Genomic DNA, 83,349 nt, shown 5'->3' on the forward strand with positions numbered 1-83,349 from the left:
GCGAGCCACCGGCTCTCCCCGGGATGCCGGCCCACCCCGGCGTGCAGCAGCTTCAGCGCGGCGAAGGTCTCGGCGAGCGGGGACAGCACGAACCGGCTCCGGGCGAGCGTGTCGGCGTTGACCTGCCACAAGCCCACGAACGACCTCCTTGCCGGGCGGGATGCTCCACGAGGGCCCGCGCGGGGATTCTCGGCGAGGGCCCGCGCGGGGATTCTGGGCGAGGGCTTGCGCGGGATGCTCGGCGAGCGCTCGCGCGACCTTTCGCGTACCCGCGAAACAATAACCACCTCGCCCCGGCCGCCCCGAGACTCCGCCCATGACCGGCGCACCCACCACGACCGCTGCCCCTTCCACCACCCCGTACAGATCCCTCTTCGCGATCCCCGAATTCACCCCCCTCTTCCTCTCCTCCGCGACCCACGTCGCCGCCCAGACCCTCGCCGGTCTGGCCCTCGGCACGCACGTCTACCGCGAGACGGACTCCCCCCTCCTCTCCGCGCTGAGCATGTTCGGCCCGTCCCTGGCGCAGGTCCTCGGCGCGACCTTCCTCCTCTCGGGAGCCGACCGGCTGCGCCCCCGCGCCACGCTCGCGGCCCTCTCCCTGGCGTTCGCGACGACGACGGCCGTGGTCGCGGTCCCCGGCCTCCCGCTGGGCGCCGTGTTCACGGTGCTGCTCCTCCAGGGCCTGGTCTCGGCGCTGGGCGGCGGGGTCCGCTGGGGCCTGCTGAACGAGATCCTCCCCAACGGGGCGTACCTGACTGGCCGTTCCCTGTTCAACATGATGAACGGCCTGATGCAGATCGGGGGTTACGCGACCGCGGGCCTGCTCCTCACGATCGTCAGCCCGCCCCAAGTCCTCGCGCTGGCCGCCCTGTTGTACGTCACCTCCGCTGCGATCACCCGCGCGGCCCTCGCCGAACGCCCGCCCCGCACCATCGGCCGCCCCACCCCGGCGGAGACCTGGCGCACGAACGCCGAGCTGTGGTCCTCCCGGCCCCGCCGCCTCACCTACCTCGGCCTGTGGATCCCCAACGGCCTTGTCGTGGGCTGCGAATCGCTCTTCGTCTCCTACGACCCCGGCGCGGCGGGCACCCTGTTCGCGTGCGCGGCACTGGGCATGCTGATCGGTGACGTGACCGTCGGCCGGGTCCTGCGACCCGCCGTGCGGCGCAGGGCGGTGACCCCGCTCCTGCTGCTCCTGGCGGCGCCGTACGCCGTGTTCGCGTTCCACCCTCCGCTCCCGGTCACCGCTGGGGCGGCGGCGCTCGCGTCGATCGGCTTCGGCGCGAGCCTGGCGCAGCAGCAACGGCTGATGGACCTGACGCCATCTCAACTCAGCGGCCACGCCCTGGGGTTGCACTCCTCGGGGATGCTCGCCCTCCAGGGGCTCTCGGCGGCGGCAGCGGGCTCCCTGGCCCAACTCGCCGGTCCCGCCCAGGCGATGGCGGCGATGGCGGCGGTCTCGGTGGCCGTCACGCTCGCTCTCCACCTGGCCGACAACGGGCGTCGAATCCGGCGGTAAGGGGGAGAAACCAGGAGCCCACGCCGAACGAACGGAGTCTCCTGGATGAGCGGCGCGCTGCAAGACCTCCTGGTGAACCTCTCCTCCGCGTCGCTGGCGTTCGTGGCGGGCTGGTCGTTCGGCAGGGTCCGTGACCTGTGGCGCTTCCGGGACACCCGGGGGTTCTGGAAGCCGTTCACCGCACAGGACCTGAAGATGGTGACGTCGATCTTCATCCAGGAGGAGCACTACATCTGGGAGCGCTCGGGGCTGGTCGGCGTAGGGGACGTCCTGGCCATCAACGAACTACGGCAACAACTCCAGCGCACCGGCGTGAAACACCTCCCCCTCACCCCGAGCCACCACCTCACGGGCCTCGAACGCCGGGCCAACCTCATCCTCGTCGGCGGCCCCCACTCCAACCGCGTCACCGCCGAGGTCGTCCAACGCCTGCCGCTCACCTACACGTTCGGCCCCGCCGAAGAACACGACGCGCGAATCACCGACGCACGCACGGGCGAGATCCTCTCGCCCGCCATCACCCCGGACAACCAACTGGCGGTAGACCTGGGCATCTTGGTCCGCGCCCCCAACCCCTTCCAGCCGGACCACCACATCGTCATCCTCGCCGGCAGCTTCGGCTTCGGCACCAGCGCCGCCGCCCGCCTCCTCTCCGACCCCGACTTCCTCAACCACCCCCTGGTCTCCAGCGGTTCCCCCTTCGAAGCAGCCTTCTCGGTGGAGGTCGTCGCCGGCGAACCCCAACGCATCGACCTCAAGGACCTGAGAGAACTGGACACGGCGGCACGGAGGCCGACCGGGGCGTGAGCCGGCTCACCGCTCCTCCGGCACGCCCCCCTCCAGCAGCCGTTCCCCGATGTCGTCGGCCCACAGCTGGGCCCACAGCCGCAGTCGCCCGACGTCCGCGCACCCCGTGAACTCCGTGTCGTCGAGCCACTCCGTCCGCACCAACCGTCCCTGGAGGTCGGCGAGTTCGAGGCCGTCGCGGCTGTGGCGGCGGCCCAGTTCCTCCAGTTCGGGCCAGCTCCAGAAGTCCGCTCCGGCGGCGACGCGGACGAGATCGCGGGCGTAGCCGCGGTGGACGAAGTCGCGCACCTTCACGCCCATGGCGTCGGGGAGGGAGAGGGCGAGACCGGAGGGGGTCTCGACGGGAGGGCGGTGGAAGACCTCCTTGCAGAGGGAGACGGAGGCGCCTTCGACGGTGAGGCGGGCGAACAGCGGTCCTTTCTCGGTGATTTGGGCGTCCCATCCCAACTCGGCCAGTCCCAGCGCCACTTGGGAGGCGATCCACTCCAGTCGCGACGGATGCTCGGTGGCCGTCCCGACCCCGCGCGACCACCCCACCACCCCGTGCGCACGCAGCGCGCAGCCCCCCGTCAGGGCGAGGGGGTACGGCGACCCGACGGCGAGGACATCGGCCGCCAGGGACCGCTCGGTGAACATGGCTGGATTATGCCGGGGATACATGCCTAGCAAGGGGGCGCGCGACCAGCGAAACGCTCCTCACCGGCAACATCGGCCGCTCCACGGGCACTTGACGCACTCGGCACCCGCCCTGACCATGAGCCCATGAACGCGATGTCCGACGAGATCGCAGTCATGCTGTCCGCCGACCGGCAGGATGAGGCGTACCGCCACCACCGAGAGCTCTTCACCCAGCCCCTGTTCGCACAGGACTGGCGGGCGCGGCCGACGGACCCGGGGCGGCGCGCGTACGAGCGGTACCTGCGCCTGCTGCCGAAACTGCGGCCCATGGAAGCGGCCTTCGACGTCCGCGAGCTGGTCGATCTGACCGAGTGGGCGACGACGGTGGATCCGCACCTGGCGCTGCTGCTGAGCGTCCAAGTGAACCTGGCGCTGGGCACGTTGACGGAGTACTCGCCGCTGTCCGGCGAACCCGAGCGCACCCGCCGCCGCATGCTGGAGGGCCGCGCGGTCGGCGCGTACGTCGTCACCGAACTGGGCCACGGCAGCGACCTCGGCAACGTCGAGACGATCGCCGAATTCGACTCGGACACACGGGAGTTCGTGCTGAGCACGCCGTCCTCGACGGCGGTCAAGTTCATGTCCAGCACCGCCCCGCCCCCGCTCGCCGGAGTCTCCCGCTTCGGCGTCGTCCTGGCCCGCCTCAGGCTCTGGGGCGAGGACCGGGGACCGTACGCCTTCCTGGTCCACCTCACCGCCCCCGACGGCACGGTCATGCCCGGCGTCACGATCCGCCGCCTCCCCGACAGACCCGTCCTCGGCATCGACAACGCGCTGACCCGCTTCGACGGCGTCCGCGTCGGCCTGGACTGCCTCCTCTCGCCGGAGGGCACGCACGTCACGCCCGAGGGCGAACTCGTCGAACCGCTCCCCGAGAACAGCCGCACCTGGCGCGCGATCAGCAGAGTCCGCACGGGCCGTATCGCCGCCGCGGCGATGGCGGCAGCGGCGGCGCGGGCCGCCCTCTCCATCGCCGTACGCCACGCCGCGCAGCGCGAGATCGAGAGCAAGGCGGGCGGCCGTATCCCCCTCGCGCACGTCCGCTCCCACCACGGCCGCCTGCTGGACGCGCTGGCGGAGACGTACGTCGCGACGCTCGCCGTCCGCGAGGCGTCGTCCGCGTTCGCCGGTATCCCCGACGAGTACGCCTCAGGGGTGACGGACGAGATAGCTCTCACGAAGTACTTCGTGACGACCGTCGCCGCCCGCGCCTGCGACGAGGCCCGCGAACGCCTGGGCGCGCAGGGCGCGTTCGCGCACAACCGGATCGTCGAGTACCGCGCGCTGCGGGACGCGGTGACCACGGCCGACGGCGACAGCCACGTGGGCGCCCTGCACGCGGCGTACCGTCGGCTGGCTCTGGGGGAGGAGAAGGGTACGACCCGCTGGGACCCGGCCACGCCCTGTGGCGCGGACACCCCCGACCTGTGGCTCAGCTGGCTGGCCGTACGCGAGGAGTACCTCCACCGCAGGGCCCGGCGCCTGCACGCGACGTCCGGCGGCGACGCCCAGGTCCGCTGGGACCGCACCTCGCACGCGGCGCTCGCGGCGGCGGAGGCGCACGCGGCGTACCGGGCGGCCGAGGCGCTCGCCCGCCGCACGGACGGCGTCTCCGCGGCGACCCGGCGCGTCCTGCACGACCTGCTGGCCCTCTTCGCGGTCCGCCAATGCCAGTCCCACGGCGCCGACTTGCTCCCGGACGGCCCCTTCCCGGCCCTGACCGAACCCCTCCCGGCGATGGCGGACCGCCTCCACGACCGCCTCGCGCCCCACCTGCGCACGCTCACGGAGGCGTTCGAGCTGCCGACGGGGCTGCTGGGCACGCCGTTCGAGGCGCCGGAGGGGTTCGTGTCGCACTACGCGCGGGCGCTGGACCCCGCCGGGGAGTGAGGGCGGGGGAGCGCCGGCGTGGCAGTGCGTGCCAGGCACTCAGTGACACCGGGAAGCGCGGTTCGGCAGGGCCCGCGCTGGGCATGCCGACGGGCACGAAGCGTGCCGCCGGGCCCGGGAGAAAGGTGCGCGAGGCCACGGCCGAACCAGCGAGCGCACGGGGCGCTTAGACCGATGATCCGACTTGCCCCGCGCGCCGTTCCCGCGCGCCCCCGTGCACCCGAGATGGATACCCGGCCCTTGGATTAGGTCGGCGCGGGTTGTTGCATGGGTGCCTTCCAGCACCCCTACGACCTCGGAGTTTTCCCGATGACTACCGCCACACTCGCGCCCCTCTCCCCCGTCCTCGCGTCGGACAGCCCGTTCGTTCGGCGCCTCCGTCGTATGAGCGGTCTGAAGGCGATCCAGGAGTCCGCGGCGCACGGCACCGGGTTCTTCCCGTTCAGTGACGGGCTCGGTGTCCGGGTCCAGATGGCCGAGCGCGGCCGGGTGATCCTGAGCGCCACCCCGACGGACGGCCACAGCAGCTGGCCCGGCTTCACGCACGGCGGGTTCACCGCGACCCTGTGCGACACGGCGTGCGCGCTGGCCGCGCTGTCGACCGTGCGGCGCGGCACCAAGGCCGTGACCGGCAACTTCAGCATGAACCTGCTCCAGCCGGTGCCGGCGGGCAGCTTCCGCATCACCTGCGTGGGCAGGGCGACCCAGACCCAGGGCCCGCGCATCCTCGCCCACGCCGACGTCACCACCCCCGACGGCACGCTCCTGGCCCACTCCACGGCCCTGTTCCTCACGAAGGACCTGATGGCGTAGTACCTGTCCCTCCGCAGTACCTGTCCCTCCCGCCGTACCTGTCCCTCCGCAGTACCCCCTGACACGTTCTCGTAGCCTCCCGCAGCCGCAGGAACGCCCCCCGGCGTCCTGCGGCTTTCGCATGCCCGCACCCATCTCCCCGGCCACCCTCATCTCCGGCGAAAATAGCGCTCGTTACGCGAATCAACGACACGAGCCACGCCAACGGCACTGCGTGCACACCGATTTGGGCGCGGTCCTTCCGGTGGAATGTCACCGAGTGCCCGGACGCCACGACTGCCCATATGGCGGTAGGCAGTTGCTCCAACTCAGGGAGCACGGGTGCGGGCCGAATTTCCAACGTTCGGCGGAACGCCTCAGCCGCTCCTGCGCGCGGCCTTGTCGAGATGGCTCTTCAGCGTCGTCGTCAGCGGCACGGTGTCCAGCGCGGTGAAGAAGCGCGGTACGGCATGGCCGGGCAGCCGGTTCGTGCACCAGGACACCAACTCCCCTTCGGACGCGTCCGATACGACCTCCGCCGCCACCACCGAACCCACGAACGGCGCGGTCCGCGCGAACACCCGCGCCCAGTGCACGTCCGGGTGGGCGAGCAGCACGTCCCGCACCTGCCCGGCGGACAGCCTCAACCCCCCTACGTTCAGCTGGTCCTGGCCGAGTCGCCCGCTCAACACCACACGCCCGCCCACGAATTCGGCCCGGTCACTGGTCGCGATCCACTCCGGCACCCCGTCCGCGCCGTGCACGGGACGGACGTACAACTGCCCGTCCCGCACGCGCAGTCCGGGCTTCGCACCGTCCGTGCGCTCCAGCCACTCGACGGGGAACCCGGCCTTCCCGTCGTGCACGACGACGCAGGCGCCCGCCTCGGTGGAGGCGTAGATCCAGGTGATCCGCGCGGCGGGGAACACGCCCCGCAGCCGGTCGAGGAGCGGCTGGTCCACCGGCTCGCCGCCCAGCGTGATCTGCCGGGGCCGCAGCTCCGCGAGCCCCGGATCGGCGGAGGCCAGCGCGAGCCGCCAGAACGAGGGCGTCGCCGACACCGCGTCCACGCCCTCCGCGAGCGCCACCGGCAGCCACTGGTCGGGGCGCGGACCCGGCGCCGTCACGAGGTCCTGACCGGGGAACGCGAGGCTGAGCGCGACGAGTTGCCACCAGGCGTACGTGCCGGGGGAGTAGGGGAGCAGCCAGCGGTGCGGCGCCGGGGGCGCGGCGAGCGTCGTCAGCGAGGACAGCGTGTGCGCGAGCAGCCGGGGCCGGCCCGCGCTCCCGCTGGTCGTCAGCCAGATCCGGCCGGGCCGCGCGGGCCGCCCCTCGGAGAACCGCCGCAACTCCTTGTACAGCGTCTCGTCGACCCTCTCCCGCGCGACGACCAGCAGCTCGCCGGGGTTGCCGAGATGGGCGCGGGCGGCCGTGAGCGCGTCGAGCTGGCCGTCCGCGAGGACGACCGTGCGCCGCGCCGGCGGGGGCGGGTCCAGCCGCCACCAGGTGCCCCGGAACCCCTCGCAGACGATCCGGTTCTCCAGCGGGTCCCCCGCTCTCGCCCCCGCCCTGCGGCCTCGGCGTTCCCCCGGAGCGACGCGTCTGTGCGGCATCCCACGACTCCTTTTGGCCACGCCGGTCCCGGGGCACTGGACGTGCGCCGGATTCGGGGCGCTGGACGTCCCCCGCCACACCTATCCCGTCATACCCCTCCCCCGGGAGGCGTACGGCAGGCGCTCAAGTGGCAACCGTCCCCCGGCCACCACCGGAGATGCCCCCGCCTCACCCTTCCGCTGGATTGCCGGGCCCGGCCCTGACGGTGAGTGCCACCGGCGCCCGGCGTATCGGGGACGGGCGACGGCGCGGCGGCCGGAAGCCGCCGCGCCGGGACACCGCTACGGCGCCACCGCGCGCCCGGTCGACGGCGAGATCGCCCCCGGACACAGGCCGCGCGACGCGAGGTTCTGCGCGATCCGGGGGATCGCGGCGCGCGTGTTGGCCGGCCAGTCGTGCATCAGGATGATCTGGCCGCCTGTGAGCCGCCCGACGGCGGCCACGATCGCGTCGGTGCTCGCGTTGTTCCAGTCCTGCGAGTCGACGTCCCAGATGATCTGCCGCAGCCCGTACTTGGCCGCCACCGCCTGCACGGTCGCGTTGGTCTCGCCGTACGGCGGCCGGAACAGCCGGGGAGTGCCGCCGCCCGCGTTCGCGATGGCCTGCTGCGTGCGCGACAGCTCCGAGTCGACCTGGGCCTGCGGGAGTTGGGTGAGGTGGGGATGGGTGTAGCTGTGGTTGGCGACCCACATCCCCGCCGACACCTGCGCCCGCACCTGTGCCGGGTAACTCGCCGCGTTCTGGCCGGTGTTGAACATCGTGGCCCGAAGGCCGTTCGCGGTCAGGGCGTTCAGCAGCGCCTGCGTGTTCCCGCCGGGGCCGTCGTCGAAGGTGAGACCGACGTACCCGGAGCAGGCGGCGGCCTGGGCGGGAGCGGCGTTCACCGCGAACCCGGCCAGCGCGGCCACCGCCGTCACGGCCGCGAGAGATCGTGCCGAGAGCATCGCGTCAACTCCCTCAGTTCACCGTGATGTTGGAGCTGCCGCTGCTCTGGTAACCCTCCGTCGCCATGATCATGTAGTAGTTGAACGACCCGAGCCGCATCCCGGCGCGCGCCCACGCGTCGAAGTGGTTGCCGGCCGTGATGGTCCCGCCGGTGCGCTTCTGCTGCCGGACGCTCCAGTACTGGTTGAAGGTCTTGACGCCTTCCACGGACGGGGCGTTGTAGCGGGTGGTCTGGTAGATGTCGTAGGTGCCGCCGTCGCTGTTCACGGTGCCCTTGTAGGTGCCCGTCGGGCGGTAGGTGCCCCAGTTGTCGACGATGTAGTACTCGACGAGCGGGTTCGCCGTCCAGCCGTAGAGCGTGAGGTAGGCGTTCCCCGACGGGTTGAAGCTGCCGGAGTAGCTCACGGTCCTGCGGCTGCCGTTGCTCCAGCCCTTGCCGGCCACGAAGTTGCCGGTGTTGCGCCACGAAGTGCTGTAGTTCCCGCCGTTGTTGAGCGTCATCGAGACGGTGCCCTGCGAGTCCGTCCAGAACGAGTAGTAGTACCCGGAGTTGGTGCCGGTCTGGTTGGTGGTGACGACCGTCGCGGCGTGCGCGGTGCCCGGCATGACGAGGGCGACCAGTGCGACCAGAGCTGTTGTGCAAACGGTTGCTGCGAAGAGCCTGAAGCGGCTGAGAGGGCCGCTGCGTGCGGGTGCGGCGTTCATGGCGTGCTTCCTCCTGGTCCTCCAGAGGTAAGGGTGCCTGACGGGGGACAGTGTTGGTATGACCCCGACAACTGTCAACAGTTTCGGCAGACGGCTCGAAACATTCGCACCCGTCGTGCCTGATCAGCGCGCGTAGCACGGAGGCAATGCGGTCACTTGCCCCAGGTTGCGGCCCGCGAACCTCGAATGTTTCGCCGGTCTTCCGGTCAGTTTTTACCCTCGGGGAATCCCCGCCCGCGCTCCAGGACCGCCTGGACGATCTCCGCGATGTCCGCCCGCCCGATCGGGGTGTCGTCGAAGAAGTTGTGCAACGTGAACCCCTCGACCAGCGCGTCCAGCGCGCGGGCCGTCAGCGGGTCGAAGTGCCGGGCCAGCGCGTCCCGGCTCGCCCGCATCCAGCTGTTCAGCACCGTCCGCAGCTCCGGCGTGCGCGCCGCGAACGCGTACAGCTCGAACGTCAGCAGCGGGTCGCGGTCGCTCGTCCACAGCGTCCCGCTCATGATGTCGACGACCGCGTCGCGGGCCTCCTCCGGCGTCCGCGCCGCCTCCAACTGGGCGCGGTAGTGCGCCGATACGCTCTCGGCGAGCCGCGTGAACGCCTCCGTGAGGAGCTGGTTCAGATCGCCGAAGTAGTACGTCACCGACCCGAGCGGGACGCCCGCGGCGGCGGCGATCCTGCGGTACGTGACGCGGATGGCGCCCTCCTCGGCGACCACGTCCAGGGCGGCGGCGAGGATGAGGTCGCGGCGGGAGGGGGTCTCGGGTGAGGTCATGTCGGGAAACGCTTTCTGCCGCCGTGAACTGGCCTGTACATTTGTCCAAGCCGCTGGGCGAGGGAACCCGACCGGCAGCCGGCCCGACACCCCGGAGGAGCATTCTGATGGATCAGGCTGTCCGCAAGCGCCGTCGCGCGCTGTTCGTCTTCTTCCTGCTCGCCGGGGTCTCGATGTCGTCGTGGGTGACCCGCACCCCCGCGATCCGCGATCAACTCGGCGTGTCCACGGGTGAGATGGGCCTCGTCCTCTTCGGTCTCTCGCTCGGCTCGATGCTGGGCATCCTCTGCTCCGGCCGCCTCGTCTCCCGCTTCGGCACCCGCCCGGTGATCCTCTGGGGTACGGCCGTGCTGGTCGCCGGCCTCGCGACCGTCGCCGCCGGCGTCCTCGCCTCGTCCACGCCCCTCGTCACGGCCGGCCTCTTCCTCTTCGGCTCCGGCATAGGCGGCGGCGAGGTCGGCATGAACATCGACGCGACCGACGTCGAACGCCTCACCGGCGTCACGACCATGCCGACCCTGCACGGCTGCTTCAGCCTCGGTACGGTGCTCGGCGCGGGCGCCGGCATCGCGGCAACCGCCCTGGACGTACCGGTGCAATGGCATCTCGCCGGCGCAACCGCCCTGGCCGTAGGGCTCCTTGTGTACGCGTTCCCGGCGATTCCCGCCGGGACAGGCCGAGTTGAGAAGACCCCGGCCGCCGATTCCACCCGCCCCGGTACCGCCGTGTGGAAGGACCGCAAGCTCGTCCTGATCGGCACGATCGTCCTCGCCATGGCCCTCGCCGAGGGCTCTGCCAACGACTGGCTCCCCCTGATCATGGTCGACGGCCACGGCATGGACGAGGCCGCCGGGTCCCTGGTGTACGCCGGTTTCGCCGCCGCGATGACGCTGGGCCGGTTCAGCGGGGCGTACTTCCTCGACCGCTACGGCCGTGTGAACGTCGTCCGGGCCAGCGCCCTCTCCGGCGCCCTCGGCCTCCTCCTGGTCATCGTCGCCGACAACGCGGCGATCGCCGGAGTGGCCGTGCTCCTGTGGGGACTCGGCGCCTCCCTCGGCTTCCCCCTCGCCCTCTCCGCCGCCGGTGAATCCGGCCCCGACGAGACCGCCCGCGTCAGCCTCGTCGCGATCATCGGCTACCTCGCCTTCCTCGTCGGCCCTCCGACCCTCGGCTTCCTCGGCGAACACGTGGGCCTGCGGCCGGCGATGCTCGTGGTCCTGGCCTGCGTGGCCTGCGCGGCCTTCGCCGCGCCGGCGGTGGATACGCGGGGGCGGCGGGAGGCGGTGGGGGAGGGGGTATGACCGGCTGACGGCGCCGCACGAACACCGCACGAACACCACACGCACCGAACCTCGCCGGGCGTAGTACCGCCGTACTCCGGGGCTACTCCCCGACCGGCGTAGTACCGGCGTACTACCGCCGTACGACAGGACCCCCCCATCGACCGCATCACTCCCCGCCCCGTCCGCACGAGCAGTCCTCCTCCGCGTCCTCCCCATCGCCGCACGGCCTCAGCAGCAGCTCGACGGCCTTCCTGATGTAAGGGAGAACGGTGCGGTCCGGCACCGAGCTCAGGGCCGGTGTCTGGACGGCCAGCCGCATCAGGGTCATGCCCAGCAGCCACGCCGCCAGCAGTTCGGCGCGCACCTCGGCGTCGGGGCCGTCCAGGCGTCGGGCGAAGTGCTCCGAGAAGATCTCGGTCACATCGGAGCGGAGGCGTCCGACGGCTTCCTCCCGGCTGGGCGAGCGGAGCATCGTCAGCACCGGATGCGGGACCTCGTCCTCCCCGGGGCCCTCGAAGGCGAGGCGGTGGATCCAGTCCGGCACGTCCTCCAGCGGCAGGTGGCGCAGCGGTTCGAACAGGGCGCTCGCGTGGTCCGCGACCGCTTCGAAGAGGCCCTGTTTTGAGCCGAAGTACCGGTAGACGAGAGCGGCGTCGACATCGGCCGCCCTGGCGATGTCGCGGATGCTCGTGCCGTCGTAGCCGTACTTCCCGAAGCGCCGGGCGGCGGCGCTCATCAGAGCCGCTCGGGAGCCCGCGGAGTCGTATTTACGGGGCGTGATGCGGTCGCTACCGCTCCGTTTCGCCGCGTCCGGGCTGTCCATCTGGTGCTCCTCGGCTCGGGTGTCAGGGCCATGCTCCCCCGTCCCGGGGGGCCTGTCCAAAAGCTGTCGATCACATGTCATCGATCGTTGACAAGTGTCTCGGCGATCGACGTAGCTTGTGGACGCGGGCAGTCGATCTCCGGCTGTCCGCCTTCCACGGTCGGGCCCGACAGCGTTGTCAGGCCTGCGCCGGCGCCCGGTCCCGACGACGACGTCAGGTCGTGAGGGACCACACGCCGGCACCTGAACGAGCAGAACGGGTGATCCCTTGGCTCTTCGAAACGTAACTGTCATAGGAACCGGCTACGTCGGCCTGACCACCGGCGCCTGCCTCGCCTCCCTCGGACACCGGGTGGTGTGCGCGGACGCCGACGGGGGCAAGGTCGAACGGCTGCGGCGGGCGGAGGTCGACATCCTCGAACCGGACCTTCCGGGCGTCGTCCGCGACGGTCTGGACTCCGGCCGTCTGGAGTTCGTCCAGGACACCCGGGCGGCCGTCGAGAAGGCCGAGGTGGTCTTCCTGTGCCTGCCCACCCCGATGGGCGTCGGCGGCGCCGCCGACCTGGCCGCCGTCGAGGCGGTCGCGGGCGAGGTCCGTGACCGGCTGCCGCACGGCTGCCTGGTCGTCAACAAGTCGACCGTGCCGGTCGGCACCGCCGAGCGCGTCGCGGCGCTGCTCGGCCGCCCCGACGTGACCGTGGCCAGCAACCCGGAGTTCCTCCGCGAGGGCCGCGCCGTACACGACTTCCTCCACCCCGACCGCATCGTGGTGGGCGCCGCCGACCCCGGCGCCGCCCGGCAGGTGGCCGACCTGTACGTCGGCATCGACGCGCCGCGCGTGCTCACCGACACCGCCGGCGCCGAACTCGCCAAGTACGCCGCGAACTTCTTCCTCGCGATGAAGCTGTCGTTCGCCAACAACCTGGCCACCCTCTGCGAACGGCTCGGCGCCGACGTCGACGACGTGATCGCCGGCATCGGCCACGACCCGCGCATCGGCGGAGCCTTCCTCGACCCCGGCCCGGGCTGGGGCGGTTCCTGCCTGCCCAAGGACACCCACGCCCTGCTGAGCGTCTGCGAGGAGTCCGGCGTCGAGTTCCCGCTGCTGCGGGCCACCATCGAGACCAACGTCGAGCACCAGCGCCACCTCGTCGAGCGCGTGGCCGCCGGCTGCGCGGGGCCGGACGGCTCGCTGCGCGGCGTCCGGCTCGGTCTGCTCGGCCTCGCCTTCAAGGCCGGCACCTCCGACCTGCGCGACTCGCCCGCCCTGGCCATCGCCCGCCTGCTGCGGGAGCAGGGCGCCGAACTGCGCGCCTACGACCCGGCCGTCAGCGAGCTGCGTCCCGACCTCAGCGATCTGCTCACCATCGTCGACACGCCCCTCGACGCCGTCGACGGGGCCCGCGCCTGCGTCGTCCTGACCGAGTGGCCGCAGTTCCGCGACCTGGACTGGGAGGCCGTCGCCGACCGGCTCGACACGCCGTTCGTCTACGACTTCCGCAACATCCTCGACCCCGGGCGGCTCGGCGAGGCCGCACTGTCCTGGGCGGGCGTCGGCCGTACTCCGGCGATGGCGCGCTGACCGCGCGCCGCACCACCCCCACTCATCCTTCGATCCCCCACAGAAAGGCCTGACGTGCGGGTACTGTTCACCACCCTCGGCAGCCCCTCCCACGGCCGCGCCCAGTTACCCCTGGCGCGAGCGCTCGCGGCGGCCGGTCACGAGGTGCTCGTGGTCACCACCCCGGCCCTCGTCTCCGTCTTCGAGAAGGACGACGTCCAAGTGACCGCCTCCATGGGCGAGTTCACGCCCCACACCTTCATCACCCCGGAGCTGCTCGAACAGGCGGCCCGTCCCGGCCCGGACGGCGGGACGCCGCAGGACGTCCTGCGGCGCGCCATGCCCCTGGCCATGGCCGGCCCGATGGCCGGGCGGCTTTGGGAACGGGTCCTTCCGGCGGCCGAGGAGTTCCGCCCCGACCTCATCCTGCGCGACGGCATGGACCTCAGCTCCTGCCTGACCGCGGAACGGCTCGGCGTCCCGCAGCTGCCCACCCCGGGCGGCACCAACAACGTCATCGACCCCACCGAGCTGCTGCCCGGCCTGAACGGCCTGCGCGCGCGAGCGGGGCTGCCCGTCCAGGAGGACCCGCTGTCGATCGTCCCCCACGGGCGCATCGACTACGTGCCGACGGCCTTCTCCTTCGCCCAGTACCTGCCGCCCTCCTGGGCCTACCGGCAGACCGTGGCCGTGGACCGCCGCTCGGTCCTGCCCCGGTGGATCGCGGACCTGCCCACCGACCGCCCCCTGGTGCTCGCCGCCCTCGGCACCGCGCTCCCGATGCTCCGGGAACAGGCGGCCGACGGTGCGGAAGGGCGGACGCCGGTCGAGATGCCGGACCCCGTCCAGACGCTGCGGTCGATGATCGCGGCGGTGTCGAGGCTGGAGGAATGCACCGTCGTCGTCTCCACCTCGGGCATCCCGGCGGACACCGAAGGACTGCCCCCGCACGTGCACGTCACCGACCGGGTGCCGCAGCCCCTGCTGCTGGAGTCCGTCGACCTGTTCCTCACCCACGGCGGCTTCAACAGCATCCGGGAGTCGCTGCGCACGGCGACCCCCATGGCCGTACTCCCGCAGTTCGGCGACCAGTTCGGCAACGCGCGCCGCGTCCAGGAGCTCGGCCTCGGCCGGGAGGTCACCGACCCCACGCCGGACGGCATCACCGCGGCCCTGCGCGAGGTACTGGCCGACCCGGCCGTCGGCGCCAGGGCCCGCGCGGCCCGGCTGGCCATGCTGGCGCTGCCGGAGATCGACAGCGCCGTGGCCGACCTGGAGAAGCTCGCCGCCTGACATCCGCCGGGCCGCCCGACCGCACGTCGGGCGGCCCGGTGCCTCCCCCCACTCTCTTCACCGAAGAAGGTCCCCATGTCGTCCTCCCGCTCGGTCACCAAGGCCGTGATCCCGGCCGCGGGTCTCGGCACCCGCTTCCTCCCGGCGACGAAGGCCATGCCCAAGGAGATGCTGCCCGTCGTCGACCGGCCCGCCATCCAGTACGTCGTGGAGGAGGCCGTCGGCGCCGGCCTGTCCGACCTGCTGATGATCACCGGGCGGAACAAACGCCCGCTGGAGGACCACTTCGACCACGCCTGGGAGCTGGAGGAGGCCCTGGCCCGCAAGGGCGACGAGGGCCGGCTGCGCAGCGTGCGCGAGTCCACGGCGCTCGCCGCGATCCACTACGTCCGCCAGGGCGTCCCCGCGGGTCTCGGGCACGCCGTGCTGTGCGCGGAGCGGCACGTGGGGCAGGAGCCGTTCGCCGTCCTGCTCGGCGACGACCTCATCGACCCGCGCGATCCCCTGCTCACCCGGATGACCGAGGTCCGGGAGCGGTTCGGCGGCAGTGTGGTCGCGCTGATGGAGACCGACCCCGCCGCCATTCACCTCTACGGCTGTGCGGCGGTCGAACCCACCGCCCACGAGGGCGTCGTCCGCCTGACCGACCTGGTGGAGAAGCCCGCCCCCGGGCAGGCCCCCAGCTCGTACGCGGTCATCGGACGCTATCTGCTCGACCCGGCCGTCTTCGGCGTCCTGCGCCGCACCCCGCCCGGACGCGGCAGCGAGATCCAGCTCACCGACGCGCTGCGCGAGCTGGCGCACAGCCCCGACACGCCGGTCCACGGCGTGCTGTTCACCGGCAGGCGGTACGACACCGGCGACCGCGCCGAGTACCTGCGCACGATCGTCCGGCTGGCGTACGAGCACGGGGAACTGGGCCCCGGATTCCGCCGGTGGCTGGCGGAGTTCATGGACACCCGGCGCGCGGCCCCCCTCGGTGGCGGACCGGGCGTGGCGGCGTGAGCGGGGGCAGCGACATGACCACCGCCGACACCGCCGGTACCGCTCCCGCGCGGCTGGAGCACCGGCAGATCGTCACCGTCCTGTGGGGACTCATGCTCGGCATGTTCCTCGCGGCCCTCGACCAGACCGTGGTCTCGTCCGCGCTGCGCACCATCGCCGACGACCTGGACGGGCTGACCGCGCAGGCGTGGGTGACGACCGCGTACCTCGTCACCGGCACCATCGCGACCCCGCTGTACGGGAAGCTCTCCGACATCTACGGCCGCCGGCCGGTCTACCTGTGCGCGATCGTGCTGTTCGCCGCGGGGTCGCTGCTGTGCGGGTTCGCCACGTCGATCTACGAACTGGCGGGCTTCCGCGCGGTCCAGGGGCTCGGCGGCGGCGGGCTGATGTCGCTCGCCATGACGGTCATCGCCGACCTGACCTCGCCCCGGGAACGCGGCCGGTACCAGGGGTACATCACGGCGGTCTTCGCCGGTGCGAGCATCGCCGGGCCGCTCGTCGGCGGGCTGCTCGCGGGACAGGACACCCTGCTCGGCGTCGCCGGCTGGCGCTGGATCTTCCTGCTCAACGTGCCGCTGGCGGCGCTGGCCGTCGTGGTGGTCCTGCGCGTGCTGCACGTGCCGCACCAGCTCGTACGGCACCGGCTGGACTACGGCGGTGCGGTGGCGCTGGCCATCGGCATCGTCCCGCTGCTCGTCGTCGCCGAGCAGGGCCGGGTGTGGGGCTGGGGCTCCGGCCGCGCCCTGGCCGCGTACGCCCTCGGGCTGGCCGGGCTGGTCCTCTTCGTCGTGGTGGAGCGCCGGACGGGCGACGCCGCCCTGCTGCCGCTGCGGCTGTTCTCCATCCGGGCGTTCCGGCTGGGGACGGTCCTGCACTTCGTCGTCGGCATCGCCATGTTCGGCACCATGACGACGCTTCCGCTCTACCTCCAGCTGGCGCAGGGCATGACCCCGGTGGCGGCGGGGCTGGCCACACTGCCCACCGTCGTCGCGAACGTGACGGTGACGCTGCTGGTGGGGCGGCTGATGGCCCGGACGGGGAAGTTCAAGACGCTCCTGGTGGCGGGCATCGGTTCGCTGGCGCTCTCCCTGGTGGTGTTCGCGACGCTCCGGGCGGACAGCCCTCTGTGGTACGTCTCCATCGGCATGCTCTGCATGGGGGCAGGACTCGGCGCCGCGATGCAGACCATCACCACGCTCGCCCAGTCGGAGGTGCCCCGCACCGACATGGGCGCGGCGACGGCGTCGGTCAACTTCTTCCGCTCCAACGGCGGCACGGTCGGCGCCGCCGTGTTCCTCTCCATCCTCTTCTCCCTGGCGGGCTCCCGGATCAGCGAACGCCTCGGCACGGCCCTGGCCGCCCCGGCCTTCCGCCGCCTCGCCGCGGAACCGCACAACGCCCACGCCCTCGACGGCGTCCTCCGCGCCGACGGCAGCGTGAACCTGGAGGACTCCGCCTTCCTCCGCGCCCTCGACCCCACGCTCGCCGAGCCCTTCCGCGACGGCTACGCCAGCGCCCTGCACGTCGTCTTCCTCACCGGCGCCGCCGTCGCCCTCACCGCCCTCGTCATCGCCGCCTGGCGGGTACCGGACACCAGACTGTCGGCGGACTGAGCGAACGGGCCGCCGAGCGGTACGGCAACTGCCCGCTCACGCAGACGGCCTCGGACGAGGAGTCCGAGGCCGGCCGAAGCACCTCCCTGAGGGAACCCCGAGGTCGGAGCAGTAATGCGTGGTGCCCCGAGGCAGATTCGAACTGTCGACACCCGCTTTAGGAGTGGGATCGGATCCTTGCCGGGTGGTTCTCGACGCTACCGTTTGGTGCTGTTCTCCCTGGTCAGCGCGATGCGGCAGCATATTCGGTCCTGCTCAGGCCATCCTGTGCCAGACAGTCCGCTCATGCATTGCGCACGCATCGCGAGGGTGCAGGCCCTGGTAGACGCGCTCCGTGCAGTACCCGGCTGGCGCCGTTTCCCCGGGCTCACATTCCCTGGTGGGCTGGGACGTTAGTGGAAGTGCTGCCGTACGGCTCATGGTATGCAATTACCGATCGTCGGCTGGGAGCGAAAGCGCTGTGGCGGTGGAAGTGCACGGCCTGCGGGAGAGGATGCTGCCTCGCCTATACCAAATGACCATGGACGCGTCATACTGACGTGATGGGGCTTTCGTTACCTGAACCGAAGGGTCACCAGAGGGACGTCGTCTTCCTGAACGAACGCGGTCACTGCGTCGTTCTTGGTACGGCGGGCAGCGGCAAGACGACGATGGCGGTCCACCGGGCTCACTATCTGGCCACGGCACCGGCTATCGGAGGCCGTACTCTGCTGGTCACCTTCAACAAGGCGCTCGTTACTTACCTCAAGGGCATGGGCACGGCGCTCCCTAACCTGCAGATCGAGACGTACCACACTTTCGCACGTGGCTACCTCGCACACCGCACCAGGGCGTCGGTGCGCATATACAAGCTCAAGGAGAAACTGGTCGAGCGGGCACTGGCGGAGGCCCGCGAGCGGCTTCCCGGCCGGGCGCTGGTTAAGCGCCCGCTCGAGTTCTTCCTGGACGAGTTGCACTGGCTCGTCGGGCACGGCGTCGATCGGCAGACGTATGTGGAAGGCCGCACTCGACGAGTCGGCCGGGGCAAGCCGCTCCAGCAGTCCGATCGCGAAGTCGTCTTCGCGATCTACCGGCGCTACGAGCAACTGCGTGCAGAGGCCGGGTACGAGTACGACTTCGACAACATGGCGTCTTCTGCTCTGGCGCTCCTCAAGGACGATACGACCGAGCGGCATTACCGGCATGTGATCGTCGACGAGGGCCAGGACTTCACACCCGAGATGATCCGCAGCCTCGTGGCAGCTATCCCTGGGGACGGTTCGCTGACGTTCTTCGGGGACTATGCGCAGCAGATCTACGGAAGCAGGATGTCCTGGCGGTCTCTCGGCCTTCACGTACCCAGAGGCATCGTGGAGTTCGCCCACAACTACCGCAACAGCCGCCAGATTGCCCAACTCGCCCAGGTCATGTCTGAGATGCCGTACTTCAAGGACGAAGTCGACCTCGTCCAGCCGACCCGGCCGGCGGCCGACGGCCCGAAGCCCACCATCCTGGAGAGCCCGAGCAAGAAGCAGCAACTTGCCGAAGTCGCGCGTACGGCTCTGGCGCTGGGGGCCGATCGTCAGGTCGCCATCTTGATGCGCACACGGGAGCATGAAGCCGAGCTAAAGCTTCTCCTCTCGGGCAGCCGTGTCCCCGTCGAACGACTGCACCGCGACCTCCCAGGCTGGACGGACCAGCCCGGCGTGTTCTACGGAACTTACTCTGCGGCGAAGGGCTTTGAGTTCGACTCGGTGATCCTCCCGTTCTGCGACGCCGACGAACTGCCGAAACCGAGCGAGGTGGAGGCCCATGGCCCCGACGAGGCGAAGGCACGCGAAGGGCGGCAGTTGTACGTGGCGGTCACACGGGCCCGTACGGAACTCGTCATTCTGCACTCTGGCAAACTCACCGGTCTGTTGCCGAACGAAATGTCGGACCTGTACGTCCGGGTGGAGTCGTGAGCGACATAATCGCCCGCGCCAGGGCCCGCGGCATCACGCGACTGTGCCACTGCACCAAGTCCGCCAACCTGTCCCACATTCTCGACAGCCGCGAGATACGACCGGTGGCCACTCTGCGAGAGTCGGCAGACGCCTATCGGCCGGCCGATACCCAGCGCTTGGACGGGGCACCGGACCGCACCTTTCTGAGCGTCGAGTATCCGAATGCGTGGTATCAGTCCCAGGCTGCGGGCAGGGACTCGCACTTCCGAGACTGGGTTGTGTTCACCCTGGACGTCGAACTGCTCGCTACGCCGGGCACGCGGTTCTGCCCGTACAACTCCGCACGGGATGGGAGCGTCGGCGCTCTGACCGGTGTCGATGCCTTCGACGCCCTGTTCGCGCCGACCGTGACCGGGAATGCGACACGGAAGCGGGAACGCGCGCATCCGACGTGGTGGCCTACGGACGACCAGGCCGAGATACAGATACCCGGCACCATCCCGCTGTCCGCCGTACGCTCGGTCATCGTCCGGGACGAGCAGCAGGCGGACCTGGAGTACTTCAGGCTCACGCGGTTCGGCATGGCGGCCCTGCTGCCGCCCCTGGTCGTCGCGCCTGTGCTCTTCGACAAGTACTCCCTGAGCAACTCCATACGCTCGGGCACACGGCCACCGGAGACTCCGTACATCCCACGAGCGGCTCTGGCAGAGTGAACACGTGAACGCTGAGCTTCACCCAAGGACCGACAGGGCCCGCGGCATGCTTGTCGGGGCAGCCGTCGGGGACGCCATGGGCTGGCCCTACGAGCGGCGGGACCGCACACGCTCACTGCCGCCCCTGAGCCAAGTCTCCGGACGATTCTTCGCCTGGCAGCGCATGGCTGGCAGCCACTTCCGCCCGATCGTCGAAGACATCGGGCCCGGTGAGTACAGCGACGACACCCAGATGCTGATTGCCGTGGCCCGTGCTCGTCTCACTGCCGGAGATCAGTGGCTTCCTTGGCTCCAACGAGTGGAGTGGCCCTTCCTTCTCGACTACGAACGCGGAGCCGGGGCTGGCGTCAAGCGTGCCTGCCGGGCTTGGGAGAGGCAGGGAGCGGCCTGGGGAAATCGGGCCGACGATCAGGACAAATACTTCGCCGCTGGAGCCAATGGTGCGGCCATGCGCATCGCGCCGCATGTCATCGCCCATCACGAGGGCACCTTCGGTGACCTGGCCCACGACGTGATCCACGATGCAGCGACGACGCACGGACATCCCCGCGCACTCCTGGGTGCGCTGGTGCACGCCTACGCGCTGTGGGTCAGCTTGCGCCAGCCCGCTCCGCTCGCTTACGGCTGGCTCGTCGAAGCGGTCCTGGACGGGCTGAAGGACTGGCGGGAACCGGTGTGGCAGAGCTTGGACCGGCGTTGGCTGGACGCCGCGTCCCAGGCGTTCTCGGATGGCTACGAATGCGCTTGGGACGAGACTGTGCAAGAGGTGGAAGAACTCCTCAGCAGCGCACGAGCCTCGCTGGAGAGCGGCGCGCTCAGTGCTCCCTCCGCCTTTCTGGAAACACATGGCCTGACACGGACGAAGACTCGTGGTTCAGGGACCTTGTGCGCGGTGGCGGCCATATACCTCGCCGCGCGGTCCGCTTCCAGCCCAGAGCGCGGCGTCGGCGTCCCGGCACGCCAAGAGGGCGCGGACACAGACACGTTGGCATCCATGACCGCCGGTCTGCTCGGTGCGGGGCTGGGGCAGGAATGGCTCGGTTCTTACGGCCGGTCCGTTCAGGACGCGCCTCTGCTGAACGCGCTGGCTGAGAGTCTGTTCCAGCCTGTTCCCGAGCCACTGACTCCGCCCTCCCCGGACGAAGCCGGTCAGGCACGGTCGCGGTTCCTCGACGAACTCGACGCCGCCCACAACGGAGCCAGCCTTCTGCTCCCGGACCGCCGCGAGGCACGCGTCGTGAGTCGAGGCACGCTGACGGTCGGCAACTGGTCGGCATGCCGCACCCGTCTGACCACTGCGGACGGTCAGAACCTCTTCCTCATCCGGGGGGTGCGGCGCGTGGAAAAGGGAGATGTCCACGATGCTCCTCGCGCGGAAGAACCGGCGGACGTCGCAAACCGATCAGCTGTACAACCCCGACTGCAGGGAGCGTACTTGCCTGTCACCGACATCGGCCGCGTGACTGAAGCCCTGACAGCTCTGGGGATGGTCACGTCCCGCCGCGGCAAGGACTGGGTCTCCTTCGAGAATCTGGTCATCAGGCAGTGGTACCGCAAGGAACGGGCCACGGACTTTCAGGGAGCCCAACTGCGCATCGCGGTCACCGACACCCTTGCGACGTGGGAGCGGCTGCGCCGTATGGGATTCGACGGGGCGGTCCAACGGGGCGGCGATGCCTTCTGGTCGCAGATCGACCCGTATCTGATCGTCTCCGTGAACAATGCTGAGCCGCCTGCGGGGTGACGGCGTGATTGACCATCCACGGTCCTCGGGTGGGTCGGTGCCGGTTGGTCTTGGCCGATGTCCTCGTACCGCCGCGACTTGTAGAGGGTGCGTGGGTTTTCCGTCCCGGTGGTCGGCTTGAGTATCCGTAATGGAGGGGCCCGTTGGTGTACGGCCGGCGGGCAGCGGGGGAGCCGCGAGTCGTCGCAGTGAGGTGCGGGCGGCGGTCTCGTCAGACCTTCTCGACTCGCACGGAGTGTCCCCCGAGGAGTTGATTCATGTCGTCGGTGTCGGAGGTGAAGACGGTTGTCTCAGCTCCCTGCGCGGCTTCCCGCCCGGCCACGGCCGCCAGAATGGCGTCGATGGCGTACTTGTGCCCATGCAGGCCGGCTGTCCGTAGCATGTCGCGTGCCATGGCGATCACCTGGTCGTCCGTGTGCACGACGCGGATCCGGGACAGCGTCCAGTTCCATAGTGCCTGCCTCGACGTTTCGCGAGGATTCCATGCTTCCAAGGTCGTGAGCGCTGAGGTGACGATTGGGATGTCGAGCTGCGGAGTTGTCTTGATCAACGCAGTCATCTCCCGATCGCCCTGAACTGCCTTGGAGAGAGCCTCGGAGTCGAAGACGAAGACGCGCTGTCGCGGGCGGTGCAGTTTCGCCTGGGCGGTGCGGCTCACGCGGCCTTGTCCGAATGTGATCGCTGCTCGTCGTGCCAGCCGTCAATGGCGGCAATGCGGTCAAGCGCTGCCTGCTGCTCGTCGTCCGTCACAGCGCCGTGCTCATCCTCAAGGCGTTCGGCCAGCTCGCGCAGTCGGTCCATGGCGTCCTGATGAGCGGCAGCTGCCGCAATATAGCCGGACACCCCGCGTGCATCGACGCGCTCCTTGATCGACTCCACCAGCTCTTCCGGCACGGTGATGGTGATCTTCCGGGTTGCCATACTTCAAGTATGCCATGCGTGGACCGGTTCGGAATCCGTGCCGGATGACGCACATCTCTTGGCGGATATCGGGGGATCAACTTTCCGCCCGCTCGCGCACAACGGCCCCAGACGAGGAGTCCGAGGCCGAATAAGAGCCCTCCCTGGGGAAGAAACCCCAGGTCAGAGCGGTAATATGTTGTGCCCCCGGCAGGATTCGAACCTGCGACACCCGCTTTAGGAGAGCGGTGCTCTATCCCCTGAGCTACGAAGGCGGGGGCTTGTGCGAAACCTTGCACGGAACTCGATGGACGAGTCTTGGCCAGGTCTCTTGATCAAGCCCTGAGCGACCTGGACAGGTTGCCGTGGTGAAGCGGTGGGCTGAGCCCAGGACGCACGCCACAGCGCCCGCCAGGGCGCTCGATCCACAGGGTACCGGATCAGGGCTCGGGCGGGCGCTGGTGTTGGGGAGCTGGGCAGAGAGGTGGTCAGGCGGTGTGGCTCAGCAGGGCTGCTCCTCCCTGGTGGAGGGCACGGCTGGTCGAGTTCTGGGCGAGGACGAAGCCAAGGGTCAGGAGCTGCTGGGCTTCAACTCCGTAGGAGATGAGCCGCCCGTTCCACAAGGAGGCGTCGAGCTGTGCGTGGCCGGACTCCGCGTCGCTTCTATAGGGATAAACGAGCTGATGGGTGCGGGTGAACTCCGGGATCTGTTGCAGATGCTCGGCGCGGTGAAAGCCGCGTTCCTCGTCGCTCTCGCCGGGTGGGCGCTCGCCCTTTCGGCTTGTCGTTCCGACGGCGACTCTGTGCTCGTGGACGCCGCGCCGACAGGGAATGGTCAGGACGTGGTACCAGCGGAACGTTCGGAGTCCGCGTCGCTCCAGCCGCTTGATCGGTACCGGAACGAGTTCCGCGGTTCCGTCCGCGTAGTGAACCTTTTCCACGATGCGTCCGCCGGCCGCCCACAATTCGTGGATGCAGCGACCAGGGCGCAGTGATTCATAAAATTGCGGTTCGTTCCCTTTGTGTTGTTTGTTGATAATGAGGCCGCCGAACCGGGCTATCGCGTCCCGATGTACTCCGCGGATGGCGCCGTCGTAGAGGACACCCATACAGCCGGGTGCTGCGGACATGATGTCTATGACGCCCCTGACCGCTACGGCTGCCTCTCCGCCGGGGTGAAGGTGGGGCACATAGCGCGAGTCCAGGAAGACCCGAGATAGGTAGTGCTCGTCTTTTCTAGCGGAGAAGAACACGTATTTCGGCCCGTACACCTCCGTGCCGCCGCCTTCGGTCTGCGCGACGGAGGCGGGGTCTACGCGGTGGTAACGGATTTCTCCGGTGGTCATATCCACGCTCTGGCTGGCCCGGGCCAGAGTCGGGGATTTCAGGACCGTGCCGTCGGCGGCTATCAGCTGGTGCCGCTGAGGGCTGCTCCACGACCGGGTCTCGTCCTCGGGGAAGATCCCCTGTTCAAGCGCCTGCGCGAGAGCCAGGCCTCGATACATGTCCCACAGGTCGTGCGAGTGCTCGCGTAGCCGTTGCTGGGCATGGAGCCACTGGGACCGAGTCGGCCCCGTCTCCGGAAGGAGGGCAGCCGCAGTGCGGCCGAGTTCTGCGCGCACCCCGGCCCTAAGAATCGTCCACACCTCTGGGTCTTCGAGATGCGCGGCGGTGCGGCGAGCGGAGGCCAGCACACTGCGGGCCGCGAGGAAGAACAGGAAGGCGACATCGGGATAGCGACGGGGCCTACCGACCCTCCCGGGCGGCGGGAGCGCCTCGGCCAACTCGTAGAGGTCTGGGTTGTGCGCACAGTCGACGAGACGCTCGTGAAGAGTACGGCGGTCCTTGTCGCTGAAGGCCCGCTTGCGTGGTTCGCGCTGGGCTGGCGGGAGGGCGTCACCGAAGATGTCCTCAGGCACCGGCGGCCCGTCCTTCAGCCGCGCGGTGCGCCCAGTCGTAGCCGACCAAATCGGCGGCTCGGTCCAGGGACCGTAGCCCGAGTCCCCGAGCGACGCTCTCGATCTTTCCGGTCTCGTCGAAGATCCGCACTGCGGCGTACGCGGTCAGAGAGGCCGGCTTCACCCTTGGATCAGCACCCAGGCCGATGCGGCGGATGAGGTCGGACAGCGCGACACAGGCCCGGGCCTGCAGCTGTTCGTCTAGTGCGGGGGCCGAGGAGACCGCGAGACGGGCGTTGGGCGCTGCTTCGGGGGTGCGCTGCTGCCGGGTGACGAAGGCGGCCCTGGCCTGGAGCACGCGCAGTGCCCATGGGTCGAGGGGGCACCAGCGTGGGTCAGTGCGGGTTGAACCGTGCATCCAGACGGCCACAGCGTCCTGGTCGAGGTCACGGACGCGGGCGTGGCCGATCTCGCCGGTGTGGCCGCCCGAGAGGGCCAATGCTGCTGCTGCGGCATGCCGGCTGGGCCTGCTGACGTACTCAGCGGCGTGACGCAGGGCGATGGCCTCATCCTCGTCCAAGGGGCGGATCACGGTCTTGGTGCGTCCGGGCAGGCGGATATCCCGGGTAGGGTCTGCGTCGGTGAGGCCCAGCTCGCGAAGGGTCCGGTAGAAGGAGCGCAGGACGGCGCGGCGCTGGTGCAGCGTCGCGGTGGCCGATTCGCCGATCCGTCCGTGCCTGGTGCGCCCCTGGGCGAAGACGAAGTCTTCGGCGAAGTCGGGGGTAACGTCATCGACGAGGACGATTCCGCGGGCACGTGCGTAGTGTTCGTAGCGTTCCAATAGTTGCCCGAAGGAACGGCTGGTCTGGGGAGACATCTGTCCCTGAGCGGTCATGGCGGTCCAAAGGCTGACGGTCTGCTCGACGGCGTGCGCCAGCGTCACGTCCGCGGAGACGGTTGCGGGCATGCTGGGGCCGTCGGGCAGCGTTCGGTGGTGTCTGGGCGTACGCGAAAGCGGCATGGCGGCAACCTCCCAAGCTGGTGCAAGTTCACACCAGCCTTGGGAAGGTAGTCCGGAATGCGCAAACGCTCGCGCGCAAAAAGGTGACGACGGTGGACGCAGGTGCCGGGCTCGGCAGTGGGATGTCAGGCCCGTTGGCGGGAGAGCACGTCGTAGATCGTCGCTAGGGACCTCATGACCGCGCCGTAGTCCTCGGCGCTCAGGTGTAGAAGCTGCTCCATGCTCAACGGGAGCACTAGTCCGAGCTGCGGGGAGGACGTATCGGGGGCAGGAGTCTGCGGCTCGTCGTCTTCCTCCTTGCCGTGAGTCGCCTTTTCGGCGCCGGCGCTGGCCGCCTGGGACAGGCGCAGGTGCCCGTCGTCGTCACGCTCGACGTATCGCGCCAGCTCAAGCCAGTCGACCAGGTGCACCCATGGCGTCAGCTGGGAAGTCCGGTAGGGCCTCATAGCCTTGGCGATCTCGTCGGCGCTGAGCGCGACGCCCGGGTGAACGGAGTCGATCAGTAGCTGGTACACCCAGGAGTCGCGCCAGACCTCACCGAAGACGGTTCTGGCTGCCTCGCGGTTGGCGGTCCACAACTGCCCGACGCGCACCCCGGAGACTGTGGGCGTCCAGCCGGCGGGGCCCGAGGTCAGCAGGCCGGTATCGGTCAGGAAGCGCAAAGCGGGGGTGATGTCGCGTCGGTCCAATCCGGTCTCCCGGACGAAGTCACGGATCTTGACTGCCGAGCGGCCGGTCGCGCATGTGGTGACCGCAGCGGCCAAGAGGTCCATCTGCCGGTCGGCCTGGATGTCGACGGGCGGCATGCGGTAGGAAACGGGTCTTGCGCTCGAAGCTGTTCTTGCACCACGGTCGCGTGGCGCGCTCCGGCTAGAGGAGTGTCCGGACGGTCCGGACGAGGAAGCGCTCATTCTGTGGGTCCTTGTTCCGTTGGTCGCCGTGAAGATCGGCGATTGTTTCGGAAAGGGCTCACGTCCGTCCGACCGAATGGCCTAGGCTGGCCGTCGGTGTGTGAACCCTTGTCTGGAGGCATGCGCCAACGGCCGCCGTGGGCTCGCAACTTGCGGCGGCCGATCTGTGTTCTGTGCACCTTTACGGGTTCTGGGTGGCCTCCGATCCCGCCACGGCGAGTGAGTATCTGGATTTGCCGTCACGCCGGAGCGTCCGCTGCTTGACGAGTTTGCTGAGGCGGGCCCGGACGCTGGAGGCGGAACTCTTCACGCCCAGGGCATCGACCCTCTGTGCGATCTCCAAAGGGGTCAAGCCACTGTTTGCCCGCAGCACGCGGAGGATGGCTTCCTCGATCGACAGCGCGTGGGTGCCGTTCGGCCCGTTGGCGGTATCGGCTTCCCTGTCGCCGGCAGTCGCACCCGGCGTCTCCCCGGTGTAGACCTGCAGGGCGCGCAGCGCTGCCATGCTGTCCGTGAGTCGCTTCTCAAGGTCCGCGAGTCGAGCTGCCGCTTCGTCACGCTCACGTCGAGCCGTTTCGACGCCCTTCCTCAACTCATCCGCTTGAGAGCTGAGTTGGGTGAGGAAGTGATGCGTGGAGGCATCGATGTCGGTCACTGCCACCTCGCCCTTCCTTTCGCGCCAGCCATGGTGTCCATGATCTGCGGCGACAGCATAGACAACAACAACTCACCCTGTCTGCAAGTCTGTTGGATGCGCTCTCACTCACAGATGCGCTGCGGGTCGCCTGCTTTGGGTGCACCCGCGCTGACCAGCGGAGATGGACGCAAGCGCACCTGAAGTGCGCGTTGTGCTGCGGAGGGGACGCGCTCGGGGTGCGTCAGAGGAGCGCTCTCGGCGATGCGGCCATGGAGTATTTGATGTGGGTCACGAGCGTGCGGAGTGAGGCGAGGTGGGTTGGCCGAAGGCAGGGCGGTCCTTGGTGGGCCGACACTATTCGTCACCTCAACGTACGAGGATCTGGCGCATTTGGACTTGGGCGGAGGTGTCGGTGCACGAGACTAGTCTGGCTGGGCTGTAGACCGTCCTGGGGGGATCCTGAGCATGGCGTATGTGCAGCATCTGTCGGTACGGGTGCCCTGGCACGACAGCGGGTGGGGTGGCACGGTGTGCGAGGACCCGCTGGGTAACAGCTCCTGCATCCTGCTCAAGAAGGTCGGCGAGGACCGGGACGACATACTCGAAGCAGCGCATGCTGGCCAGCGGTTCGAGGCACTGGGCGCGGAGCCGGCCTGCCTCGCCGAGCGCGGCGGTTTCCTCAGCCCGCGTCGGCACGTCGTGACGCGGAAGCATCCGTACGGCCATACGGACGCCCTCAGAGCGGTGTCGGACACGCTGGTGGACGTTCCTCCCTTCTCCGCGCACGGCATTCCGTTCTACTGGCTCAACCGGGAGAACGCGGTCGAGGTGGCGGAGGAACAGCGCATCCTCGGCTTCTCCGAGGGAGCGGAGGACTTCGCCGTTGGCAAGCTCGGTTTCCGGCCGAACTGGCTGCTACACGGGGACAACCAGCGCGCGGTCATCGAGGCCTTCTTCGAAAATGTGCGCTCCGAGCAGTCCTTGGTGTTCTTTTATCTGAAGCACTCACCCTTCGAGGCCCAGCCGCGGCGGATGCTGGTGGGTGCTGCATGTGTCGACTCACTGACGCTGCCAGGGCAGTGGAACGGGTCGGACAGAACCGCCTTTCCCAACCACATGTGGGAGACGATCATCCGGCACACTCTCAGACCTGACGGTGCCGGGGGGATCCTGCTGCCAGTCCAGGAGCTCGAGAGGATCGCCGCACAAGGCCGGGATGTGAGCGTCGCGCTAGCCGTGGCTCCCGAGAGAAACAGGGAGTTCTCCTACGCCACCGAGCACGTGTCGCCCGATGTGGCGGTAGCCGCCCTGCTGGAGCTGAAACGTGCTGCCCAGGCCGCCAGTGAGCTCGGCTGCTCGGTGGCGGAGCGTTCACGGCAGTGGCTGGACCGGCAGTTGGGCATGGCATGGCGGCGCCGTGGACCGGCACCCGGGCTGCCGGCGGTGCTCGGACGCCTCGGCTTCGAACATCCCGTCTTCACCGCCCGTGTCCTCGCATCCGTGGTGTCAGAAGGAGAAGACCCCTGGCCAGTGCTGCAACAGGCGCTCGAAGGCGCAGGCGGGCCAGAGGAGTTCCGTCGGCTGGTGTCCGGCACCAGCCGAGGCATCTGGCAGCACGTGGACGAGGAGCGCCGACAGGCCCTGCGGCTGCTGAGCCGGTTCGACCTGACCAGGGACCAGCTCGATCGGGTGCTGGACCGGAAGACCGGCATCGAGCTCACCGACGATGAGTTGCTGGACAACCCCTATGACTTGGTGAACTGCACGGTGGACGACGGTGAGCCCATCCTCTTCGAAACCGTCGACCGGGGCTGCTTTCCCGACCAGGGGCTCGCCGAACGCTATCCGCTGCCGGTGACCGTGCCCCTGGACGGCCCCTTGGACCGGAGACGGGTCGAGGCCTCCCTCGTCACTGTGCTGCGGCACGCCGAGGATGAGGGCCATACGCTGCTTACCGTCGACGACGCCCTCTCCAGGATCGCCGAGCTCAACGTCGTACGGCCGCTGGATGTCACCGTGTCGGTGATGCAGGGGATCGAACTGGACCCCGGCTCGCTGGACGACGACCACGAGGTGAACTGGCCTCAGCTGACCAGGACCGAACTCGCCGGCGGAGCCTTCGGATACAAGCTGCGGTCGGCGGTTCGACGCCGGGAATGGATCCGTGCTGTCGTACGCAGACTGCGCGGCGCCCCGCGGCACACGGCGCCGGACGATCTGAACGCCACGCTCGACGCTGTGCTCGGGTCACCCCAGGGAACGGCCGAGGACCTGCAGGCCGAGCAGCGGGCCCGCTTGGAGAAGGCCGCAGCGCTGCACGAGCTCTATCAGTCGCGGCTCACTGTCCTCAACGGCCCTGCGGGCACCGGTAAGACCACTCTGGTCAGGGCACTGGCACGACGACCAGAGATCACAGCGGACGGCTTGCTGCTGCTCGCGCCGACCGGCAAGGCGCGGGTTCAGCTGGAGCAAAAGGCCGAGCACGAGGCTTATACGCTCGCCCAGTTCCTGAGCCGATCGCAGCGTTACGACGGACAGAACGCGCGCTATCTGCTCACCGGCGACCCCGGGACCAGGCAGCGGTACGGGACGGTCGTCGTCGACGAGGCCTCCATGCTGACCGAGGACATGTTCGCGGCGCTGCTGGACGCGCTGATTCTGCCTCAGCGGCTCATCCTGGTCGGAGACCCGCGCCAGTTGCCGCCCATCGGTTCGGGCCGCCCCTTCGTCGATCTGGAGCGCAGGGCGAGAGGGGAGCACGATCCCGCGCACTGGCCACGTGTCGCGCCCGGCTGGGCCGAGCTCACGATCCTGCGTCGGCAGCGCGGGAAGGAGGGTACCCGGGAGGACCTGCTGCTCGCCCGGTGGTTCAGCGGTGACGAGCTTATGGAAGGGGCCGACGAGGTCTGGGCGCAGCTTCGGCGGGGGGACGCCCTACAGCATCTGCGGGCCGTCGCCTGGAACGGCCGGTCGGCGGCGCAAGTGCTCGACGACGTGTTGGAGGAGGAATTCAAGGTCAGCGGAGACGACGACGGACTTAGCTTCGCGAAGTCGTACGGGGCGACGGAGAAACCCGTCGGACCCCGGGTCTACCCGGACTTCCGCTCCGCCCCGGAGGAATGCGAGAAGTGGCAGGTGCTCTCCCCGGTTCGGGGCCGTGCGCACGGCACTGTCGAGCTCAACCGGCACCTCAAACGTCGCCACCGTGGTCAGGCTCTCCAGCAGGCCCTGCACTACCGTGCGAAAGTGCCCAAGCCGCTCGGCGCGGAGCAGATCATTCTGGGGGACAAGGTCGTCAACACCCGCAACATGCGGGCCAGGGGCGAGGTGCCCGGAGTCTGGAAGCCGGAGCCGGGGTATGTGGCGAACGGCGAGATCGGCGTCGTCACAGGGAAAACGAAGTCGGGCGGGATGAAGTTCAGGCCCGCAGCTCATGTCGAGTTTTCCTCACAGCTCGGCAGGTGGTTTCCGTACCGGGACGGTCGTGGTGACGAGGACCCGCCGTTGGAGCTGGCCTGGGCGCTCACCGTGCACAAGAGCCAGGGCAGTGAGTTCGGCACTGTGATCCTGATGCTGCCGGCGGCGGTGCAGGGCCTGTCCCGCGAACTGCTCTACACCGCCCTCACCCGGCAGACCGAGCGAGTGGTCCTCTGCCACGAGGGTCCGCTGGAGGATCTGCTGCTTCTGACTCGGGCGACTGGTTCCGACACCGCTCGCCGACTCACCGACCTGATGGTGCCCCCGTCTCCGCGGCAGATCGCCGGTCACGCAGGGGCCCCGTCGGTCCGGGTGGACTCCCGGCTGCTGCACATCAGCGCCAGCGGCGTACCGGTCCGCAGCAAGAACGAGGTCATCATCGCGGACATCCTCGACGACATCGCCCCCGGCGCGTGGGTCTACGAGCAACCCCTGTACAGCAGGGACGGCAGCGACCCCATGCCCCGCCGTCCCGACTTCACCATCAGCACCTACAGCGGTCGTACGGTCTACTGGGAACACCTCGGCATGCTCCATGACCCGCGCTACGCCTCTTCCTGGCAGAAAAAGCAGAAGTGGTACGCGGAACAGGGCATCCTCCCCGCTGACGAGGGCGGCGGGCCGAACGGCACGCTGATGTGGACGAGCGACGAGAACGGCGTGGACGTGCCGGCATGGCGAGACAAGGCGCTACGCGTCATCGGCCGCGACGAGATCTACCAGCCACCGCGCACGGCGAAGAAGAAGGCAACGGCGCGTCGGTCTCCGAGGCGAGGGGGGAGTAGTACGGATTCTGACTGACGTCTCTGGGGCGCAGGTTCGAGGCTTGAGCAGGGGCCGAGATCAACGCGTGGTCGTAGGACAGCCGCGCCCTCAGCAGGACGGACTCAGACCTGATCGTCTTTGCCCGGCCGAATACCCCTGCGGGCGATGCGATCCCGGATGCCGCGCTCGCGCCGTCATCGCTGGACGGGATCGGCGCGCAGTTCCTCGACCAGTTCGCCGACCTCTGCCCGCCAGGCGCGCACCTGGTCGCGAGAGGGCCCGATCTCGTACTGGTGGTAGTGACACCCCAGGCACAGGTGCGACCAGACGGCCTTCGTACGGCGGGCGGTCTCCGCACCGGTGCAGCAGCGGAGGCAGAGCAGCTTGGCCCGCCCGGAGAGGCGGCCGAGTCCGGGCAGGGCCGCGTTCAGCCGACGGTCAACGGCGATCTCCAGGGCAGTGCGCAGCGCCAAGGAGGCGCCGCGGTGACGGCTGGCGGACGTGGTGCGGATGTGCTGCCCGGTGAGCAGCCGGTCGGTGGTCAGCAGCAGTTCGTCGATGGAGGTGGCATGGGCGCGCATCAGACGGTCTCCTCGGGCTTGCGTACCTTCTCGGCGATGGACTTGATCTCGTCCACGAAGCGGTGCGGGTCGGTGATCTGCGCTCCGGCGGGGTGGGCACCGTCCTGGCACTGCCTGACGAGGTCCGTGGCGTGCCGCCCGTGCCGGGCGCGTAGTTCCGGGTATACGTCGACGGCCCGTGCGGCATCGCCGAACAGGGCCAGGGCCGCCAACTTCGCGAACCGGTCGGCGTCGGTCACGATGGCCTGCAGAAGTTCCCCCTGCCCTCCGCCGCGGTGGTGCCGGACCCAGGCGGCTTCCAGGAAGGCGTTCTCCAGAGCGATGCGGCACAGGCTGGGCAGGACGTGCGTCCGCGCCGCTGCGGGAAGGTCGGGGGTGCTTGCGAGAGCCCGGGCATCGTCGAGTGCCTGACGTACCGGGTCCGTCACCGGCCGGACCCGCACCCGGGACGCCTCGCCCCGCTCGACCTCGAACACCGTCACCGGAAGCTCCTGGCTGGTGAACGCCCGCTGGAGCCGGGTGTCGTGGGTGAACACGACGACCTGACGGTGCTGCCCGAGTTCGTGCAGGACCTGAGCCAGGCCGTTCACCTTGGCGGGGTCCATGGACTGCACCGGGTCGTCGATGACGACGAAACCGAAGGGGCTGTCGGCGGTGGTGGCCCGGGGCAGGAACAGGGACAGCGCGAGGGCCTGCTGCTCGCCCTGGCTCATGACGCTGAGCGCCGACGCCTCCTTGCCGTCAATGGAGACGTCCATGACGAGCTTGCGGACGTTGGCCCTCTCGCTGCCCTTCAGCGTCACGGCCTTGAGGTCGACGTTGCTTTCCTGACGAAGCCGCTCCCAGACGCGCTGGGACTGGTCGGCGAAGTCCTCCATGCGCTGTTCGCGCAGTTCCCCGGCCAGCGTCTTGACCCAATTCTGAGCCTTTGTGAGGTCGCGGCGCCGCTGCCGGTTCGCCTCCACGCCGCGAGCCTTCTCCGCCCAGCCCGCCAGGCGGATGACCAGCGCACGCCAGCGTTCGTCTCGCTTCTCCAGCTCCCTGAAGGCCCTCGTCCGCACCGCGTCGCAGGCGTCGGCCAGTACCGTCGCGGCCTGCGCGGCACGCTGGGCGAGGTCGGTCGGATCGCTGATGGTCCGGCAGGCCGTCCAGGCCTTCCACGGGTCCCTCAACGGCTCAGGGATCCGCGAGGGCGTGTGGACGAGGTCCTGAACGGTGAACACCGCGGACCGCAGCGCGTCGCGCGCGGTTCGGGCGGCTGCGGCCTCCTCCCGCAGAGCGGCGATCTGGACGGTAGCGTCGGCGGCCCAGGCGGCGTCCAGCACCTCGCCGGTGCCGCACACGGGGCAGGAGCCCGTGTCCGGGTGCCGGTCGTGGTGGGCCAGCGCGCGCTCCAGAAGGTCCGCGCGCCGCAGGGCGTCATCGGCGCCCGTGCCACGCAGGTCCTCCACATCGGCAAGGGCCGTACGCAGCTGGTCCACGGCCGCACCGACCTTCGCCGTGTCGGGACCCTGTACGGCGGCCTCCGCACGCAGTCCGGCGAGCAGCCCCTCGTCACTCTCGGCGGGCAGCCCAGTGATCAGGGAGTCGAGGGCCTCGAAGTCCGGGGCTCCCGCAGTGTCCACGGCGAGCAGTGCCTGGACCGCGCGGTCGTCGTCCTCCAGCTGGTACAGCGCCTCTTTGAGACCCGGCAGCGCGTCCTCGACCGCCTTCTTCGCGTCGCTGAGCACCTTGGCCTCCCGTCCGATGGAGAGGTAGGCGTCGCTCAGCTGCTCCAGGCCGAGGATCGTGGCGATCGCGTCGTACATCTCGGAGGGCTTGCCGCTGATCATGCGGTCGAGGTCGACGTACGACAGGAAGGGCCGGTAGTCCGTCAGCGCCTGCTTCCAGCCGACGTCGTCAAGGGGAGTACGGCTGTGTCCGGGCCGCCTCAACTCGGCCTGCGAGTGGGCGAATTCGTCGTTCGTCCAGGTCCGGGTCAGGGTGCTGCGGCCGCCGTCACCGCCGATGGCAACCTTCACCTCGATCTCGGGTCTGCCCTCGCTGTCGTGGAGGTTGCGCCAGTTGCCGCCGCGCACCGCGTTCCTGCCCTCCCAGCGCGGGTTCGTCCCGGTGAAGGCGGTCTCGATCGCCTCGGCGATGCTGGACTTGCCGGAGCCGTTGCGGCCGACGACGAGATTCACGCCCGGCCGGGGGCTGAGCTTGAGCCAGGCGCGCGGGCCGATGCCGCGGAACCGGGTGACGGCGACCGATTCGAGATAGATACGGCTGACGGAGGACGTCTCCCGTGTGGTTCCGTCGCCCAGGGCCTCCTTGAGGAGCACCTTCACGGGCTCGGGGAGCGGCGCGTCCGCGAGGCGCGTCTGCACGAGTTCGGCGACGGTAGCGGGGCGGTCCGTCGGATGCGGCTGTTCCGTTTGGGACATGGCGTGGCTCCTGTGGTCTGTCGCGGAATGCGGGGCGATGGGGGACTGGGGGCTGTGTCGGTGCGGGAAGAGGGCCCCGGCCTGCGTGCGTTGCCGGGCGGCTGGGTCAGGCCCGGCTGCGGCGGTAGTCGCCGAGGGCGCCGGTGGCCCACAGAGGGAGGAGGCGCGGGATCTCATCGACGGGGGCCTTGCCGCCCACGGCGCGCAGGCCGAGCTTGGCCAGGGAGTCGGCGGCTTCGTTCAGCGGGTTTCCGACGTGGGCCTTCTCGTGGACGAACGTCAGGCTCGGGGTGTACTCGACGAGCATCTGGAGACGCGTGAGCGTGGGCGTACGGCCCTGGGACCGCAGGTGGGTGTCGTAGCCCTTCGGCATGCGGGTGCCGCCTTCCCGCCAGGCCCGCAGGTGACCGAGGGCGTCGAGGCTGTCGACGCGGACCTCGACCGGGCGGCCGGGGTGGGCGGCGAGCACGGGCTGCAGGCCCCAGTACACGGCCCGGAGTTCAGTCACCACGATGCGGGTGTGGGGGCGGGCGAGGTGCACCGGGTAGAGGTGGGCTCGAAGTCCCGCGTGACCAGTGGTGGAGAGGAAACTGATGCCGACGTGATCCTTGCCCACGGACGCGTCGGTCGCGAGGACGATCGGCCCGGGCACGGCCTTCACCGTGTCGCTGAACTGCACCCCGCGTCGCACGCGGGTGTCGGGGCGGGGTGCGCGGGCGAGCGGGGAACGGCGGCTCACGGAATCCTCCTGGACTGGCGCCGGACGGCGAGCGCTGGACGGGGGTGGTGGCAGCGGATGACCGGCGGGTGCGCCGGCAGACGGTCGAGAGCGTCGTGGGAGTGGAAGGGGGACGGCCCGCGTCGGCCTGTCAGCCGACCTTCTTCCAGGTCTCGCAGCCGGACGTCTGGAAGTACTCGCCCTTGCGTACGGTCACGCGCGTCTGGCCCTGTGCGTTGCCGTTGGCGATGATGGCGTCGAACTCGCCGGACGCGTCCTTGAGGCGGGCCCAGTAGCAGTTGGGGATGGCGCTGTCCGCCGGGCCGGCCGTCTTGTACGTGCCGGCCTTCATGTCCTCGCCGACGAGGTACGTGCCGTCTCCCGCCACGGAGGCCGCCGGGCCGGGCTCCTTGGCCGGCTTCGGTGTCACCGTGACCTTTTCGGTGACCGTCGCCGCCGGCGCCGGCGCGTCGGCGGTCTTGGTGACGGTGACGGCCGGAGCGGGGCGCGCGGAATCCGTGGTGGACCCGGACCCGCCTCCGCCGCCCATCGCGGCGCCGATGACCAGGGCGACGAACGCCGTCGCACCGTGCGTCAGCCATGCTCTGCGGCGCGACGGCTTGCCGGTCGGGGGCAGTGGGGGCAGGGGCGGTATGGCGCCCCAGCCAGCCGCCTGAACAGGGCCGTTGGAGCCGTAGGGCTGGGCGGTGGGGGGTGTCGAGGGTGCGTCGGACATGGCGGGACCTCCGGGGCGTCGTGTCTGGTCCAGTGAGTGAGCGGCCGTCCGCTCCTGAGCGGCGTGGCCGACAGGGATCAAGGTGCCGCAATCTGTCGTGTTTTTCTTTGGAGATCCTGATAACCCCGGTTATCAGCGGCATGGAACGCTAGAAACCCGCGGAGGGGTAGGGTGCTGCTACTTGCCCAGGCGCTGACGCGTTCCGCCCAGAGTCACAGGGGCCAGGGCCATGAACACCGGTACACAGGAGATGGGGGGTGACGACCGGTGAGTACCGCGCTCGATGCGGTGTCCCACATCCTGCCCGACCTGCCGGTCTGGCGTATCACTTATGCGGAGATCGCCGCCCTCGCCCGCGTCCAACGGCCCGTACCCACCACCTGGAGCCGACGGCACCCCGACTTCCCCGTGCCCGCCGCCCACGAGGACGGACGCCCCTTGTTCGATGCGCGGGAGGTCGTCGACTGGTTGGCTGACACGGGGCGCGGCAACGCCGACCGCCGTCGGCTGCGCGCGGAACTGGCGTTGCACACGCTTGCCGCCTGGCGCACCCCCGCGTTGCCCGCACCCGTACTCGTTGGGGCGCTGACAGCCCTGATCTGCCTGCGCCAGCAGCTGGACACCGCGGTCTCCGGTTGCCGCTGGGACAACCTCCTGGACCGTGCCGCCGCGCTCGACACTGAGGACGCCTTCCTGCTGGCTGAGCTGCGGGCCGTACCCGACCCCGACCGCACAGGCGCCGCGCTGGCCGTCCTCGCCGACGAGCTGGCCGAGGCCGCCTACACCCCCGCCGAGGCCTTCGACTGGCTCTTGGAGGCCCGCCGCCGCCTCGGCTCCACCGACCTGGCCGCCGACGCACCCGCCCCACTGCTGGTCCGCGCTCTCGCGGCCCTCACCGGAGTGGCGGCCTTGGAGGAGGGCGCGGTACTCGCCACGCCGTACGCTGGCGCGGGCGACCTGCTCGCCGCCCTTCACGCCGCCGCCCCCGAGGGCTCCGGACACACCTACCTCGCTGCCGACCCGGACCCGGCCCGGGTCCGTCTGGTGCGACGCCGGATGCTCGTACGGGAGGTGTACGAGTTCCACCTCGACGTCACCGAGGGTGAGGACCTGTCCGCGGAGTCCGTCGAGGACTGGGGGTACCCGGACCTGCTGGCCTGCGTCCTGCCTTACCAGGCGGGCGAGGTTCGGAACGCGCGGGCCGTGCTGGAGCGGGTACAGACCCTCACCGACTACCTGGCCACCGGTTCCACGGCCGTCGTCCTCGGCCCGGCCGACGTGCTCGTACGGTCACTTCCCCGGCACGGGGATGCCGACCGCCTGCGCCGGTCCTTCCTCCATGACGGTCTGCTCAAGGCCGCGATCAGCCTGCCCGACGGGGCGTTCCCGTACCGCCCGGGCTACCGCACGGCCGTGTGGCTGCTCTCCCGTACGTCGGACTCGGAGCGCACGGGCCTTGTCTTCCTCGCCGACTACTCGGCGAAGCCCCTGACAGAACCCGTGCTGGACACGCTCACCGAGGACATCGCCATCTGGCGTGCCGCCGGCTGGCGCGGGGACCGCCGACACGAGCCGCGCAACGCGGTGATCATCCCGGCCAAGGTGCTCGACGACCGGCCCGGTATCGCGTTCACGCCGCAGCATCGGACAACCGAGGCCCGCTACACCCGTGACGTCATGGAACGCCCGGCTCTGATCGGCGACCTGGAGCAGCGCCTGGCGGACCTCGACGAGCGGGCCCGAGCGCAGGCCGACCTGCGCGCGGCGTTGCGGGTCCAGGCCGTACTGCGGCCCGAGGACAAGCCCGTCCGGCGTACGACGGTCCGCAGGCTCCTCAAGGAACGCCGACTGCGCCGACGCCCCGGCCACCGCATCGCCGTGGAGCACCTCACGCCCGAGGGCCACTACCGCGTGATCACGCCGGAGGAAATCCTCGGCGATGTACGGTCGGGCAGCCGTCGTATCGACCGTGGCGTTCTTCTCACGGCTTACGGGCACGCCCAGTTCACCGAGCCGGGAGATGTGGTCGTCACGGCCAACCCACGGTTCGGCGTGTACGTCGATGAGGAGGGGCTGTCCGTCGTCGCGGCGCCGGCTCGTGTACTGCGCGTACACCCCGATGCCGATCCGCCGGTACGGCCGCGAGCGCTGGCCGCGCTGTTGCGGGCGGCGGCCTCCGAGCACGAGCGCACCAGCGGCGCGGTGCGGGCTTCCCGGGCTGTCGAGGACCTACTGATCCCCGACCTGGCGCGGGAGGAGGCGGAGCGCTTCGACGCCGTGCTCGCCGAGGTCGCCCGGCGGGCGGCGCTGCTGCGGGAGCAATGCGACGCGCTGGACGACCTCGCCCGCGTCGCCGCCGACGGATTCGCCGACGGCACGTTGACGATGCAGACCCTTCCTGAACTTCCTGATCTTTCTGACCTGACTGACTCATCCGGCACCGACGACTGAAGGAGACGATCCACTCCATGCCTCCGCGCACGAAAAAGCCCACGGATCAGGCGGAGTTGTTCACCGCTTCCACACCCAAGGAGATCCAGGCGATTCTGTGGAAGGCCGCGGACAAGCTGCGCGGCTCGATCGACGCCGCGCAGTACAAGGAGTTCGTCCTCGGCCTGATCTTCCTGAAGTACGTCTCCGACGCGTTCGAGGAGCGCAGGTCTGAGCTGGCCAAGGAGCTCGCCGAGGATGGCATCGCCGAGGACCGCCTCGACGAGTTCCTCGAGGACCGCGACGAGTACACCGGCGCGCACGTCTTCTGGGTTCCGGAGACTGCCCGTTGGTCGTGGATCGCCGCGAACGCCAAGAGCCAGGGTGTGGGCAAGCTGCTCGACGAGGCGATGGACGCGGTCATGAGGGAGAACGCCTCGCTGACCGGCGTCCTCCCGAAGATCTTCAACCGCGACAACGTCGACCAGAAGCGTCTGGCCGAACTCGTCGACCTCATCAGTGACGCCCGCTTCGGCGGCAACGAGGACAAGCTGGCGCAGGACGTGCTGGGCGAGGTGTACGAGTACTTCCTCGGCAACTTCGCGCGGGCGGAGGGGAAGCGGGGCGGCGAGTTCTACACGCCGCAGTCGGTGGTGCGGCTGATCGTTGAGATCCTGGAGCCGTACGAGGGACGGGTGTACGACCCGGCGTGCGGTTCGGGCGGCATGTTCGTGCAGGCCAGCAAGTTCATCGAGGCACACCGGGGGCGGGGGCACAAGGCCGACATCGCGGTGTACGGCCAGGAGCTGAACGAGCGCACCTGGCGGCTGGGCAAGATGAACCTGGCCATCCACGGCATCGACGGCAACCTTGGTCCCCGGTGGGGCGACACGTTCGCCGACGACAAGCACCCGGACCTCAAGGCCGACTTCGTCATGGCCAACCCGCCGTTCAACATCAAGGACTGGGCGCGGGACGAGGGTGACCCTCGGTGGAAGTACGGGGTGCCGCCGCGGAACAACGCCAACTACGCGTGGCTCCAGCACATGATCTCCAAGCTGGGGGAGAAGGGCACGGCGGGCATCGTCCTGGCCAACGGCTCGATGAGCTCGCAGTCGAGCGGAGAGGGCGAAATCCGGCAGGCGCTGGTCGAGGCGGACTTGGTGGCGTGCATGGTGGCGCTGCCATCCCAGCTATTCCGAACGACGCAGATTCCGGCGTGCCTGTGGTTCTTGGCCAAGGACAAGTCCCCGCAGGGTGCCCGGCGGCTGGATGATCGGCGCGGGGAGATCCTGTTCATCGACGCCCGGGGGATGGGCGAGATGGTGGACCGGACCGAGCGGGTGCTGACGGATGCGGACCTCGCGCAGATCGCGGGTACGTATCACGCGTGGCGGGGGACGGCGTCGGCGCGCGAGGAAGGGCTGACATACGCGGATGAGCCTGGGTTCTGCTCCTCGGCGGATCTGGAGACGGTTCGGGAGCACGGGTATGCGCTGACGCCGGGGCGGTATGTGGGGGCCGTTCAAGCAGAGGAAGAGGACGCGGAGGCGGTGGCGGAGAGGATCGCTGCGCTGACGGAGGAGCTGTACGGGTTGTTCGAGAAGTCGGCCTCGCTGGAGAAGACGGTCCGGGAGCAATTGGGGAGCTTCGGTGAGTGAATGGACGTACGCCAAACTCGGCGAAATGTTGAAAGTGCACCACGGGTTCGCTTTCTCCGGCGAGAGAATGACCGACGATCTGACCGGTGGCCCGATTGTCGTCAGTATCGGAAACTTTAACTACACGGGCGGATTCCGTTTTGAGTCCACACGGGTGCGTGAGTTTCGCGGAGAGTATCCCGGAGAGTTCGAACTTGCGCCGGGTGATCTGTTGGTTGTGATGACTTGCCAGACCCCGGGAGGGGAAATCCTGGGAATTCCTGGGATCATCCCGGATGATGGGAAGGTTTACCTTCATAACCAGCGAATCGGTCGTGTTGAGGTAATCGGAGATCGCCTCCGCAAGAGCTTTGCCTACTACCTTTTCTTGACGTCTGAGGTAAATCGCCAACTCTTCAGCACGGCCTCAGGAACAAAGATTCTTCACACATCTCCGGGGCGTATCGAAGACGTACGGTGCCACATCCCACCTCCTCGGGAGCAGGACGGGATTGCCGCGGTACTTGGGGCGCTGGACGACAAGATCGCAGTCAATGGGCGCATCGCCGCGGCAGCCGACGAACTCGCTGGTATGCAATTCAGAGGGCACTTTTCCGCTGCGCTGAACCATTTGATCCACGGTGCGCCGCTCCCCCCCCGGTGGGCTGCTGTTGCCATGGGGGAGCGCACCATCACAGTCGAGACGGGGACCCGCCCCAAGGGGGGTGTGGCCCAGTACCTGTCGGGCGTTCCTAGTATCGGGGCCGAGAGTATCATCGGGTTGGGGAAGTTCGACTTCGCGAAAACAAAGTTCATCCCTGACGAATTCTTTTCCGGTATGCGACGTGGAGTCGTTGAAGATCGAGATATCCTTGTCTACAAGGACGGCGGGAAGCCGGGCGACTTCAGGCCGCATGTCACACTCTTTGGAAATGGATTCCCGTTCTCCAAAATGTGTATCAATGAGCACGTTTACCGTGTACGCATGACGGCCGACATTGGGCAAGATTTCGGATACTACTGGCTGACATCTGCGCCGATCATGGCAGAGATGAGACGGCGGGGCACTGGTGCTGCCATCCCCGGCATGAATTCGTCAGCTTTCAAAGGGATCCCCTTGGTTGTCCCTCCGTCCGAGAGAATCTCCTCGTTCACGGCCGCTGCCGCTCCCCTAGTGGACAGAGCCCTTTTGGCTGCCGTCGAATCCCGCTCCCTTACTGCCCTCCGTGACACCCTCCTCCCCCAACTCATGTCCGGCAGCCTCCGCATCAAGGACGCCGAGAAGATTGTCGAGGACCACGTATGACGCACGCCGGGGACAACGACAGAGCCGAGCAGCACCGCCCCTACGAGGCCGACTGGGAGCTTCTCGCCCTCGACGAACTCGCCGAACTTGCCTGGCGACCGTCCCCAGGTAACGAGTTCGCCCCCGGCTCCGGGCACCGCAAGTCCTGGGACGACCTGATTCTCTACCCCGACCTCCGCGAGGCGATCGAGCGGCTCAACCCCGAACTGCCCCCGGACGCAGTCCGGGGCGCTGTCGGCATCGCGGCGACCCCGTCCTCCCAGGACACCTACGAGGAGAACCGCACCGCCCACGCCTACCTGACCGCTGGCATCCGCTCCGTCACCTACACCGACGCCTTCGGTGCCGAGCACAACCCCACCATCCGCCTCGTCGACCTGGATAACTCGGACGCGAACGTCTACCGCGCCCTCAACCAGGTCACCGTCATCGACGGCGAGAAGAACCGTCGCTTCGACGTCGTCCTGTACGTCAACGGCCTGCCCCTCGCTGTCCTGGAGCTGAAGCGGGCCGGCGACGAGGACGCCACGCTCCAGGACGCGCACTCGCAGGTGATCCGGTACGTCGAGGAGTTCCCAACCGCGTTTCGGCACAACGCCGTGGTTCTGCTCTCCGACGGGATCACCGCCAAGTACGGCACCCCCTTCACCCCGTACGAGCACTTCGCGCCCTGGAACACAGACGAGTTCGGCGCCCGTGTCGACCTGCTCGACGCCGAGGGCATATGGGACTCGGGTCAGAACCTGGCCTTGCACGGCCTGTTCACCCAGCCGCGCTTCCTCACCCTCATCCGGTCCTTCATCAACTTCGTCCCGGCCAAGAGGATGAAGCGCATCGCGAAGCCGCACCAGTACCACGCGGTGACGCGCGCCGCGGAGGAGGTACGCAACGCCGCCGCGACCGACGGGCGGGCCGGTGTCGTCTGGCACACGCAGGGGTCCGGCAAGTCCGAGGAGATGGTCCTCACCACGACACTGGTGATGCGGGACCCAGCCCTCCTTAACCCCACCGTCGTCGTCATCACCGACCGCACCGACCTCGACGACCAGCTGTACTCCACCTATCTGGAGAGCGAGATCCTCCCGGAGGCCCCTAAGCAGGTCCTCACCCGCGCCGAACTCCGCGAGGAGCTGGCCGCCAAGCGCGTCGGCGGCATCCTCTTCACCACCCTCCAGAAGTTCGGCCGTACCAAGGAGGAGAAGGAGGCCGGCGCCGACCACCCCCTTCTCTCCGACCGACGGAACATCGTCGTCGTCGTCGACGAGGCGCACCGCAGCCACTACGACTCCCTCGACGGCTACGCCCGCCACCTGCGCGACGCCCTCCCGCACGCCACGCTGCTCGCCTTCACCGGAACCCCGATCTCCGAGGCCGAGCGCAACACCCGCGAGGTGTTCGGCAACTACATTGACATCTACGACCTGAAGCGTGCCGCCGACGATGGGGCGACCGTCAAGGTTTTCCACGAAGGCCGCGTCATCCAGCTCGTGCTGGACAAGGACGTCGACCCGACGAAGATCGACGAAGAAGCCGATCTCATCACAGATGGGCTCGACGAAACTGAGCGGCAGCGCGTCGAGCAGGCCGTCGCCACCATGAACGCGATGTACGGTGCCCCCGCCCGCATAAGGGATCTCGTCCAGGACCTCGTCACGCACTGGGAGGCCCGGCGCACGGCGATGCAGCCGTTCGTCGGGGTCTCTGAGAAGGGCGGCGCCACCGGCAAGGCGATGATCGTGTGTGCGACCCGCGAGATCTGCGTCCGCGTGTACGACGCCCTGCGTGAGCTGCGCGAGGATTGGCACAGCGACGAGATCGACAAGGGCGCCATGAAAATCGTCTTCTCGTCGAACTCGCGCAAGGACAAGGAACACCTCCTCGCGCACGCCCTGAGTGACAGCCGTCGCAAGGCCGTGATTAACCGCGCCAAGGACCCCGACGACGAGCTGCAGCTCCTCATCGTCAACAACATGCTGCTGACCGGCTTCGACGCCCCGCCGATCCACACGATGTACCTGGACCGACCGCTCAAGGGTGCCAACCTCATGCAGGCCCTGGCCCGCGTCAACCGCCGCTTCCGCGGCAAGGAGGACGGCCTCCTCGTCGGCTACGCCCCGCTCACCGAGAACCTCCAGCGGGCGATCGCCGAGTACACCGACGCCGACCAGGACGACCGGACGCTCGGCGACGACCTGGACCGGGCGCTGGACGAGCTGCGCAACGAGTACGACATCCTCAACGACATGCTGCGCGGCCTCGACTGGCGGGCGCGGCTGGCCCAGCCGACGAAGACGGCCTTCATTGACGCGGCGCGCAAGGCCACCGCGTATCTGAGGGATCCGCGTACGCCGGGCAACGACCCGGAAAGGCTCGACGACCCTCGCCAGACACTCGGCCGCCGCTACCGCGAGCATGCCCACCGCCTGGAGCGCTTCTACGCGCTGTCCGCCAGCGCCAAGAACATCGGCGAGCGCTTCCCCGACACCCCGACGTGGCGCCGGGACATCCAGTTCTTCGTCGAGGTCCGCGCCTACATGGCGAAGTACGACGCGATGGAGCGCGAGGCCCGCGGTCTGCCCATCGCCCGTGACGTCGAGCTGTACCTCGCCCAGCTGACGTCTTCGGTCGTCGAGACCGGCGGGGTCACGGACCTGTTCGCCGAGGCCGGCCTGGAGACCGCCGACCTGACCCATCTCAACGACGCGCTCGTCGCGCAGCTCCAGAACAGCGAGACCCCGCACTTGGCGGCAGAGGCACTGAGGCGGCTCATCGAGCGGAAGATGCGCGAGGTTACGCGTCACAACGTCGTCCGCCGCACCACGTTCTCCGAACGGCTTCAGGACCTCATGGTGCGGTACATGCGACAGCAGTACACCAGCGCAGAACTCATCGCCAAGCTGGTCGAGATGGCGAAGGAGGTCATGGAGGACGCCCGGCGTGGCGAGAAGTTCAACCCGCCGCTGGACTGGCGCGAGCTCGCCTTCTACGACGCCGTCGCCGACCACGGCACCGCACGGGAGCTGATGGGCGACGAGGTGCTGGCCGGCATCGCCCGTGAGCTGGTCGCGGAGGTCCGCAGCAAGCTGAAGCCGGACTGGATCGCCCGTGAACCCGTCCGCGCCCGTCTCCGCAGCGCCATCAAGCGCCTCCTGGTCCGCAACAACTACCCGCCGGACCGGGAGAAGGCAGCCATCGACCTGGTTATTAAGCAGATGGAGTACTTCGCCAACGAGTGGTCCGCAAGAGGCTCTTCGGGTGCCTGATTGGGTTCGGCTGTCAGGGTGTCCGATTGCTTTGACGGGAAGGTTCGCCGGGCCGAAGAGGCCAAAGGTTCGAACCCTGGCAGGTGTTGGGTTTCAACGGCTCTTCGCAGTTGAGGGTGTAGCCGCAGGACGTGCGGTGCGCGCGTCGGTGGCCGGGTAGGGGGCGACGCCTTCCGATGATGGAAGCCCTTGCATCGCTCACCCCACCTACTTCAACTGCGAGCAGTCACTACAGGAGCGAGCGATGGATAACGAGATTCAGCTGATCAGTGACGGCGATGGACTTGCGGTCATCGGGGATCCGACGGATGTCGAGCGCTTCCTCGCATCAGAAGGACTGTTGTCGTTGTCGAAGGACCTCGCATTGCGACGGCTCGGTCCTCTCCTCCGTGCCGCGGCTGGAGTCGCACAGGCGGGTTCTGACATTGCCGCCAACTCAGGTCGCTGGTTGAAGCTGACCGAGGAGTCCGCGCATCTTTACAAGAAGCACGGACTGATGGAAACCAGGACGCCTGGCATCAGCTACGCGATGGTGGGGAAACGAGGCTCAATCGAGTCATGGCTCCAGGTGGTGGAGCGGTCAGGCTCACTCCTGACCAACCCGGCGATTCTTGCTGGTGCCGCAGGGATCATGGCGCAGCTCGCGAGGCAGCATGAGATGAACGAGATCAAGAGCTATCTCGCGACGATCGACAAGAAGGTCGACGACGTGCTCCGCGCCCAGAAGAACGTCGAGCTGGGAAAGGTGTTCGGAGCGGGCCTCGACATTGAGTCTGCCATGACCGTTCTGGACCGGGAGGGCCAGGTCGACGACGATACGTGGTCGACCGTGCAGGCCAGGACCCATACGATCACGGACGCCTTGGGTTGGGCGCTGGGTCGACTCGACGCACTCGCGGAGAGGGTGGAGAGCACGACCAAGATCGGTGATCTCGCCAAGACGGCCAAGGAAACAGAGTCCCAGGTTCAGGAATTGCTCGCCGTTGTGGCTCGTTGCTTCGAACTGCAAGACGCGCTCGACGTGCTGCGACTGCAGCGGGTACTGGACGAGTCTCCGGACAAGCTGGACGGGCGTCGGCTAGTGCTGAAGGATGACCGGCAGAAGCGGCGGGAACTCATCTCGCAGAAGATTGAGCACCTGATGGCACGCATGGATGCGGCTGCCGGCACGGCCAATTCCAATGTGCTGTTGCACTTGCCCGCGCACCGGACTGTGGTGGGCTCGATTAACCATGTCGGCAGCGCCGTCGATGAATTCCACAGGCCGCTCGGAATCGAGTCTGGCCGACGTTCATTGGAGGCGACACGATGGTGGGACGCGGCCCGGGACCCGGTGCAATTGAAGAACGCGGCCGCAGAGGCGGGGCGCAAAGCGGCCGTAGCGGGTGCGGCGGTCGCGGGGGTTGCGGTCTTGGCGAGCCGCGTTGCGCTTGCCCGCGAAGAACATAGCGAAGAGGAGTGAGCGAGCGCCGGCCGTCAGTCGTGTGGGCTCTCGGGTTGGATGGAAGGACAGTTGAGTCGCCGCGTGGTGACGTGACATCAGCCAGCAAGATCTTTCACGGAGGTGACCGGACTTCCCCGCCGAACAACGCCCTGCTGCTTGCACATCTGATTCGCCATCTCAACCGTCGCCACCGTGCGTTGCTGGCTACTGTGTTGCCCTACTGCTCAAGGCAGGGCACGGTGGGGGTGGGGCGTGAACGGACCTGCGGAATTCGGCGGCCAGGGCTCGGGGGCGTCGGATGGGGTGCCGGTCGACGACGACATGGCGCGGCTTCGGTACAGCCCATGGGGGGAGGCGGGCGCTGCGCGCGAGCTGCTGGTGCGCGCGACAGAGGCCTTCTACGACACGCCGGAGGCCGCTGAGCGGCTCGGTCTGCCGCACATGCGTCGGATCCCGTCGGGTACGTACGCGCCGGGCCACGGCCTGCCCTCGGGGCTGTACATCTTCGAGTCGCGCCGGTCGAGCGGCTGTGTCGCTGCGCTTTCCCTCTGTGACGGCACCGCTCCGGTCCCGGCCCAGCACAAACGTCTGCGGGATGTCGAGGACGGACATCCGCTACATCGTGCCCTCCTGCTGTACCGGCAATGGCGGGAGTGGCCGGAGAGCGAGGCCGTGTCGGCCGTGCCCCGCTACGCCGTCGGCGATCTCGTCCGGATCGTGGACCAGAGCAGCACCCGTACCGTCACGCGCGTACGTGCCGTCGGCGACGACGGGTTCCAGTACACGCTGCGAGGCGCCGACGGGCGGACGTCCAGGGTCTTCGAAGACAATCTGGAACCCGTCACCGTCGCGTCCGACGACCCCGAGCAGTGGGTACTCGGCGCTCCCGCCCCGGCTGCCGACATCGCGTTGACGCTGACCCTGGCCAAACTCAGCACGCCGCTCACGGACACGGTGTACTCCTTCCAGTCGAGCCGGACGGTGTTCAGGCCGTACCAGTTCCGCCCGGTGCTCAAGCTCATGAACTCCGACCGTCAGAGGCTGCTGATCGCGGACGAGGTCGGCCTGGGAAAGACCATCGAGGCGGGGCTCATCTGGAACGAGCTCGAGCAGCGTACGCACCTGCGGAGGGCCGCGGCGCGGCTCGGCGGGACGCATTTCCGAGGGCTGGTCGTCTGCCCGGCCGCGCTGGTGCACAAGTGGCAGGCCGAGATGGACCAGCGCTTCGACCGCCGACTGCGTGTCCTCGACAACGACGGCATGGAGGAGCTCCTCAGGCTGCTGCGTCGGGGAGACAACGAGCAGCCTTTCGCGGGGGTGATTTCCCTAGAGCGCCTGCGACGAGCCGGACAGCTGACCGAACTCGCGGAACTGCGGCCCTCGTTCGATCTCGTGATCGTCGACGAGGCCCACTATGTGAGGAACGCCGCCACCCGCAGCCACGCGGCGGTCAGCCAGCTGGCCGACTGGGCCGACGCCCTCGTCCTTCTGTCGGCGACGCCCCTCAACCTCGGCAACCAGGACCTCTACAACCTGGTCCACCTGCTCGACCCCAGCGCGTTTCCCGCCCCCCACGTCTTCGAGAGGCAACTGGAACCCAATCGGCATCTCAACGCCGTAGCCGCTCGGCTGGCCGATGGTGCAGGACGTACGCCCGGAGGCGCCAATAGCCTGCTGCCGACGCTGGACCGAGTGCGGGGCTCCCGGTTCGGACAACTGGTGGCACAGCGGCCGGAGTTCATTAGGCTGCGCCAGATCCTGGCGACGCCACACGCCCTGACGGCACACCAACTTTCCGAAGCAAGACGGTGCATCGCCGATCTCAACGCCCTGGCCGGCATCGTCAACCGCACCCGCAAGGCCGACACCCCCGACGCCAAGGCCGTGCGCGTGCCCGAGGACGTGCGGGTCACGTGGACCGGGGCCGAGCGCAAGTTTTACGACGAGTTGCACGCCTGGTGCCTGCGGCGTGCAGCCCGCAGCGGCACCGCAGCCGGGTTCGCCGCGCAGATGTGGCTCCGGCAGGCCGCGAGCTGCATCCCCGCCATGCAGCAGCGGCTGCGTGAGCGTTTCTCCGGGACGGTCACGACGTCTGCGCGCGATGCCTGGACGGACCCGGCGGGCGGAACAGGACTCGTTAACGAAGAGGAGGTGGTCCTGGCCGACGACGCCGAAGCTGAGTTCACACCGGAGGAACTCGCGCAGGCGTCAGACCATGATGTCGATGAGCTGGTACGGCTGCCCGGACTCCTGAGGCCGCTGTCCCGGGACACCAAGTTCGAGGCGTTCGTCGGCATGCTGCGCGACGCCAGAGCCAAAGGGCTCCGACAGGCCATGGTGTTCTCCTTCTTCAAACGCACCCTGGAGTATTTGGAGAGCAGGCTCAATGACGAGTTCCGGGTACGGGTCATGCACGGCGGCGTGCCCCAGCAGGAACGCCCCGGCATCATGGCGGACTTCCGTGCCGGAGAGTTTGACCTACTCCTGGTGAGCGAGGTCGGAAGCGAGGGCCTGGACTTCGAGTTCTGCAACGTCCTGGTCAATTACGACCTGCCCTGGAACCCCATGCGCGTCGAGCAGCGCATCGGCCGACTCGACCGGTTCGGCCAGAAGCACGAGAAGATCTTCATCTTCAACATGCAGGTGCCGGGCACTATCGAAACCGACATCTTCCAGCGCCTCTACCAGCGCATCGGTGTCTTCCAGGACTCGATTGGAGAGCTCGAGCCGATTCTGCGTGGCCGCCTGCGCGAACTACATCGTGTGGTGCTGGACCCCAGCCTGAGCGAGGAGGAGCGCCGACGCCAGATCGACCGCATCGGCGTCGCCCGAGTGGACCGGGACAAGGACATCGCGACGCTCGAAGAGGCCCGGGAGTTCCTCACGGGTCTGGATGACCTGCTTGTCGAGGGCTTCGACCAGCACAGTCCCGGCCGGGGCCGCTACCTGGGGCCACGGGAGATCCGCGGACTCGTGGAGGCCTTTCTCCAGCAGACAGGGCACGGAAGTATGGAACGGGTTCCCGGCGCCGACGACCTGGTGGACATCACCGGCAGTGGCCGACTGCGCCGGACCATGTACGAGGCCATGAACACCGGGGCCTTCACCGTTCCCAGTGGCAGTGATCTGCTGGCCAGACTTGGAGGCCCGTACCAGTCACTGCGTGCTTGTTTCACGGCCCGTACCTCCACGGAGACCGGCGCACCACTGCTGAGCGTGCGGCATCCGCTCGTCCGCGCTGCCCACTGGTGGTTCACCGAGCGAGCCGAGACGCTCGGCCGCTACGGCCGGGTACGGATATCCGGTCTGCCGCCAGGGTCCCGCTACCTGGTCGAGGTCAGGCTCGCCCGGGTGGACGGTGCTCGGCCACGCCGCGAGCTGTGGACCACGGCTGTGGACACCGCGACATTCAAGGAGGTGCCGGAGGTGGGCACCGCGCTGCTGACCTGTCTTGCCGGCGGCGACCTAGCGGAGCCGTCGCAGCCCCTACCGGCGGGTGTCTCGGCCTCCCTCCCCGAGATCCTGGAGACTGTGCACGACCTGGCGGCCGAGAGGGAATTCACGGCAAAACGCACCTATGAGGCGGAGAACTCGACTCTCGCGGCTGGTCGGCGTGCGACCGTGGAGGACACCTTCCGCCACAAGATCGAGCAGGCACGCCGACTCGCCCAGGAGGTGGACAGCACATCCATTAGACGTCTCCACGCTGCTCGTGTCGGGCACCTGGAGACTCAGCGTGACGCCCGCCTCGCGCAGATGGACCGCGACTCCCGCTTCAGCCTCTCCACCGAGACGGTGGCCCTGGTCCTGGTCGAGGGCTGAGCCTGCCGCTCGACACGCGGCCGGGGACGGACGTCACCCCATGGTCACTGATGCGGATGCGAGTAGAAGTCGGTGAAGGTGTGCTTTCGTTGTTCCGGGAATCCGTTGCCGACGGTGCTCAGGCTCACGGAGGCGCGCTCTCCCCCTCGGAGAATCGGCCATCGCTCCACTCGGAACCGCGACTCCTGGTAGGCGCAGTCCCGTACATAGATCTCTCCAGAGACCTTCAGTGCGAACGTGAAGTCCGTGAACCGCCGCAGCATGACCGGCAGATGAGGCATCGAGCGCCCATCCACAACGAAGTCAAGCGGCTTGCCGTCGACCGAGACGGCGCGCAGCGCGGCGTTCGTATCCCCGGTGAGCCCCGGCACCTGACTGTCGTACCGGTGGGCGAGGCCGCCTTCCCGCCGGAAGATCCGGTCCGGGGTATAGAGCGGTTGGAAGGCCGGATAGAGCAGCTCACGGCTGACACGGCCGACCCGGTCCCGCCATTCCAGTACCAGGTCGAAGCCCGGCCGTGGGAGGTTAAGCCGGTGGTATCGGTCGGAGCGCACCACGAGGCCCGTCGCCACGGACTCCTCTGGAGTTTCGAGTGACTGGTCGTACTCCACCCGAGCGTGCGGAAAGTAGCGCAGAAATTCCTCACGCACCAGAGGGATCTGTGACATCCCGCCTGCCAGGAGCACGTAGTCGACGTCCCCAGCCAGCTCCTGGATGGACATGCGGGCCAGGGACTTTAGATCCGGTGTCGTCCGACGCCGCAGCCGCGCCTCACACAGTGCGGCTCTCACGAACTCCAGGGCCCGGTCCAGCTGGGGACGGAAGGCGGCCTCCAATCGCTCTCGCGTGTACTCCAACATGGGAAGGGCGGTATAGCCGCCTCCAAGCGGCACACTGTGTGCGTCGAAACGCGTGTCGGACAGCAGCACTTTGAGGCGACGGGCGGCCAACAGCAGCAGCGACCGTACGGTTCGCGGGTCGGCAAGGCGATCGACACGAATGCCGGCGGCTTCCAGATCTCGTTCCAGGTCCTTGGCGATGCGCTGGTCCAAGGCGTCGCCTGCCTCTGGCACGCCCCGGGCCGACAGGACCGTCAGCTCCGGCTCCAGATCGTCCAGATCCTCACCCACCGACATCACCGCGATGTCCAACGTGCCCCCGCCGTAGTCGAAGACCAGGACTGTGCCCTCGGGCGGTTGGCCGTCGCGGTCGTGGCAGCCTTCGGACCACGCCAGCCCGGCTGCGATCGGTTCGTCGATGATGTCGGCGACCGTCACCGGGATTCCGGCTTCTACGGCCAGCTGGGCCAGTCGCTTCCGGCGGGGTCCGTCCCAGATCGCAGGGCAGGCCAGGCGGAAGTCTGCGTCGTCGGTCTCGGCCTCGTTGGCCTTCGCCAGCAGCAGCACATGCCGGAGCAGGGCCACAATCAGCCGGTCTGGAGTGAACATCTGCGCGCCCCGCGCATGCGTCCCTAGGGAGAGCGGGCCGTATCTGTCTTCGGTGATGCACTGCTTGACGGAGCGCACGGCGCCGGGGCCCCCGATCGCCTCGGCGGCCGCTCCGAACACCAGCTCGCCATCGGGCGAGGCGGCGACAGTGCTGGGGAGCCATGCAGTGCTGCTGCCGATCGGCACGGTTTCTGCGTAGCTGTAAGGAAGCCGTTGGGTCACCAGCGTGGTCGCCGTGCCGAAATCGATGCCCACCAGGGGTCTTTCGTCACCCACTCATGTCCTCCTCCGAGGGAGGGGCGCCCGAGGACGGCGAGCCCCTGTTCCGCCGCGTTGAGTTCCTTGACTACTGTTCCACCGGCCGAACCAGCGCCGGCACCAGTACGACTTCCTGTGGGGTTCCGGCCTGCCACGCGAAGCCGGGCCGCTCCACGATGACCCGCGCGGACGGGCCGGTCCGTGACTGGTGATGCACGGGGTCGAAGTCCACCTCCTCACCGGCGGGGCCGATGTCGGTGAGACCCGCTCCTGACGCCTGCGCCAGAACTCTTCGGTACAGGGCATGGGCGGAAGCGGAATCGTCCGTCGTCGTGTGAATCGCCTGGTCCGCGACTTCCGCCAGCACGGTCGCGAGCACCCTGAGACCGTCGATCCGTGCCTGTCGCAGTTGGGACTGTGAAGCGGCACGTCCCGCCTGACGGCCCTGCCGCAGCTCCTCCTCCTGCCGCTGCGCCTTCCTGGCCAGGGCATCGGCGCGCCGGGTGACGTCTTCGAGCTCTGCGGAGGCGATGCCGAGCTGCTCCCGCAATGTGCTGATCTCCTCGCCAGCTCGGTCGCACCGGCTCTGCAGGGTGGCCAACTCCTGCCTCAGGTCATCCCGTTCGCTTCGCAGCGCCCATGCCACGGCACGTTCCTGGTCCAGAGCAGCCTCGTACCGGGCACGCTCCTCCAGGCGGGACGACTGGCCGATCTCGGATGATTCAGGGGTGTCCGCAGCACCGTCGCTCGCATAGGTTTCCTGTACCGAACCTGTAGCCGGAGCCGGAGCCGGAGCCGGAGCAGGTGATGACTGGTCTTCTGGCTCAACGGCTTGCCCCGGCTCTTGGTCGGGTGTAGGGCCGCCACAGGCACCGGCTTCGGGTGCTTGCGCGGAATCCCTCAGAGACTGGACGGCTGGGTCGGCCCCATCCGGCCGGGCCGAGAGAGAGGTCATGAGACGTGTGGCTCGCTCTCGGCCACCGTTCGGACGGGCGGGCAGCGTCTCCAGCGCCGCCTTCAGGTCGTCGCTCACGGTCGTGGCGATGACGTGCTGGAGTACGTGATCGGGAACCGTAGCGAGTACCAGATCGACCCACTCGTACAGAGGGCCCTGAGGCTGTTCCAGCTCTGCCGGCAGCAGCAGGAGACGCAGAGCCCGTGAGCAGAGCTCCTCCCCGAACGCATCACGCTGCTCGGCAGTTACCAGGTAGTTCTCGGCCACTGCCCACTGCAGAAGCGCGGCGCCACGACGCAGAAGGTGCTCACTGCCAGCAGGATGATCTGTCTTCTCGAACCCGGCCATGACCGCCATGAGGCATTCCTGCGCGGCGAGACCACGTGGCAACTTTGCTGCCAGATCCGCCGCGGCGCTTTCTACCGGGATCGTCACCAAGCCCACGAGGAGGGGCGTGACGGCATGGGGTGATGGAGCACCCGGTTTGCTCAGCTTTGATGACGGGTCGGCCACCGGGTTCTTGGCACGGCGCTGGCCTGTCGTCACCTCGGCAAGAAACTCCACAACCGCTGCTAGCACTCTCTCGGAAACGCCCTGCGCTATGTACGCCGTCTCGTCGAACGGCCATGACCGTAGAGCCACGCCGAGCGCGTGGGCGGCGACATGCTCGTACGCGCTCAGCTCCGATGCTCCCGATGCGACTGCTTTGCGCAGAGCCTGCTGGCGTCCCTGCGCTTGCTTGGTGGCAGGCGTCGCCAAAGCCTCCAATGCCTCCTGCGTCGAAAGCGCTCGTTCTTCGACGAACGGATCGGCCGACTCATCGAGAAGCTTGAGGGGTGCTCCCGGCTTGGCTTCCGCGACCTGCGGATGCGCGAGCAGCCGCTTTCGCATATGGCCCCACCAGGTGCTGTTGTGCTCGCCCGCCAGCCCCAGGGTGCGTGCCTGGCTGCGCAGCTCCTTGACGGACGCTTCCCCACCCATCTCACCAAGAAGCCTAACCAGGACAGGAACGGGCGACTCCGCGAACTCTTTTCGCAGAGCTGAGGCATCGCGTAGTGAGCGATACCGCAGTGAGTCGACCGGCACCACCGTGATGTCGGAAGGCACGGGCAACGGAATCCGGGTTCGCAGGCCTTCTGGCCACTGGACGACCGCATTGTCGTCTTCGACCTGACAGACCGTCCCGATGCAGTCATCGCCCTTGCTGTTGCCTTGGCGGCGTATGACCAGGTATCCGCTCTCCACGGCGGCACACTACCGGTCCGGTGCCGCACTGGGCAGTCCGATCCGCTGCCAGCCGTTCGGCTGCCCGGCGCTGGGAGGGCAGTCCTAGAGCTTTGGCGTCGGCGGCCTCGTGGGCGATGGATCCGCTGGGTGCCGGTACGGGCCTCCTATCAGCTCTTTCTTCGACGCTTCAGCCGTGCCGCTCGGGGACGCGACTGGGTTTCTATAGGAGGTCCACCACCGGGTGGCGCCTGCTACCAGCAGATGCTGGAAGCAATACTGTCAGAGCTGTGACCGGCAGGACGATCTGTGAGTGGGGCGCTCAAACGCGAAGCTCACGGCGTCGGTCGTCTCCCTCAGGAGAGTTCGCGTTTGGTCCACGCCGCCAGGCCTGGCCACAGGCTGGTACCCAGTGCCACCTCAAGGCGGGCGAGAGTTCCCATGTCGGGTAGGACCATGCCTCGTAGCAGTCGGCTGATGGTCGCGTGTGATACCCCCGCTTTGTCACCCAGTGCCCTCAGCCCGACCTTGGATGTCTCCATCGCCTCTGCCAGGTTTCGCGCGAACGCTTGCCCATAGTGCGCGCTGACAGGAGCCTCCTCGACGAGCCGGGCATACGGCCAATTGCCGGACGCGACGTAGGTCGCAGGCAGCTGGTCGTTGTTGCTCCGGGGCATGCCGAGATGATCCCACGTCCCCATGGGTCCCGTCCCTCCGTGCCGAGTGAGTCGGCACACGCCTCTGTAGTGGTGCAAGTACACACCAGACTAGAGGATGGAGGGCTCGGCTGTGTTGCGGTAATAGGTCTTCAGGCGCTCGTGTCGGCTGCTGGCGTGGATGGAACTCAGGGTGACCGAGGAGAACCTTCCGTTCCTTCCCTGTGGTCATTTAGCTCGGCCAGCATCCGCTTGAGGTCCGCGGCCAGAGTCGTCGGTGTGGAAACCTGGCCGGCGTGGACGGACAGAGCGCCGAGGGCGTCCGCGGGACGGGTCTCTACCAGGTATCCGACTTCCGACAGAATGCCGAACAGGGCGGCGTGCAAGTGACGTTGAGCGGCTTCGTGTGCGCGATCCGCCGGGGCCATGGGTAAGCCCCGCATCTGCTCATCGGCGGCGGTGCGGCGCAGGCTGCGAGAAACGAACCACTCCACGCGGACCGATTCACCGAGATCTGTCACTACAACACCGTGCGCGCGATAACGGTCGCTGTCGTCTGCTTCGGGTAGGCCGACGGCTGCCAGAAGCGTCTGAATTTCCAATCCCAGCGGACCGCGATGCGGCGGTCGTCGTCGGTGCTGCGAACTTGTCACTGGCCTGCTCCTCGGTGAGGGAAGGGCAACTATCCGCGGGGGGCTCTGCTCTCGATTCCTATCTCGACTCGTGAATGTGCGTTGTCACTCGACGAGGGTGATGACGCCGTCGGGAATCCAGCCCTCTAGATAGCCGCGCAGGAAGGGGCCGAGCTCGCGTGGATGCACATCGAATTGCTCGTCCTCGACATCGGAGAGCGGATGCCAGACAAAGTCGACGTCCGGAGAAGTACGGGTACGAGCGCGAAGGCTGATCGTACGCATCCTGTGGTGACGGACGACGAAGATGCGCATCGAACCCGACCGACAGTCCCTATCTGTCACGGGAATGAACCTGCCGATCACTGGGGTGGCGGCAAGGAACCAATGAGAAAAGAGCGGGTCCAGTACGTGAATGACAGAGAGGGCGCTAGGCCGGACGCAGAGCACGCCTGCTTTTACCGGCTGCCAGGTGGGCTCGCCCCGAGGGCGACATAGCAGCACGCGTTCTTGGTGGTCGATCACCGCTAGTGCGGTGGACGGCAATTTCTTGCGAAGGCTCCTCATGAGTCGAGAATCCTTCAGCGTCAATTGCCGCGCCTCCGCTCAGTTGCAAGCGGCTGAAACCGATAAAGATGACTGGATTCGCTCAAGCGGAGACACCATGAAGTGTCCACCATGCATGGCCAACGCGATGCGGCGCACCTCTCGGCTCATGGGTGCAGGCTCTGTGGCAAGAGGGGACGATCACGCGGTCCGAAGGAGGACGAGGGTGTCGGCCGTACCTCTGTCAAGCTGCTGATGACGCAACAGGCGCTGGCCTGGGCAAATGCGTTGGGCGTTCCCAGATCACACTCGGCGCGTTTTGGGTGTGGTGAGCGCCCCTGCTCTGACCTGTGGCGGAGGACTTCCGTGCAAGCCCCACGAAGGCGGGATACGACCACGACAAACGCGGTCCCTCACAGCGTAGCGGATCGAGTCGGGGTGGTGGGGGTGAGGTCGGGGCCGTGGGGAGGTGGGGGTGGTCGTCATGTCGGGGGTGGGGTGGCCTCGTGGGGGCGGGGGTGGGCTCAGTCGCCGTAGAGGTCGCCCAACTCCGCGGTGACCGCTGTCAGTTCCGCGCGGACCTCCGCGGGGCTCAGCACCTCCACCGACCCGCCCATCACCAACAAGCCCCGAGTATCGGCCACTTCGTCGAAGGCCAGCTCCGCCGTGCACCACTCGGTGTCCAGGGGGACCGGCGGGGAGACCAGGTGTCGGGCGAACAGGCGTTGGAAGATAGGGAGTTGGGTGGAGCGGACCCGGCAGGATACGCGTGGCCCCGTCGGCAGGCTCTCGAAGCGGCTGCGCAGGGCCGTCCAGACGGAGGCCAGATCCTGCCCGGCCCGGAGGCGGACGGGTTCGTCGAGGAGGGTGGCCGACTGGACGCGGTCGGCGCGGAAGAGGCGGGGCTCGCCGTCCCAGTCGGCGACGAGGTACCAGGCGCCGGCCTTGCTGACGAGGCCGTAGGGGTCGACGGCGTACGTACGAGGCAGGTCACCGCTGCGGTACGTGAGCAGGAGGCGCCGGTCGGTGAAGGCCGCGTGCTGGAGGACCCCGAGGTCCCAGTCGTCGGAGGTCTCCGTGCCCCGCATCCACCGCGCGGGGTCCACCAGGATCCGCCGGCTGGTGCGCTCCGCGTCGCCCCGGTACGGCGCCGGCAGCGCGGCCATCACCTTGCGCAGGGCGGACCGCATGGCCTCGCCGAGCCCCAGCGCGTCGTGCGCCCCTGAGCGGCCAGCACGAACAGGGCCTTGGCCTCGTCGCTGGTCAGGCCGGTGACGTCGGCGCGGTAGCCGGGCAGGAGACGTACGCCGCCGCTGCGGCCCCGCTCGGTCCACACGGGCACGCCCGCCGAGGAGAGCGCCTTGACGTCCCGGTACACCGTGCGGACGGAGACTTCGAGGTGCTCGGCGAGTTCGACATGGGTGACGCGCTCCCGGGTCTGGAGGAGCAGCAGGATGGACAGCAGGCGATCGGCTCTCACGGAACCGAGGCTGAATCCTGACGCCAGGTGTCACGATCGGGTGGGAATCCGGGTCCAGCCGCAGGAAATAGGAATAAGTAGGCTGAACCATGACAGAGATCGCCACCGTCGACACCACCTCCGGCCCCCTCCGAGGCCGCCCCCTCCCCGCCGGCAACCACCTCTTCGCCCCCGTCCCCGTACAGCGACGGCGAGGCGCTCGCCCGGCTCACCGGCGCGGTCACCGCCAGCTACCGGCTGGGCGCCCTGGGCCAGCTGCACCTCGCCGACCTGAAGCCGGCCGACGTGGAGGGCCTGCGCACGGTCCCCGCCCAGCGCGTCGTCCTGGACGGTCACATCCTGCCCACCCCACCCCACCCCACCCCGACACGCCCCGATCGACGTCCCGTTGCTCATCGGCGCCACCCGCGACGAGTTCCGCCTCTTCCGGCGGCTCGCCGGAGACGCCTTCTGCCCGGCCGACGAGCACGCCCTGCGCGCCTCCTCGACGCGTACCGCACCCGGACGGGTACGACGGAACTGGCCGACCTGCGCGCGGAGTTCCTCGGCGACGCGATCTACCGGACACCGGCGACCCGCCTGGCCCGAGCCCAAGTCGCCGCGGGCGGACGGGCGTTCCACTACCTCCTGCTCGACGAACCGTGCGGCCCCGACCTGGGCGCCTTCCACGGCGTCGACCTGCTGTACGTCTTCGACAAACTGCCCCTGGCCGGCGCGGACACCCCCGAGCACCGCGCGGTACGCGACCGACTCACCGCCGTCTGCCGGGACTTCACGGCACACGGCGACCCCGGCTGGGCCCCGTGCGACGGCAACTCCCGCGCGTTCGGCGGCACTTCGGACATGGTCGCGGAGCCACCGGATCGACGGCCCGCAGAGCCCACGCGCGGCATCCCCACCGCCCGGGAGGCCGCCGAGTCCGTGTCGAGACCCTCCCGCACTCCCCGAAAGGCGGAATTCCGGCCGGACCGGATCGCCCCTGAGTGACCTCCCCCCAATGCTGGAGAAAGGAGAATCCGGCGAAGGGGAATTCCATGGCGCGCACCGGGCGGCGTACGCGGATCGTGCTCGCGACGGCGATTCTGGCCGCTTTTCTCACGGGAGCGGCGGAGGAGAGCGAACGCGCCAGGATCTGCCTGGTCCCGCCCGGGAATCCGGACGTGGAACGTACGGTGAGCGTCCCGGCGAAAAGCGTCCCCGCGCTGCTGCGGACGACCGCCTCGTACGCCGGTCCGTGCGCCGAGTACGGTAGCCCCGTCCCCCTCGGTGACGGGGTACTACGGTCGTACGTCCAGCGGGTCGGCGCACGTCCGGTGGCTGTCGGGGTCGCGTTCCCGGCGTCGTCCCTGCGCGGACTCCCGACGGCCGGCAGCGACGGAAAGCACTGTTTCGACAAGGACGGAAACGGCGGCATCGACCCGCACACGGAATGCTCGGTGGGCCACGAGAATGTGCTGGAGCTGCCTGCCGGAGCGGGCCCGTTCACCTGGGAGCTGGTGAACTGGAACCCCGAAGGCCATATTCCCGAAGGGGTTTACGACACCCCCCACTTCGACTTCCACTTCTATATCCAGCCGCTCGCCGAACGGAACGCGATCAGACCCGGACCGTGCCCGGCGCTGACGGACTGCGCGGATTACGCCCGGGCGAAGAAACCCGTACCGAGCCGCTACCTCGCTCCCGATTTCGTGGACGTCGACGCGGTCGAACCGGCGATGGGCAACCACCTCCTCGACGCGAGGGCCCCGGAGCTGAACGGCGGCCCGTTCACGCGCACATGGATCTACGGGACGTACGACGGGGAGATCACCTTCTACGAGGCGATGATCGCGAAGTCGTGGCTGGAGAGCCTCAGAAGCGCCCGCAATGGCGACGCCTGCACGCCCTTCCGGCAGCCCCGGGCATGGCGGAACAGCGGCTGGTACCCGACCAGTTACTGCGCCGAGTACCGCGAGAACCGGAAGGAGTACGCGGTCTCGCTGACCGACTTCGTTTACCGCAAGGGGAGTTGACGACCCGTCAGAACTCCCGCTCCACCGCCTCCGCGAACCGCACCAACAGCCGCGAGAACTCCCGCACTTCGGCCTCCGGCCACCCCGCCACCAGCCCGTCGAACACCCCTTGCTGGAACTCCCGCGACCGCGCGAGCAGTTCCTCCCCGCCCGGCGTCAGCTCCAGCACTCGCCGCCGGCTGTCCCGCACGGACGCCCCCTGGGTGACGTACCCGCTCCTGACCGCGTCGGACACCATGCGGCTGGCGGTCGACGGGTCCAGCTTCAGCCGTTCGGCGACGGAACCGACCGTCACCTCGGGGTCGTCGGACGCGGCGGCGGCGTCCCTGACCGCCTGGACGACGAGGATGTGGATGAGCCGGTCCTGCTCGACGGACCCGGGCCGGCGGCCCAGGACGCGGACGACGCGGAAGAGGGCGGGGCCGGGTTCGTCGAGGCTGCTCATGCGGGGGACCGTAACAGATGTGTTCGCCGCGCATATATCGCTGTACGGGTCGAGTCACTCCGCCTTAGTATGTGTGTGTCACGCATATATAGGAGCCCGCTCATGCCCTCAGCCCTGCTCCCCCTCACCGGCGTCCTCCTCGCCCAACTCCTCGCCATGCTGGACACCAACGTCACCGCCACCGCCATGCCCGTGATCATCGACGAGTTCGGCGCGCTGGACTCGTTCTTCTGGGTCGCCACCGCCTACACCCTCGCCGCGACCGTCACGACACCCCTGTACGGCAAGCTGGGCGACCTCTTCGGCCGCAAACCGGTCTTCGTGTTCGCGATGGCCGCCTTCCTCACCGGCTCGGTGCTCAGCGGCCTCGCGCAGTCGATGCCCCAACTCGCCCTGTTCCGGGCGGTGCAGGGCGTCGGCGCGGGCGGGTTCATCGTCTCCGCGATGGCCCTGTACACCGAACTGCTCACCGCCGAGCAGCGCACCCGTTTCCAGGGCTGGTTCTCCACCGCGCTGACCGGCTGCGCCGCGCTCGGCCCGCTCGTCGGCGGGTACGTCACCGACGGCTGGGGCTGGCGCTGGATCTTCCACCTCAACCTCCCCATCGGCGCGGTGTCCCTGCTGCTCGTCCTGACGACGCTCGAGCCGGCCCACCGGACGAGCCGCCCGGCGGTCGACTACGGGGGCGCCCTCCTGACCGGGGGAGTGGCCACCGGCCTCGTCCTCGTCTCCGCCTGGGCGGGTACGGAGCACAGCTGGGCCTCGCCGACGATCCTCGCGCTGACCGGCGGGACGATCCTCCTCGCCGCCGCCCTCGGCGTGGTCGAACGCCGGGTGCGTGAACCCGTCGTCCCGCTCCACCTGCTGCGCCGGCCGATCCTCGCCATCTCCAACGCCCAGGCGTTCGCGTCCGGGGCCGCGATGTTCGGCGCGCTGATGTTCCTGCCGGTCTTCCTCCAGGTCACCACCGGCGGCTCCGCCACCGACTCCGGGCTCCTGCTGCTGCCGCTGACCCTCGGCATCGTCCTCGCCGCGCTCTGCGCGAGCCCGCTGATGGTGCGGTTCGGGCACGAGAAGTGGTTCGGCGCGGGCGGGGTCGCGGTCACCGGCCTCGGTCTGGGCCTGCTGGTCACCCTGACACCCGACACCGGCCGGGCCCTCGCCGCCGGCTACACGGTCCTCATCGGCGTCGGCCTCGGGCTGATGACCCAGGTGTACGCGCTCGCCGTCATGAACAACTCCCCGATGCGGGACCTCGGCGCGGCGGTCTCCCTCCAGACCCTCTCCCGCCAGCTCGGCGGCTCCCTCGGCCTCGCCGCGTTCAACGCCGTCTTCCACGCGAAACTCGTCTCGGAACTCTCCGGGCTCGACGCCGAGCAGCTGCGGACCGCTCAACAGCCGGAAAGCGTCCACCAGTTGACCGGGGCCCTGCGGGAGACGGCGCTGAACGCGTACGACGCCGCCGTCGACCGCGTCTTCCTCGTCGCCGCGTGCGTCCTCGCCGTCGCGCTCGCCCTCGCCCTGCTCCTCAAGCTCCCGGACCGGTCCGACGAACCCGGGAAAGAGCCCGCACAGGCCTGAGCGACGCCGACGCCGACACCATCACCGGCGCCGTCACCTTCACCGCACGCGGATGAACCGCGACACCACCCCGACCTCCTCCGTGATCCGCCCTGCGGCGTCCAGCAGTTCGGGCAGGATCACGGACAGGCACTCCTCGACGGACCGCCGCGCCACATGAGTCGCCGCGCTCACCGCCCCCACGACCCGGCCGTCCCGCCCCCGCACCGGCACGGCGAGGGACCGCAGCCCGTCCTCCAACTCCTCGTCGACGAGGGCGAATCCACGTGCCCGCACCTCGTCGAGCACCCGCCGCAGCGCCCCCGCGTCCGTCACGGTCCGCGAGGTGAACGCCCGCAGCTCGCCCAACTCCCGCTCGCCGGGCGGCAGATCAGCCAGCAACACCCGCCCCAGCGACGTAACCCAAGCAGGCAGCCGAGCCCCCACCCCCAACTCCACGCTCATCACATGCCGTCCGGCGACCCGGGCGGTGTACTGCACCTCACCCCCCTCGACCAACACCCCCAGCGACACGGGCTCGTGGACCCGCAGGGCCAACGCCTCCAGATGCGGCTGGGCGATCCGCGCGAGGCTGATCCGCGACAACGGCGGGAACCCCAGGTCGAGTACGCGCGGCGTGAGCGCGAAGTACCTTGGATCGGCGCCGAGTCGCACCAGCCCCAGATGCCGGAAGGTGATCAGCGCCCGCCGCGCGGACGCCCGCGACAACCCGGTAGCCCGCGCCACCTCCGACAACGTCAGCGCGTCCCGCCCCTCCCCGAACGCGGTCAGCACACTCAGCCCCCGCGCGAGCGACTCCACGAACCCCCGCCCCAACTCCTGCTTGGACGCCCCGGTCCACCCCGCGAGCCCGGCCGGCGCGGGCCCGGCGACCGCCTCGGGCGCCGTACGCAGCACGCGCTCCATCCCGGCCACGGCCTCCCGCAGCCGGGGCAGCAACGCGTCCCGCAACCCCTCGGCCGTATGCCGGCTGGTATGGCTGACGACGCTGGCGACACAGGCGACGCGCCCGCCGACTCCCCGTACGGGTACGGAGACCGCCACGAGCCCCGGCTCGATGAGCTGGTCGTCCACGGCGAACCCGTCCCGCCCGGCGCCATCGGCCCGGCGTACGAAGTCGTCGTCGCCGCCCCCAGAGCCGCCGACCCCCGATCCGCCGAACCCCCCACCCGCAGAGCCGAGTTCACGATCCGGCACCGCCACGAACCCCGCGTCCGTCGGATCGGCCGCCCGGCGGGCCCGCCACGCGGCCCACCCCTCCTCGTCCCACTCGCTCGCGAACAACGGCCCCGGCGCGGTGCGTTCGGCGGGGAGCAGATCGCCGATGCGGAAGGAGAGGGAGAGGGTCCGCCGCCGGGTCGCCTGGTGGATGAACCGGATGCCGTCCCGGTCCCCGACGGCGAGCGACACCGACTCGTCGAGTTCGTCGGCGAGTTGATCCGCGAGCCCGCCCAGCAGCGACGGCAGCCGCAGCGCGGACAGGTACGCGTTGCCCAGCTCGGCGACGCGCGGCGCGAGCGAGGCGTCCCGGCCGTCCAGCCGTACGTACCCCACCCGCGCCAGGGTCCCCACGATCCGGTCGACCGTGGCCCGCGCGAGCCCGGTCTCCCGTTCCAGCGCGCTGAGGCTGAGCGTCCCACCGGCCCGGGTGAGCCGCTCCAGCACGCCCACCCCCCGCGTCAGCGGGGCGACGGCCTCGGTCGGAACGGCATCGGACGACGTCATGGGCGCTGCACTCCCGGGTGAGATCTCGGGAAGACACCGTACGGGACCTGCCGGGACCGGGTCAGGCGGTGGGCCGCTTCCCCCGGACGACCGTCACCAGGTAGTTCCCGTCCGCGTCGATCCCCTCGACGGCGATGCTGATCCCGTGCCCGCGGTCGACGAACCGCTGCCCGGGCCGGAACGTCGCGTCGGACAGCTCGGCGTGGACGTTGGGGCTGCGCGTGCACCCCCCGCTGTCGCGCCGCGCGTCGTGCACGGTCACCGGCCCGAGCCCCGTGTCGACCCCGGCGTCGACCTTGTAGACCAGCACCCCCGGCCGGCACACCGCCTCGTCGTTGCCGCCCTTGGTGCGCAGCTCGACCGCGTACCCGCTGCGCCCGCTGACCGGCACGAACAGCAGCTTGCGCCCGCCGGGGGCGGCGAGCGGCGTCAGCGTGTACCGCGAAGTGCCTTTCGCCGAGGCGCAGTTGACCTGCTCCGGCGTCAGCCACCCCAGCTTCCATTTGTGCCAGCCGAGGAAGTCGTTGTTGGCGCCCCAGTCCTCGCTCATGATGTCCCAGTGCCCGACGGCGCCCCCGCCCTCCTGCGTGTAGAGGTCGGGCAGCCCGAAGACGTGCCCGTTCTCGTGCGGCAGCACGCGGTACCCGGTCTCGCCGTACGTCCCGGAGCCGTCGTCCTGGCGCGAGTACACGAACGACGCGTTGGCGACGGGCACCCCGTCGGCCAGGGGCGCCTCGGTGTTCCCGGCGAAGGTCACCGACAGGACCGTGTCCAGCGCGGAGGGCCCGGCGTTGGGCGTGACCAGGACGTTCAGCAGGTCGTAGTCCCGGAAGCCGACGCGGGGATCGGCGGCGGCGACGATGTCCTCGACCAGCTCCCGGTACCCGGGGTCGAAGGGGGCGCCGCGCTCCAGGGCGTACGCCGCGAAGGGCTTCGGCATGCGCAGCCAGCGGGGTACGGGGGCCTCGGCGCGGTAGTCGAGGCGGCCGTACGAGGCGGCCTTGAACCACTCGGAGGTCTGCGGGAAGAACTCCCCGAACCGGTCCATCGCGCTGCCTGGTCCCTTGGCGTCCGGGAAGTCGACCATCAGCGTCAGCGCCCGCACCGTACCCGTGGACCGGGAGTACCCCCCGGACGTCGGCACGCCCTCGGACATCTGCACCGCCGCCGCGCCCCGGATCATGCACGGGCCGAGCGCGGAGGCCCGCGCGAGGGTCATCGGGTTCGCGCCGGCCGCGACCGCCCCCGGCTCCCGCGGCCGTTCGGCCGGTCCGGCCGAGGTGCCGACCGCCAGCGTCAGCGCGGTCACCGACACCAGCGCGGCCCTGCGGTGCGGGCGTATCCATCGGCGCGGCGAGTGCGGCTGCATGCGGGGGCCCTTCGGTCCAGGCAGCCACCGGTCACCGGCTGCACCCTCCCGCTCACCCTCCGACGGGGCGCGAGGGGGCGCGCGCTGGGGGCGTCCGATCGGGGACCCGCCCCTCGTACGGGAACATGCCCCCAGCAGGCGAGTGTGACGCAGGTCACGTCAGGGCCGGGAAATAACCGGGGACGTCATCCCCGTTTAACCCAGCGTCCGAGCGAAACGGGGATGCTTTCCCCGGATCGCCCCACCGGACCGGATCGCATCAGAACCGGACCGGACCGAACCAGAAGGAGTCGCCGTGGAGTCCCCCACGCTTCCCGCGCAGCGCAAGGCGACCAGGCCGCGTGCCGACGCCCTGCGCAACCGGGAGCGGATCGTCACCGCCGCCCGCGAGATGCTCACCGAGTTCGGCCCCGAGGTGCCGCTCGACGAGATCGCCCGCCGGGCCGGTGTCGGGAACGCCACGGTCTACCGGCACTTCCCGGACCGCCAGGCCCTCGTCCGCGAGGTCGTCTGCTCGGTCCTGGACCGTACGGCGCGGGCCGGGCGCGAGGCGCTCGACGAGGACGGCGACCCGTTCGCCGCCCTGGAGCGCTTCGTGCACGTCACCGCCGACGAACGGGTCAGCGCGCTGTGCCCGATGCTGTCGGAGTCCTTCGACGAGGACCACCCCGACCTCGCCGCCGCGAGCGGCCGGGTCGAGGAGATCGTCACGGAGCTCATGGACCGGGCGAAGGCGGCCGGTCAGCTCCGGAAGGACGTCGGCTCCGGCGACGTGATGATCGCCGTGTCGCAGCTGAGCCGGCCCCCGGCGGGCACCGGATGCGTGGTCGCCGACCGGTTCGTCCACCGCCACCTGCAACTCTTCCTCGACGGCCTGCGCGCGTCCGCAGCCTCCACGCTGCCGGGGAGTCCGATGACCATCGAGGAGCTCCGCCGGCCCTGACCCGGCGCTGACCGATTAGTTCCGCAGACCTCACCCGTCTGAACACTCAGTACCGATCACTCTTCATCGCCGTCGATCGCTGACCGACCGCGCCGTTTTTCACCAACGAAGTCCCGGAGTGGGTTCACCCATGTCTCAAGCAGTCCCCCAGGCGCCCGACGCCAACCGCTGGAAGGCCCTGGCGTTCATCGCCATCGCCCAGCTGATGGTCGTCCTCGACGCCACCATCGTGAACATCGCGATGCCCGCCGCACAGTCGGACCTGGGCATCTCCGAGGGCAACAAGCAGTGGATCGTCACCGCCTACGCCCTCGCCTTCGGCGGTCTCCTCCTCTTCGGCGGCCGGATAGCCGACCTGTGGGGCCGTAAGCGCACCTTCGTCGTCGGCCTCGCCGGCTTCGCGCTCGCCTCCGCCCTCGGCGGCGCCGCCAGCAACCAGGCCATGATGTTCGGCGCCCGCGGCCTCCAGGGTCTCTTCGGCGCCCTGCTCGCGCCCGCCGCGCTCTCCCTGCTCGCCGTGATGTTCACGGACGCGAAGGAGCGCGCCAAGGCGTTCGGCATCTACGGCGCCATCGCCGGCGGTGGCGGCGCGGTCGGCCTGATCCTCGGCGGCTTCCTCACCGAGTACCTGAACTGGCGCTGGACGTTCTTCGTCAACATCCCGTTCGCGATCATCGCGGCGGCCGGCGCCTACTTCGTCATCCGTGAGCCCGAGGGCGGTCGCAACCGCAACCCGCTCGACATCCCGGGCGTGCTGCTCTCCACGCTGGGCCTGGTCGCCCTGGTCTACGGCTTCACCCGCGCCGAGACGGCCGGCTGGTCCGACGGCCTGACGATCGCCATGTTCGTCGGCTCCGCCGTCCTGCTCGCCTCGTTCGTCGTCGTCGAGGCGAAGGTCAAGGCCCCGCTGCTGCCCCTGCGCGTCATCACCGAGCGCAACCGCGGCGGTGTCTACCTCTCGCTCGGCCTCGCCATCATCGGCATGTTCGGCCTGTTCCTCTTCCTGACCTACTACCTCCAGATCGTCAAGGAATACTCCCCGGTCAAGACCGGTTTCGCGTTCCTGCCGATGGTCGCGGGCATGATCACGGGCTCCACCCAGATCGGTACGCGCCTGATGACCCGCGTCGCCCCGCGCCTGCTCATGGGCCCCGGCTTCCTGGTCGCCGCCCTCGGCATGTTCCTGCTCACGCAGATGACGGTCGACTCCTCGTACGCCGCCCTGCTGCTCCCCGCGATGCTGCTGCTCGGCCTCGGGATGGGTACGGCGTTCATGCCGGCCATGTCGATGGCGACCCAGGGCGTGGAGCCCCGGGACGCCGGTGTCGCCTCCGCGATGGTCAACACCTCGCAGCAGGTGGGCGGCGCCATCGGCACCGCCCTCCTGAACACGATCGCCGCGTCCGCGACGACCTCGTACGTCAAGGACCACATCGCCGGTGCCGCCGGCAAGCAGCAGCAGCTGGTCCAGCTGGAGGGCATGGTCCACGGCTACACCAGTGCCATCTGGTTCGCCGTGGGGATCCTGGTCGCCGCCTCGGTGATCGCCTTCACCCTCATCAACGCCGGCCGTCCGAATCTCGGCCGTGGTGTGGAGGAAGGTGCCGATGACGAGGTCAAGATCCCGGTGGTAGCCCACTGAGTCACCGCTCTGACCAGCGCCGGCCCTGGGGACGAGGTCAGCGCAGCCAGGGCAGGTCGGCACCCGCTTCGTTGGGCTGAAGGCCCTCGGCGACGATCGTCAGGATCTCGCCGAGGGCCTTCGTCTGTTCCGGGGTCAGCCGCCCGAACAGCGCGGTCCGTACGGCCTCGACGTGGCCGGGCGCCACCCGTTGCAGTACGTCCCGCCCCGCGTCGGTCAGGACCGCGAACTGTCCCCGCTTGTCGGAGGGGCAGTCCTCTCTGCGGACCCAGCCGTTCTTCTCCAGCCGCGCGATGGCGTGCGAGAGGCGGGAGCGGGTGATCTTGGACTTCATCGCGAGCTGCGTCATCCGCAGCCGGTGGTCGGGGGCTTCGCCGAGACCGACCAGCAGCCCGTAGTACATGTGCGGCATTCCGGCGTCGCGCTGGAGCTGCCGGTCGAGGTAGTCGTCGAGGAGCGTCGACGCGTGCAGGTAGGCACGCCAGACACACTGCTCCTCTTCGGTGAGCCACTGCGGCTCCGGTACAGGGGAGGGGGATGCCTTCATGTACTCCACAGTAACGCTCCCATCATTGAATTTTAAACAAACAGGTCGTAGGGTATGTGGGAAGATGTTGCAGATTTGAAGCAAGCCTGATCGGGGTGAGTCCGATCCGAGTGAAGGAGAGCCGCTGCCATGTCCGCCGCCAGCCAGCGCATGCCCGCCCTGTACCTCAGCCACGGGGCGCCACCGCTCGCCGACGATCCCCTCTGGCCCGGCCAGCTCGCCGCGTGGTCGGCGGACCTGCCGCGGCCCAGGGCGATCCTCATCGTCTCGGCGCACTGGGAGGAGGCCCCCCTCGCCCTCGGTGCCGTCAACCCCGTCCCCCTTGTCTACGACTTCTGGGGCTTCCCCGAGCACTACTACCGGGTCACGTACGACGCCCCGGGTGCGCCGGAGCTCGCGGAGAGCGTGCGCAAGCTGCTGCGCGCCCCCGGCATCCCCGTACAGGACATCCCGGACCGGGGTCTGGACCACGGCGCCTACGTCCCGCTGGTGGAGATGTTCCCGGACGCGGACGTCCCTGTCCTCCAGATCTCGATGCCCACCCTCGATCCGGTGAGGCTCATGGACATCGGCCGCAAGCTCGCGCCCCTGCGCGACGAGGGCGTGCTGATCGTCGGCTCCGGGTTCTTCACCCACAACCTCGCGGCCCTGCGGGGGTCCGGAGTGCCGTCCTGGTCCGTCGAGTTCGACGAGTGGGGGAGGCGGGCGCTGGAGGGCCACGACTGGGACGGGCTGCTGGACTTCCTGGAGAAGGCGCCGGCCGGCCGCTACGCGCACCCGCGCACGGAGCACTTCGCGCCGCTGTTCGTCACCATGGGCGTCGCGGACGCGGTGGGGGAGCTGGACTCGCAGCGGTCGGTGATCGACGGGTTCTGGATGGGGCTGGCGAAGAGGTCGGTGCAGTTCGGGTGAGGGGGCTTTAGCGGGCGCTTCTCAGGAGGTGCTCAGAGGGACTTCTCGTACCAGGCGACGTCCCAGTAGCGGCCGAACTTCCGTCCCACCTCGCGGTACGTCCCGAGGTACTGGAAGCCGAAGCGCTCGTGGAGCCGGGTCGACCCCTCGTTCGGCTGGACGATGCCTGCGTACGCGCGGTGGAGGTCCTCTTTTTCCAGGGCGGCGAAGAGGGCCTCGTACAGGAGCGTGCCCACGCCACGGCCGCCCGCGCCCGGCGCGACGTACACCGTCGCCTCCACGGACGTCGAGTACGCCGCCTTCGGACGGTAAGGGCTGGATGTGGCGTAGCCCAGAATCTCCTGAGAGTGCGTGTCCGTGGCAACCATCAGCCGGTACGGGCCGTCTTCAGGGTGGGAGAGCAGCCAAGGGCGGCGTTCTTCCACCGTGAAAACCGCGGTGTCGAATGTGATGGGCGTCTCACGGACGTAGTGGTTGTACAGCTCGGTGAGTGCGGCGAGGTCCGCCTCGACTCCGGGCCTGACCTGCACCTCTGTGGGTTCCGACAACATTTCTCTCCTCCGCGTGGCCGGGCAGGATACTGCAAGATCAGAAAATTGGGGGCACGGGTTGGGAATTCTGTCCTGATTCCAGTCGTTGTTTCCATCGAACGGATCTGAGGGACCCGGGGTAGGAGACCGGATCCACCGGCCCCGGACAGGACCACCCGACAGCCACCATCGCAAGGGAGCACGCATGGCAACCCGTGCCGTCGCCCGTCGTCAGTCCGCCAGCGGCGAGACAGGCGCCGTGGCCCGCAGCGTTCGCGCCACCGGCGGGGAGATCGCCGACCGCGATCTGGTCGGCATGTACCTCGACGAGATCGCGCGCACCCCCCTGCTCGACGCCGCCAAGGAAGTCGAGCTGTCGCAGATCATCGAGGCGGGTGTGTTCGCCCAGCAGCTCCTCGACGGCTACGAGGAGTCCCCCTCCGACGCCACGCGCGAGGAGCTCCAGGCCCTGGTCGCCGCGAGCGAGCGCGCGAAGGACGTCTTCATCCGCTCCAACCTCCGCCTCGTCGTCGCCGTCGCGCGCCGCTACCCGCGCAGCGGCCTGCCCCTGCTCGACCTGATCCAGGAGGGCAACGCGGGCCTCGTGCGCGCGGTCGAGAAGTTCGACTACCGCAAGGGCTTCAAGTTCTCGACGTACGCGACGTGGTGGATCCGCCAGGCCATCACGCGCTCCATAGCCGACCAGTCCCGTACGATCCGGCTCCCCGTCCACCTCGTCGAGGAGCTGGGCCGCATCCGGCGCGTCCAGCGCGAGTTCAACCGCGAGCACGGGCGCGACCCCGAGCCCGCCGAGATCGCGAAGGAGCTGGGCTCCAACCCCGAGCGCGTCACCGACGTCCTCGACTGGGCCCGTGACCCGGTCTCCCTCAACATGTCCGTGGACGACGAGGGGGAGACCCAGTTCGGCGACCTCCTGGAGGACACGTCGGCGGTGAGCCCCGAGCAGTCCGTCCTGACCCTGCTGCGCAGCGAGGAGCTGGACGGCCTCATCGACCGCCTCGACCCCCGCACCGCCTCCATCATCAAGATGCGGTACGGCATCGAGGACGGCCGCGAGCGCACGCTGACCGAGGTCGGCAAGGAGCACGGGCTCACGCGCGAGCGCATCCGGCAGATCGAGAAGCACGCCCTGCTCGAACTGAAGAAGCTCGCGCGGGACACGGGCTTCGAGGCGGCGGCTTAACCCGCCCGGAGCCGGGAAGGAGTGAACGCCCGTGCGGGCAGCCGGAGTTGGCTTTCAGGCCAGAGCTTGCTCGCCCCTGGCGAACATCGCCCCTCCCCGGCTTCAACCACCGATTCCAAGGGAACAAGTCTCCAGGGAACGGGAGTTCACCCCCACGCACGAGAAACCTCGCACCCCCCGCACCCGTTGACCCCCCAACAGAGACCACGTCCCGACGCACTCCCCCCGGCGCCGGGACCACCCCAGCCGGGCTCCGCCACCCTCCCCCCCCCGGGTGCCGGAGCCCGGCTCTTCTCTGCCCACCAAGAAGGGCGAGCCACCCCGAACCTGAACCCCGGGGTGGCCCACCCAAACCCCAGATTCTGCCACAGCCCTTACACCCCGGCCCCGCCCCCACCCACGACCCGCACCCACGACACCCCGCCCACTCACCCCCAGCCACATCAACCCGCCCCCACCCCACCAGCCCTCCCCAACCGCTCGCCCAACTCCCGTACGCACCGCCCCAATTCCTCCGGCCCCTCCACCACGAACTCCACCCCCACCAACGCCAGATGCACGGCGAGCCACTCCACAGGCCCCCCGATGGCCCCCCGTACCCGGCACCCCCCGTCCACCTCTCCCACCACGGCCCCCATCCACCCCGGCACCCGGGCCCCGACCTCCTCCGCGCTCCCGGCGAAGACGACCGAGAACTCGTACGTGTCCCGCCGCCCGGAGAGCGCCCGGCGCACCAGCTCCACCGCGCCCCCCTCCGGCAACTCCCGCGGAGCGAACCGCGCGCCGGTGGCGAACGGCTCACTCACCCGGTCGACGCGGAACGTCCGCCAGTCCCCCCGGTCGAGGTCGTACGCGACGAGATACCACCGCTGCCCGGTGGACACGAGCCGATACGGCTCGACGAGCCGCCGGCTGCCCACCCCGTCCCGCGCGCTGTAGGCGAACCGCAGCCGCTCGGTCCCGGCGACGGCGGAGGCGATGGCGGTGAGGGTCTCGGGCGGAATCCGCTCCCCGCCCCCACTGGTCAGCGGCGCGGTCGCCGCCTGCAACGTGGCCACCCGCCGCCGCAACCGAGCCGGCAACACCTGCTCCAGCTTCGCCAGCGCCCGCACGGACGCCTCGTCGACCCCGGCGACCGCGTGCCCGGCCCCCGCCCGCAACCCCACGGCGATGGCGACGGCCTCCTCGTCGTCGAGCACGAGCGGCGGCATCGCCTTCCCGGCGACGAGCCGGTACCCCCCGTCGGCCCCCATGGTGGCCTGCACGGGATACCCCAGCTCCCGCAGCCGGTCGATGTCCCGCCGAACGGTCCGCCGGGACACCCCGAGCCGCTCGGCCAGCTCACCCCCCGGCCACTCCCGGGGCGTCTGGAGCAACGACAACAGCTGAAGCAGCCGCGCGGGCGTGTCAGTGGTCATGCCCGGAAGGATGCCGCACGTCTAGGCCAGCACCTGACCTAGACCGGAACCGACCGAAAACCCCGACGCCCGATCATGCCCGATTGAAGTCCGAACCTGTTTACTTTCCGGAAATCTGGGCGTAGCCTCCCAGCGAAACCACAAGTTCGGGCATCAAGCGGACATGGTCGGACGTGGTACGGAACCCCTCGGAGGCGAAGCGATGTACGCACCGGAACGGCAGCAGGAGATCCTGCGCCTCGCCCGTGACGGCGGCCGGGTGGACGTCATCTCGCTCGCCGAGGAGTTCCAGGTCACCGCGGAGACGATCCGCAGGGACCTCAAGTCCCTGGACCGCGCCGGCCTCGTCCGCAGGGTGCACGGCGGCGCGATACCGGTGGGCCGCCTGGACTTCGAACCGGACCTGGCGGAACGCGAGTACACCTCCGCCGACGAGAAGGACCGCATCGCGAAGGCGGCCCTCGCCGAACTCCCCGCCGACGGCACGCTGATCCTCGACGCGGGGACGACGGTCGCCCGCCTCGCCGCCGCGATCCCCCTCGACGCCACGCTCACGGTCGTCACCCACAGCCTCCCCATCGCCGCGCGCCTCGCGGACCACCCCGGCATCCAGCTCCACCTGGTCGGCGGCCGGGTCCGCCACCGCACGCGGGCCGCCGTCGACGCGTGGGCCCTGCGGGCGTACGGCGAGATCCGCGCCGACGTCCTCTTCGTCGCCGCGAACGGCTTCTCCCCGGCGCACGGCCTCACCACCCCCGACCTCGCGGAATCCGCGGTCAAGCGCGCGGCCGTCGCCGCCGCCCGCCGGGTCGTCCTCCTCGCCGACTCCGCCAAACACGCCCAGGAACACTTCGCCCGCTTCGGCGACCTCACGGACGTGGACCTCCTGATCACGGACCAGGGCCTGGGCGACGCGGAGACGGCGGAGATCGAGGCCGCGGGGACGGAGGTGGTGAGGGCATGACCACCAGCGAGGAGAGGGACACCGCGGGGACGACGTACGGCGCGGGAGCCACGTACGACGTGAGAGCCACCCCCGCCCTCCACCCCACCACCGACACCGACACCGTCCGTACGACCGGCGAGAGCGGCATGATCCTCACCGTCACCCCCAACCCGTCCCTCGACCGCACCTACGAGGTGCCCTCCCTCGACCGGGGCGAGGTCATCCGCGCCACCGGCGAACGCATGGACCCGGGCGGCAAGGGCGTCAACGTCTCGCGCGCGGTCGCGGCGGCGGGACGCCGTACGGTCGCGGTCCTGCCCCTCGGCGGCGCCCCCGGCGCCCTCGTCGCGGACCTCCTCGACGCGCAGGGCATCGAGGTCGCCCCCGTACCCGTGGCCGGCGCGACCCGTTCCAACATCGCGCTCGCGGAGTCGGACGGCGTCCTCACGAAGATCAACGCGCCCGGCCCCGAACTCTCGCCCGCCGAACAGGAACTCCTCCTGGAGACGGTCCGCGAGCACTCGGCCCACGCGGCCTGGATCGCCTGCTGCGGCAGCCTCCCGAGGGGCCTGGCCCCGTCCTGGTACGCCGAGCTGGTCACCCGGGCCCACGAGGCGGGCGCCCGCATCGCCCTGGACACCTCGGGCCCGGCCCTCCTGGAGGCCCTCCGCGCGGGCCCCGACGTGGTCAAGCCGAACGCCGAGGAACTCTCCGAGGCGGTGGGCCGCCCCCTGCGGACGATCGGCGACGCCCTGAAGGCGGCGGAACAACTCCGCGACCTGGGCGCCCGAGCGGTCCTGGCGAGCCTGGGCGCGGACGGCCAGCTCCTCCTGGACGCGACGGGCACGTACTTCGCGGCCTCCCGGGTCACGACGGTCCGCAGCAACGTGGGAGCCGGCGACTCCTCCCTGGCCGGTTTCCTGATCGCCGGCGGCACCGGCGCCGAGGCCCTCGCCTCCGCGGTCGCCCACGGCGCGGCGGCGGTCCAGCTCCCGGGCAGCGTCATGCCCACCCCGTCCGACCTGAACCCCGCGGCGGTGACCCTGACGTCGACGATCCCCATGGACCGCGAACTGAGGGAACCGACGTCATGACCCCACAAGCCCACCCCACCGCACCCCACCCGCCCCCCGCCCGCACCCCCACGCGGCAGAGCCCGTCGTTAACCGCCGCGGTCCTCGCCACCCCCCTCCCCGACTCCACCCCCGCCCCACCGGCGATACGCGTGCGAAGGAGCCCGCGATGAGCGACATGATCACCGCGGACCTGGTCGACCTCGACCTGTCCGCCGAGAGCAAGGAAGCGGCGGCGCGATCTCTCGCCGTCCGCATGGTGACCCAGGGCCGCGTGACCGACCTGGACGGCTTCCTCGCGGACGTCGCCGCGCGGGAGGCGCAGATGCCGACCGGCCTGGACGGCGGCATCGGCATCCCGCACTGCCGCAGCGCCCACGTCACGCAGCCGACCCTGGCCTTCGGCCGGGCCACCCCCGGCATCGACTTCGGCGCCCCCGACGGCCCCGCCGACCTGATCTTCCTGATCGCCGCCCCGGCGGGCGCGGACGACGCCCACCTCACGATCCTCTCCGCGCTGGCCCGCCAGCTGATGAACACCGAGTTCACGGACGCGCTGCGCGCGGTGAGCGACCCGGAGACGGCGGCGGCCCTGATCCGCGGCGACCGGTCCCCGCAGGACCTGGCCGCCGACGAAGACTCCGCTGCGGCACCGGTGGCGGCCTCCACCGGTGCCGCAGCGGCAGAGCAGCCCGCGCCCGCCGCCCCCGAGGCGCCGGAGCCGGAGCGCCCCTTCCGCATCGTCGCCGTCACCTCCTGCCCCACCGGCATCGCCCACACCTACATGGCCGCCGAGTCCCTGGAGAACGCGGCCCGCGAGGCGGGCGTACAGCTGACCGTCGAGACGCAGGGCTCCGCCGGATTCACCCGCCTCGACCCGCGGCTCATCGCGGACGCGGACGGCGTGATCTTCGCGCACGACGTCCCGGTCCGCGACAAGGACCGCTTCGCCGGCAAGCCGACGGTCGACGTCGGCGTGAAGGCCGGCATCAACCGCCCGTCGGAGCTGATCGCCGAGGTCAGGGACAAGGCGGCCAGGGGAGTGGTGACGACGGGCTCGGCCCCCACCCCGGTGGAGCGCGCGGGCGACTCCACGGAGGGCTACGGCACGAAGCTGCGCAAGTGGCTGATGTCCGGCGTGAGTTACATGGTCCCCTTCGTCGCGGCGGGCGGCCTCCTGATCGCCCTCGGCTTCGCGATCGGCGGCTACAAGATCAACAAGGCGCCGTCGGTGATGGACCACTTCCTGTGGACCCAGGCCGACAGCTGGGCGGCGCTGCTGTTCCAGATCGGCGCCGTCTCCTTCGGCTTCCTGGTCCCGGTCCTCGCGGGGTACATCGCGTACGGCATGGCGGACCGCCCCGGCCTGGTCCCCGGCTTCGTCGGCGGCATGATCGCCTCCACCATCAACGCCGGCTTCCTCGGCGGCCTCGCCGCGGGCCTCCTCGCGGGCGGCGTGGTGCTCGGCATCCAGCGCGTGAAGATCCCCACGGCGCTGCGCGGCATCATGCCGGTGGTGGTGATCCCGCTGATCTCCACGGCCATCGTCGGGTTCCTGATGTTCGTGGTGATCGGCAAGCCGATCGCGTCCGCGCAGAAGGGCATGACCGACTGGCTGAACGGCCTCACCGGCTCCAACGCGATCCTGCTGGGCGCCCTCCTCGGCCTGATGATGTGCTTCGACCTCGGCGGGCCCGTCAACAAGGTCGCGTACACCTTCGCCACGGCCGGCATCGCCGTCACCGACCCGAGCGACTCGGCGATGAAGGTCATGGCCGCGGTGATGGCCGCCGGCATGGTCCCGCCGCTGGCGATGGCCCTCGCGACGACGGTCCGCGCGAAGCTCTTCACGGAGACGGAACGCGAGAACGGCAAGGCCGCCTGGGTCCTGGGCGCGTCGTTCATCTCCGAGGGCGCGATCCCGTTCGCGGCGGCCGACCCCCTGCGCGTCATCCCCGCGTCGATGGCGGGCGGCGCGGTCACCGGCGCCCTGTCGATGGCCTTCGACGCCACCCTGCGCGCCCCGCACGGCGGCATCTTCGTGGTCCCCCTGATCGGCAACCCCTTCCTCTACCTGATCGCCCTGGCGGCGGGCGTGGGCGTCACCACCACCCTGGTGATCCTCCTGAAGGGCCTGCGCAAGCCGGCCCCCACGGCCCCGCAGCCCGGCGAGCCGCTCCCGCAGTCCACCGACCGCAAGCAGCCGATAGCCGCCTGACCCCCGCTCCTCGGCCGCGCCCCCTCCGAATCGGGCCGCGGCCGAGGCTTTCCCCCGGCGGCCCGCCCACCCGAACCCGGCCCGCACCACCCCGCACGCCCCCCGGACACCCCACGCGCCCTTCGCAACTCCCAAGCCCCACACGCGCATTCAATACCCCCCACGAGCCCTGCGAGATCCATCACGATCCGCCACAAAGGTAACGATTCGTGGTGTCTACTGGTTCCCATGCCCGCGAACCTCTCCCTGCCCCAAGTGGCCGCCCTCACCGCCCTGACGCTCGCGGCCCTCGCCTGGCTGACCGTCCTGACCCGCACCCTCCGCCGCCCCCGCCCGCACCAGCCGTACGGCCCCCTCCTGCGCACCACCCCGCTGGTCCGCCGCCCCGACGGCCTCCCCGCGCTCCCGCGCCAGCGCCGCACAGGCCCCGCGGCGGAATCGGCCCCCCTCACACCGGCCGAGGAGCACGCCTTCGCCACCCTCGTACGCCGCCTGGCGGACGACCGCTGAACAACCCCCTCGGCCCTACGACTTGGCCCTATCGCTTGGCCCTACGACAGCTGCGCGGCCCGCCGCTCCATACCCGCCCGCGCCTCCTCCTCCGACGCGTACACCTCACACATGTGCCGCCCGTCCGGCGTCAGCGTGTGCTCCACCTCCCACAGCGACACCTCCTCCCCGTCGGCCAGCAGGAACGCGTGCTCGTACAGCGCGAACCCGATGCCCGCCCGCCCCGCCCGGCAGGGCCGCCCGAACGCCTGGGTGATCTCGTACGCCGACGCCGCGGACACCCGCCGCGCCAACTCCGGCCCCGGCCGGTCGGAGTTCTCCGCCCGCCGCAGCAACCGCCGTACGTGATCGGCGGAATCCCCTCGCACGTACATGTGCCGAGGCACCGGCATGGGCGCCGGCTGCACGAACACCGGCAGCTCGAACTCCGGCGAGTCCAGGGGTAACGGCAGCCGCGAGATCGCCTCCCGCAACTCCTCCGGCTCGGCGTACACCTCGTGCTGCGACTCCCCGCCGGCCGTGACGTTGTGCACCAGCTCCCACAGCGTGAGCGCCGCGCCGTCCGCGAGCAGCCACGTGTGCCGGTACGTCTCCCGGTGCAGCCCCGCGCTGTGGTGTGCGGAGTGCAGCGAACTGTCGTGCGCCAGCGCGCAGTCGAGCTGCCTCAGGACCTCGTCGGCGAGCTCGAAGGAGTTCAGGGCCCGCCCGAGGAGCCGCGCGAGGTGCTCCTCCGGAGACTCCGGCGACTCAAATGGTTCGTACGCCGCCATCTCGTACGGAACGCTCAAGGTTTCTCCCGGCGTTGCTGCATGTCACCTTGTGGGTGCATACGGTAGCCCCTCGCCCGGACACCACGCCCGGCGAACGGCAAAACGTATGCCCGGTAAAACGCACCCCCACCCCAAGAAGTTCCCCCCACCCAGACAAACCACGAAAACCCCACCCCACCCCCAACACCCCACCCCAACAACCCCACCGCACCCGGCCGCCCCTCACCCGTACAACTCCCGGTACGAAGGCCACACACCCCCCGCCCCCTCCACGGACTCCGCCGCCCGCACGGCCCGCACGATCGCCCGGGTCACCGCGTCCGCCCCCGCCTCCAGCACCTCGTTCAGCGCCAGCGGATCCCCCTCGTCCAGCCCTCGGTCCCCCGTGGCCAGCGCGAACACCGTGTCCCCGTCGTGCAGCAGATGCACAGGCCGCACGGCCCGAGCGATCCCGTCATGCGCGACCCCCGCCAGCTTCTGGGCCTGCGCCTTGGACAGCGCAAGGTCCGTGGCGACGACGGCCAGCGTCGTGTTGAGCGGCGGAGGGGCGGACGCGGCAGCGCGCTCGGCCATCCGGGCCCGCGCGGCCTCGTGCACCCGAGGGTCCGGCAACTCCCCCCGCCCCAGCAGCAGTTCGCCGTACAACGCCCCGCTCTCCGGCGCCACCACGGACCCCACCGCGTTGAGCACGACCAGCGCCCCCACCGTGCCCCCGGACGGCAGCCGCACACTCGCGGTCCCGACGCCCCCCTTCAACACCCCGGCGACAGCCCCCGTACCCGCCCCGACACACCCCTCGGCGACCGGCGCCCCGACGTCGCTCGCCGCGGCGGCCTCCACAGCCTCCCGCCCCATCCCTGCGTCGGGCCGCGCCCGGAAATCCCCGCCCCGCCCCAGGTCGAACACGCACGCGGCAGGCACGACCGGCACCACATGCCCCACCTCGGGCCCCACCCGGATCCCCCGCCCCCGCTCCTCCAGCCAGCCCATCACCCCGGACGCGGAGTCGAGCCCGTACGCGCTCCCCCCGGTCAGCACCACCGCCTCGACCCGCCGCACCACGTTCCGGGGGTCCAGCGCGTCGGTCTCCTTCGTCCCCGGCCCACCCCCGCGCACGTCGACGGCCCCCACCGCACCCCCCTCGGGCGCGAGCACGACCGTCGTCCCGGTCAACCACCCACCCCCGACCCGAGTGGCATGCCCGACCCGGATCCCGGCAACGTCCGTCACAGCGTCAACTGTCATACGACCAGTCTCCCTTCACCCGGCGCCCGCCGCCGGAACCCGCAGCCGCCCCGCACCACGACGTCCTCCCTCTCACCCCGCCTCCCCTGCCCGAGCCACCATCCGCGCCGTCAACGCCGTCCCCGTCACCACGGTGAGCGCCGCCACCACCCCGGCCGCGAGGACCCCCCACCGCCCCAGAAACGTGCAGCACAGCACCAGCGCCGCCGCCCCCGGCAACACCGCCTGCTGCGCGAGCCCCACCTTGAAGTGCCGGGAGTGCAACGCCCACACGGTCACCAGATACAGCGCCGTCGGCACGGTCACGGCCGCCGCTGCCGCCGTGGCGGAGACGTGCGCCTTCCCGACCGCCTGCTCCACGCCCACTTCGAGCCCCGCCCCGATCGCGGCGGCCGAGGCGAAGACGAGGTAGTGGCCGTAACCCCACAGGAACGCCTGCCGGTTGGAGCGCAGATGCCCATGGACGGGCACCACGAAGTAGATCCACCACGCGGCGAACACGATCAGCAGCCCGCCCCCGGCGATCGGCAGCAACTCGCCCAGCGCGTCGTGCTCGTCGACCGCCGACTTCACCGCGACCGTCGCCGCCGCGATCGTCTCGCCCAGCACGATGATCGTGAACAGCCCGTACCGCTCGGCGATGTGATGCGGATGCCACGCGGTCCGCGAGTCCCGCTCCGCGAACACCGGCACGCCCAGCTCGGCGACCACCATCACGAGGAACACCCACACCCGCGCGCCCTCGGGGAACACGAGCAGCCCCAGCCACCCCGCCTGGCACGCCAGCACCCCCGTCGCGTACCGCAGCGCCACCGTCCGCTCCGCGCCGGCCGTCGACACCGCCGCCCGCAGCCACTGCGCCGCCATCGCCAGCCGCATGATCAGGTACCCGAGCCACACGACCAGGAAGTCCTGCTCGTCGAAGGCCCGCGACACCCCCGCCGCCAGCACCAGCACGCCCGCGATCTGCACGAGCGTCACGACCCGGTACGGCACGTCGTCGTTGTCGTACGCGGAGGCGAACCACGAGAAGTTCATCCACGCCCACCTGTGAACCAACGGTCCAACACCGCTCCCACCTGGGGAAACGGGCCGTCAGGTCACCGACACCCTTTCAGGAGCGTGACACCGACCCTGAAGGGGACCGATGGAACGCGACGACCTCCCGACGATGCGTGCGCTGGGCTTCGAGGAAGAAGAGCTTCGCGCCCTGGGGCTCTGGGACGTAGCCACGGGCGACCCCGCCGACCTTGCTGAGGCGTACATCAGGCGCAGCAAGAAGAGCGATGACCTTGCCTCGCTGCGTGGCCACATACGCGATATCTGCCGGACGGCGCTCAGCGAAGGGAAGCGCATTCGGCATGTGTGGTTCGAGCAGAAGAGCGCTTCGAAGGCGTATGTGAAGCGCGAGGAGTTCGACAAAGCCATTTCCGCCGTGAAGGCAGGGCTTTCCAAGACCCTCTACATCTGGAAGACGGACCGGTTGAGCCGCCGGGGTATGGGTCACGTCGGACTGTTGCTCGACGAGTTCGACAAGCGCGGCGCGCGCATCGTGAGCGTGACCGAAGGGCTGGACTCCAGCAAGGGAAGCCGAATGGTGTTCGCCATCCTCAGTGAGCGAGCGCGCGACGAAGCGAAAGACATTTCCCTTCGTACGAAGAACGGCATGGACTCGCACAAAACTGAGGGCAAGTGGCTGGGCGGCGTTACGCCCTACGGGCTCGAATGCGTGGACGGCAAGCTTCGGCACAAGGCGGCGGAGTACCCGACGGCCCGCCGAATAGCCGAACTCTTGCTTGACGCCGTAACCCCCGCTGAGGTGGCGGAGACGCTGAACAAGGAGAAGATCCGCACCCGCAAGGGGAAGCAATGGCGCGCACAGACGATCATTCACCTTGCCCACTCGCCTTCCTGGGCTGGACTCATCCCCAACCGGGAACGTGCGACTGATGAATTCGGTCAACCGCTGGACAAGTGGTATCGGGGTGGTGAGCCTCTTATGGGGAACGACGGGCATCCAATCACTTGTGGTCAAGGTGTCGTCACCTATGCCGAATGGGTCAAGATCAATGAACTGATCAGCGGGCGAAGCCGGGCAGGAACGGCTATCGGTGACCGCACACGCGGTATCCGTAAAGCGGCAACCATCATGACCGGTATTCTCCGCTGCCCGCACTGCAAGGGACCTATGGGGAACGGCGGGCGTAACTACCGATGCCAGGCGCGCATCAATCAGGGACCGTCCGTGTGCAAGGGCGTCGCTAGTCAGCGAGAGCGAATTGATGACGCCATGGGTTCGCTGTGGGTGAGTCACGTGCTGAGGCTGAGCCCGGAAAGCCCGACCATCATCAATATCGCGCGCCGCTTCCTGAACTATCAGGACCCGGAGAAGCAAGCGCGTAAGGGGGCAGTCTCGGCAGCGCTGGACAGTGCCGTAAGCCGTGAAATCCGACTCAACAAGGAATTCTTCGTCGGCGGTATGGATGAAACGCAGTACGAAACCCTCCGCAACGACTTGGGCGCTCAAATCGCCTCCCTGAAAGCCGAGTTGGCCGAGTTGGAGAAGGAAGCGGACCTTACGCCGCTGATGAGCGCCGAAGCGCTGGCCGTGCTGTGGGACGCGGAAGGGTTGGAAGGGAAGCGCGCGCTTCTGTCGGCAGCGCTGAAGAGCGTCACACTCCTGCCCGCGAAATTTCGGGGTGACCGAACCCCGATCACCGAACGACTCGTGCCGGACTGGCGAGACAAGGACGGGATGCCAGACGACGTCCTTGAGGGCGCGCGAAAGACCATGCAGCGTCGCCGGGAACACAAGTTGGCTGAGGAAGTAGCACTGAGCGCGTAGCTTCCCGCTCGCCTAGGTTGATCAAGCCCCCCGATCTCCACAGAGGAGTCGGGGGGCTTCTGTATGCCCGTGTGCGGAGCTCTGAGGGGGCGCGGGTCACCAGGGGACGGAGAAGCGCTCAGCGGGTCGCAGACAGGCATCTGACGGCTCCGATGCATCGTCACCGCAGCGCGCGGGGTGCAGCCCTCGGACCTGGGCTCTGTGATGTTGTGACGCTGTGATCAATAACCAGAATTCACATAAGAAACTCTATAGGTAATCCAGAAACCGCGTCCCATCGTCGCAACGTCACCGACCGGACGCCGCGTCGTGCTGCTTTCCCTTCAGGTCACCGACTCACTTCATATAGGTAGAGGCGCCTACGTGCCTCGCTGCGGGTCCACCACGATTACCCGCCCCGTGATCCCGCTGTGTGCCGGTGGCCTTGATGCGCTTCAGCCCGCTCAGGTCAATGCACATATTCAAGCCCCCTTCCGGGTTGAGCTTCTGTTGCGCGTGTGGTGGCGCGTTCGGTCGCTCCTCGGGAGGGGGCTTCTCATATTCCGCCACACATGAGGACGGAACTATCTTGCCTGATATCGAGACGCGTGCAGCGCCACAGCGGATCACTGTGGACGGCACTCGAAAGCTCAGCGGCTATGCCGTCGTATTTAACTCGACTGCCGCCATCGGGACGTTCACCGAGTCCATTGCAGCCGACGCGTGGACCAATGAGGGTGACGACGTCCTAGCCACATGGAATCACAACGCGGACAACATCCTTGGGCGTACGCGTTCCGGCACGCTCGCGATGACCGTGGATTCCATCGGTATCCGCTACGACGTTGACCTTCCGGACACGGAACTAGGGCGCAGCGTTCATGAGCTTGTGAAGCGCGGCGACATTTTCGGTTCGTCGTTCACGTTCATCGCTGACGCTGAAGATTGGGACTACGGCGGCGAGAAGCCGCACCGCACGGTTACCGCAATGCGCATCATTGAGCTTGGTCCCGTTCATACTCCTGCCTATTCCGACGCGACGGTATCGGCGCGCGCCCTCGAAAGGGGAAACATGGCCAACGTAGATATCGCCGCTGCTCGTAGGGTGCTTGCCGAGAGCGACCGTGCTGAAAAGCTTGTCGCTGAACTCCGTGACGCTGGGGCCGATGGCGAGAAGCGTGCCGATCTTAACGAGAAGCGCGCGGAGCTTGAGGCGTACAACGCTGGGCGAACGGCCGCTCTTTCTGCCATGAAGTCGCCTTCTGATCGGGCTTCTATCGCCCGCAAGGCGAGTGCTGGTGATCTCCTGTATGAAAAGCTTGCGGAGTCCCGCAACCTGACTTCGGATGGCACTGCTGGGAGCTTCAACCCGGCGGATCACAGTAGACATTTCGTTGACCTTATGGCGCCCAGCTCGGTAGTGCTTTCCAGCGGCGTGAACCGGGTCGCAACGAGTTCATCCGAATGGAGGACGCCAGTGATCGCTTCCGACTTCGCTCCAGCTTTCGTTGGTGAGCTTGCAGACCTGCCGACAGGTGGTTTCGCGGCTGGTCTGCTGACTGTGAAGCCGATGAAGATCGCCACGTCTGAAATGCTTTCGAGTGAGTTCGTCAACGACTCAGACGGTGTTTCACTGAACGCCATTTCGAAGAGTATGCTCCGCACTCTCGCTCTTGGCTTCGATAAGCAGGCTCTTACTGGCACAATGGGCGCCGACAAGTTCGCGGGTATCGCCAACACGGCCGGAATTCAAACGCTGTCGCTGACCGCTGAACCGAAGGATCTTGCGCCGTTCGCTGAGGCATTCGGAATGTTGGAGGACGTGTCTGCGACTCCGGGTGTCGTCGTCATGAATCCGACGCGTTGGGCTCAGCTTCTCGGCCTCAAGGACACGACGGGCCGACAACTTCTCAGTGCGGGTGCTGGTTCTGGCACGGACGGCGTCTCTCGCAGCATCCTCGGCGTGCCTGTGAAGGTCTCCCCGTACGTGGACGCGAACACGATTCTCGTCTATGACGCATCGGAGATTTACGCGATCATTCGGCAGGATGCGAGGTTTGAGACTTCGTCGGATGCCGGGTTCTTCAAAGACGGCATCGGTGCCCGTGCCATCATGCGCGCGGCAATCGCCGTACCCAATGCGGCGGCAGTCGTCAAGATGACCATCACCGTGTAATGGCACTGGGAGAACTGTTCAACTCCGCTGACAGCGCATCACCTAAGCACGTTGAGATAGGGACCGGTCTTGTCATTGACGGCAAGCCGGTCCCTTCCGGCGTTCGGGTACGTGTCCCTGCCGACGTTGCCGAATACCTCGTTGCGCAGCGTTGGGCACGGGAGGTGGACAAAGGGCATTCCACCCCCAAGGGGGTACTGGAATGGCACCCCGTGCGCAGCATTCCGGGGGCGGGCATCGGGCTGGATGAATGGCCTAGCCACATGCGCCCAGCATGGATGAGAGTAGAAGCGCGCGTAAGAGCTCGTAACACGATCATGATCGGTGTTTCTTGAGGCGTCTCCAGCAGATCAGAGCGCAGGCCAAAGAGACGAATGCGTCGTGGAGTTCGGTTCG

Annotated in this window: 62 protein-coding genes, 1 tRNA gene and 2 pseudogenes (1 of these 65 cut by a window edge); 32 read left to right on the forward strand and 33 right to left on the reverse strand. The window is 69.1% G+C overall.

Going from position 1 to position 83,349, the window contains the following annotated elements; genetic code table 11:
- Positions 1–137, reverse strand: the 5' end (the start) of a protein-coding gene (locus PV682_RS29240; protein WP_319734791.1) for an ArsR/SmtB family transcription factor. The gene continues 829 nt to the left of window position 1, outside the view; the window shows 137 of its 966 coding nt (coding positions 1–137); it begins with the start codon at positions 135–137; the stop codon falls past the left edge of the window.
- A gap of 179 nt (positions 138–316) precedes the next feature.
- Between PV682_RS29240 and PV682_RS29245 the strand changes: the two genes are divergently transcribed.
- Together PV682_RS29245 and PV682_RS29250 are read left to right on the forward strand one after the other, a co-directional pair.
- The gene (locus PV682_RS29245) at positions 317–1,522 is read left to right on the forward strand and encodes an MFS transporter (protein ID WP_319734792.1); all 1,206 of its coding nucleotides are present in this window, start codon (positions 317–319) and stop codon (positions 1,520–1,522) included.
- Between the two features lie 45 nt (positions 1,523–1,567).
- Positions 1,568–2,329: a hypothetical protein gene (locus tag PV682_RS29250; protein ID WP_319734793.1), complete on the forward strand. Its 762-nt coding sequence runs from the start codon at positions 1,568–1,570 to the stop codon at positions 2,327–2,329.
- A gap of 6 nt (positions 2,330–2,335) precedes the next feature.
- On the opposite strand, the gene PV682_RS29255 is transcribed toward PV682_RS29250, so the two are convergent.
- Positions 2,336–2,965 (reverse strand): hypothetical protein, encoded by a 630-nt coding sequence (locus PV682_RS29255; protein ID WP_319734794.1) that lies wholly within the window; start codon positions 2,963–2,965, stop codon positions 2,336–2,338.
- A 126-nt stretch (positions 2,966–3,091) separates the two neighbouring features.
- Here PV682_RS29255 and PV682_RS29260 point away from each other — a divergent pair, with 126 nt between their 5' ends.
- Together PV682_RS29260 and PV682_RS29265 are read left to right on the forward strand one after the other, a co-directional pair.
- On the forward strand, positions 3,092–4,897 hold the full coding sequence (locus tag PV682_RS29260) for an acyl-CoA dehydrogenase family protein (RefSeq protein ID WP_319734795.1): 1,806 nt from the start codon (positions 3,092–3,094) through the stop codon (positions 4,895–4,897).
- Positions 4,898–5,206: 309 nt separating this feature from the next.
- A complete protein-coding gene (locus tag PV682_RS29265) occupies positions 5,207–5,710 on the forward strand; it encodes a PaaI family thioesterase (protein WP_010350078.1) in 504 nt (167 codons plus the stop codon).
- 356 nt (positions 5,711–6,066) lie between these two features.
- Here the strand turns inward: PV682_RS29265 and PV682_RS29270 are convergent, their stop codons facing one another.
- The 4 genes from PV682_RS29270 to PV682_RS29285 form a co-directional block, all read right to left on the reverse strand.
- A complete protein-coding gene (locus PV682_RS29270; RefSeq protein ID WP_319734796.1) occupies positions 6,067–7,302 on the reverse strand; it encodes an AMP-binding protein in 1,236 nt (411 codons plus the stop codon).
- A 282-nt stretch (positions 7,303–7,584) separates the two neighbouring features.
- Positions 7,585–8,247 (reverse strand): polysaccharide deacetylase family protein, encoded by a 663-nt coding sequence (locus PV682_RS29275; RefSeq protein WP_319734797.1) that lies wholly within the window; start codon positions 8,245–8,247, stop codon positions 7,585–7,587.
- Positions 8,248–8,260: 13 nt separating this feature from the next.
- Entirely contained in the window at positions 8,261–8,953 is a 693-nt protein-coding gene (locus PV682_RS29280; RefSeq protein ID WP_319734798.1) for a glycoside hydrolase family 11 protein, read from the reverse strand.
- A gap of 206 nt (positions 8,954–9,159) precedes the next feature.
- Positions 9,160–9,726 carry a TetR/AcrR family transcriptional regulator gene (locus PV682_RS29285; protein WP_319734799.1) on the reverse strand — a complete coding sequence of 189 codons (567 nt, stop codon included), beginning with the start codon at positions 9,724–9,726 and terminating at the stop codon, positions 9,160–9,162.
- Between the two features lie 107 nt (positions 9,727–9,833).
- Between PV682_RS29285 and PV682_RS29290 the strand changes: the two genes are divergently transcribed.
- A complete protein-coding gene (locus tag PV682_RS29290; RefSeq protein WP_319734800.1) occupies positions 9,834–11,027 on the forward strand; it encodes an MFS transporter in 1,194 nt (397 codons plus the stop codon).
- Between the two features lie 148 nt (positions 11,028–11,175).
- Here PV682_RS29290 and PV682_RS29295 read toward each other — a convergent pair whose 3' ends face one another.
- Complete coding sequence (locus PV682_RS29295; RefSeq protein WP_319734801.1) at positions 11,176–11,745, reverse strand: TetR family transcriptional regulator; 570 nt, start codon at positions 11,743–11,745, stop codon at positions 11,176–11,178.
- Between the two features lie 355 nt (positions 11,746–12,100).
- Between PV682_RS29295 and PV682_RS29300 the strand changes: the two genes are divergently transcribed.
- The 7 genes from PV682_RS29300 (at position 12,101) to PV682_RS29330 (ending at position 21,689) form a co-directional block, all read left to right on the forward strand.
- Positions 12,101–13,414, forward strand: coding sequence for a UDP-glucose dehydrogenase family protein (locus PV682_RS29300; RefSeq protein WP_319734802.1), 1,314 nt, complete (start codon positions 12,101–12,103; stop codon positions 13,412–13,414).
- A gap of 54 nt (positions 13,415–13,468) precedes the next feature.
- Positions 13,469–14,686: a glycosyltransferase gene (locus PV682_RS29305; protein ID WP_319734803.1), complete on the forward strand. Its 1,218-nt coding sequence runs from the start codon at positions 13,469–13,471 to the stop codon at positions 14,684–14,686.
- Positions 14,687–14,761: 75 nt separating this feature from the next.
- A complete protein-coding gene (locus PV682_RS29310) occupies positions 14,762–15,691 on the forward strand; it encodes a UTP--glucose-1-phosphate uridylyltransferase (protein ID WP_319734804.1) in 930 nt (309 codons plus the stop codon).
- A 14-nt stretch (positions 15,692–15,705) separates the two neighbouring features.
- Complete coding sequence (locus tag PV682_RS29315) at positions 15,706–17,307, forward strand: MDR family MFS transporter (RefSeq protein ID WP_319734805.1); 1,602 nt, start codon at positions 15,706–15,708, stop codon at positions 17,305–17,307.
- A 542-nt stretch (positions 17,308–17,849) separates the two neighbouring features.
- Entirely contained in the window at positions 17,850–19,250 is a 1,401-nt protein-coding gene (locus PV682_RS29320; RefSeq protein ID WP_319734806.1) for a UvrD-helicase domain-containing protein, read from the forward strand.
- A complete protein-coding gene (locus tag PV682_RS29325; RefSeq protein ID WP_319734807.1) occupies positions 19,247–19,945 on the forward strand; it encodes a DarT ssDNA thymidine ADP-ribosyltransferase family protein in 699 nt (232 codons plus the stop codon). The genes PV682_RS29320 and PV682_RS29325 overlap by 4 nt, the downstream gene beginning before the upstream one ends.
- A gap of 46 nt (positions 19,946–19,991) precedes the next feature.
- Positions 19,992–21,689 (forward strand): ADP-ribosylglycohydrolase family protein, encoded by a 1,698-nt coding sequence (locus tag PV682_RS29330; RefSeq protein WP_319734849.1) that lies wholly within the window; start codon positions 19,992–19,994, stop codon positions 21,687–21,689.
- A gap of 211 nt (positions 21,690–21,900) precedes the next feature.
- On the opposite strand, the gene PV682_RS29335 is transcribed toward PV682_RS29330, so the two are convergent.
- The 7 genes from PV682_RS29335 to PV682_RS29365 all read right to left on the reverse strand — a co-directional run bounded on the left by PV682_RS29335 (position 21,901) and on the right by PV682_RS29365 (position 27,080).
- Entirely contained in the window at positions 21,901–22,347 is a 447-nt protein-coding gene (locus PV682_RS29335; RefSeq protein ID WP_319734808.1) for a PIN domain-containing protein, read from the reverse strand.
- Complete coding sequence (locus tag PV682_RS29340; RefSeq protein WP_319734809.1) at positions 22,344–22,610, reverse strand: hypothetical protein; 267 nt, start codon at positions 22,608–22,610, stop codon at positions 22,344–22,346. The genes PV682_RS29335 and PV682_RS29340 overlap by 4 nt, the downstream gene beginning before the upstream one ends.
- A gap of 181 nt (positions 22,611–22,791) precedes the next feature.
- A tRNA-Arg gene (locus PV682_RS29345) sits at positions 22,792–22,864 on the reverse strand.
- Positions 22,865–23,077: 213 nt separating this feature from the next.
- On the reverse strand, positions 23,078–24,508 hold the full coding sequence (locus tag PV682_RS29350) for a hypothetical protein (protein ID WP_319734810.1): 1,431 nt from the start codon (positions 24,506–24,508) through the stop codon (positions 23,078–23,080).
- Entirely contained in the window at positions 24,501–25,454 is a 954-nt protein-coding gene (locus PV682_RS29355) for a site-specific integrase (RefSeq protein ID WP_319734811.1), read from the reverse strand. The genes PV682_RS29350 and PV682_RS29355 overlap by 8 nt, the downstream gene beginning before the upstream one ends.
- Positions 25,455–25,633: 179 nt before the next feature.
- Positions 25,634–26,314: a hypothetical protein gene (locus PV682_RS29360; RefSeq protein WP_319734812.1), complete on the reverse strand. Its 681-nt coding sequence runs from the start codon at positions 26,312–26,314 to the stop codon at positions 25,634–25,636.
- Between the two features lie 286 nt (positions 26,315–26,600).
- Positions 26,601–27,080 (reverse strand): winged helix-turn-helix domain-containing protein, encoded by a 480-nt coding sequence (locus tag PV682_RS29365; protein ID WP_319734813.1) that lies wholly within the window; start codon positions 27,078–27,080, stop codon positions 26,601–26,603.
- A gap of 441 nt (positions 27,081–27,521) precedes the next feature.
- On the opposite strand from PV682_RS29365, the gene PV682_RS29370 reads away from it, so the two are divergent.
- Positions 27,522–31,334 (forward strand): AAA family ATPase, encoded by a 3,813-nt coding sequence (locus tag PV682_RS29370; protein WP_319734814.1) that lies wholly within the window; start codon positions 27,522–27,524, stop codon positions 31,332–31,334.
- A gap of 158 nt (positions 31,335–31,492) precedes the next feature.
- Here PV682_RS29370 and PV682_RS29375 read toward each other — a convergent pair whose 3' ends face one another.
- From PV682_RS29375 to PV682_RS29390, 4 genes are all read right to left on the reverse strand, one after another.
- A complete protein-coding gene (locus tag PV682_RS29375) occupies positions 31,493–31,879 on the reverse strand; it encodes a hypothetical protein (protein WP_319734815.1) in 387 nt (128 codons plus the stop codon).
- The gene (locus tag PV682_RS29380; protein WP_319734816.1) at positions 31,879–34,305 is read right to left on the reverse strand and encodes an AAA family ATPase; all 2,427 of its coding nucleotides are present in this window, start codon (positions 34,303–34,305) and stop codon (positions 31,879–31,881) included. Before PV682_RS29380 ends, PV682_RS29375 begins: the two co-directional genes overlap by 1 nt.
- A gap of 106 nt (positions 34,306–34,411) precedes the next feature.
- Positions 34,412–35,044: a ribonuclease HI gene (locus tag PV682_RS29385; RefSeq protein WP_319734817.1), complete on the reverse strand. Its 633-nt coding sequence runs from the start codon at positions 35,042–35,044 to the stop codon at positions 34,412–34,414.
- 130 nt (positions 35,045–35,174) lie between these two features.
- On the reverse strand, positions 35,175–35,759 hold the full coding sequence (locus PV682_RS29390; RefSeq protein ID WP_319734818.1) for a hypothetical protein: 585 nt from the start codon (positions 35,757–35,759) through the stop codon (positions 35,175–35,177).
- Positions 35,760–36,026: 267 nt separating this feature from the next.
- Here PV682_RS29390 and PV682_RS29395 point away from each other — a divergent pair, with 267 nt between their 5' ends.
- The 6 genes from PV682_RS29395 (at position 36,027) to PV682_RS29420 (ending at position 49,664) form a co-directional block, all read left to right on the forward strand.
- On the forward strand, positions 36,027–38,210 hold the full coding sequence (locus tag PV682_RS29395) for a DNA methyltransferase family protein (protein WP_319734819.1): 2,184 nt from the start codon (positions 36,027–36,029) through the stop codon (positions 38,208–38,210).
- A gap of 17 nt (positions 38,211–38,227) precedes the next feature.
- Positions 38,228–39,850: a class I SAM-dependent DNA methyltransferase gene (locus PV682_RS29400; protein ID WP_319734820.1), complete on the forward strand. Its 1,623-nt coding sequence runs from the start codon at positions 38,228–38,230 to the stop codon at positions 39,848–39,850.
- Positions 39,843–41,135 (forward strand): restriction endonuclease subunit S, encoded by a 1,293-nt coding sequence (locus tag PV682_RS29405; RefSeq protein ID WP_319734821.1) that lies wholly within the window; start codon positions 39,843–39,845, stop codon positions 41,133–41,135. The genes PV682_RS29400 and PV682_RS29405 overlap by 8 nt, the downstream gene beginning before the upstream one ends.
- Positions 41,132–44,398, forward strand: coding sequence for a type I restriction endonuclease subunit R (locus tag PV682_RS29410; protein ID WP_319734822.1), 3,267 nt, complete (start codon positions 41,132–41,134; stop codon positions 44,396–44,398). Before PV682_RS29405 ends, PV682_RS29410 begins: the two co-directional genes overlap by 4 nt.
- 244 nt (positions 44,399–44,642) lie before the next feature.
- On the forward strand, positions 44,643–45,860 hold the full coding sequence (locus PV682_RS29415; protein ID WP_319734823.1) for a hypothetical protein: 1,218 nt from the start codon (positions 44,643–44,645) through the stop codon (positions 45,858–45,860).
- 234 nt (positions 45,861–46,094) lie between these two features.
- Positions 46,095–49,664 (forward strand): DEAD/DEAH box helicase, encoded by a 3,570-nt coding sequence (locus tag PV682_RS29420; protein ID WP_319734824.1) that lies wholly within the window; start codon positions 46,095–46,097, stop codon positions 49,662–49,664.
- Positions 49,665–49,708: 44 nt separating this feature from the next.
- Here the strand turns inward: PV682_RS29420 and PV682_RS29425 are convergent, their stop codons facing one another.
- The 6 genes and pseudogenes from PV682_RS29425 to PV682_RS29445 all read right to left on the reverse strand — a co-directional run bounded on the left by PV682_RS29425 (position 49,709) and on the right by PV682_RS29445 (position 56,863).
- Complete coding sequence (locus PV682_RS29425; RefSeq protein ID WP_319734825.1) at positions 49,709–51,367, reverse strand: Hsp70 family protein; 1,659 nt, start codon at positions 51,365–51,367, stop codon at positions 49,709–49,711.
- Positions 51,368–51,458: 91 nt separating this feature from the next.
- Positions 51,459–53,570 carry a hypothetical protein gene (locus PV682_RS29430; RefSeq protein ID WP_319734826.1) on the reverse strand — a complete coding sequence of 704 codons (2,112 nt, stop codon included), beginning with the start codon at positions 53,568–53,570 and terminating at the stop codon, positions 51,459–51,461.
- 335 nt (positions 53,571–53,905) lie between these two features.
- The gene (locus PV682_RS44385) at positions 53,906–54,250 is read right to left on the reverse strand and encodes a helix-turn-helix domain-containing protein (protein ID WP_407705756.1); all 345 of its coding nucleotides are present in this window, start codon (positions 54,248–54,250) and stop codon (positions 53,906–53,908) included.
- Positions 54,251–54,393: 143 nt separating this feature from the next.
- A complete protein-coding gene (locus tag PV682_RS29435) occupies positions 54,394–54,858 on the reverse strand; it encodes a hypothetical protein (RefSeq protein ID WP_319734827.1) in 465 nt (154 codons plus the stop codon).
- Positions 54,859–54,942: 84 nt separating this feature from the next.
- Complete coding sequence (locus PV682_RS29440; RefSeq protein WP_319734828.1) at positions 54,943–55,152, reverse strand: hypothetical protein; 210 nt, start codon at positions 55,150–55,152, stop codon at positions 54,943–54,945.
- A gap of 755 nt (positions 55,153–55,907) precedes the next feature.
- A pseudogene (locus PV682_RS29445) lies at positions 55,908–56,863 on the reverse strand (helix-turn-helix transcriptional regulator).
- Positions 56,864–57,148: 285 nt separating this feature from the next.
- Between PV682_RS29445 and PV682_RS29450 the strand changes: the two are divergent.
- Together PV682_RS29450 and PV682_RS29455 are read left to right on the forward strand one after the other, a co-directional pair.
- Entirely contained in the window at positions 57,149–57,850 is a 702-nt protein-coding gene (locus PV682_RS29450; protein WP_319734829.1) for a carboxylesterase/lipase family protein, read from the forward strand.
- Positions 57,851–57,897: 47 nt separating this feature from the next.
- Positions 57,898–58,875: a hypothetical protein gene (locus tag PV682_RS29455; protein WP_319734830.1), complete on the forward strand. Its 978-nt coding sequence runs from the start codon at positions 57,898–57,900 to the stop codon at positions 58,873–58,875.
- A 7-nt stretch (positions 58,876–58,882) separates the two neighbouring features.
- On the opposite strand, the gene PV682_RS29460 is transcribed toward PV682_RS29455, so the two are convergent.
- Positions 58,883–59,320, reverse strand: a complete 438-nt coding sequence (locus PV682_RS29460; protein ID WP_319734831.1) for a MarR family winged helix-turn-helix transcriptional regulator — start codon at positions 59,318–59,320, stop codon at positions 58,883–58,885.
- 102 nt (positions 59,321–59,422) lie between these two features.
- Between PV682_RS29460 and PV682_RS29465 the strand changes: the two genes are divergently transcribed.
- Positions 59,423–60,901 carry an MFS transporter gene (locus PV682_RS29465; RefSeq protein WP_319734832.1) on the forward strand — a complete coding sequence of 493 codons (1,479 nt, stop codon included), beginning with the start codon at positions 59,423–59,425 and terminating at the stop codon, positions 60,899–60,901.
- A 39-nt stretch (positions 60,902–60,940) separates the two neighbouring features.
- Here PV682_RS29465 and PV682_RS29470 read toward each other — a convergent pair whose 3' ends face one another.
- Positions 60,941–62,626: an IclR family transcriptional regulator domain-containing protein gene (locus PV682_RS29470; RefSeq protein ID WP_319734833.1), complete on the reverse strand. Its 1,686-nt coding sequence runs from the start codon at positions 62,624–62,626 to the stop codon at positions 60,941–60,943.
- Between the two features lie 61 nt (positions 62,627–62,687).
- Positions 62,688–63,995, reverse strand: coding sequence for a M6 family metalloprotease domain-containing protein (locus PV682_RS29475; RefSeq protein ID WP_319734834.1), 1,308 nt, complete (start codon positions 63,993–63,995; stop codon positions 62,688–62,690).
- Between the two features lie 295 nt (positions 63,996–64,290).
- On the opposite strand from PV682_RS29475, the gene PV682_RS29480 reads away from it, so the two are divergent.
- Positions 64,291–64,938 (forward strand): TetR/AcrR family transcriptional regulator, encoded by a 648-nt coding sequence (locus tag PV682_RS29480; protein WP_319734835.1) that lies wholly within the window; start codon positions 64,291–64,293, stop codon positions 64,936–64,938.
- 130 nt (positions 64,939–65,068) lie between these two features.
- The gene (locus PV682_RS29485) at positions 65,069–66,580 is read left to right on the forward strand and encodes an MFS transporter (RefSeq protein WP_319734836.1); all 1,512 of its coding nucleotides are present in this window, start codon (positions 65,069–65,071) and stop codon (positions 66,578–66,580) included.
- 37 nt (positions 66,581–66,617) lie between these two features.
- Here PV682_RS29485 and PV682_RS29490 read toward each other — a convergent pair whose 3' ends face one another.
- Positions 66,618–67,127 (reverse strand): MarR family winged helix-turn-helix transcriptional regulator, encoded by a 510-nt coding sequence (locus PV682_RS29490; RefSeq protein WP_055722229.1) that lies wholly within the window; start codon positions 67,125–67,127, stop codon positions 66,618–66,620.
- Between the two features lie 129 nt (positions 67,128–67,256).
- Here PV682_RS29490 and PV682_RS29495 point away from each other — a divergent pair, with 129 nt between their 5' ends.
- Positions 67,257–68,039: a dioxygenase family protein gene (locus PV682_RS29495; RefSeq protein ID WP_055722225.1), complete on the forward strand. Its 783-nt coding sequence runs from the start codon at positions 67,257–67,259 to the stop codon at positions 68,037–68,039.
- A gap of 32 nt (positions 68,040–68,071) precedes the next feature.
- On the opposite strand, the gene PV682_RS29500 is transcribed toward PV682_RS29495, so the two are convergent.
- On the reverse strand, positions 68,072–68,590 hold the full coding sequence (locus PV682_RS29500; protein ID WP_319734837.1) for a GNAT family N-acetyltransferase: 519 nt from the start codon (positions 68,588–68,590) through the stop codon (positions 68,072–68,074).
- A 184-nt stretch (positions 68,591–68,774) separates the two neighbouring features.
- Between PV682_RS29500 and PV682_RS29505 the strand changes: the two genes are divergently transcribed.
- Complete coding sequence (locus PV682_RS29505; protein WP_319734838.1) at positions 68,775–69,773, forward strand: sigma-70 family RNA polymerase sigma factor; 999 nt, start codon at positions 68,775–68,777, stop codon at positions 69,771–69,773.
- 443 nt (positions 69,774–70,216) lie between these two features.
- Here the strand turns inward: PV682_RS29505 and PV682_RS29510 are convergent, their stop codons facing one another.
- Positions 70,217–71,191, reverse strand: coding sequence for a helix-turn-helix transcriptional regulator (locus PV682_RS29510; RefSeq protein ID WP_319734839.1), 975 nt, complete (start codon positions 71,189–71,191; stop codon positions 70,217–70,219).
- A 202-nt stretch (positions 71,192–71,393) separates the two neighbouring features.
- Here PV682_RS29510 and PV682_RS29515 point away from each other — a divergent pair, with 202 nt between their 5' ends.
- The 4 genes from PV682_RS29515 to PV682_RS29530 all read left to right on the forward strand — a co-directional run bounded on the left by PV682_RS29515 (position 71,394) and on the right by PV682_RS29530 (position 75,938).
- Positions 71,394–72,155, forward strand: coding sequence for a DeoR/GlpR family DNA-binding transcription regulator (locus tag PV682_RS29515; RefSeq protein ID WP_319734840.1), 762 nt, complete (start codon positions 71,394–71,396; stop codon positions 72,153–72,155).
- 128 nt (positions 72,156–72,283) lie between these two features.
- On the forward strand, positions 72,284–73,231 hold the full coding sequence (pfkB, locus tag PV682_RS29520; RefSeq protein WP_319734850.1) for a 1-phosphofructokinase: 948 nt from the start codon (positions 72,284–72,286) through the stop codon (positions 73,229–73,231).
- Positions 73,232–73,379: 148 nt separating this feature from the next.
- Positions 73,380–75,428, forward strand: coding sequence for a PTS fructose transporter subunit IIABC (locus PV682_RS29525; protein ID WP_319734841.1), 2,049 nt, complete (start codon positions 73,380–73,382; stop codon positions 75,426–75,428).
- A 228-nt stretch (positions 75,429–75,656) separates the two neighbouring features.
- Positions 75,657–75,938, forward strand: a complete 282-nt coding sequence (locus PV682_RS29530; RefSeq protein ID WP_109365170.1) for a hypothetical protein — start codon at positions 75,657–75,659, stop codon at positions 75,936–75,938.
- A gap of 41 nt (positions 75,939–75,979) precedes the next feature.
- On the opposite strand, the gene PV682_RS29535 is transcribed toward PV682_RS29530, so the two are convergent.
- From PV682_RS29535 to PV682_RS29545, 3 genes and pseudogenes are all read right to left on the reverse strand, one after another.
- Entirely contained in the window at positions 75,980–76,726 is a 747-nt protein-coding gene (locus PV682_RS29535; protein ID WP_319734842.1) for a DUF6227 family protein, read from the reverse strand.
- A gap of 204 nt (positions 76,727–76,930) precedes the next feature.
- The gene (locus PV682_RS29540; protein WP_319734843.1) at positions 76,931–77,953 is read right to left on the reverse strand and encodes a P1 family peptidase; all 1,023 of its coding nucleotides are present in this window, start codon (positions 77,951–77,953) and stop codon (positions 76,931–76,933) included.
- 72 nt (positions 77,954–78,025) lie between these two features.
- A pseudogene (locus PV682_RS29545) lies at positions 78,026–79,000 on the reverse strand (low temperature requirement protein A); the annotation flags it as partial.
- 100 nt (positions 79,001–79,100) lie between these two features.
- Here PV682_RS29545 and PV682_RS29550 point away from each other — a divergent pair.
- Both PV682_RS29550 and PV682_RS29555 read left to right on the forward strand, forming a co-directional pair.
- The gene (locus PV682_RS29550) at positions 79,101–80,798 is read left to right on the forward strand and encodes a recombinase family protein (protein ID WP_319734844.1); all 1,698 of its coding nucleotides are present in this window, start codon (positions 79,101–79,103) and stop codon (positions 80,796–80,798) included.
- A gap of 568 nt (positions 80,799–81,366) precedes the next feature.
- Complete coding sequence (locus PV682_RS29555; RefSeq protein WP_319734845.1) at positions 81,367–82,953, forward strand: phage major capsid protein; 1,587 nt, start codon at positions 81,367–81,369, stop codon at positions 82,951–82,953.
- Positions 82,954–83,349 lie beyond the last annotated feature (396 nt).

Origin of the sequence: Streptomyces niveiscabiei (assembly GCF_033794345.1) — a bacterium.
Lineage (GTDB): Bacteria > Actinomycetota > Actinomycetes > Streptomycetales > Streptomycetaceae > Streptomyces > Streptomyces niveiscabiei.

Excerpts from the sequence above, each read along its gene's own strand:
- PV682_RS29525 (WP_319734841.1), top strand. The coding sequence starts at position 73,380 with ATGAGCGACATGATCACCGCGGACCTGGTCGACCTCGACCTGTCCGCC.
- PV682_RS29410 (WP_319734822.1), top strand. The coding sequence starts at position 41,132 with ATGACGCACGCCGGGGACAACGACAGAGCCGAGCAGCACCGCCCCTAC.
- PV682_RS29280 (WP_319734798.1), bottom strand. The coding sequence starts at position 8,953 with ATGAACGCCGCACCCGCACGCAGCGGCCCTCTCAGCCGCTTCAGGCTC.
- PV682_RS29375 (WP_319734815.1), bottom strand. The coding sequence starts at position 31,879 with ATGCGCGCCCATGCCACCTCCATCGACGAACTGCTGCTGACCACCGAC.
- PV682_RS29320 (WP_319734806.1), top strand. The coding sequence starts at position 17,850 with ATGGGGCTTTCGTTACCTGAACCGAAGGGTCACCAGAGGGACGTCGTC.
- PV682_RS29550 (WP_319734844.1), top strand. The coding sequence starts at position 79,101 with ATGGAACGCGACGACCTCCCGACGATGCGTGCGCTGGGCTTCGAGGAA.
- PV682_RS29540 (WP_319734843.1), bottom strand. The coding sequence starts at position 77,953 with ATGACAGTTGACGCTGTGACGGACGTTGCCGGGATCCGGGTCGGGCAT.
- PV682_RS29330 (WP_319734849.1), top strand. The coding sequence starts at position 19,992 with ATGCTTGTCGGGGCAGCCGTCGGGGACGCCATGGGCTGGCCCTACGAG.
- pfkB (WP_319734850.1), top strand. The coding sequence starts at position 72,284 with ATGATCCTCACCGTCACCCCCAACCCGTCCCTCGACCGCACCTACGAG.
- PV682_RS29505 (WP_319734838.1), top strand. The coding sequence starts at position 68,775 with ATGGCAACCCGTGCCGTCGCCCGTCGTCAGTCCGCCAGCGGCGAGACA.
- PV682_RS29515 (WP_319734840.1), top strand. The coding sequence starts at position 71,394 with ATGTACGCACCGGAACGGCAGCAGGAGATCCTGCGCCTCGCCCGTGAC.
- PV682_RS29440 (WP_319734828.1), bottom strand. The coding sequence starts at position 55,152 with ATGCGCATCTTCGTCGTCCGTCACCACAGGATGCGTACGATCAGCCTT.
- PV682_RS29475 (WP_319734834.1), bottom strand. The coding sequence starts at position 63,995 with ATGCAGCCGCACTCGCCGCGCCGATGGATACGCCCGCACCGCAGGGCC.
- PV682_RS29295 (WP_319734801.1), bottom strand. The coding sequence starts at position 11,745 with ATGAGCGCCGCCGCCCGGCGCTTCGGGAAGTACGGCTACGACGGCACG.
- PV682_RS29255 (WP_319734794.1), bottom strand. The coding sequence starts at position 2,965 with ATGTTCACCGAGCGGTCCCTGGCGGCCGATGTCCTCGCCGTCGGGTCG.
- PV682_RS29260 (WP_319734795.1), top strand. The coding sequence starts at position 3,092 with ATGAACGCGATGTCCGACGAGATCGCAGTCATGCTGTCCGCCGACCGG.
- PV682_RS44385 (WP_407705756.1), bottom strand. The coding sequence starts at position 54,250 with ATGGGGACGTGGGATCATCTCGGCATGCCCCGGAGCAACAACGACCAG.
- PV682_RS29270 (WP_319734796.1), bottom strand. The coding sequence starts at position 7,302 with ATGCCGCACAGACGCGTCGCTCCGGGGGAACGCCGAGGCCGCAGGGCG.
- PV682_RS29455 (WP_319734830.1), top strand. The coding sequence starts at position 57,898 with ATGGCGCGCACCGGGCGGCGTACGCGGATCGTGCTCGCGACGGCGATT.
- PV682_RS29245 (WP_319734792.1), top strand. The coding sequence starts at position 317 with ATGACCGGCGCACCCACCACGACCGCTGCCCCTTCCACCACCCCGTAC.
- PV682_RS29490 (WP_055722229.1), bottom strand. The coding sequence starts at position 67,127 with ATGAAGGCATCCCCCTCCCCTGTACCGGAGCCGCAGTGGCTCACCGAA.
- PV682_RS29380 (WP_319734816.1), bottom strand. The coding sequence starts at position 34,305 with ATGTCCCAAACGGAACAGCCGCATCCGACGGACCGCCCCGCTACCGTC.
- PV682_RS29390 (WP_319734818.1), bottom strand. The coding sequence starts at position 35,759 with ATGTCCGACGCACCCTCGACACCCCCCACCGCCCAGCCCTACGGCTCC.
- PV682_RS29355 (WP_319734811.1), bottom strand. The coding sequence starts at position 25,454 with ATGCCCGCAACCGTCTCCGCGGACGTGACGCTGGCGCACGCCGTCGAG.
- PV682_RS29360 (WP_319734812.1), bottom strand. The coding sequence starts at position 26,314 with ATGCCGCCCGTCGACATCCAGGCCGACCGGCAGATGGACCTCTTGGCC.
- PV682_RS29370 (WP_319734814.1), top strand. The coding sequence starts at position 27,522 with ATGGCGTATGTGCAGCATCTGTCGGTACGGGTGCCCTGGCACGACAGC.
- PV682_RS29310 (WP_319734804.1), top strand. The coding sequence starts at position 14,762 with ATGTCGTCCTCCCGCTCGGTCACCAAGGCCGTGATCCCGGCCGCGGGT.
- PV682_RS29415 (WP_319734823.1), top strand. The coding sequence starts at position 44,643 with ATGGATAACGAGATTCAGCTGATCAGTGACGGCGATGGACTTGCGGTC.
- PV682_RS29285 (WP_319734799.1), bottom strand. The coding sequence starts at position 9,726 with ATGACCTCACCCGAGACCCCCTCCCGCCGCGACCTCATCCTCGCCGCC.
- PV682_RS29465 (WP_319734832.1), top strand. The coding sequence starts at position 59,423 with ATGCCCTCAGCCCTGCTCCCCCTCACCGGCGTCCTCCTCGCCCAACTC.
- PV682_RS29315 (WP_319734805.1), top strand. The coding sequence starts at position 15,706 with ATGACCACCGCCGACACCGCCGGTACCGCTCCCGCGCGGCTGGAGCAC.
- PV682_RS29530 (WP_109365170.1), top strand. The coding sequence starts at position 75,657 with ATGCCCGCGAACCTCTCCCTGCCCCAAGTGGCCGCCCTCACCGCCCTG.
- PV682_RS29495 (WP_055722225.1), top strand. The coding sequence starts at position 67,257 with ATGTCCGCCGCCAGCCAGCGCATGCCCGCCCTGTACCTCAGCCACGGG.
- PV682_RS29340 (WP_319734809.1), bottom strand. The coding sequence starts at position 22,610 with ATGGCAACCCGGAAGATCACCATCACCGTGCCGGAAGAGCTGGTGGAG.
- PV682_RS29400 (WP_319734820.1), top strand. The coding sequence starts at position 38,228 with ATGCCTCCGCGCACGAAAAAGCCCACGGATCAGGCGGAGTTGTTCACC.
- PV682_RS29485 (WP_319734836.1), top strand. The coding sequence starts at position 65,069 with ATGTCTCAAGCAGTCCCCCAGGCGCCCGACGCCAACCGCTGGAAGGCC.
- PV682_RS29275 (WP_319734797.1), bottom strand. The coding sequence starts at position 8,247 with ATGCTCTCGGCACGATCTCTCGCGGCCGTGACGGCGGTGGCCGCGCTG.
- PV682_RS29510 (WP_319734839.1), bottom strand. The coding sequence starts at position 71,191 with ATGACCACTGACACGCCCGCGCGGCTGCTTCAGCTGTTGTCGTTGCTC.
- PV682_RS29290 (WP_319734800.1), top strand. The coding sequence starts at position 9,834 with ATGGATCAGGCTGTCCGCAAGCGCCGTCGCGCGCTGTTCGTCTTCTTC.
- PV682_RS29500 (WP_319734837.1), bottom strand. The coding sequence starts at position 68,590 with ATGTTGTCGGAACCCACAGAGGTGCAGGTCAGGCCCGGAGTCGAGGCG.
- PV682_RS29265 (WP_010350078.1), top strand. The coding sequence starts at position 5,207 with ATGACTACCGCCACACTCGCGCCCCTCTCCCCCGTCCTCGCGTCGGAC.
- PV682_RS29470 (WP_319734833.1), bottom strand. The coding sequence starts at position 62,626 with ATGACGTCGTCCGATGCCGTTCCGACCGAGGCCGTCGCCCCGCTGACG.
- PV682_RS29250 (WP_319734793.1), top strand. The coding sequence starts at position 1,568 with ATGAGCGGCGCGCTGCAAGACCTCCTGGTGAACCTCTCCTCCGCGTCG.
- PV682_RS29460 (WP_319734831.1), bottom strand. The coding sequence starts at position 59,320 with ATGAGCAGCCTCGACGAACCCGGCCCCGCCCTCTTCCGCGTCGTCCGC.